The sequence below is a fragment of the Vibrio hepatarius genome, assembly GCF_018860525.1.
Taxonomy (GTDB): domain Bacteria; phylum Pseudomonadota; class Gammaproteobacteria; order Enterobacterales; family Vibrionaceae; genus Vibrio; species Vibrio hepatarius_B.
Genome location: NZ_JAHKPM010000039.1, coordinates 57,672 through 141,095 on the forward strand (window position 1 = coordinate 57,672; position 83,424 = coordinate 141,095).

Sequence of the window (83,424 nt, forward strand, 5' to 3'; positions counted from 1 at the left end):
TGCGCTCATTTGCTGGGATCACACGATCACTGCGGCACACCAAAATATCAGGCTGAATACCAATAGAGAGCAATTCTTTGACAGAATGCTGAGTAGGTTTCGTTTTAACTTCACCAGCAGCCGCAAGATAAGGAACCAGTGTCAAATGCATAAACATCGCACGTTCTCGACCTAATTCAACCGCTAACTGACGAATAGCTTCCATAAACGGCAAAGATTCTATATCGCCGACAGTGCCACCGACTTCAACGATAGCGACATCATGACCTTCTGAGCCTGCGATAACACGATCTTTTATCGCATTTGTAATATGAGGGATAACCTGAATAGTTGCGCCTAAATAATCACCACGGCGTTCTTTACGTAAAACATCAGCATAAACACGACCAGCGGTGAAGTTGTTGCGCTTAGTCATCTTGGTACGAATGAAACGCTCATAGTGACCAAGGTCTAGATCTGTTTCTGCACCATCTTCGGTAACAAATACTTCACCGTGCTGAGTTGGACTCATTGTGCCTGGGTCAACGTTAATATACGGATCAAGCTTCATCATAGTCACTTTAAGACCACGAGCTTCGAGAATAGCCGCTAGAGATGCTGCTGCAATACCTTTACCTAGAGAGGATACAACCCCGCCAGTAACAAAAATGTAATTTGTCGTCATGTTTAACCTGAAATTGGTTGAATGAGGGAAATAGATTTCTTCTGGACGGGGGATAAATATACCAGAAGACCCTTATCGCCACAACGTGAAATATATCACACTGTCATTTTTTCTTTTTTGTTTCAAATCAAATTCGAATTGTTCTATTTTCGGTAGCCTAGACTAAGGCTCTTGTCGCTTAACATGATCCCATAAGTGGTCAAGCTGCTCTAAATCAAAATCTTTCAACATCTTACCTTGCCCTGCAATAATAAACTCGATTGCCTTAAACCGTCGCACAAACTTTAAATTTGCTTTACTCAAAGCAGACTCTGGATCCTTATCTAAATGACGACTTAAATTCACCACCGCAAACAATAAGTCCCCCAGCTCTAATTCTATTTTATCTTGATTCGGTGACACCTGAAGCACTTCGTCCATGACTTCGTCAATTTCTTCACGAACTTTATCCACTACTGGTCCTAGAGAGTCCCAATCAAACCCATAACGAGCACACTTCTTTTGAATTTTATTCGCTCGAGATAAAGCAGGTAATGCGTTTGGTACAGAATCTAGAATACTTTGTTCAGCGCTGCCTTTCTTTGGCTTTTCTTTGGCTTTTTCCGCTTCCCAATTATCTGCGATCTCATCCTCACTTGAAAATTCAACGCCCGAAAAAACATGTGGATGACGTCGAGTCAGTTTTTGGTTTGCACCATCAACCACATCAGAAAACTCAAATAACCCCTGCTCTTTAGCTAATTGACTGTAGAAAATTACCTGAAACAACAAATCACCTAGCTCTTCCTGCAGATTATCCCAATCACGATTGTGGATGGCGTCAACAACTTCGTAAGTTTCTTCTATGGTATGAGGCACAATTGTATCGAAGGTTTGTTGCAAATCCCACGGACATCCCTGTTGAGGATCACGCAGCGTTGTCATGATTTTTTCTAACTGCTCTATCGGGTGACTCATTATTGTATTCCTCTAAAGAAAAAGGTGAGTGGTTATACCACTCACCTTTAATTAATCGCGGACAGGTTAACCTAATCTCTTTACAGACATGACATCTTTGATTTGTTCTACGCGCTTGGATAAGCGTGATAATACCTCAACATTGGTCACTTCAAGATCAAAGTCCATAATGGACAACTGGCTACGGTAATCAACTCGACTTTTCATACTGTTCACCTTTATTTTTTCATTAGAAAACAGTGTAGTGATATCTTTCAGTAGTCCACCACGCTCCATTGCCTCAACACGTACAGTCAATATGTATGAACCAACATGGCCACTTCCCCATACTGTATCTATAATTCTTTCTGGTGCATGATGACGAAGCTCTTCAAGTTGCTCGCAATCTGACCGATGAACCGAAATTCCCCGACCTTGAGTGATATAACCTGCAATTTCATCACCAGGAATAGGCTGACAACAGCGCGCTAAATGCGTCATAAGATTATCAACGCCTTCCACAACTACCGCATCTTTTTTAGGTCGACTCAAAGCCGGCGATTTGTTTTCCGCTTCTTTAAGTTTTTCAAGCGCCTGTTGATCTTCTTCTTCAGCTGTAGGCTTATTAACGAGGGCATTAATATGATTGATGATCTGGTTAATACGTAAATCACCGCTACCAATCCCAACAAAAAGTTCATCTGCACTATTTATATTAAATCGCTTAAGTGCGTATTTCTCAGCGTCTTTTAGCGTTGCACCTATTTTAGTTAACTCAGATTCGAGGATTTCTCTACCCGCCTCTAAGTTTTTCTCTCGCGATTGTTTACGAAACCAAGCATTAATTTTCGCCCGAGCTCTTCCAGAAGTTACAAAACCCATTGATGGGTTTAACCAATCACGAGAAGGGTTAGGCTCCTTAGAAGTAATAATCTCAACCTGGTCACCCATGGTGAGTTTATGAGTGAAAGGCACGATACGGCCAGCAACCTTAGCTCCAATACAACGATGACCTACTTCAGAGTGAATATGGTATGCAAAGTCAAGCGGAGTCGCCCCCATTGGTAAATCAACCACATCACCACGAGGTGTAAATGCATAAACGCGGTCATCAAAAACTTGGCTGCGAACTTCATCAAGCATCTCACCAGAATCTGACATTTCTTCTTGCCAATCAAGCAGCTTACGTAGCCAAGTGATTTTTTCATCATAACCACTGCGTCCACCGCCACCTTCTTTGTATTTCCAGTGAGCTGCAACACCAAGTTCTGAGTCTTCATGCATGTCTTTTGTGCGGATCTGAATCTCAATCGTCTTGCCTTCAGGGCCTAGAATGACAGTATGTATCGATTGATACCCATTAGGCTTGGGGTTAGCGACATAATCGTCAAATTCACCAGGTAAATGTCTGTGTTTAGTATGAACAACACCTAATGCCGCATAACAATCTTGAAGTTGATCAGCAATGATACGTACTGCACGAACATCAAATAGCTCGTCAAATGCCAAGCTTTTTTTCTGCATTTTGCGCCAAATACTGTAAATATGCTTGGGCCGCCCACTCACTTCAGCATTGATCCCTGAAACATTGATTTCACTGGATAAATCGTCAACAAAATCTTGGATGTATTGTTCACGCACGATACGGCGTTCAGAGAGTTGCTTTGCGATTTGCTTGTACGTATCAGGTTGCTGATAGCGAAATGCATAATCTTCAATTTCCCACTTAAGCTGGCCAATACCTAAACGATTAGCAAGAGGGGCGTATATATTGGTACATTCTTTAGCTGCCGCACATCGAACTTCATTAGGAGCCTTTTTAACCTCAATCAAGTTACAGATTCGCTCAGCCAATTTAATGATTACACAGCGGAAATCATCAACCATGGCAAGTAACATTCGACGAACATTATCAACCTGAGCTGATGCAGCAGTCCCTTCTATCGTGACATTCAGTTGCCCAAGAGCTGCCATTTCTTCCACACCATCAATCAGCTTGATGGTTTCTTTACCAAAATCTTCTTCTAATACCTCACGTTTATAAGCACCACTTGATACCAATGGGAACAGCAGCGCAGAAACTAGAGTAGCCTTGTCCATAGAAAGTGTCGTCAGGATTTCGATCATTTCCCGGCCACGCCACAGTAACAAGGCCTTTTGTTCCTTGTCAGCCAAAATAGTTTCGCAGTGTAGGTATACCTCTTTGAGGCGCTTTGCCACTTTGGTATCTTGTTTTAGGCTCGCGACCCAAGTATCTAACTCAAACTGCTCATCTTGATTCAAGTGTGCGCTTCGTACCGCAACCATTATCTTTGTCCTGTTTTACTTTCTATTTTCGTAAGGTAAGACTGCTCTATACGAGGTAAGTTCTTATCATGCTTTAATAAATAAGGCCATGGATTCTAGATGACTCGTATGAGGAAACATATCTATCATCCCAAGTCGTTTTAACTCATAACCTTGGCTAAGTAGACTGTGAGAGTCTCGCGCTAGAGTAGCAGGATTACAAGAAACATAAACCACCCTCTTCGCTCCCAAAGCAGAGACTTGTTCTACAATTCCACTGGCTCCCGCTCTGGCAGGATCAAGCAATATCTTATCAAATTTCTGACTAGCCCAGGGCTGACCTGACACATCTTGTTCCAAATTAGCCTGAAAAAATGTCGCATTCTTAATCTGGTTCACTTCAGCGTTATGAGATGCTTTATCAACCATCTCATCAACGCCTTCAATACCAATCACTGATTTGACTTGCTTTGCCATTGGCAAACTAAAATTACCTAAACCGCAATACAAATCCAGTACGCTATCTTGTGGCGACAAGTCTAGCCAATCAAGCGCTTGTGCTACCATCAGAGCATTGACATCTCGATTTACCTGAATGAAATTATTAGGTTCAAATGGAATAGTAACTCCTATCTCTTGATAGATTCCTGATTCACCGTATTCAAGCACCATATCATCACTATTTGGCATCAAATACAAAGTCACCTGCTTACTGCAGACAAAGTCGAACAAAGCTCGTTGATCTTTGGGCGATAAAGAATTGGTATGACGTAAAACCAAAATACATGCATTGTCAGCTTTCACCAATTCAACATGACCAATACATTCAGGGTGAGAAAACGTCTGCAGCAATTGGTATAAGTCTGGTAACAATGCATCCAATTCAGGAACTAATACCGGACAATGCGTCAAAGTCACAATATCCTTACTGTGCTTTTTACGAAAACCAAATTTGAGCTTATGAGTTTTTCTATCCTGCATCACGCTAACTCTCGCTCGCCTACGATAACCTTGACTTGGGCCAACAATCGGCGCATACAATCCAAGTTTTTTCCCTGCAAATTTACTTATTAGCTGGCTTAAGGTTTGTTGCTTGTACTCTTGTTGATCCTGATTGCTCAGGTGCTGCATGTTACAGCCACCACATTCATCATAATGAGGGCAAAATGGATCAATACGTTGCTTGCTCGAACTCTGCACTTTAATTAATGATGCACGAGAATACTTGCTTTTGCTCTCTGTAAACTGAGCTAATACTTTCTCACCTGGTAATGCTCCATCAACAAAAACGGGCTTACCTTTTTGGTAGGCAATACCTGCTCCATAATGATCAAGCTTATCAATGGTCAATAACTGATGTTTCGTATTCAGTTTAGTTTTCTTTTTCGGTTGGAAGAAACGCGCCATAACTCTGTTCTTTGCCTTGTACTATTGTTCTGTATTACTATCCAAGTATCACCTTTTCATACCTGAACGATTGTCGGAGCCGAACGAGTTGATTATGCTTAAGTATTCGATGGCTTCTTTTTGCTTGGAAGCTATTTTCCCACATCCATACCACGATGTTTAGACAATAATGACTAGATATGGCTTACGCGCCCGCGTTATTACTCTCACACTTGCGCCTACCTTAATAATTGGCCTGCTCCTGAGCGCATTTTTCTCTTTCAACCGCTACCATGATCTTGAAAAACAAGTTATCAACTCAGGGTTAAGTATCGTCGAGCCCCTTGCTATTGCCAGTGAAGAGGGATTGAAAAACAACAGCCGTGAAGCTGTTCGAAGAATTATTAGTTATGCCCATCGCAAGAATTCTAAATTCGTTCGTAGTATAGCCGTTTTCGATTACAACCATGATTTGTTTGTAACATCCAACTTTCATCCTAACTTTGAATCTCTGACGTTCCCTCGCAATGAATCCATTCCTTTACTCGTAACGTCTGACTTACAGGGAAACACTCTAATATTACGAGCTCCCATCGTCGCAGAATCAGGGTTACTTTCTGCAGCTAAAGGTCAAAATAATAACTCAGCATTAGGCTATATTGCCATAGAACTTGACCTATCCTCTTTAAGACTTCAGCAATATCAAGAGGTTTTCTCTGCCTTCTTAGTGCTAATTTCGGGGCTTGGGTTATCAGCAATCTTTGCTCACCGCTTAATGCATGATGTTACTCGACCTATTTCGCATATGAAAAATATGGTAGACCGAATTCGCCGCGGCCACCTCGACGTTAGAATTGAAGGCAAAATGCACGGTGAACTAGACACATTAAAAAATGGTATTAATGCTATGGCTGTGTCTTTATCAGAATATCATGTAGAGATGCAGCATAGCATAGACCAAGCCACTTCGGATCTTAGAGAAACCCTAGAGCAGCTAGAGATCCAGAATGTAGAATTGGACATTGCTAAAAAAAGAGCTCAAGAAGCCGCTCGAGTAAAATCTGAATTTTTGGCTAACATGTCACATGAGCTTCGAACACCTCTTAATGGTGTCATTGGTTTTACTCGCCAAATGCTCAAAACCAAATTGACCAACAACCAAACCGACTATTTACAAACGATTGAAAAATCAGCTAATAATTTATTAAGTATTATTAATGATATTCTTGATTTCTCTAAGCTTGAAGCGGGTAAACTTGCTCTAGAAAATATTCCGTTTGATTTTCAAGAAACACTAGAAGAGGTGGTCAGTTTACAAGCAACAAGCGCCCACGAAAAAGGGCTTGAAGTGACCCTTAAAGTTGATTCTAAAATCCCTACCGGCGTGGTAGGTGACCCACTACGGATTCAACAAGTACTCACTAATTTAGTAGGTAACTCTATCAAATTTACCGAACGCGGTAACATAGATATCAGTGCTGAAATGCGTTCACAAAAAGAAGATGTTATCGAGCTACAGTTTATGGTACGTGATACAGGAATTGGCATCTCAGAACGACAGCAAGCTCAACTATTCCAAGCATTTAGTCAAGCAGATGCGAGTATCTCTCGTCGTTATGGGGGCACTGGATTAGGTTTGGTCATCACACAAAAACTTGTTGGTCAAATGGGAGGAGAAATTAGCCTCACGAGTAGACTCCATCAAGGATCAACCTTCTGGTTTACCCTCAAACTTCATTCAACAGAAATGCCAGTCAATACCTTAATAGAAACTCAATCGCTGAAACAACGTACATTGCTGCTGATAGAGTCTAATATGCAGGCTGCCTCTGTAATTCAACAGATACTTATTCAAGAAGGTTTGATCGTCACCTATCGGTCATCACTCCCAGATGACTCAAGCCACTATGACTACATTATACTTAATTTAGCACCAAACAAACCCAATCAGCTAGAGCAAGTAGAGCAATGGGTGAAACACGCTAAACAATGTACATCTCACGTAGTGGTAGGTATTCCCAGTACAGCTCTAGCCTTATCAGACCACCTTATCCAAACCCATGATGTACACTGCATTACCAAGCCACTTTCACGTCGAAAGCTATTACAGATTTTAGCGACCAATCAAGAAACATTCCCCGGTATTGAGTTCAAGCCAACTTACAGTGAAAAGCTCCCTCTCACTGTTATGGCTGTCGATGATAACCCCGCTAACCTCAAACTTATCAGTGCATTACTGCAAGAAAGAGTCGAGACAGTCATCACCTCTACCAATGGCTTAAATGCTGTTAGCCAAGCCGAAGAACGAAGATTTGACATAATCTTCATGGATATTCAAATGCCTCATATGGATGGGGTGACGGCATGCCACAAAATCAAAAGCACACAATACAATGCAAATACTCCTGTCATTGCTGTAACAGCACATGCAATGAGCGGGGAACGAGACAGATTGCTTGGTGCCGGCATGGACGATTACTTAACCAAACCCATTGAAGAAAGGGTACTTCAGCAAGTCTTAACACACTGGAACCCAGATACCAACAGCATTAATAAAGAGCGGCCTGATGTAGACTTGCAAACATACTCCTCACTAAATTCAACGGAAAATAGCAGTCTCATTATTGACTGGCAAGCCGCGCTAAAACAATCTGCAAATAAAATCGAACTTGCGAGAGATATGTTACAAATGTTGGTTAACTATATCCCAGAGGTGAGTGAGGTAGTTGAAACGGCGATGGAACAAAAGAATTTTGACAGGGAAAAGTTACTTCATTTTATCCACAAATTGCATGGCAGCAGTGCTTATTGCGGCGTGCCTCGGCTTAAAAAAGTCTGTTCAACTATAGAAAAAGCGATTAATTCTGGCTCCAGCATTTTGGAACTTGAACCAGAATTATTTGAGCTACAAGATGAGATGGAAAAGGTTATCGAGAGTTCAGCACCTTATTTAGACTCATAAATAACCGTTGCAATGGTATAATGACGCTCATCTGAAATAGATAGGTGGATTTGTTCCACCTGTTTTATTTTAGCAATTTCAAATGCTTTACCAGATAGCGATAAAGATGGGGCCCCGTATTGGTCATTAGTAATACTAAAGTCGTGGAATGTCACCCCTTGAGCAATACCAGTCCCCAATGCTTTTGAAGCCGCTTCTTTAGCAGCAAAACGTTTAGCCAGAAATCGAGCTTGCTGTTTCAAAGAATGAAAACGCTCAAGTTCTTGCTCTGTTAGAATCCGCTGCGCGAAACTCTCTCCAGAGCGAGCAAGCGCTTTCTCAACACGCTCTATTTCTGCAATATCCGTCCCTAAACCTACAATTGCCATCGTAGCTACTTACGCGCTTCAACCATAAGAGCTTTCATGTCAGCAACCGCTTTGTGAAGGCCATCAAAAGCAGCTCGACCTATAATAGAGTGCCCAATATTAAGTTCATGGATTTCTGGTATTGCAGCAATCGGAGCAACATTATGGTAAGTTAAACCATGCCCTGCATTAACGGTAATACCTAAATCAGCAGCATAACTTGCACCAGCTGCGATTTTTTTCAGTTCATCTTGTTGGTCATCGTCATTCTCGGCATCAGCGTAATGCCCTGTATGAAGCTCTACGTATGGTGCACCGCAAGCCTTAGCAGCATCAATTTGCTCTCTATCTGCGTCAATGAACAAAGATACTTTGATCCCTGCTTCATTCAAGGCTTTTGTAGCATGTTGTATTTTCTCTATATGCCCCACGACATCTAGCCCACCTTCAGTCGTAAGTTCTTCACGTTTTTCCGGCACTAAGCAAACGTATTCAGGCTGAGTTTTGAGTGCAATCTCAACCATCTCATCCGTCACTGCCATTTCAAGATTCATACGAGTCTGGATCGTTTCACGTAAAATACGCACATCTCGATCTTTTATATGACGACGATCTTCTCTGAGGTGGATAGTTATACCGTCCGCTCCTGCACGCTCAGCAACTTCAGCAGCGTGAATAGGGTCTGGATACTTAGTACCACGAGCATTACGCAGCGTCGCAATATGGTCGATATTAACACCCAGATAAATTAAACTCATTTTCCAATACTCCGTGATTTAGGAGCTATAACTTGCATAAATAACTCCCTACTTTTTAATGGTTTTCCTCCAAGATACGGCTTTAATGCCACTCGTGTAAAGCGTTTAGCCGCTTTTAGTTGCTCTTTTGTAATAAACCTACGCTCGCTGATCGCAATCAGTTCATTACCTAAAAAGGTAAGATTATCTGTTCTAACTGAAGCTATAAAACCTTTTTGTTCTCGATAACGATATGTCATGTCAGCTGCAATAAGCTCACCAGTCCCTGCGCAATGCAAAAAATCGACTCCATATCCCATTGCAGACAGTAATGCTAATTCAAAACGTCTCAAAGCAGGTTCAGGGTTATCACATTGAGCCAGTTCAGTTAGAGTATTAAGGTAATCATGAAACAGAGCAGGCATGGGAACTTCAGCCATCAAAACTCGAGCAAGTAGCTCATTAACATACATTGCTGAATATAGTGTAAGACCAGAGAGAGGCAACCCAAGGCTGATCGGCTCAGCTTGACGAAGAGTCTTCATTGAACCTTTGCCGGACCATTTTAGCAGTAAAGGAGTGAAAGGCTGCAAAGCGCCTTTAAGATGAGATCGCTTACTTCTTGCTCCTTTTGACATCAGAGCTAATCGCCCGAATTCCTCACTAAACACATCGAGAATCAGGCTTGACTCACTATAAGGACGTCTATGAAGCACAAAACAGCGCTGTAAGCCTTCTGCAATCATATTTAGTGTCCAATAAAGATAAGGAGCCAACAGCTCCTTATTGCGTTGTGCGAGAACAATAACACTCGACTAAAGTTAAAGGTCGTCAATGTACCCCAAAGAGCGCAGAGCACGTTCATCATCAGCCCAGCCTGATTTAACCTTGACCCACGTTTCCAAATATACCTTACGACCAAACAACTCTTCCATATCTAGTCGAGCTTCTCGTCCTATGGTCTTAATTTTTTCACCACCTTTGCCGATCACCATCTTTTTCTGACCATGGCGCTCAACTAGGATAAGAGCATTAATATGAAAACCATCGGTTGCTGGATTATAATCGAAACGCTCCACCTCAACAGTGACTGAGTAAGGTAACTCTTCACCAGTGAACCTCATTAGCTTCTCTCGAACAATCTCAGATGCCATAAATCTCTGCGAACGATCCGTCACATATTCTTCTGGGAAATGATGAGTGGCTTTAGGTAAATGTTCACGAACATGATTGCGTAACACATCAATATTCTTACCTTGTTTAGCAGAAATAGGGACTACGTCAACAAAATCCATCCTTTTTGACACTTCCATCATATGGAGCATTACATCATTTCGGTCTTGGACGTTGTCGACTTTATTAATACACAATACAACCGGGAAATTCGACTTTTGTAACTTAGTCAAAACCATCTCATCATCTTTTGTCCAATGAGTCCCATCGACGAGAAAAAACACTAAATTAACATCGCTGAGTGATGAGTTAGCAGCTCGGTTCATAAGGCGGTTAATCGCACGCTTTTCCTCGATATGCAAGCCTGGTGTATCGACATAAATCGCTTGATAATCACCTTGGGTATCAACACCCATAATCCGATGGCGTGTCGTTTGTGGTTTGCGTGATGTTATCGAAATCTTTTGTCCGAGGATTTGGTTCAAAAGAGTAGACTTACCCACATTTGGGCGACCGACTATTGCAATAAAGCCACAATATTGGTTGTCTGGTGCGCTCTTTTCACCACTCGATGAAAAAAATGTATCGATATCAAAATCATTTTTGTCTGATGAATCAGTCATTGCTAAGTTGCTCTAGTGCTATTTCAGCAGCCGCTTGTTCTGCCTTGCGGCGACTGGTGCCTTTACCAACTACAGACGTCCCTATGCCTGCTACTTCACACGATACAGTAAACTGCTGATTGTGTGCTTCACCTTTAATATTAGTCACTGTATAAACAGGCAGAGGTTTTCTTCTCCCTTGTAAGAATTCCTGCAAACGAGTTTTAGGATCTTTTTGAGAGATACCGGGTTGAATAGCCTCAAGACGCTGGTGATACCAACTAAGAATAATTCTGCGAGCCACTTCAATATCACTATCAAGATAAATGGCCCCAATAACGGCTTCAACAACATCAGCGAGTATCGAATCGCGGCGGAAACCACCACTTTTTAACTCTCCAGGGCCTAATTTTAAGTAATCACCGAGTTCAAACTCTCTGCCTAGTTCCGCCAGAGTATTACCACGAACCAATGTTGCTCTCATACGACTCATATCCCCTTCATTAATGTCAGGGAAACGGTGATAAAGATCATCAGCAATAACAAAACTTAAAATTGAATCACCCAGAAACTCTAGGCGTTCGTTATGTTTTCCATGAGCACTGCGATGTGTCAGTGCTAAATGAATAAACTCAGCATCATTAAAATGATAACCAAGCTTTTTCTCTAATTTAGATATGGGAGAATTCATGCTCTCTCGATAAATTTAGTTAATACCACCGATGCGGTTAAAACGCACACCGGTCGGGATCCATGAGGGCAAAATACTATCGGCATCGCGCTCAAATTCAAAGCTTATCCATATAGCAACGGCCTTTCCTACCAAATTTGCTTCAGGGACAAAGCCCCAAAAACGGCTATCAGCACTATTGTCTCTGTTATCACCCATTGCAAAGAAATGCCCTTGTGGCACAACCCATTCTGTAGTGCCACTACGTGGGTAATACTGCTCAACAGGATTACGAGCTAGTGGATTGACCAAAATATTGTGTGCAATACTTCCCAATTGTTCCGACATTTGAATCTGCTGAACACCTCGGTCAATAAAATCACTTTCTTCGACGTTAAACAATTTAACAGGTTCACAGACTGACGTACCTGACTTTTGAATACATATCTGTTTATCGCTACTGTAACGAATAAGGTCACCAGGTAGGCCCACAACACGTTTAATATAATCAATGCTTGGTTGCGGTGGGTATTTAAATACCACCACATCACCACGTTCAGGTTTTCCAACTTCAACTAATTGATTGCGCCATACGGGGTCTTTTAAACCATAAGCGTACTTTTCAACCAAGATAAAGTCCCCGACCAACAACGTCGGCATCATAGAACCAGAAGGGATCTGAAACGGCTCATATATAAATGAGCGCAATACAAGAACTATCGCGATAACAGGAAAAATAGACACACAGTTTTCAATCCACCATGGCTGCTTAACCACTTTTTCTGTCACTGTAGCATCAAGCTCTTGAGTTTGTTCTTCTATAGTCGCAAGCTGTGCATAGCGTTTTTTAGCAAACAGCAACTTCTCAAGTACCCAAACAATACCGGTTACCAAAGTGACAATAACTAGAATTAATGAAAATGTATTCGCCATTGACTTCCCTTATCTCATAAACACGAAAGTGAAAGAGTCGTAACTCTTTCACTTAGCAATAGGTTAGCTTATCAGAAACTACTACCTAATCTTTACCAACATGCAGAATAGCAAGGAAGGCTTCTTGAGGCAGTTCCACATTTCCGATCTGCTTCATACGCTTTTTACCTTCTTTCTGCTTCTTCAATAGTTTTTTCTTACGACTCACATCACCGCCGTAACATTTTGCAATCACGTTTTTACGCAATTGTTTAACTGTAGAGCGTGCAATAATATGATTACCAATCGCTGCTTGAATAGCGATATCAAACATCTGGCGAGGAATAAATTCTTTCATTTTCTCCACCAACTGACGACCACGAGTTTGCGAATGATCTTTGTGCGTAATTAAAGCGAGAGCATCAACTTTGTCGCCATTAAGCAATACATCGACACGAACCATATCTGATGCTTCAAAACGCTGAAAGTTGTAGTCCAATGAAGCATAACCACGAGATGTCGATTTCAAGCGGTCAAAGAAATCAAGCACAACTTCAGCCATTGGAATATCATACGTTACAGCAACCTGATTTCCGTGGTAAACCATATCTACCTGAGTCCCACGTTTCTCTACACACAAAGTAATTACATTACCCAAGTAATCTGAAGGCACAAGAATATTACAACGCGCAATAGGTTCACGAATTTCTTCAATATCGTTGATCGCTGGAAGTTTTGCCGGGCTATCTACGTGCAGTAGCTCACCATCTGTTTGTTCAACTTCATAAACTACCGTTGGGGCTGTGGTAATTAGGTCTAAATCATATTCACGTTCAAGTCGCTCTTGGATGATTTCCATATGCAGCATTCCAAGGAAGCCACAGCGAAAACCAAAACCCAGAGCTGCTGAACTCTCAGGTTCATAAAATAAAGAAGCATCATTGAGGCTGAGTTTACCCAAAGCATCACGAAAGTTTTCGTAATCATCTGAGGATACAGGGAAAAGACCCGCGTAAACCTGTGGTTTAACTTTTTTAAAACCTGGTAAAGCCTCTTCACAACCATGCTTAGCAAGCGTCAGCGTATCTCCAACAGGAGCACCAAGAATATCTTTGATACCACACACTACCCAACCAACTTCACCAGTATTAAGCTGCGTTGTATCCTCTTGCTTTGGTGTAAAGATGCCTAAACGATCTACTCCCCACACCTGCCCTGTGCTCATCACCTTAATTTTATCGTTCTTCTTCAGCGAACCATTTTTAATGCGAACTAAGGAGACAACGCCTAAATAGTTATCAAACCAAGAGTCAATGATCAATGCTTGTAATGGCGCATCCTCATCACCTTCAGGCGCTGGAATTGCAGAGACAATATTTTCAAGTACATCTTCGATACCCAGTCCAGTCTTTGCAGAACATCGGGTTGCTTCCATCGCATCGATGCCGACAATTTCTTCAATCTCCTCAGCAACACGCTCAGGGTCTGCTGCTGGCAAATCAATTTTGTTCAAAATAGGAACCACTTCAAGGTCCATTTCAATCGCTGTGTAGCAGTTAGCTAAGGTCTGAGCTTCAACGCCTTGCCCTGCATCAACTACCAATAATGCACCTTCACAAGCAGCAAGTGAGCGAGAAACCTCGTAGGCAAAATCTACATGTCCCGGTGTATCGATAAAGTTGAGTTGATAAATCTCACCATCTTTAGCTGTGTAATTTAGTGTCACACTCTGGGATTTAATAGTAATACCACGTTCGCGCTCTAAATCCATTGAGTCAAGTACTTGAGATGCCATTTCACGGACACTCAATCCTCCACAGTCTTGGATCAAACGGTCGGATAGGGTCGACTTACCATGGTCGATGTGGGCGATTATCGAAAAGTTACGAATGTGCTTCATGATTTGGTGTGACTAAACTCTTAAATATAGGGAAATAAAAAGGCTGCATTACAGCAGCGCTTCAATAAAGTTGGCAGATTCTAACTAATTTCTAGACAATACGCACTAGCTAATTGGCTCACCTAGCACACGAAGCAATTTGACACTTCGTGATGAACGGAACTCAAGTTTAATAACCAACCGTTTAGCGCAATATATTCCAATAAGAGTAGAAAGTGCTGAAGTCAAAATGACCACCCCTTCACCAGGGCCGAAAATAGGGCTCAATAACCACTGGCCACCCAGTGCGCCGAGCATCATAGCAATCAAAGGGACTAGGTAAACTAGAGTAGCAGATTGCAAAATATCTTTTTCTGGCAAACCTATTTCGACAATCTGCCCCTTTTTAACGTACTGTGCTGTATCGAGTTGCCAATGTAGTGATTTACTACCAATAGCCTTAGACACTATTCCTGTCCCACAACCTTTTTGTGATGAGCAGCTAGAGCAACTCGTTTGCTGCTCACAGCTTAGTTCTACAGTGTAACCACTAGAAATTGGCTTAACTGAAGCAACCGTTGCTAACGCTATCATCACTGCGTAGTACTCACTTGTTTATTAATCGTCACCGACTGAGCAATACGCTTCGCTGTCGCTGGAGGAATATCACCAACTACAGATATTTCTTTAGTGCCTTTAACATAACTATGGAGCGTTCGTCGCCCTTGGCGTACTAATTGGCCTTTTAGAGAATAATCATCACTTTCTGACACATACACAGAAAAGCTGAACAACCCATCGCTAAACATCTGAGTTTCAACCATTCTGTCACTACTTCCCATCCTATAACGATTAAGTTCTGTTGATTCAAAGCCTTTGGGTATCCAATCCACTGTCCAAAAACTTTGTTCCAACTCACCTTTCGGTAAAGACAGCACACCAGGTAATTTAACCGTATTTAGTGTACTTAACACTTCAGCAATGTTGTCATTAACACTGAAAGAGATAGTTCGATATTGTTCAAGGACTTCACCATCCCGGTCAACTAAATCAGCTCTAATTGGCAACTTCGTTTGATCGTCAACCCATAAGATATAGGAATAGCGAAGGCCATCTTTTGAAGCAACCCTAAGTACTTGACAAGCGGTTCCTGCTTCTCGAGCACGTCCGACCTGAATAAAATCATAGTACTGACTCAGATCCTCAATATCACTATTCAAAAGAGGAATCGTAGGAGCAACAATATTACCAGATTCTATCGTAAACGGCTCAACCCCGGGTTCGATATAACTAACCTCATCACCACGCCTTATCACCTCTCGAGCAGGCCCACTGAGATAAACAAGATGAGCCAGTTGCTGACCATTATTTCGAGCATGGCGATACAAAAGAGGCTCGATACTATTTTTCTTAATCAGAATATAAGAAAGCTCATAGTTAAGGTGTTGACTGGCTTCGTTCATTTGATGCAACAACGCCTCTGCAGTTTTTTCTTCTGCAAAGGCGAGTGGCGAACTCAAACTGAACAGTGCTAGTACACTGGTCAGGATTTTATTCATTCAACTACCGTTTCTGGATTATCGTTATGATCTGAAACTTCGCTATTTAAACGCAGCTGCAATTCGTAATCTTGCAACATTGCATTAATTCGACGCCGCTGTTCCTGTACGTTGGTTGTACTGTTTGGCGTTGGTTGATCGACTGAACTACGAGTTAAACTCACTGGCTCAGCACTGCCAGTAAATGGAATAGTTTGCAACACAGGAAGCTGCTCTACATCGGCTTGTCCCGGTTCACTGCCTCCATATTGCTGCACACCAAGAATAACCACAAACGAAACACAAGCTGCTACTGCAACCTGGCCAAATTGGTTTAACCACGCGGGTAGCTCACGACGAGCCCTAACTGGATGTGGTTGACCAGAAGGTTGGTTAATTTCTGTAATATTATCAAGAGAAAGCCTAGTATGTGTGTTCTCTTTTTCCAAAGCAAGTGCGACGCTGTCAGCTATACACCAATCTCTTATTTGTGGAGCTTCATCTCGCATCGCATCACCAATTAAATGGTAATTGCTCCAAGTCTTAAGGCTAGATTGGTCTTGCTCTAATTCACTAATTAGAGCTTTATCAACCAACTCCCCATCCATGAGTGCTGAAATTTTCTCTTTGTCAGCCATTCTTTTCACCATTAACCTTACTGGCGTTAGTGTTCTATAAGAGGTTGAATTTTTTTCTCAACCGCTTCACGAGCTCGGAAGATACGTGACCGCACCGTTCCAACAGGACATTCCATTACTACAGCAATTTCTTCATAACTCAGACCATCAAGCTCCCGTAACGTCATTGCCGTTTTTAAATCATCAGGTAGAGCTTCGATCGCACTAAAAACTACTTGCTTCAATTCTTTTGACAACGTTAAGTTCTCAGGGTTCGAAATTTCTTTCAATGCACTACTTGTTTCGTAATATTCAGCTTCTTCAGTGTCTACATCCTGTGCTGGCGGCCTACGCCCCTGAGCAACAATGTGATTTTTAGCAGTATTGACAGCTATCCTATATAACCAAGTATAGAAGGCACTTTCACCTCGGAAACTCGGTATAGCACGATACGCTTTAATAAATGCTTCTTGGGCTACGTCAGGTACATCTCCAGGATTATTGACATAGCGAGAGATAAGATTACAGACTTTATTTTGGTATTTTATTACCAATAGATTAAAAGCTTGCTTATCTCCACTCTGAACTCGCTCAATAAGTACTTGATCGGTCAACTGCTCGTTCATTCGAGCGTGTACTCCTATTGTTATCGACCCCTACCTTACAGATATGAGCATTAATTATTCAAAACCTAGTATTGACACCACCGCTTACTTGAGCACTATTGTGACTCAACAATAAATATAAAGTTCAAAATTTCTGCCGAATTTATTTTAAAAACGATGAATCTATTACAATGTTACCCACAATTGTGGGGATGAAAGGGGCCAAAATCAATGTTATTTACAAAGAATTGCATTCATTCCAATGCTAATATGATTGGTCTACTCTGTGTTTTATCAGGGCTTAATTGCAATGTTTTAATCGACCTACAAACAGCAATGCTCTATGACTGATAACCTATGGTTGGCGCGGAACGGCACGATTTTATTTAAGAATTAAATTAACTCAGGAATTAAAAAGGTTTATGAACGCAAACCGTGAACATCAATGTGATGTATTAGTGGTGGGTAGTGGCGCAGCAGGTCTATCGTTAGCGCTTCGTGTTGCCGAGTACGGCAAAGTTATTGTGTTAAGCAAGGGAACGAGAAGCGAAGGTTCAACTTACTATGCTCAAGGCGGTATAGCTGCAGTCTTCGATGAATCTGATAGTATCGACTCCCATGTTCAAGATACTCTTATCGCTGGTGCGGGCTTGTGTGAACAAGAGACTGTTGAGTTTATCGCTAAAAACGCAAAAGCTTGTGTTCAGTGGCTGATTGATGGTGGCGTTCCATTTGATCGTGAAGATGGTGATAGCGATGATAATCCTCGTTACCACTTAACTCGAGAAGGCGGGCATAGTCACCGGCGTATCTTACATGCTGCCGACGCTACAGGCATGGCGATGCAAACATCTCTACAAGACAATGCTCACCACCACCCTAATATTACTGTACTGGAACGGCACAATGCACTGGATTTGATCTGTGCAGACAAAATTGGTGGTGATGGTACTAAAGTCGTCGGTGCCTATATATGGAACCGCAACCAAGAACATGTCGAAACTGTACGAGCAAAATTTGTCGTACTTGCCACTGGTGGGGCATCTAAAGTTTACCAATATACCTCCAATCCAGATGTCTCTTCAGGTGACGGGATTGCAATTGCTTGGCGCGCTGGATGCCGTGTAGCAAACATGGAATTCAATCAATTTCACCCAACTTGCCTATATCACCCAGAAGCGAGAAATTTTTTACTTACTGAAGCTCTGCGAGGAGAAGGCGCTTATCTCAGGCGACCAGATGGATCACGTTTCATGCCTGAGTTCGATCAAAGGGAAGAACTTGCTCCACGAGACGTTGTAGCAAGAGCCATTGACTTTGAAATGAAACGTCTCGGCGCTGACTGTATGTATTTGGATATTAGCCACAAGCCCGCTGATTTTATCGAGAAGCACTTTCCGACCATATACAGCCGTCTTATGGATTTGAGTATCGATATGACAAAAGAGCCAATTCCAATTGTCCCAGCGGCTCACTACACCTGTGGTGGAGTCATGGTCAATAAGCAAGGAGAAACCGATTTGTCGCAGCTTTATGCTGTTGGTGAGGTTAGCTATACCGGTCTTCATGGCGCCAATCGTATGGCTTCAAATTCCTTGCTGGAGTGTGTGGTATATGCATGGTCTGCGGCAAACGACATCATAGATAAAATGGCAGAAGCGGCTATACCTCCCACCTTACCCCCGTGGGATGAAAGCCAAGTTAGTTGCTCCGATGAAGAAGTCGTCATACAGCATAATTGGCATGAGCTACGTTTATTTATGTGGGATTACATGGGGATTGTTCGCACAGATAAACGCCTTGAACGGGCATTACGGCGCATTCAGTTACTTCAGCAAGAAACTCATGAATATTATAGTAATTTCAAAGTATCAAATAACTTACTTGAATTGCGTAACTTGCTTCAAGTAGCTGAACTGATGGTACGTTGTGCAATTGAAAGGAAAGAAAGCCGAGGACTACACTATACTCTCGATTATCCTGAATTAGAGCCAGATAGCAGCCCAACGATACTTTATCCTGAAAAACTAATATAGACATTCTAGAGGGGGAGCTTACTGCTCCCTTCTTAAAAACATTAGAAATTGTCGATAATGCCTATCAGAAACACTATCGCGCCACAAAATATATCTATCACCACTATCAAACCTCAATAGCACACCAAAACCTGATAAGCTCATAATGTGTTTCTTAATCCTAACCCTTTCGCCATTGAACTCACACAAACCAGAGCTTGATAAAATCAATTGACCTTTAATAGATTGAGTCAACCAACTGGACAGTAAATGATGTTTATACACCAAATTAATAAGGCAAAAAGTGATTGTCAGAGGCATATCAGAAACAACAAAACAGCAGCAAGCCAAAATCAAGACACTGATATTGGCCTGACAAGAAAAAAATGACGTTAAGGCAAGTAACCTAACGCACTTTGCTGAGGTTGTGGGCAACAATTTTATCGACCATTAAAGCATGAACTGAGTTATCACTTCGGCCGTGACCCATAATCCAAGTAAATAGATCTGGGTCGTCACACTCTAGAAGCGCGGCAAAATCGCGCTGTTCATCATCTTGGAGCTCTTCAAAGCACTCTTCAAAAAACGGCATAATGACGACATCCAGTTCCAGCATGCCTCGACGACATGCCCACTTAATACGCGCCTTTTCTTCCCGAGTATACATTTTAAATCCACCTTTTCGGTTGTTTGTAGCGAGTGTAACAATCAATAAATCACCCGACCACTAACTTAGTCACAATCCCGAGTAAGCTAACAGATTTATAATACTTACCATACAACTTGAAAGGTTGTTTATTGAGGTGTTTAAGCGCTAACATAGCAGCAATAAATAGCATTCAGGTAAAAATCATGGATTGGAAAAACGGTTTTGAACCACTGTCTCTATCAAGTACTGACTCTCTTCCCGAGCTTGCATTAACGCATTTAACATCATGGGGAATGATCACAGCAGAAGGAGATGAAAAAAAATCATATTTGCAGGGGCAGGTTACATGTGATGTGGTAAAACTCAATACCGACGAGAGTACTTTGGGAGCACATTGTGATGCCAAAGGCAAAACATGGAGCGTATTTCGCTTGTTTCATCATCGAGCTGGCTATGCGATGCTGCAACCTAAGTCAGCCATCACTCAAGAGCTTGCGGAGCTAAAAAAGTACGCCATTTTTTCCAAAATAGAGTTTCTGTCTAGTACAGATGTCTTACTCGGCCTAGTCGGAAAAACAGCCACTCAGGCTATAGACATTTTATCATCGCAACAGACTTCGGTCAGAGAGATAGACGGTGGCACTGCTGTTAAGATAGATGAGCAAAGATGGTTACTAGCTGTTAATGAAGCCACTGCAACAAAGCTGTGCCAAACGATTGAGGCACCAAAAATCTCTGAAGAGCTATGGACACTTCTAGATATTAAAGCAGCTACCCCCATTGTTTCCGCCTCAATACAAAGCGAACACATACCACAAGCACTTAATCTTCAAGCTCTTGGAGGAATCAGTTTCACCAAAGGATGTTATACAGGCCAAGAGACTGTCGCTAGGGCTAAATATCGTGGAATGAATAAGCGTGCCTTGCAAATAATAAAAGGTGATTGTGATGAACAATCCGGCGTATCCGGTGCAGAAATTGAACGCTCTGTGGGTGATAATTGGCGAAGTGCTGGAGCACTAATGACTAGCTATCAATTTAATGATGGTAAAGCCATCGGACTTATCGTTCTGCCTAATAACCTTGAAACAAACACTCAACTTCGTCTAGCAAACCAACCCGATTCAAGATGGACAATCCAACCACTTCCATACTCACTTGATGACGACGAATAACATCGAAACCAAGATAACCCGCTACCTAGCGCAGCGGGTTTCAATTAGGTTGTAGATACAACTACACAAAGAAGAATTCGCCAAATGCGACTCATAACGCAATAAAGACTTCAGTCTACGCTAACACCATTCCAAATTAATGCATCTTTAGCTAATTAACTACCTTTAGTAACAAGTCCAAACCTATCCTTGAAACTGCATAAAGACCTACTTATAAACTTAAAATCAAACAGTTAAAGTCATTACCTTATTATTCCATAGTCAATTTATGCAAAAAATTTACCATAAATTGGCATGAAATAAAAAAATTAAACTATTCTTAAAACTGTCATAAATCTCGGGTTTACTATTTCGTAATTGAACAACCGAGATGAGTTCCATAGACAGAACATAACTAAGGAAAACATCACATAGAAATGGGTATTTATCTATAACTTTGCTTAATGGAGCACAAATACCCAAAAGAAACTCATTTCACTGCATATAACCCCATTAAAATCACGTTAATATTGGGTTGAAATTTGTATACTTGCAGTGCTTGCTACATATAAGGATCACTCTATGAGACTGTTTAAGCGCTACACACCGGGTATGATTGCTAAACACGTAAGTCGACTATTTAAGGGAAGGATTTATATTTGCGGTGTCGGTAAGTTTGAATTCGATAATGGGAAACTAGTTTTGCCAGAAAAAGCTGAAAAGCGCCATTTTAAAACGGTAAAGGAAGTCAATCAGGAAATTATGCGATTGCGTTGTGCATACATATAAAAATTATAGAGGGGCTGGTCAATACCAGCCCTTTGTCATTTAATATCAAACCATTTCTTGTTCAAGATATTTAGCTAAGACTGGTAAGTTACCTTTAAGTCCAAGAGCCCTTTTGATGATTTCATCTTTGGCTCCAGGAAGTTGTCCGACCAAAGTCATACCTAGCCCTCGCACAAGCTTTTTAGCTGGATTACTGCCTGAAAATAAGTCTTTAAAACCTTGCATAGACGCGATCATCTTGGCAGTTTCAGATTTACGCCAACGCTCATAACTACGAAGATTACGACGACTACCAATATCTTGGCCTTTACGCCAACTAGCTTGAACTTCCTGAGCAAGACTAGCAGCATCAAGTAGCCCCAAATTGACACCTTGCCCAGCCAGAGGGTGGATTGTATGAGCGGCATCACCGACTAACGCAACGCGATCCACCGCAAAATCACGAGCATAACGCATTTTTAGTGGAAATGAGGCTCGCTTGCCGATCACCTCACATAAACCCAACCTTGCATCGAATTCTGCCGTCAACACTTTGTTGAATTCTTGATCAGACATAGCCATCAAGTTTTCTGCTCGTTTGGGCTCAGTAGACCAAACTATTGAGCTCATATTACTTTGGTTCATAGGTAAAAAAGCAAGTGGACCTTGAGGAGTAAAGACCTGACGAGCTACCTTTTCATGTTCTTCAGCAGTCCAAATATTCGCTACCACGGCACTATGACCATAGTCCCAATGAGTGAGAGGAATATCCAACTGCCTTCTCAACCAAGAGTTTGCACCATCAGCACCAACAACAAGCTTCGCAGTTATGCCCTGCCCATTGGCTAAACTTAGCCACACTTCGCGTTCACCAACAGCCATAGAATGACATTGTGCGGGCATATGAAGGCTAACATTAGGTAGTTGTTTAACCCTCTCCAGTAAAGACAACTGAATCACTCTATTCTCAACAATATGACCCAAATCAGGTTGCGCAAGCTTCATCGCATCAAATTCAATACGAGCAAAACTGTCTTGCTCCCAAACTTCCATTGCAGAGTATGGTGCGACACGTCGTTGCTCTATCCCCTCCCATGCTCCTATATTACGTAAGATGATCTCACTCGAGCGGCTAAGAGCAGAAACACGGACATCAGGTAGGTCATTGATTTCATAATCTGGTATCTGGCTTTCAATCACAGCCACTCGCAATTCCGTGTCTTTGAAGGCAGCAGCGAGAGTTAGCCCTACCATGCCTCCGCCAACAATTGCAATATCAACGCTTTGCATCATCGAATCATTCCTCACTTAGGTTACTACCTAGCAACCAATCCTAGTGTTCTAATTAATAAAGGCGCTTTAAGCATCGACACATTATCCACTGCCATTAAACCCAGGTTACGAGCAACTCTGAGAGTAGGATAATCATTGGAAAAGATATGAACCAGAGATGACGTCAATGACGCGGTCATCGACCTATCCTGATCTCGACGGTGTTTATACTGACTCAAAACAGAGTAAGCGCCGGGATCATCTATTTCAGTCAAAATGGATTCAGTTAGTGTCGCTATATCTCGAATTCCTAAATTAAAGCCCTGACCAGCGATCGGGTGAAGTGCTTGTGCTGCATTCCCCACAATGGCAAATCGGTGAGACGTATTTTGCTGGCGATAGCTTTGTTGTAAAGGATAACAGCTTCTGTTACCAACTGCCTCAAACTCCCCTAAACGCCAGCCAAAAGCACTCTGCAGTGACTCTTTGAATTTAGCATCACCTAAGGACATCGTCTTCTCTGCTTGATCCGGTTCTAAGCACCAAACTAAAGACATCCTCTGTTCTCTCATAGGTAAAAGTGCTATTGGCCCCGACGAGGTAAAACGCTCAAAAGCTCGACCTTGGTGAGCTTGAGCTACTTTAATGTTTGCAGTAACCGCTACCTGTTTAAAATCATGCAAATCTTGTTCAACCCCTAACAGCTCGCAGCACGTAGACATAGAACCATCCGCTGCAACCAAAAGCTTACCTGCGAGCAATTGACCATCATTTAGTGTGATATGGACTTCACTTTGCAACCTTTCTATATGTTTGACTTGAGCTGGGCATAATATTTGAATCTGCTTGTGCTGGCTCACTTTGTTATTATAGTAGTGCCCAACGTCATTAAGCTCGACAACATACCCAAGAGCATCGGCCCCTACTTCTTGGCGATCAATTTCAGTCGCGCCTACATGACCACGATCTGATACGTGAATATGCTTTATTGCAGTCGCAAACTCGGACATTTGCTCCCAAAGATCAAATTGTTTGAGAATACTGATCGTCCCCAAAGACAAGGCAATTGAACGAGAGTCAAACCCAGGATGCGCATTATAGTCGACTTGATAAGGCTCAACGACAGCGATGGATAATGAATGCGCTGATCGCTTACTGATCGCTAGCGCTAAAGTCATACCAGCCATCGCGCCTCCGGCGATGACAATATCAAACTGCTTCATGAAACGTCCTAATTAATGAATAGTCGGGGCCTTCTGTTCTGCAGGTTTTTGACCAAACTCTGCATGAATCGTTAATACGCAAACCTTGATATGTTCAATTACTTGTTCAAGTAATTTAGCTTGTTCTTCCAGGTCATCCTCTTCATCAATACCTAACTTAGCAATTTCTTCTAAATCTGCGAGTGCTTCCTTAGTATTTTGGGAAGATTGTTTGATCTCCGCACCAACCAATCCAAGCCCTGAGATGTAATGACTGACCCATTCCGCGACACCATCTGCAATATCAAACAAACTGGCACTCGCCTCTTCATTAGGGATCAAAATAGAGATATTCATCGCTGAACTAGTCAGCTCAGCAATCGTCGCATCCAACGTCGTTTGAGCAAGTTGCAATGACTTCGCAGGCCAGCCCATACCATCATTGGTATAGTCAAAAATCATCGGCTGCCAACTCTTATCAGTTAAGCTCAGCCCACCACTTAGCATTCCGGCTAAAAGCCCGTGTAGCTCCGAAGGATTGACAGTCAAACCCGCAGTTTGAAGCTCACTTGCCAGTGTCAAATATTCTGGCAGTTTATATTCGCTCATACAGAGACCCAAAAATAAGTAAATAATATCGATTCTAGCATTTACTCAAGGTAGCGAAAACGAACGATTGCCCTAATGTGGGTAGCTTTTATACAATTTGTCTAATTAGTGTATTTTTATCCGGTAATTTTTCTCCTTCAGAGGGAAAAGCTTGAATCTTAACAAGCCTTTTCCTATAGTTTCCTCCTTGGTGATCATCTATATATCACCCCCAACTAACGTATTTAGAGTCGCTATGAGTAATCAAGCAGTTGAAGTTGAAATTTTAGGCAAGTTAACTCGGGTGAATTGCCCTACAGGGCAGGAAGAGTCGTTATGCAACGCGGCTAAGCAACTTGACGAACGTCTAAAAGATATGGCCTCTAAAACAAAAATCACTAACGAAATGCAATTACTTACTTTTGTGGCACTGAACGTCTGTCATGAATTGGAAAGCCGTGATACATTAGAAGTAGAGCAGAAAAAATCGTTAACCAACAAATTGGAACAATTGACGGCATCACTAACTACTGCGCTCAATCAAGTAAAGTTAGAGCAGCAATAAGTTTTAAAGCCTGAGACAAGAATTTACCCTGGAGTGTTCGTGAGGGGATTAAGTCCCTGAGCCGATAAGCAATAATTAAGGGTTGGTACTTGATAGCTATTGAGCAAGCTCGGCTTGAACCGAGAAGCCTACGGTTGTCATTGCTGATCCGCCTTGAGCCAGCTGGTTCAAGGGTCAAAATCTCCAACGGCACTCTGGGGTACCCTACACATATCCCACCAGTGGTATTCTTATGACACACTCTCGGCAATATTACCGCCAGTTGATCCGTACTCAACGTAATCAGCTCAGCCAAGAAGCTCAACAGCAAGCGGCCAAATCACTGGCAAAACACTTTTTAAGCTTACCCGAGATAAATCGAGCACAGCATATTGCCCTTTACCTACCTGCTGATGGAGAAGTAGACACCTCGTTAATAATTAATAAGTTAAGTCTTATCGGAAAAAGTATTTACCTACCCGTCATTCATCCATTCTCTGCTGGTCATCTTTTATTCCTTAGCTACGACTCAAGCACCACCATGGTCTGCAATCGCTATAAGATACTTGAGCCAAAGCTTATGAAAGATGACATCATACCTGTCAATCAACTAGATATTATTTGCACACCATTAGTGGCTTTTGATAAACAAGGACATCGCCTTGGTATGGGCGGCGGTTATTACGATCGTACTTTAGCACCTTGGTTTCACTATAATTCTGGGCCAAAACCTATCGGACTAGCCCATTCGTGCCAGGAAGTTGAACAACTTCCCATCGAATCTTGGGATGTCCCCTTACCGAAAATCGTCACCCAAAAACAAATCTGGGATTGGGAATAGTCCTTAATTGATTATATAATCCCACCCTCAAAGGTATACTTTCAACCCAGTTTAGGAGACGGGCATGACGCAAGATGAAATGAAAAAGGAAGCCGGTTGGGCTGCACTTGAATACGTAGAAAAAGGCAGTATTGTAGGTGTTGGTACTGGCTCAACAGTTAATCACTTCATCGATGCGCTGGGTAGCATAAAAGATGATATCAAAGGCGCGGTATCCAGCTCTGAGGTCTCTACAGACAAGTTAAAAGCATTAGGAATTGAAATTTTCGACTGCAATGATGTTGCTTGTTTGGACATCTATGTAGACGGGGCTGATGAAATTAATCCAGCACGTGAAATGATCAAAGGTGGTGGAGCCGCCCTAACTAGAGAAAAGATTGTTGCTGCCATATCGGATAAATTTATCTGCATTGTTGATGGAACCAAAGCGGTCGATGTTCTGGGAGAGTTTCCATTGCCAGTAGAAGTTATCCCGATGGCCCGTTCCTATGTCGCTCGTGAGTTAGTAAAACTCGGCGGTGATCCTGTCTACCGCAATGGCGTGGTGACAGATAATGGCAACGTTATTTTAGACGTTCACGGCCTTAGTCTCACCAACCCAAAACAGTTTGAAGATAATGTCAACGCTATAACCGGAGTCGTCACCGTGGGCTTATTTGCACACCGAGGGGCAGATGTTGTGATCACAGGTACCCCACAAGGGGCAAAAATCGAAAGTTAGTTTTCGCATTTTTTAGACATTTCATTAAAAACAGCACCGATAGGCGCTGTTTTTTTATCTATCTTATTAAAAATTATTCCATATTCTTTTATTTTCTTACCAAAATGTGTATTTTTTTGTTAATTTAATGAACAGAACACACATGACGAAAACGTTTGCGTCAGCAAAAGAACTCACGTAATGTTAGCTTTAATACCGTTATATAGCTTGTGCACTACTTAAGCCCCAAATTTAGATTTTTAAGGACGAACAACATGGCCAAAGTTTCACTGGAAAAAGATAAGATTAAGATTCTACTTCTGGAAGGACTTCACCCTTCTTCAGTCGAAGTATTACAGGCTGCTGGCTACACTAATATCGAGTATCACAAAGGTTCCTTGTCTGAAGAAGCGCTCCTTGAAGCGGTAAAGGATGCTCATTTTATTGGTATCCGATCTCGCACTCATTTATCTCAAACCGTCATTAGTGCAGCCGAAAAACTCGTGGCCATAGGCTGTTTTTGTATCGGAACAAACCAAGTTGATCTCAGCGCCGCTGCAGCTCGAGGCATTCCCGTGTTTAATGCGCCCTTTTCCAACACTCGCAGTGTTGCTGAATTAGTGCTTGGACAAATATTACTTCTACTGCGAGGCATCCCAGAGAAAAATGCCCTAGCTCACCGCGGAGTATGGAAAAAAAGTGCTGAAAATTCATACGAAGCGCGAGGAAAAAGACTCGGGATCATTGGCTATGGCCATATTGGTACTCAACTTGGAATCATTGCCGAAAACCTTGGAATGCGAGTTTATTTTTATGACATTGAGAATAAACTATCATTGGGTAACGCCACTCAAGTACGCACAATGGCTGAATTACTTAATAAATGTGACATCATTTCTCTGCATGTTCCAGAAACTGCAGAAACTAAAAATATGATGGGAGCCGAGCAATTTAAGTGTATGAATCCTGGCGCGATTTTCATCAACGCTGCACGTGGCACAGTGGTTGATATACCAGCTCTATGTGCTGCGATGGAATCAGGCCATTTGTCTGGTGCTGCCATTGATGTATTTCCAACTGAACCTAAAACCAACGTCGATCCTTTTGAATCTCCACTGCAAAAATTTGATAATGTTATTTTAACTCCGCATGTGGGTGGATCAACACAAGAAGCACAGGAAAATATCGGCGTTGAAGTGGCAGGAAAACTTGCCAAATATTCAGATAACGGTTCAACACTATCAAGCGTTAACTTCCCTGAAGTATCCTTGCCAGAACACCGTGATTGTTCTCGTTTATTACACATCCATAAAAACCGCCCTGGAATTTTGACCCAAATAAACACGATTTTCGCCGAAGAAGGGATCAATATTGCAGGTCAATATTTGCAAACCCATGCAGAAATCGGATACGTAGTTATCGATGTCGAAAGCAACCGCTCTGAAGAGGCACTGAAAAAACTCAAAGGTATCGAAGGCACCCTTCGAGCTCGTATTCTGCATTAATCTCTATTTCGCTGCCGCTTACCTAAGCGGCAGCTTTATTATCCACCCTCATTAATTTCCCCTAGCAAGCTCAAAAATTACGCTTTACTGCATCCAGATCCAAGTTCTCCTGATTAGATCACTCTATTTCATCAATATTTAACACTTATGTAGTATTTATCACAGAAATCACTTTTATTATTCATACAATGCCGAATTCTTTCGAACGAAATCATTTTTGCTCGTTCCATTTTCATTTATAACCATCGCACAATACAAAATGAGGTCCTATGTTTGGAATCTTCAAACCTAAGCCGCATATCGACAGACTCTTTTCAGGTCAGATAGATAGCACTTATTCACGCTTACGTTGGCAACTTTTTATCGGCATTTTTGTTGGCTATGCTGGCTACTATCTGGTACGCAAGAATTTTAGTCTTGCTATGCCCTACCTAATCGAGCAGGGTTATAGTCGAGGAGATTTAGGTGTCGCCTTAGCAGCTGTTTCAATTGCCTATGGACTATCAAAGTTTTTAATGGGCAGTGTGTCAGATAGATCAAATCCACGATATTTCCTAAGTGGTGGACTTTTGATGTCTGCGCTGGTGATGTTTTGCTTTGGCTTTATGCCATGGGCAACAGGCAGTATTACCGCCATGTTTATTCTTCTGTTTCTTAACGGCTGGTTTCAAGGTATGGGCTGGCCTGCCTGCGGACGAACCATGGTTCACTGGTGGTCTCGTAAGGAACGCGGCGAGATAGTATCGGTGTGGAACGTGGCACACAACGTAGGTGGCGGTCTCATTGGGCCTATGTTCTTACTTGGACTTTGGGCATTCAATGATGATTGGAGAAGCGCGTTTTATATCCCTGCGTTTTTTGCGACATTGGTAGCTGTTTTTATTTGGCTGACAGTTCGAGATACACCTCAATCTTGTGGACTCCCTCCAATCGAAGAATATAAAGACGATTACCCTGACGACTACGACAAGTCACACGAAAAAGAAATGACCGCCAAAGAAATCTTCTTTAAGTATGTTTTCTCAAACAAACTGCTGTGGTCTATCGCGATTGCTAACGCCTTTGTCTATTTAATTCGCTACGGCGTATTGGACTGGGCACCAGTGTACTTAAAAGAAGCTAAAGAGTTTACCGTTGATAAATCATCATGGGCCTACTTCCTTTACGAATGGGCCGGTATTCCGGGAACTCTATTGTGTGGCTGGATATCCGATAAGCTCTTTAAAGGTCGCCGCGCTCCAGCAGGCATTTTATTTATGGTCTTGGTCACTGTCGCGGTACTCGTGTATTGGTTTAACCCTGCCGGAAATCCAGCAATAGATATGGCTGCCTTAGTCGCCATTGGCTTCCTAATCTATGGCCCTGTGATGCTAATCGGACTTTATGCTCTTGAACTCGCACCGAAAAAAGCTGCAGGAACAGCCGCAGGTCTTACAGGTTTATTTGGCTACTTAGGAGGTGCTGTCGCCGCAAATGCTGTGTTAGGCTACACCGTCGATCATTTTGGTTGGGATGGTGGCTTTATCATCTTGGTCGGCTCATGTATCACATCCATAGTGTGCCTCATTTACGCCTTCTTAGGTGAAAAGGCGCACCATGAACAAAAACAAAAAGCCGCGCTTGCTTAAATCACGATGAAAGGCAGCTTAGCTGCCTTTGTTTTTATCAAGGACAACAACAATGAAAACTTTTTCTCTTACAACAACCTTTTTAGCGCTAAGCTTATCCGCTGGCGCTATCGCCAAGCCTCTTGTTATTGCCCACCGTGGCGCTTCTGGTTACTTACCAGAGCACACGCTAGAAGCTAAAGCTTTGGCCTATGCGATGAAACCTGACTATATAGAACAAGACGTCGTCATGACCAAAGACGATCAACTGGTTGTGCTGCATGATCATTATCTAGACAGAGTGACAGACGTGGCAGAGCGCTTCCCAGACAGAGCCCGCAAAGATGGTCGTTACTACGCGATTGACTTTACCTTGGCAGAGATCAAAACGCTTAAAGTCACTGAAGGGTTTAAGCTCGATGACAAAGGCGACAAAGTAGCAGGCTACCCGACACGTTTCCCAATGTGGAAGTCAGACTTTAGCGTACCAACTCTTGCAGAAGAAATTGAGCTTATTCAAGGGCTAAATAAAACGCTTGGCTACGATATTGGTATCTATCCAGAAATCAAAGCGCCTTGGTTCCACCGCCATGAAGGTAAAGACATCTCCTCAGCAGTCCTTAAAGTGCTTAAGCAATATGGTTATGACACTCAAGATGACAAAATCTATCTGCAATGTTTTGACGCTAACGAGCTAAAACGTATCAATGATGAACTGATGCCAAAAATGGGCATAGATCTCAAACTGGTTCAATTGATTGCTCACACAGATTGGAATGAAACCATGGTTTATCAGGGCGATAAAGCAACGCCTTACAGCTACGACTGGATGTTTAAACCCGGCGCAATGAAAGAAGTTGCCAAATACGCGGAAGGCATTGGCCCATGGAAACCTATGTTAGTCGATGATAAATCCACTAAGAATAACATCATCATCAAACCACTGATGAAAGAAGCGAAAGACGCTGGATTAGATGTTCATCCCTATACTTTCCGCGCCGATCCTGGTCGCATCCCCGCTTACACAGATAGCTTTGAAGGCATGATGGATATTTTCTACAATCAAGTAAAAGTCGATGGTTTATTCACTGACTTCCCAGATAAAGCGGTGAGCTTTTTAAACCAATAATCTTTCTTTAGCTAACCAATCAGCGCCTGCGACACTTATCTTTATTCGGTTCAAGGGTGTTTGGTTGGTTTATAAAATATACAAAGCTTATATTGAGCAATGACACATTAATAAAGGGAGCGATAAACAAAGCAATATAATCAAGCACTTCTAAGGTTTAGTGTTTCAATAAAGTGATGTCTTTCTCCAATTTTATTAAACTCATACTACCTAGAGGAAAGTTAATTTTAACTATAAAAGATAGAAAAAAATCAGAGCCAAGCAATCCATCCATTTTAAATCGTTTGTCAATAGGGTAGAGGATAGAATCAGATTTGAAATTAGCGACATTCCCAACATTGAAACTATTGACACCTCCAATATTGAAATCATAGAATATTTTTTTACAATCAATTTTTGGTCCTAAATCAAAATCACAATGCTCTATTTTTTCTTTGGGGTCTACTTTACTAGAGACAAATATAGATTCTGAAGCTCCTGTATCCAATGACATCAAGTAATTTTTATACTTAGATTTTAAGGATATAGTAATACCTTCCTCTTCATCTTCACCTTCCTCTTCATCTTCATCTTCATCTTCATCTTTGAATGGAAATAAAAATAAGTCATCAATTTCAAATTTATTTTTATAGTCTTCTACAATAAGATTTTTACCAATATAGTCAATTGTTATTAACTTATCTTTAAACAGACCTCTCCCTATAACAACTTCATGCAACTTCTCATTTTCTGCTTCCGACCCGATAGAAACATCCCAAGGTTGAAAATCAACGCCATTTATATTCTCAAAAGACATACAATCAATGGACATATTTGGTATATAAAACAACATATTATTGTTAATTTCACCGTTGATATTGATTGTTTTTTCTACATCACCTGTGTATTTCAGTTGAGGAAAATATTTTATATCTTTCTTAGGTATATGAATAGAGTAGGATGAGCCTAAATCAAACAATGCCTTATATTCTCTTTTATCTATAATTAGAGTCAAATAAGGAATATTAAACTTGTCCAGCTTTAATGGGATTTCAATCTTGTTGCAAATTTCAGAAGAAAGTGCAGTACTAATAATACTAAAGAAAAGCACTATAAGAAAAAAAACATTACCGAAAATTAACATCTTAGATTTGTTATTACTTGAAAAATAGATTTGATCTTATAACGAAACAATAAGTAAAAATGTATTATTTTTAAGAATATCATACAATATTATATATTCACATACATTTATATATCAATCCAAAAAATAACGACAGATTTTATTAATGACATAGTTGAAAATAATTTATAATTCTCAAGAAAAATTAATATCATCCGAATTACTAGGTGGTTTTATCTATCAAATACTCCATCCTAAAGAGATAAAGTTACTAATTATAATTTCCTAGTAAAAAGCACCTTAGCCACTATGGGAAGCTAAGGCGTTTTATCCAAGGCTTATATTTAAGTTATGCTTTAAGTGCTCTTTCACCGCGTGCAATACCCACCACACCACTTCTTGCAACTTCAATCACTTCCGTTACTTCTGAGATAGCTTGGATAAAAGCATCGAGCTTTTCACTGGTGCCCGCTAACTGAACCGTATATTGTGAAGCGGTGACATCAACAATCTGGCCACGGAAAATATCGGCGGTGCGTTTTACTTCTTCGCGTGCCAAGCCGCTGGCTTTTACTTTAACCATCATGAGCTCACGCTCAACATGCTCAAACTCAGTCACTTCTTGCACTTTTAGTACATCAATCAGCTTGTTAAGCTGCTTCTGAATTTGCTCTAACTGCATATCATTAGATATAGTGGTGATGTTTAAACGTGATAAGGTTTCGTCATCAGTTGGCGAAACCGTCAAAGACTCAATGTTGTAGCCACGCTGTGAGAACAGACCCACTACCCGAGATAATGCGCCCGGTTGGTTTTCCATTAGCAATGAAATAATGTGTCTCATCTTAAGTTCTCTCCGTCTTGCTTAACCACATCTTGTCCATACCCTCGCTTTTGATCTGCATTGGATATACATGCTCAGTCTCATCAACATTGATATCAACAAATACCAGTTTGTCTTTCATATCTAATGCTTGTTTGAGTCCTGACTCGAGTTGATCTGGCGTCTCGATCCGGATCCCCTCATGTCCATAGGCTTTAGCAATGGCGACAAAATCAGGCACAGAGCTCATATACGAGTTCGAGTGTCTCCCTTGGTAAACAATATCCTGCCACTGCTTCACCATACCAAGAAATCGGTTATTGAGATTTATGATTTTGACGGGGATGTCATATTGCATTGCCGTCGATAGCTCCTGAATATTCATCTGAATACTGCCATCGCCAGTAACAACTACGACTTCTTCTTCTGGTTTAGCAAACTTAACGCCTAAGCCTGCTGGAAAACCAAAGCCCATAGTGCCAAGTCCACCGGAGTTAATCCAACGACGTGATTTATTAAACGGATAATAGAGCGCAGCGAACATTTGATGCTGTCCAACATCAGAAGCAACGTAAGCGTCTCCATTGGTCAGCTTGTAGAGCGTCTCAATCACTTGTTGCGGCTTGATACGCTCAGAGGACTTTTCATAAGACAGGCACTGACGATCACGCCACGTTTGGATATCGTCCCACCAGTTTTGTAAAGCCTGACTATCATTGGTCGCGCCCTGATCTTCCAATAAAGATAACATGCTTGATAATACTTTTTCTGCCGATCCCACTATCGGCAGATCGGCCTTAACATTCTTAGAAACTGAAGACGGATCAATATCAATGTGCATGACTTTAGCATTAGGACAATACTTTTCTAGATTGTTAGTTGTTCTATCGTCAAATCGCACTCCAACGCCAAAAATAAGATCGGCATTGTGCATCGCCATATTGGCTTCGTATAATCCGTGCATACCCAGCATACCAAGAGCATTTTTATGAGTACCCGGAAAAGCGCCAAGCCCCATAAGAGTACTAACCACTGGGAGGCTTAACTGCTCAGATAACTTTAGAAGGTATTCGTCTGCTTGGGAAATAACCGCGCCGCCACCTACATATAAGACAGGTTTTTTAGCAGCAAGTAGCGCTTTAAGACCTTTTTTGATTTGTCCTTTATGCCCTGCAGTGGTCGGTTTATATGAACGCATAGACAAGCTGGCTGGGTATTCATAAGGCAGTTTATTTTGTGGGCTTAAGACATCCTTTGGCAAGTCAATAACCACAGGGCCGGGACGACCGGTTGTGGCGATATAAAAAGCCTTTTTCATGATTTCGGGAATATCTTGCGTTTGTTTTACTAAGAAGCTGTGTTTAACAATAGGTCTAGAAACACCAACAATATCACACTCTTGAAACGCATCATTACCAATAAGGTTATTGGGTACATTACCTGAAATAACAATCATAGGAATGGAGTCCATGTAGGCCGTTGCAATCCCTGTTACCGTATTAGTTGCGCCCGGACCTGAGCACACCAGCACCACGCCAGCTTTGCCTGTAGCGCGCGTATAACCATCAGCCATGTGAGTCGCCGCTTGCTCATGGCGAACAAGGACATGTTTGATTTGCTCAGTCTTAGCATGCAAAGCATCATAAATATCTAAAACAGATCCACCAGGGTAACCAAAGATTTGTTCAACACCTTCCTCGATCAGAGACTGAACAACCATCTCCGCACCGGACAACATTACTGCCATACTTATCTCCTCGCCAACTCTCCAATTGATAAGGTCAATCAATGGGGCTGGGTTTACATAGTCTAGGGCTTATTCGTAGCCTAATCGAAATACTTCCACTTTTTCGGCTATGCCTTGCTGTGATGTAACACAAAACAAGTTCGAGCAACAAATGTAACGTTTTCTTAAACAATGATCTAATCAAATTTAGATCTCACTTTAAACAAGATGCTACAGATTGAGGTGTGGGCAGTGAATCAAGCTAATCAGTTATCAGTATTTAGATGGTCATGTCAGACTATAAGTATATTTAGACAAAAATTTTATATTTTGTGTTTGAGTGAAACGTGTCCTTTAGTCTTGGATAAGCAGATTTTTGTGAAATAAATGGATTATTTACTCCACTGGAAAAGCGTTCACTTTATTCAACTAGGTCTCATGTTAGAGTATCTACAAGCGATAACTCACCACTAAGAATCAAGCATGGCCTCAGAAACAGCACTCAATGAAACCATCGAGAGACTTATCGAGCAATATAATCAAGGTCAAGTAAACCTGGTATTAAAACAAGCTCAAGCACTGTCTCTACAGCACCCGAATAACAGCATGATTTGGAATATTCTAGGTGTGGCAAGTAAAAGTGTGGGAGAGATGGATCAGGCTCTTGAGGCATTTGAGCAGGTTATCGACTTATGCCCTGAAAATGTTGGCGGCTATAATAATTTAGCTGTCGTACTTAGGGATAAAGGTAAACTTCAAGAAGCGCTTGAGTATTATCAAAAGGCGTTAGCACTCAAGCCTGATTATGCTGAGGCACACAACAACAAGGGCGTGGTGCTTAGAGACCTTGGCAATCAAAAAGACGCTGTAAAAGCTTATCAGCAGGCGCTTACAATAAACCCAGATTATGCAGAAGCGCATAATAACTTGGGCATTATCTTTCAAGAACAAGACAAGCTAAAGCAAGCGTACGAATGTTATATGAAGGCTTTATCACTCAAACCAAACCACGTTGAAGCCTATGATAACTTAGGAGCGGTACTTGAAAAACAAGATAAGCCAGAGCTGGCGGTCATGGCATATCAAAAAGCCCTCACCTTAGACCCACACATGAAATCTGTAAGGCTAAAAAAGCTATATCAACAAGCAAGGCTTTGCGATTGGCCCGCCATGGAGGAAGACATACCTAAGGTTGAAACTCTCGGCATCCAAGGTAAAGCCGTCTCTCCTTTCGCAGCACTAACCTTTGAAGACTCACCACTAAGACATCGACTTCGTTCTGAACAATTCGTTAAATCCAAACACCTAGTGTGCGATTTACCACAGATAGCCAAGCCGAGGCAAAAATCCAGTCGACTTCGCATTGGCTATTTCAGCGCTGATTTTCATGACCACGCCACCATGCATCTCATGTCTAAAGTCTTTGCCCTGCACGACAGAGAAAAGTTCGATGTCTACGCTTATTCTATTGGCCCTAATACGGGTGATGAGATCAGGAAGAAAGCGCCTGACTTATTTGATGTTTTTCATGATGTAGCTAAGTTAAGCGACCTAGAGATCGCAAAACTTGCAAGAAAAGATAGGATTGATATTGCGGTTGATCTTAAAGGCCATACCCGAGATGGGCGTTTAGGTATTTTTGCCAAGCGGCCAGCAGCGTTGCAAATCAGCCATGTTGGCTACCCAGGAACCACTGGTGCTGATTTTATCGACTATCTCATCGCCGATTCATACCTTATCCCGCAAGAGCAAAGACCTCATTATACCGAGAATATTATTTATCTACCCAACAGCTACCAACCCAATAATAACACTCGCCTAATCCCTAAATGTTCATCGACTAGACAAGAGTTGGGTTTGCCCGATAAAGGGCTCGTCTTTTGCTGCTTCAACAGCCCATATAAACTCTCCCCCAAAGAATTTGATATCTGGATGAATGTATTAAAAAAGGTAAAAGGAAGTGTTCTTTGGCTGTTTAGCAACAATCCCCATGTGCAAAGAAATCTAAAGCAGCATGCCGAGCAAAGAGGTGTAAATAGTGAACGCTTGATCTTCGCCAAACCTTTGCAACAAGAGCAACATTTAGCCAGATATCAACATGCTGATATTTTCTTAGATACCTTTAATGTCAACGCCCATACAACGGCAAGCGATGCGCTTTGGGCTGGTGTCCCTGTCGTCACCAAATCAGGACAAGGCTTTGCTGCCAGAGTCTCGACAAGCTTGCTTCATGCTGTAGGATTACCTGAACTTGTCACACATACAAACGAAGAGTATCTGCAGGTAATTTTGCAACTCGCTAACCAGCCTGAAAAACTCGCAGAAATCAAACAAACTCTTACTAGTCAACCAATGTCTAAACCATTATTTGATACTGAGCGATATACTCAAAATTTAGAAAAAGCGTATATCATGGCTTATCAAGATTATTTTGACCAAAAATCTTACACAGATATTTGGGTAACGGAGTAATACTTTACTAAATCGAGTAAACCGAGTTGTCAACATAAAAATCCCTCAAACCATTTTAGTTGGAACATTTGAGGGATTTTAAGATTTGAAAGGGCGTTGTTGCCTAAATCAGTTGAACCTTTTCTAAGTCCTGCGATCTGATCATTTGTAATGGTTAGAGCGGTGGCAATATGGGTAAGGCGAAAAAGAAAATAACTAATTGGGAGCAATACAATAATAAGGCTTTTTGCAGCCGCGGTTCTGTTACGTTTTGGATAGATGATTCAGCCATGAAACTAACGAGGCAATTAGTGCAGAAGTCAGTCTCGTGAGTATTGGCGATAGCACTGCCAACATTACTCAACCCTTTGCGCAGAAAGTTCCATAGTGTATCTGCCGATAGAGCCTATGACACAAAGAGTTGCCATGAAACTCTGAAAAGCGGGACAATGACGGAGTGGAAATCCGAGTCTGGTTATCACTATTACTCAATATCTGAGACCGCCATATCTCGATATAAAGGACTAACTAGATGTAAATTGAGCTGGAGATGTTATAACCGTGATTCCGCACCTAATTCAGGTATTTTAAAATGTGATACGAAACACGATTTTTGACCTAGTTTGATTGGAGTCGTGATTTCAGAGCTAAATAGTGCTAATAATGTAAGGTTGAGTAAAAATACATCTAACCACCTTATATTCAAGTGGATATTGTTTGATATTTTTTAGTGAGTTTACTGAGCAGGGTGTAACATTGCAAAGTCTATATCTTCTTCGAAAAAGCTGCTAAATGCTTCGAAAATAATTGCAAAAACACCTGCGGAATCTTGGTTATAACGCTCAAGTGGGTGAAATCATGTCGAATGTCAGAGCGATAAACAAAGACATAGGACTAGGCATGCTTGTTCGAAGCTAACAATGAGCCACATATGGCGTTGTTGACCTTCAAGCTGATTTGATCGACAACGCCGTATCGACTCAATAGATTTAGATGTAACGCAAAATTAAATGGATAATTATGACTTTTTTAGCACTAAAATACGCTTTATTTTATAGTGACTACAATATCTATTTCAAAAACGATACTCACGATTCACTTCATCAATTAAACGATATCTAGAGCTTTTTACTCTTTCATGAGGAGCAAACAGTGCGCTTGACTCATCAAGTAAGTCTACTGCGCGCTTCAATTGGGCCAGCTCCAACTTTGTTGGTGATTCAAGTTCTGAAAGTTCGTTAATTTGAATAATAGCAAGCTCTTTTGCTGCAATATGTTCAGGCAACCCTGACTTTGTGCAAAGACCATAAATACCGTCAAGGAAATATCCCCACTCTTGCTCAATATGCTCTTGAATATAAGCATTTAGCTTCACATTCATTGATGTGAACCCTTGATTTTTTAAATTTCCAAGTGCTTCTTTATATCGCTTAGAAAATACGGAGAATATTTTTTCTTTTTCTTCAAGCGATTGTACAATACCCAACCAGGCGAGGTAGCCTTTTGCGTAGTACTCAATTTCTTGAGTGTCTTCATGTAATCCAAAAAATGAATCACACTCAAGCGTAAGTTTTAGCTTATATGAGCATTTTGGCATGACACCAGCTTCTTGATAGCGTGCCAGTGCTTGCTCACTCACTTGTGCCTGAGTTAGTAGCTCAGATTTTGTTATCAAATATTCGTTTAAGTATTTTATTAGTTCCATTGACTTTTATCTCATTGAAGATGCGCAAGCATATTATTTTTTACGCTATTGTGAATTAATTTAATCTGCTGAAAGTCAGCACAACATAACTATTAAAGGCTTGCAGGCATAAAGGTAATTTACGACAATGACTATCTATGTGCTTGTAAGCTATCCGCTGGCGCGTCATTACGCTCATTTAGCCCGTAATCTCTAGTGACGTGAGCAACTCTTAATCGATAATTTTTAAATACACTTTCTCGGCCTTTCGACTGAGCGCTTCGGTGTACTTCTAAATTACGCCATTGTTCTACCGCAGCTTCACTTTGCCAAAAAGACAGTGACAATATTTTTCTTTCATCAGTTAGACTTTGAAACCGTTCTACAGAAATAAATCCATCAATCTGTGACAGGCATGCTTTGAGTTCACTGGCGATGTCTAAATACTCAGCCGTTTGGCCATCAGCGATTTTTACTTCAAAAATTACAGCTATCATTGTCATCCTTCCTTCTATTCTTTTTGTTCACAGATAAGTAACTTTGCTGATCACACTTTCCTGCGCATCATTGGCATGCATGAGCAAACTAAAAGCAATAGTACAGGGGTAATAAATGTTTCATTGTGTAGTCGCATTCAAAGTTGTTAAAAATCTAGATAATAAGTCGGTTGAATGGAAGCGCCCGTTATTGCACAAGAAAGTCGCTTTGAGCGCATTACCGATTTCATTGAGCCGATTGGTATTTATAGCTTGTGTGATAGCTTGTGAAAGAGTATTGGCAACCGACTCCGACCATAGATATGTGTAATATTTACCTTCATAGCCATGTGAAAAGAGGTGAGCAATATTGTTGTAAAAACGAAAATTTGATGAACACACTCTTACATCCATCAGGTCATAAACTTGTGTGCGAACGTTTTCCAGCACATGTGTGTCATATTGCGATTCATGACTGTGGATGATCAAATCAAATAACGCGAATTCAACATCTTTTATCTTTTTGATAAGCCGATGTACTTTGTGATTATGGATTAATTTAGTTAACTCCTCACTCTGACTGCGTGATAGATTCTGTGGTGCTATTTCCTGCAAAAACCGCAGACTATACGTTAATAGCTCAAATGCAGTACTCGGTATTTCAATTTCGTCAACGCATACATCTTTGTAGTCGAGTGGCAGAGGGCCTTCGCTAAGAGAGAAAATGGCATGCATTGCATGGCCAAACTCATGCATTAATGTGGCTAAGTCATTAAATGTAAAGTACCCATTACTGTGCTCTACATTGCAAGCAATCATTACGCTATAATCGTTGGTTGAGGTAAAATCATAGAAGACATCCACAAAGCTGCCATCAAGGTCATGACAAAGTTGTATTGAAAGGCATATTTTTTGATGTTTCAGGCCATCTAGAGTTATGTGCCAAATATTATTTGCCGTTCTCTTGATGTGTTCTTTAAAGCCAAATGTAGCACTCAAAAATTCAATAATATTGCTCAATGTTTTAGATATTGGGAAATACGTTTGTTCAATACCAGTACTACCTAACGGATAGAGTTGGTAAAGAAAGTGAACAATATCCTGACCACCAAAGTTTCCTTGTGTATCCAGTGCCTCTTTTTCTACTTGGTCAATTATGGCTGAAATTTCGCCTGCGTGTTCATGCCAATGCTCGGTGACAAAATTTAATGGCAGGCTGTTCACTGGGGATTGGCTAGACAGCATGTCTAAAAAGCTACGATATCCTAGTCGCTTCGCATCAGCTCTTCTTTGCTCTAAAATTTCGAGGGCTATATAGGTGTTATCAAATGCGCCTTCATTTCCTAATTGGCAGTAAAGTTCATAGACAAGCTTTCGCTTCTCAGTGCTAGTACAGTTTTTGAAACAGTGCTTAATCAGTGCATTGCTAAATGTTGCACTGTCTTCAAAGTCGCTCCCAAATATATTTTTCAGTTGTTTATAATGATTTTGTGCAATAGCTTTTCTGTTGTTGAAGAGATTAAGAACATATTGCTGTTCTAGATCTTGCTGCTCAGCCGGTTTTACATAGTTAGTACCGAAGAGTTCTATTTTTCGCTTCTCCCATGCATCGATGAGTATGGGATCCACAAAGTTATGCTCTTTTTTGAACTGAACCAAAAGATCGGCATGATTATTGGCTATTTCTTGATAGTCAAGTAGCATTGCGATAATTGCTTCAAAATCAGATTCTGGTAATGCACAGTATTCTTGATAGAAACACAACTCACGAAAAGTACTCTTTATAGCCAACTCACTGGTGATCAAAGCAGCAAATTCTTGTTTTGCTTGACCAAATGCTTGTTGCTTTAACATATGACTTAGCGCATTTATTTGACGCTTTGCTTCATCAATGAGCGGTGGTAATCCTTCTTGCAATGCTTTAAATTGATGTACAGGAGCTATCATGCTGACTCCTCAATGTTACTCTTTGCCTGTTTCTTTTGGTTAAGCAGCATAAATACCGCTAAGAGCGAAGCAATGCCCATAAAGCCTGTTGCACCTAGCTTTAATGCATCTGCCCCATTATCAAAATGATTAATCAGCAATCCGCCTTGCATAGCACCTAACGGAACGCACAATAAAACCATAGAGCGTGTAACAGCGACAACTATGCCTATTTTCTCTTTTGGAACAACTTTTTGTCGTAACGTAAAGTAAGCAATCACAATAATTGAGTTAAAGAAGTTAACCCCACCCCAAATAGTACCTAATACCTGCGCACTATTAGCAAAATGGATAAAGGCAAAGCAACACATGCTGCCAATCGCAGCCAAAGACACCGAGTTATATTCACCATACTTTTTAACAATATAACGAGCGGAGAAACTGCCAGCTAACGCGCCTATACCTGCCAAAGAGTAAGCGAACCCAACTTCATTCTCAGAAGCGAGAAGATCTTCTTTCAAAAGATACATGAAGTTCGAATAGAACATACTAATCGCGATATTTACGAATACAAACATAATGCACAAATTTCGAACTTCTTTAATACTTACGGCTAGATTAAAGCCCTCAACTATCTGGGCCCAAACTTTTTTAAGGCCTGTGTGTTCTGTTTCATCAGTATGTGTAGTGGCATAACTCACTTTGATAGTTGAAATTAACAGCGCTGAAAACGCAAAAGAAAATACATTAATAGCGATGGCATGATTAAGTGAAAATGTAGAGATAATTAACACACTTAATGTTGGCACAACAACCATCAAACTATTGTCTATACCCCGCATCAGGGAGTTGGCTTTAATATAATCGTCCTCGTCAATGATTTGAGTTACTATAGATTGATGTGCAGGGATGTAAAACGCACTAATCATGGACATAGAGAAAGCGAAAATAATCGCAAATAATGTGTCTAAGTTCAGGTATGTAATGGAAATTAAGAAGGCGAGGGATAGCAGAGCACACACGGCATCCCCAAAGACTAGGATTTTCTTCCTATCATATTTATCAGCGGCGACACCGCCAATCAGAGTAAATATTATGGTTGGAATATAAGTAATGGCATACGACATTGCCATATATAAAGCCGAGCCAGTGTCTTTATATATAGCAAGAGGAATGATAAGTTTATAAAACCAATCACTCATCACAGTGGCAAAATATGCACAGGTTAACCTTGTAAGATTAGACATCAGCTAACTCACCTTCTTTAAGAGCCGCAAACAGGGCAATCAGGTTGTTTTTCCCATTGCTCGACGACCTTTGTTTCAACATTTTTGAAACAGATTTGCGTAAGCTTGTTAGTGTAAGAAGGAGAACCTATGTTTGTTAAAATCTTGACAACTTCAGTCACCATTGCGCCTGAAACAAATGAAACTAGCGGGATAATTGCTGGCCACGAGTAAGGTGTTTCAAACTGAGTATGAGTTGTGTGCTTGTCTTCGTGCACAGCTTTGCTCAAACTACTTTCTTCATTTGCCTGAGAGCGCCAACAGCGTACACATCCAGAATCACCTGGAACGACACTATAAAATACACCACGGTTAACGCTTAATCCTCCAGAAATAAAAGGAATTTTATTCTTAACACACGCTTCATTCATCCAAATTGGCATTTTCATTCTCGGTTTATCCGCAACGCCAATCACAAGATCGCAACCTTGAATGAACTCGGACAGCTGTTCCATTGACTCAAATTTTTGTTGAGAGATATCTGTTTGCATTTGTGGGTAAAAATCTTTGATTCGCTTTTCAGCAGTTTCTGACTTTATGCTTCCGACGTCAGATTCTTTATATAGAATTTGTCGATTTAAGTTGGATTGTTCGATTCTATCAAAATCTGCAGCTACAACATTCTTGATACCGATGGCTGCGAGACTAAGAATAATATTTGATCCTAAACCGCCCAAACCCAGTAAGCAGACTTTTGCCTCTTGCAGTCTAGCTTGAATAGCGTATTTGTTTTCAGTCAATGATAACAGTGAGCCGAAGAAATCAAAATTTCTGCACCATCTATCGATAACATCCTGAGAGATATAGTTTAACTTATTTAAATTAAAGTAGTTGTCTTCTAACAACCGCATTTGGTCCAGTTGTTCAATAGCCTCTAAAACGTCTTCATGTTTTTTTTGGGGGAGTTCCGTGCATACAAGATCGGAAATTTGCATGATTGTGTTTTGACCATTCATGGCAGCGTGTAAGCTTTTCAGAAAATCTAGAGATCCTTCTAATAAATAGCTATCTTCGCCATGGGAAAGAATAATTTTGTCTGCAAGGAAGGTTTTTTCTACAGTTGGTTTAAAAATCGGTAAGCAGTGCTCTGAGTACATATCATTTTCTCAGTTTTAATTATTGTAAGTTACGGCCAATTTCGATATGTTAGTATTTTTTAATAAGAGAAATATGGCACTATTCATTTGTAGCTTATAGGCCTCACGTAAGAGTGAGGCCTAACTTAAATTAACCTACTTCTTGCTCAGAAGAACGGCTTACTTTTACTTTAGTAAAATTCATGTTCAACTCCTTATAATTTTATAATTGGTATTTATGCACTAAAGAGGTTAGTCATACGGCGAGTTAGCTATAAAACCCCTCTTATTATTACTGTGAATTTAATATCACTGAGATAGTTATTTAGGATTAACCTACTTCTTGCTCAGAAGAACGGCTTACTTTTATTTTAGTAAAGTTCATGTTCAACTCCTTATAATTGATATTATGCACTAAAAAGGTTAGTCATACGGCGAGATAGCTATAAAACCCCTCTTATTATCTCAGTTAATTTAATTTCACTGAGATAGTGACTTGGGATTAACCTACTTCTTGTTCAGAAGAACGGCTTACTTTGACTTTGGTAAAATTCATGTTCAACTCCTTTTATTATATAATTTAACTTCGTCAAGAAAATATTTAAAACTTTATTGAAATTAATAAATTAAATATTCTTGAGCTATTAATTTATATAAAAATAAAGATACAAGTCAATTATTTATTTTAAAAAATTTATTTTTTTTATTTAAATAAATAACATACTGATATAGTTGACATATATTATAAGTTTGTTTACCTTACTTTCCTTTAATTAAGAAACAAGGAGAGGGTCTATGCAGGTCATTTCAAATTCAGAGTTGAAAGTAATTACGCATGTAGATAATTCTGGAGAAAGCATTTATGTAGGCGAGGTACAACCATTTAACTCTAACGAGCTGTTAAAATCATTCTTGCAACACAAAAAAAAAACTAACTTTACATTTGTAAAACTTAAAAAGGGAGAGACTCACAAACCTCATGTTCACGACTGTGACAGCATGTTAATTGTTACTAACGGGAAGGCTACGTTAACTGGGGATTTGACTCAGGCAGTTTCAAATGGGTCTGTGATATGTATCCCTGCTGGTAAATTGCATGGATTTACTTGTCATTCTGATACAGACTTCATGGGTATTTCAATTCAATTTTCTCAAGCCGGATTATTTGATGATGGAGATAATCCAAATATTAATTTTTCATATACAGAAAGATTGATTGAGCATAATGAAAAAAAATGTGAGGATTTTAAGCAATCTCCTTTTTTCAAGCTCATTAGTCAAGGTATTTTAAAAGAAGAGAACAGTAAATCTACTTTCTATTCTAATCTCAGAATGTGGTCTGATAAATTTCAAGAAATCCTCTTCGCAAGACAAATGTCGGCACAAAATGAAAGCTTTAAAAATATATTCGCTGAGCATTTGGTCGAAGAGTTTGGACATAATAAATTAATTACAGAAAAAAATAAGTGGGACCCCATTATAGAAGCATGCAGCGACTGGTTCATTCTGAAAATGTTGCAGCTTGATAATGATGAAAAGCTAGTTGTGACTCACATGGTACTGGAGCTGTGTGGCGATGTTTTTCATACTGAAGCTGCTGCTGGTTATACAAATGAACAAAAACTTAGTGACGAGTATATGACCTTACATGCCCATCTAGATGAAGGACATTCACAAATGGGGGTAGAGCTCCTAAAAATTAATAGTAAAGAAGACTATGAGCGCTTTATTAAGTTAGCAAATCAATCATGGAAAATGCTTGAATTAATATTAAATCGAGTTGCGGAACTAACAATCAATGAACTATAAAATATAGTGTCAATTTTCAATTAGCTCTGTGCTGTAAATTTTGATTGACTAATCCCTTAAATTTATCATCACTATAGCCGAGTATAGTTAATATAGAGTCATTTTCTAGTGAGCAGAAGGCAACTCAATTACTTTGGCGTTTGGATTATCTTACAGTCTAAAACTTGTAAGGATAGGTTTATTCATATAGATATTGCTTTTTTAGCATTTATAATATTAGAAAATTTTTAATTAGCGTCACTTTTTGACTAAATCAGTTGAACCTTTTCTAAATCCTGCGATCTGATCATTTGTAATGGTTAGAGCGGTGGCAATATGGGTAAAGCGAAAAAGAAAATAACTAATTTGGATCAATACAATAATAAGGCTTTTTGCAGCCGCGATTCTGTTACGTTTTGGATAGATGATTCAGCCATGAAACTAACGAGGCAATTAGTGCAGAAGTCAGTCTCGTGAGTGTTGGCGATAGCACTGCCAACATTACTCTACCCTTTGCGTAGAAAGCCCCATAGTGTATCTGCTGATAGAGGCTATGACACAAAGAGTTGCCATGGAACTCTGAAAAGCGGGACAATGACGGAGTGGAAATCCGAGTCTGGTTATGACTATTACTCAATATCTGAGACCGCCATATCTCGATATAAAGGACTAACTAGATGTAAATTGAGCTGGAGATGTTATAACGCTTAAGTGGGTGAAATCATGTCGAATGTCAGAGCGATAGACAAAGTCATAGGACTGGGCATGCCTGTTCGAAGCTAACGATGAGCCACATATGGCGTTGTTGACCTTCAAGCTGATTTGATCAACAACGCCGCATGAAAGTACAGTGTTTCGAGTGAATGATTATTTCACTGCATCATCACGGTACATCTCTTCAATTTCATCTTGGTATTTCTCGTTGATGACTTTGCGGCGAAGCTTCTGAGTCGGAGTCAGCTCACCGGCATCCATTGAAAATGCTTTGGGTAACAGCTTAAACTTCTTCACTTGCTCGAACTTCGCCAATTCTTTTTGCAAGCCATTCACTCGGCGCTCTAGCATTTCCACTATTTGATGATGCTTAATCAATTCAATACGGTCATGGTATTTAATATTAAGTTCTTTCGCGTATGTTTCAAGACTGTCAAAGCAAGGTACAATGAGAGCAGAAACAAATTTACGAGTATCAGCAATTATTGCAACTTGTTCAAAAAAATGATCTTTTCCGATAGTGCCTTCAACCAACTGAGGCGCTATATACTTACCTCCAGATGTTTTCATTAGCTCCTTAATGCGATCGGTAATGAAAACGTTGCCTTTCTCGTCAATATGACCTGCATCTCCCGTTTTTAGAAAGCCATGCTGATCAAACGCTTCTGCCGTTTCTTTGGGCATCTTGTAATAACCGCGCATCACCATTGGGCCTCGAACCAATATCTCACTGTTGTTACCAATTTTAACCTCAGCACCAGGCATTGAAGTGCCTATTGACTCAGGTTGAAAACGGTCATCACTCCAACACGATACAGTTGCCGTGGTCTCTGTCATCCCATAACCAAGCTTTATATTGATGCCAATAGCATGAAAAAAACGACCAATCGACTCATCCAATTTTGCTCCACCACATGGCATAAAGTTAATACGCCCTCCAAGTAAAGAGCGGAGCTTAGACAATACAAGGTGATCGGCCAACTGGTGAGACTTTCTCAGCAACAAGGCTGGTTTTCTACCTTCTTGCTGACATACCGCCACTTTAGCCCCCATATTAATAGCCCATGTAAACAACAGTTTTTTGGTAATCGATGCTTTCGAAACCCTATCGTGAATAGCAGAAAATATCTTTTCATAAAATCTCGGAACCGCGCACATTACTGTCGGCTGGATTTCATTGAGAGCCTCACGAACTTGCATCGTATCCTGTAAATAGCAATTAGTACCGCCACGATAAAGAGTATAAAAAGTCCAAGCTCGTTCAAAAACATGGGACAAAGGTAAGAAACATAATGACACATCATTATGAGTTAGACTTAATCTCTTATCATGTCCTTCAAGCTGCGCCGCTACATTATGGTAATCCAGCATCACTCCTTTAGGCTGCCCTGTTGTCCCAGACGTGTATATTAGAGTGAGTAAGTCATCAATATTTGCATCCGCTAAGCGTTGTTCGAGTTCAGGCTGTTTATTGTTTTGAAGACGAGTAATAAACCCCTGCCAACTGCAAGCAAAATCAAATTGCCCAATATCAACTTCACCTGACATAGCAACGACCAGCTCTAACTTTGGACATTGCTCAAAGACACTCACTGCTGCATCAAATTGAGATTGTTCACCGACAAAAAGGATACGCACATCCGCATTATCCAGAATATATCCTGCCTGATTTGCAGTATTGGTTGGGTAAATGGGAACGGTAACTGCACGAACTTGAAGGGCTGCTAGATCCGCAATAGTCCAATTGGGCATGTTATTGGCAAAAATACCAATTTTATCTTGAACTTTAATACCGTGCGTCAACAATGCCAAGGATAACGCATCAAGTTGAATGCCAAACTGCCTCCAAGTGATGCCATTCCACCCGTCACTCTGTTTATATTTCAGAGCGACTCGATCACCATGGGTGCAAACCTGCTGACGAATTTTTTTAACAATATGAAAATCTAAGTTAGCCATGTCCCTACCTTTCGCTCACGCCTGTAAGCTTTTAGAGCGCACAAGTGTACATTTAGGTAAAGAAAAGGCAACTGAAGGGGGTAAAAGTTGGCAATTGAAATGTAAAAAACCTTGAATAACGACAAATCATCCAAGGTTTATCAATAGATTTAGTTACACTTGTGCAATAACTTCGCCACAAATCATCATTAGTTGATCACGAAGCCATATATGACCTTTGTCTTTTTCGCTTGATTCATGCCAGCTTAAGAAACCACTAATTTTAGCGTTTTCAAATGGGAAATCTAGAATTTGTAGCTGCTCTTCATTGGCGGCATTTTCAACCATCCAACGAGGCGCTATCGTAACAAGTTCAGATTGGCCAACCACATACAAAACATTACTCAAGCTAGTACCTTCATAATAAGCTTGTACGTCAAGATCACGATATGCTTGCTCAGAGAAACTACGTTGCCCATGAACACGAGATAATTTAGCGTGACGTTCTTCTCTTAGTTGCTCAGCCATAACTTGCTGTTGAATACGTGGATGCGATTTAGACGCCACGACTACCAATTCATCTTGAAAGATTTCTGTACTTGAAAAGCCTTGTTCATCAAAACGAGCATAATCAATCACAAAATCAATTTCCTGATAGCGCATTCTTTCTGCCAATTGGCGATCAAACTCTGCATCTAAATGAAGCTGCACGTTTGGCGCTTGTTCATGAATAGTCGACATGATTTTAGGCGCAAAGCGCATATCACATGGGCTACATATAGCGAGTTTGAACAAACGCGTCGATGTTTCTGGTGAGAAAATAGAGCTTGGTAATTCATTGCGAATCAGCTGAAGTGCCTGGCGAACAGGACCAAATAATAAGCGAGCACGTTGAGTGGGCTGAATGCCTCGGCCCTGACGCATAAATAGCTCATCATTAAACATCACTTTCAAGCGCGCAACTGCATTACTTACAGCAGGCTGGGACATACCTAAGTTGTGTGCAGCACGAGTAATATTTTGCTCCTGCATAACCGCATCAAAAACAGTTAGAAGGTTTAGATCTACTCCTCGGAGAGTACTTTCCATTCGGTAGCTGGCAATAGCACTCATAGATTCTTTTTTCTCAATCATCACGAAGCCTCTTTTCTTGTATTCGTCAATGTAAATAATTTTTAAATGAATTTGGTTGGGAATAGATAACCAATTTTTCGTTATATTTGCCCGTCAGATATGTCACAACGGATCATTACTATCAACGAATCATTCATTGATTGGCAACCCGATTGATAATTAATCAGTATTTTTCATCTGAATGATAAATTTAATTAATAAATTCAAGTACTTAAATAAAACATAAAAAAACATAAATTAATAATGACATAAAATTTTGAGTAATTAATTAAGTTGGGGAATAGGTACTAAGTGACAAAAAGAATCATTTACATGAAAAATAATTCCTATGTTAAATGCAAAGCCTACATAAATACCTCTACTGAATGCTCAACCGATTTACTAAACTCGAAAGAAGTTGTTTGTTTGCCTAAATTAACTTTTTAGCCGTCAATAGACTCTTATAACAATGGCATTCTAAGCGCACCAACCTTCCCTTAGCACTTTCAATTGACTCACTTCACTATCATATTCACTGTATATTTTTGCATTCAGGTGAAGAATATCATCCGTATCATCTATCTATTGATCTTTATCTAACAGCTGCTCATCGACTTCTAGCTCATCGCATAACGCTTATTTTCGTATTAGTTAATAAAAAGTACTTTTAGACTTGACGTCTACACCAGAGTGCGGTACTAATTTGTTAACTTAATTTTGTGGTTAATTTAACGCTTTAAAGGATCCGTTAACAATGTCCAAGCATTTTTTACTTCTGCTGAGCCTCCTCCTTATCGTGAACAAATCACGCGGGTAGGCTGTGGAAAAATAACCACAACAAGATTTTAAAAGCCCGCATCTCGATGCGGGCTTTTTTGTACCTAAATACCGGAAGAAAACGATTCACTGTGTGAACATAGAAAATCAGGAAGGAAGCGAATATGAACGATCAGGTCATTATTTTCGACACCACGCTACGTGATGGCGAGCAAGCGTTGTCAGCAAGTTTAACAGTTAAGGAGAAACTGCAAATTGCCTATGCGCTTGAAAGGCTTGGAGTTGATGTGATTGAAGCAGGCTTTCCTGTCTCTTCTCCTGGCGACTTTGAATCTGTGCAAACTATCGCCAAACACATAAAAAACAGCCGTGTTTGTGCACTCTCTAGAGCCGTAGTAAAAGATATTGATGCGGCAGCTGAGGCTTTAAAAGTCGCTGAGCAATTTCGAATTCATACCTTCATTTCTACTTCTACCATCCATGTTGAGGATAAACTACGCCGCAGCTACGATGATGTGGTTGAAATGGCAGTTAAGGCTGTTAAACATGCTCGTCAATATACCGATGATGTAGAGTTTTCTTGTGAAGACGCAGGCAGAACACCGATTGATAATTTATGTCGTATGGTTGAAGCGGCGATCAATGCTGGTGCAAGCACCATCAATATCCCCGATACCGTTGGCTACACTGTACCTAATGAGTTTGGTGCCATTATCCAAACATTGTTCAACCGTGTACCCAATATTGATAAAGCCATTATCTCAGTGCATTGCCATGATGATTTAGGTATGTCTGTTGCAAACTCTATTGCCGCAGTTCAAGCTGGAGCTCGTCAAATAGAAGGTACTATTAATGGCATTGGAGAGCGTGCCGGTAATTGTTCTCTAGAAGAAATAGCCATGATAATCAAAACTCGTCAGGAATTTCTGGGCGTCCATACCGGCCTTAAATATGATGAAATTCATCGCACCAGCAAGTTAGTCAGCCAGCTTTGTAATATGCCAATACAGAGTAACAAAGCGATAGTAGGCTCTAATGCATTCAGCCACTCTTCGGGCATCCACCAAGATGGTATGCTAAAAAATAAAAATACCTATGAAATCATGACGCCAGAATCAATAGGGCTTAAAAATCAAGCATTAAATCTTACCAGCCGAAGCGGAAGAGCCGCGGTAAAAAGTCATATGGACGGCATGGGTTACAAAGAAGAAGAATATAGCTTAGATGCCTTGTATGAAGATTTCTTGAAATTAGCAGACCGAAAAGGACAAGTGTTTGACTACGATTTAGAAGCTTTGATGTACTTCTCTAATCTGCGTGAAGAAAACGACTTCTACAAATTAAATTATCTAAGCGTTCAGTCTGGCAGCGTCATGGCAACGACGAGCATAAAGTTGCTATGTGGTAACGAGGAGAAATGCGAAGCAGCAGTTGGAAATGGCCCTGTAGATGCACTTTATCAATGTATCTATCGCCTGACTGGATATGATATCGTGCTAGACAAGTTCGATCTGACTGCCAAGGGTGAAGGTGAAGATGGATTAGGACAAGCTGACATTATTGCCAACTACAAAGGCCGTAAATATCACGGTACTGGCGTTTCAACTGACATAGTAGAAGCATCGGGACAAGCTCTACTTCATGTTATCAACAGTATTCAACGCGCAGATAAAGTTGCAGAGATAAAACAAAAAAAGATCGCAACAGTATAAATAAAGCCTAGAAGCCGAAGTCGCTCCTAGACATAAAGTATCAAATTTAAGGAAGCTCATGACAGACAAATCATACAAGATTGCCGTTCTACCAGGAGACGGCATTGGACCAGAAGTAATGGTGCAGGCGAACAAGGTCTTGGATGCAATCGAAGAAAAACATTCCATTCAGTTTCATCGCACCGAACATGATGTCGGCGGTATTGCGATTGATAACCATGGATGCCCACTACCAGAGAGTACAGTGGCAGCTTGTGAAGGATCCGATGCTGTCCTTTTCGGTTCAGTAGGAGGTCCAAAATGGGAACACTTGCCGCCAAATGACCAACCTGAGCGTGGGGCTTTACTGCCTTTACGTAAGCACTTCCAACTTTTTTGTAACTTACGTCCAGCTCAAATACATCAAGGTCTCGAAGACTTCTCTCCTCTGCGCTCCGATATTTCACAGCGTGGCTTTGATATTGTCGTCGTTCGCGAATTGACCGGTGGCATCTATTTTGGTCAGCCGAAGGGCCGCGAAGGTGAAGGAGCGAATGAAAAAGCTTTTGATACTGAGGTTTATCATCGCTTTGAAATAGAGCGTATTGCTAAAATTGCCTTTGAATCTGCGCGCTTACGCGATCAAAAAGTGTGTTCAATCGACAAAGCAAATGTACTACAAAGCTCTATCTTATGGCGTGAAGTTGTTGAGGAAGTTGCGCAAAGTTATCCAGACATTGAGCTTTCTCATATGTATATTGATAACGCCACCATGCAATTAATCAAAGACCCCGCTCAATTTGACGTGATGCTTTGCTCTAATATCTTTGGCGATATCATTTCTGACGAATGCGCGATGATCACAGGCTCTATGGGTATGCTGCCCTCAGCCAGCTTAAATGAAAGCAAGTTTGGCTTATACGAACCAGCAGGTGGAAGTGCACCAGATATCGCAGGTAAAAATATTGCTAACCCGGTCGCTCAAATCCTTTCTGCCGCTCTTATGCTGCGGTACAGCCTAGGTGAAGAAACCGCTGCTCAAGATATTGAAACAGCCGTATCAAAAGCATTATCTGCAGGCGAACTCACCTCTGACTTGGCAGGTAGTAAGCCAGCGCTATCAACCGCAGAGATGGGCGATAAGATCGCCGAGTACATTTTAAATTCATAATAATTATTCGCTCTTGGCAAGCCGTTGTCAGGAGCTATACACAGGATCGCGATAATGGGCAAAACACTGTATGAAAAAGTCTTCGATGCACACGTCGTCGTAGCAGCAGAAGGTGAGAATCCAATTTTATATATCGACCGTCACTTAATTCATGAAGTGACGTCACCCCAAGCTTTTGATGGTTTACGTGAAAAAGGACGTCAAGTTCGCCAAGTGAATAAAACATTCGCCACTATGGACCACAACGTCTCCACCACAACCAAAGACATTAATGCCTCTGGTGAGATGGCACGTATTCAGATGGAAACGCTCTCCAAAAACTGCCAAGAATTTGGAGTTACCCTTTACGACTTGAACCACAAGTACCAAGGTATCGTTCATGTAATGGGACCAGAGCTAGGTATTACCCTTCCTGGAATGACGATTGTTTGTGGCGACTCACACACCGCAACGCATGGCGCGTTTGGCTCACTAGCTTTCGGTATAGGAACATCTGAAGTAGAGCACGTATTAGCGACTCAAACCCTAAAACAAGCTCGTGCAAAGACCATGAAGATCGAGGTGAAAGGTAAAGTGGCCCCAGGGATCACTGCTAAAGATATTGTATTAGCCATCATTGGTAAAACCACTGCTGCTGGTGGCACTGGTTATGTCGTTGAATTCTGTGGAGAAGCCATTACGGATCTTTCAATGGAAGGCCGAATGACCGTCTGTAATATGGCGATTGAACTAGGCGCAAAAGCAGGCTTAATTGCACCCGATGAGACAACATTTGAATACATTAAAGATCGTAAGTTCTCCCCTCAGAGTAATGACTTCGATACGGCTGTAGAATATTGGAAAACGTTAAAAACAGATGATAATGCAAAATTTGATGCTGTGGTCACTTTACAGGCTACTGACATCAAACCTCAAGTCACTTGGGGAACCAACCCCGGACAAGTCATTGCGGTTGACCAGCCAATCCCTACACCAGAAAGCTTTTCAGATCCTGTAGAAAAAGCCTCCGCCGAAAAAGCGCTGGCTTACATGGGACTAACTGCTGGTAAAGCACTATCTGACTACTCAGTTGATAAAGTTTTCGTCGGTTCTTGTACTAACTCGCGCATCGAAGACATGCGCGCCGCAGCAGCCGTCGCTAAAGGCCACAGAGTTGCTTCTCATGTTCAAGCACTTATTGTTCCGGGTTCAGAACAAGTTAAGGCCCAAGCTGAAGCAGAAGGACTAGACGTGATCTTTAAAGATGCGGGATTTGAATGGCGCCTTCCTGGATGCTCTATGTGCCTTGCCATGAACAATGATCGTCTGGGCCCCAAAGAGCGCTGCGCTTCAACATCAAATCGCAACTTTGAAGGCCGTCAAGGACGTGATGGTCGCACCCATTTGGTTAGCCCAGCAATGGCAGCGGCCGCTGCTATTGCTGGCCATTTTGTCGATATTCGTGAATTAGATTGAGGAGAATCGTAGATGTCAGGTTTTAAACAACATACAGGCTTAGTGGTTCCTCTCGATGCAGCCAACGTCGATACCGATGCGATTATCCCTAAGCAATTTCTACAAAAAGTGTCGCGCTTAGGCTTTGGTAAACACCTATTCCACGATTGGCGCTTTTTGGATGATGCTGGAGAGCAACCAAACTCAGAGTTTGTAATGAATAAAGCACGCTACCAAGGTGCTTCTGTTCTAGTCGCTCGTGAAAATTTTGGCTGTGGTTCATCGCGAGAGCATGCACCTTGGGCGCTAGCCGATTATGGTATCAGAGCCATGATAGCTCCAAGTTTTGCCGATATATTCTATGGTAATTCAATCAACAACCAAATGGTCCCTGTTAGGCTTAACGAGCAGCAAGTCGACGAAATCTTCCAATTCGTTGAAGAAAATGAAGGGGCACAGGTTGAAGTAGATCTAGAAGCCAACCTAGTTCGTGCAAACGGCAAAGAATATTCGTTTGAAATTGATGAGTTTCGTAGGCACTGTCTGCTTAATGGGTTAGATAACATAGGTCTAACTCTCCAGCATAAAGATAAAATTGCGGATTACGAGAGTAAGATTCCAACATTTCTCAAATAAATCCCACTACTTAACAAGCTGAGGTTGGCTTAGCCAGCCTCAGCTTGTTAAATTTTGAAAGTTCTCAGTCAGATGCTCGGTCTTAAGTCATATTGCTGCTATCAATAGGACCATCTATGAAATTCATTCTTCCTTTACTCTTGGCTATAGTATCTTTCAGCGCCTTTACTGCGCCTAAATCCGAACTTTGGCCTTATTGGAACACGAGCAATGAATCCAGTACTGATAGCGTAGATCACCAAGCTTGGCAACAGCTTCTCGATCAGTATTTAGTCAGCAAAGGTGACTATACCCTATTTAAATACTCATCTGTCAGCGAAAAAGATAAGCTAGCGCTTGCCAAGTATCTTGAGATATTGGCCAAAACAGATCCTCTTTCACTCAATAAAGCGCAGCAATATGCTTATTGGGTCAACCTGTATAATGCGATTACCGTTAAGCTGATACTGGACGACTATCCGGTCAAATCGATTACCAAACTTGGCGGCTTGTTTAGTTTTGGGCCATGGGGCGATGATGTAATCACCATCAATGGGAAAACACTGACACTAAACGATATCGAGCACCGAATTTTGCGCCCTATTTGGCAAGATCCTAGGACTCACTATGCGGTGAACTGTGCAAGTTTAGGATGCCCCAACTTGCAGCACAACGTTTTCACTGCCGAGAATACAGAAATGCTGCTAGAACAAGCAGCGACAAGTTTTATTAATAGCGATAAGGGCGTGTTCGTGACAAAAGACAATAGCCCCCAACTTTCATCGATTTATGATTGGTTTAGTGTCGATTTCGGTGATAAAGCATCACTGATCAAGCATTTAAGTCACTATCGACCTGACTTAGCAACTTTGGATGGTAAGTTTAGCTACGACTATGATTGGTCACTTAACGAAAGTAAATAACACTCGTTTAGTTGTTGGTTGGTAGTCAATCTACCAACCATTAACACTGAGAGGGGACGTCACCTTCCAGCAAGTGATTGAATTATTTTTCTAAAATCACAAAACGCATATTGTGTGCATTTTTTTCATCCGCGAGATACGTTTCAGAGTAAATCTCTTGATAGTCATCACTCCATTTAGGGAAAAAGGTATCACCTGAAAGCTCTGCCTTAATAAAGGTAATATAAAGCCGATTAGCTAAGGGCAAACACTCTTTATAGATACTCCCTCCCCCAATTATCATTACTTCATTACAATCACCGACTTCTGCTAAAGCGCCACCAAGTGATGAAACTATGGTTACACCATCTGCCGAAAACTCAGGGTTTCTGGTGATAACGATATTACGGCGGTCAGGTAAAGGCCGGCCAATAGATTCAAAGGTTTTTCGGCCCATAACCACAGGCTTACCTATAGTATGCTTTTTAAACCACGCAAAATCAGCAGGCAGGTGCCATGGCATTGCGTTCTCATTGCCAATAACATGCGGATTATCTTTTCCATTGCTGAGGTCGCCCGTCAAAGCAACAATCATACTAATAACCACAATCAAATACCTTAAAATCTAGAGTGAAAACGGATTATACCTTAATAGAATAATAGGACAATCTCCGATATAAAGTAGTCACACAATAGGTTTGCGGCGATAAAATAACAACCCGGGCATCGCTAAGCCAACGGCTAATCCCATAATAATAAACATGGCTTTCAGAAAATTTTCTAACAAAGCGGCAAACAATTGGTCACTGTAACCTTTATGGTTAAGCTCAACCAGTGCAATCATCGCTTTATATGCGAACACTCCAGGAACCATGGGGATCAGAGCGGCTACTGTAAATACTTTAGGGTGCGCCATAAAACGATGCGACCAATGTATACCAATCAAGCTCACTAATGTTGCCGCAAAGAAAGTCGCCCATTCAATCGGCAGACTAAAATGCATCATCAGATAACGCGAACCATGTCCAAGGGCTCCACCAATGGCACAATAGGACAGCGCTCTCTGAGGGACATTGAACACTAGGGCAAAGCCTACAGCAGGAATAGAGGAAAATATCATATCGTTCAGAAGCCCAGTCAATAACGAGTAAAACGTCATAGGAGCCATCCCCACACTCCCACTATACTCATCGCTGCGATTATGCCTAAACAAGTCGCTAAAGTAAGTAAACTGGCCATAACAAATCTTGCAATCCCCATATTGATATAGCCTTTGAGCATATCTGCCACAGCATTTATAAGAGGGAAGCCAGGTACTAACATCAGCACTGAAGAAGCCATTGCGACGGAAGGTAAATTACCGAGTTGGTATATGACTGCCTGAGCGGAAATAACTGTGGTCACAAAAGCAGTAACTGCAAAGTTCATTAGCGGATTGAAATGACGATGACCAATCTCTTGTCGAACAAACATTCCGATAGAAGAAGCTATAAAAGTCATAAAAAATACTACCCAATCACCTCCAGCTAAACGGCTAAAGGCAGCACATGACAAGCCTATCATACCCATCACTAACCAGCGATTATAACGTTTAGGGTTGACCTTCTCCAGCTTATACTGAGCTAAGTTGAGATCGATAACCCCTCTTTCCAGCATGATGCAGATTCTTTGAATCTGAGTAACTACCTGCATGTTGATACCACGATCAGGGCTACGACGCGCCGTAGTAATGCAATGTTGCTGATAAATTGTCGTAACGACTAATGAGCTTGCCGAAAGTGATACTTCAACCTCATCCATTCTCACAGCTAAGCCAATACGCCGAGTAATATCAACAACCAGTGTACTTTCTGCACCATGTGCAAGTAGCATCTGCCCTGTTTGGGCGATAAAACGTGAAGCACTGTGTTGTTTACATAACATAATAGGGATCCAACACCTTTGTATGCTCACGACTATGGCTTATTGTTAATCACAGTAATTTGATCACAAACAAAAAAGCCGCAATATAGATCACATTGCGACTTAAGTTCAAAGGTGTAAGCTACTCACGGACATAGACAACATGGCCATCATCGCCGTCGTCGTCATCTTCATCGTCCCAATCATCATCTTCTTCCGTGATCACGTCTTTACCTGCAATCGCGTCTTTGTGATAATCATCCCACATGAAGTTAACTTTTTCTTCTTCAGTTACTTCTTCTTCTTCGCGAGGTAGGCTTTCCATGAAATCAGCGAGCTTGTAACAAAGCTCTTTCGTGCCTTGTTTATTCACCGCAGATATTTTGTAATAGTCTTCTTCCCATCCAAGCGCGTCGATAATATTTTGAATAATGTCATTGGCTTCGTCTTCGAACATAAGATCGACTTTATTGAAGATCAGCCAACGGGGCTTATCTGCCAACTTCTCACTGTATTGTTCAAGCTCATCAATAATAGTAAGCGCATTTTCCACCGGATCAGATTGATCAATTGGCATGATGTCGATCATATGCAAAAGAACACGACAGCGTTCTAAATGCTTTAAGAAACGGATTCCAAGACCCGCTCCATCTGCTGCCCCTTCAATAAGACCTGGAATATCAGCGACGACAAAACTCTTTTCGGGAACAACACTAACCACACCAAGACTTGGGATCAAAGTAGTAAACGGGTAATCGGCAACTTTCGGTTTAGCAGCAGAAATCGCACGTATGAAGGTCGACTTACCAGCATTTGGCAAACCTAACATACCGACATCTGCTAATAGCAATAACTCCAACCTCAGTTCACGGATTTCACCTTTGGTACCTAACGTTTTTTGTCGTGGTGCGCGGTTAACTGAAGATTTAAAGCGTGTGTTGCCTAATCCATGCCAGCCACCTTTAGCAACCATTAACTTTTTACCGTGCTCAGTGACCTCTGCAACAATTTCGTTGGTATGAATGTCGACCGCTCTCGTACCTACTGGGACACGTAATACTTTGTCTTTCCCACGCTTACCAGTACAGTTACCACCTCGGCCATTATCTCCACGTTCAGCTTCATAAAAACGCTGGAAGCGATAATCAATCAAAGTATTGAGGTTCTCGTCGGCTTGGATGTAAATATCACCGCCATCACCGCCATCACCGCCATCTGGACCACCTTTTGCAACGAATTTCTCTCTCCAGAAACTCACTACACCATTACCACCGTCTCCGGCCTGAACCTTCACTACCGCTTCATCAACGAATTTCATCTCTTACTCCGCCCACTTACTACATCGCGTAGTTGCGTTGCAAACTTCATTCATAGAGCTAATTGGCATAGTATGAATGATATAAATTCTAGCAGACTCCTACTTCGGCTCAATCACCATGGCACTCAGATCGATCTGCTATTTAGGAAATATACTGAGGGGCTTTTTCTAAAACCGCTTAGTATCACTTCCTACTACTCTAAATAAAAAACCCCGCCAAAAATGGCAGGGCTTTGGAATTCAGCTAGAAGCCTAAATTCTTACTCTAAGCGAGGATTACTCAGCTTCAATACTTACGAATTTACGGTTCTTAGGACCTTTAACTTCAAACTTCACTTTGCCTTCGGAAAGAGCGAATAAAGTATGGTCTTTACCAATACCTACGTTTGTACCAGCATGAAACTTAGTGCCACGTTGACGAACAATGATGTTACCTGCAAGAACAGATTCACCACCGAAACGTTTAACACCAAGACGTTTGCTTTCTGAATCGCGGCCGTTACGAGTAGAACCACCAGCTTTTTTGTGTGCCATTGTTAAGCTCTCCTAATCAATTAAGCGTTGATACCAGTGATCTTCACTTCAGTGAACCACTGACGATGACCCTGTTGCTTACGAGAGTGCTTACGACGACGGAACTTAACGACTTTAACTTTGTCGCCACGACCGTGTTGTACTACTTCAGCAACTACTTTGCCACCCTCTAAAAGAGGAGCGCCAACTTTAACGTCTTCACCATTAGCAACTAAAAGAACTTTTTCAAACTCTACAGTTGCACCAGTTTCTACGTCTAATTTCTCTAAACGAAGTGTTTGACCTTCGCTTACACGGTGTTGTTTACCACCAGATTGGAAAACAGCGTACATATCTTACTCCGCTTTTTCCGCACAGCCGTATGTGTATTCTATACATCATGGGTGTGCGCTAAACTAATCATCAATAGGGCGCAGATTCTACAGAAGAGGCGCTCCTATGACAAGCCATATTTAAAAAAAATTGGCGAAAAGCTAGTCGCCAAATAAAAGTGCGCCGATCATGCCCTTTAGACATGTATTTATCAACGTTTTTTAGTGTATTATCCACCAATAAAAATGATAAGCAGACCTTAAAAGTTCTAACTTCACTCGGATTTACAATGGATTTTAAAGCTATCCAAACGCTCACTGCCGACGATATGGTAAAAGTGAACGAAACAATTTATGCTCAGCTCAACTCTGACGTTTCTCTAATCAATCAGTTGGGATTTTACATTGTGAGTGGCGGTGGCAAACGTATTCGCCCTCTTTTAGCTGTGCTATCTGCTCGTGCACTCGGCTATCAAGGTCAAGCTCATACTACTGCAGCAGCCTTTATTGAATTTATTCATACTGCCACGTTACTGCACGATGATGTGGTTGATGAGTCTAACATGCGTCGTGGTAAAGCGACGGCAAATGCTGCATTTGGTAACGCTGCCAGTGTTTTAGTTGGTGATTTTATTTATACCCGCTCTTTCCAGATGATGACGGAATTAGGTTCCATGCGTATCCTCAAATTAATGAGTGATGCTGTAAACATCATTGCTGAAGGTGAAGTTCTGCAACTAATGAACTGTAATGACCCTGATACGACTGAAGACAGTTATATGCAGGTAATTTATTCCAAAACAGCTCGTTTGTTCGAAACGGCAACCCAGATTGGTGCAATACTCAACAATGCACCAAGTAATGTCGAAACTGCATTACAAAACTATGGTAAATATCTGGGTACTGCATTCCAATTGATTGATGATGTCATGGACTACACCTCTGATGGTAAGGAAATGGGCAAAAACGTCGGAGATGATCTCGCTGAGGGTAAGCCCACCCTGCCACTTTTATACGCGATGGATAAAGGTAATCCTACTCAGAAAAATATGATAAGGGAGGCTATTGAAAAAGCCAATGGTATGCAAAAACTCGATGCTATCATGGAAACGCTTAATCAAACTGGCGCATTGGATTATACCAGAGAGAAGGCTTATCAAGAAGCTGATAAAGCCATAACAGAATTGGATATTTTACCCGAATCCCCCTATAAGCAGGCTTTGGTAACACTCGCTCATATGTCTGTGCATCGTAGTAAATAAATCTAAGATATAGATATTGGGAACCTAAGTTCCCATTATCTTCACCGCAGCAATGCGAAGGTTTATCGACTACGTAATCACCAACTTGACCAAAGTCTATGCTTTGCTTTAGTTAGCAATACATCTTCCCCGCTTTTTTAAACTAGCAGCAAAACAGCGACCAATAAAATGCTGCGCAGTATTTTGCGAGCAAACTATTTGTTATGTATCGCAACGATTAGTTGTTTCATTATTAACCTCTAACAAGGCACAATAATTTGCCTTTTAAAGAGCAAACATTAATTATTCCTAGAGGTTATCATTGCCAATTTTTAAGCAGAGGCTCACAGCACCTTGATGACATCAACGTCAATCTTAGTCCCTGACACTCCTTTATCAATTTCACCTGTGAGCTGTACTTTAGTTTGAGGAGTAACGGTTTGGTTAAACCACTTATCATGATCAATCTCCACCGTCACCTCCCCTGTACCATCACTGAAGGTATACATTTCTCCTCCTAAGGAAGCGATAATCTTTCCAGTTAAAGTGACTGGTGTATCGTCACTAAACATTCCAGCATCCATCACTTGCTGGACAGTCGAGATACCTTGATTAGGGCCGTTAAAGCCGGCATTACCTTGAGGACCGTCAAAGCCTTGTGCATATACAGTAGCTGAAGCCGAAAGTGCGAGTAGAGAGATGAGCAATTTGCTTTTCATTGTTGTTTCCTGCTGGTCAGTAAGTGTGTTCAATCTAACTTTCAATGACTGAATGGAAGATGAATGATTTTGTTATATTTGACCATTTTGTCATTTAATAATCGAATGAATTGAGATTTGAGTTCAGAAATCAAGTTACTTGCATGCTATAAACCAGATTTAGTTCACCTTTAACTACCCAATAACCCACTAATCAAGACTCAATTGATAACCAATTTCCCCAAAAATCATCACCTAGACAAGCCCGACGCGACAGCAAAAAAATAATTACTATGAATATAACTCAATAAAACAACAGCCTAGGCGAATGCGAATATATTATTTCATATAAAATAACAATGAAAACTGATAATTTTGTTTTACATTATTGATAATTGCGTTAGCTTAAATGGAAGGAATTTATCAACTATTGGCATTTTCAATAGATAAAATCAATGAATTTATAGTGAGCTTAACTGTATACCTTCAACCAAAAGCAGTCATAAGGTGTTGTATGCGCGACTATTATTACCTAAATCAAATAAAAGCAGCTTTGATTCTTTTAGAACACTGTTTGGTGGTTGCAGCAAAGAGCCAAGCGGCTAATCAACCGATTACTAGTCAAGTCGATCAAAATAGCCGTCGCGTGCTACAGGCGAATCAACGTCAGTTAAACAAACAATTACAGCCTAAACCGACAAAAGGCACTTCTGAAGAAGGCCTTAAAGAAGTCACTGCTGAAGGGAACCCTATACTACAAGAATCGGCTAAATGTTTACCCATTATTGATATCACTGATACAACGCTTCTATTGGCGAAAATAAAGCGCACAAAGCACCATTGTGGGATAGAGCTGCTCAAAGCGTTGGTAATAAAGTAGATAAAGGTATCCAGGCCTTTACAAAACGGACAACAAACCAACTAGCTGTACAAGTCCTTCAGGGAATATCTCCGTACAAGTGACTGATAAACAGGCTGTTGAGCAAGAGCCTGGCATATCGGCTAAGCAGGATATTTCAGTTCAATCTACTCAAGCTACACAACTTAAAGGCGCTAAACTTGAGTCACAAACTGGCACTGTTGATACTGGCCCCCAGCCTGTAATCACAGAAGCAATTTCTGATAAAAATGTATCGGTAAGAACAAATCTAAACACCGATATTAAAGAACTTGGTAAGCAAGCGTTCAGTGATATTAAAGAGGGACAAACACCCTTAATCGGAGTCAAGGTTGAATCTGGCACCTCAGAAGGTAAAGTCGTTCAGCCTCAAACTAATGAAGCATCAAAGTAAACCTCAAAGCGCGCTGGAAACAGCGCGCTTTTTTATATCATTTATCGCTAAATTTACGATTTAGTTTACCTTAGATGATTGGCTCGTAATCTGATTAGCAACACGAATACCACTTCTCACCGCACCTTCAAGGTACCCGACATACTTAATAGCAGTGTGCTCACCGGCAAAATAGACTTTCCCATCAGGAGTTAAAAAAGTATTCCAATGACGAGTCATCTGCTCTGGCCCATAAGCGGCAAAGCCCCCCATAATATAAGGGTCTCGGTGCCAAGCATGAACGGAGCCATACTCAAAATACTTGTTTGAACCTGGGTACATAGCCTCCATCTGCTTAAGGCGATTATCAATAATCGCTTTATCAGACCAACCCTTTTGTTGATGAGCAAAATCACCCGAGGTAAATGCTACTAGTACTCCCCCTTCACCTTTTTGACGCTCAGAACCTTCCCAAAGCCAGCCAATCGGTAATTCAGAAATCACATCTCCTCCCAGCCCTTGCTCTAGCCAAAAACGTTTACTGTATTTCATTAGCACTTTGACATGAGAACCATAGTTTATCTCTTGTGCAGCAGCTCGTTTATCACTGGCTAATTCAGGTTCAAATTCAATTTTATTCAATACAGGCAGTGGAACCGTAACGACCACAACATCGGCAATAAACTCTTTATCGGTAGCACTAACGGTAACACCAGCTTCGTTTTGACTCACTTTTGTTACCGGATGGTTCAGTAACACTGGCCCGTTAATATGCTCAACAAAGGCGTTTGCGAATTCACGGGTACCGGCCAAAAATCGCTTGATTTCTACTTTATCATCATCGACATCTTCATAGACTTTCGCCTGATGGGATAGCCACAACAAAGACACATTTCTCGGCTCATCATACTCACCGCGTATTGCATGTTCTGCAAGAGTTTTGGCAAAAGGTAACAGCTCTAGGCTATCAATCCACTCTTGAGCCGTAATCTTATCAAGGCGCATAGCATTAGGAGCAAGGGTAGGATTGGAAGAATCGGGAACGTTTTCGGCCAAATTATCAAAAGCCGCTTTAAAGCGCTCTAGATCCTTTTTAACCTCCGGAGAATACTCTTTCTTAAAATCACTATAGCGAGTCAACTTACTGTCTAGGAAGTAGGCTCCCTTTTCAAGCTCGTCACTGTAGCCAACATCAACGATCTTTACGTCAAACATCTTTGCATAACGAAACAATTCAGTGTGTACACTTTTATCATCAAGCAATTCACCACCAGACTCAGCATGTTGAGCGCCCATATCAATAGTGCTCATCCGGCCGCCAACACGATCTTTGGCTTCCAAAATCGTAACTTGATAACCCTTATTTTCAAGCTCATAAGCTGCGGTCAATCCTGATAAGCCAGCGCCTACAACAATGGCTTTTTTCTCTTCAGCACTGATGCTTTGGGAAAAAAATAAACAACAAGTACTCACAAAAACAAGTTTCTTACATACAGATAAAATCATAAACAATAACCAATTAAGTGCATATGGATTTGCAACATAATATGTAGTTACAGCCAATTATCAAACCCAAAAAACCTCACTTGTGATCGCATCAACCTAAAGCAGTCAAAACAAGTTCGCCTTTTAATTCTCATGGGTTTAGATCGAGAAAAATTAAATTAGTTCTTTACCTAAACCTAACTTGAGGTTCTAACCTCTATCGTGTTGACAGAAAAAGGAAAGGAGCAAACAATGATCCAGCTAGAACATATTAATTTAGTGGTGAGGGATATTCCTGAAATGTTAAAATTTTACCAAGCTGCATTTCCCCATTGGTCTATTCGTGATGAAGGGCAAGCAACATGGAGCGGCAAACCAAGAAATTGGCTACATTTTGGCGATAATTACCAATATCTTGCCTTCAGCGATAATGGTGAAGATGACAACCGTCACTTAGCAGGTCACCAAGTCGGTTTAGCACATTTTGCCTACGTCACCAATAATATCGATGCCGTAATTAACCGCCTACTTCGTGCTGGTTACTCAATAGAAAAACAGGGGGCAGAAGAGCCTTATCGCAAAAACGTTTACTTTCTTGATCCGGCTGGCTTTGAGGTCGAATTTGTTGAATATTTAAGTGATGAGCCTAAGCTGCGTAATTTATCGAGCTAAGCCATACCCTGATAGCAAGTGGCGCAGGGAGATACTCTCTGCGCTGTAAACAAGATAACTTGTGTTTAAAAAGCCTAAGTCAGCGATACGAGTTGCGGCTGAGGGTGTGGACCTTCCACTTCAAAATAGCGCACCTTACCCTCACGGCGTAAAATATCTAAACGCCAGCATAAAAAGCTATCAGGAATCAGCCCTTGATGCTCACCCATTACTTCACCAATTACCTGAGCAACGGATTCTTTACCAAGCTGACCCACTTTAGCTAGCAAATGATGATCCCAGTAGGTTTCCGGATACTGAACAAGCTCTCCCTCGCTATCAAAATCTCGGTATCCCCTATCTAGCAAACGCCAATCAGCCCATAAACTAGCAAGCTCTGTGCACTCAGTCTGGCTAAGCTCTTTAGGCTTAAGCGCAATAAGCTCTTGTGGTTCACACATAGCCACCGCGTACTGGCCTAAATATTCACTGTTCACTTTATTCGTAATATCAAGCACAAATAAAGGTGTGTTTGGGTCAGCATTATAGGCCAACATGGATAACATCAACCTGTCTTGAGCGGTATTTCCTACCCAAACCACAATAGGTGTTTGCTGTTTTAAAATCTCAAGGATAGCGCTCTGGTAAGTTAAGCCTGACTCTGCAATCGCATCATCATCCCCTTGCTCATACCACCACTGAGCTTTCCAAACTGCCTTCCACCAGCTAAGGCGCTTTTGTTTACCATCTTCGAGTCCTTCCATAGGACCAAAACGTAAGTCATCAAAAAATGGATAAATTTCATGTTGCTGTGAAGTCAGCTTATTACACTGCTTAAGATTGCCTGCAGCACTATCTCCCCAGCAGATATAGCGATATACCATTATTTACCTCACACACCAATCAGGCAACTAAAGAATAACAAGAGCAACCAATGATAAGTTATAAAAATGACAAAACTCGCCTAAGTTTTCCCTTGCTCATAATTAGCAAGGCTTTCTTTTTGGTACTTTTCAAGCCGCTCTGCAATATCATGCTGCTGCAAAGAGATAGAATCGAGAGCACTCGCGGTCGTTTTAATCGCCCCTGCCATTGACGCCATATTCTGGCTCGCTTTAACCAAAGAAGATTGCATTGGCCGTAAAATACACCAGCCAATAGCGGCAATGATGAGTATTACTAACAGCCCAATAACGCTGATAGTCAGTAACACTTTAAACTGTAAATCATCTAAAAACAGACGACTTTGCCCAGCAATCGCTTGTTTTGATTGTTGAAATGCACTAGGAAGTGATTCCACTGATTGCTTAGACGCATCAACAAGCTGGTTAAGACTCTCCACCGTTTGTTTAAGAACGCCTTGCTGCTCTGGCGTCAAATTCTCACTGTGAGCTATCTTATCAAGCGCATCACCAATATTTTCAAGAGATTGATTGGTGTTATCCAGCGCTTTCTCAATCCCGTCCAGCTCTAACGTCATATTGACATTGATAAACGCATCGGCTTTATCATCGTCAACCGGCTGCGCGGCCGCAAAGCAACTTACAAGAGCAAAGATTAAAACCAGTGTCCATTTCATAGAGATTCCTTCAAGCGATAATACCGATTTAACATCAGGTTCAGACAACACAGCATATCAGCGACCTAACTGATACACCCCTATACGATAATACCTTAATGTATTCCTGTTGGTTGACTATAAAGTTTAATTGAATACAAGTTTGTGTAGGGAGGAACAACTATTTTCGACGTACTTATAGTTTGATTTTGGACACTGCCATACCAGAGGGATGAGGAGGAGCACAATCACCAATTTTACCAGTCAGTCCCTACAATTGGTATCGCCAGCCTGCTCAGTTATGTCCAGAGAAAAACCAGTTTACTTGATGGCTTTACCCATGTGCTGGATCGCTATGTTAAAGGCACCAAAGATGAGAAAACGGTTTTCGCCTGTATTGTTGCGCTGGGTACCAACATGAGTCTGGGCCGGATGGGGGATATCTCTGATGTGGATACCCAGGAGCTACAAACCGCTTACCGGAATTTCTTTCGCCTGGAAACGCTGAAAGAAGCCAATGATCTCATTGCCAATGCCACCGCGAAACTTCCCATATTCCGGCACTATGACATTGAAGCTGATGTATTGCACTCGAGCAGCGATGGTCAGCGATTTGAAACTCAACGAAATACTTTCAATGCCCGACATGCCTCAAAATCCTTTGGCTTGAAGAAAGGTATCTCAGCGCTAACCCTGATTGGAAACCATGTACCAATCAATGCGAAGGTGATTGGCACTCATGAACATGAAAGCTACTTTGTATTTGATCTGCTCTATAACAACACCGCCGATATTGACCCTGATCGTCACTCGGTCGATACCCACGGCACAAATCAGATTAACTTTTGGATCCTTCATGCCTTTGGTTACCAGTTTGCCCCCCGATACCGCAATTTTTCTTCTAAGACCGATAGTATCGTGGGCTTTCAATCTCCAGCGAACTATGACGATGAGTTTTTGGTCAAACCTGGTCGAAAAGTCAATGAAGAGCTTATTATCAAGGAGTGGTCCAATATCCAGCACACCATGGCGTCACTGGGTCAGAAAGAAACTACCCAGTCAGCCATCGTGAGAAAGCTCAGTTCATACGCAAGGCAGAACCGAACCAAGAAAGCTCTATGGGAACTCGATAATATCTATCGCAGTATATACTTACTGGATTATCTGGATGACCGCCTGCTTCGTAAACATGTAACTAAAGCGCTAAACCGTGGTGAGGCTTACCACCGACTGAAGAAAGTTATTGCCCATGTAAACGGTGGTAAATTGCGAGTGAAAAGCGAAATTGAACAACACATCCTGCATGAATGTACGCGTCTGATCGCCAACGCAATTATTTATTTTAATGCGAAATTGCTCTCTGGGCTGATAACCGGTGAGTCACCTGATTCAATACTTACGCCAGAGAAAATCAAGAAAATATCACCAGTCGCCTGGCAACATATTAATTTTTATGGTCGATTTGAATTCAGCGATCTTGGGACATCATTCGTTGATTTCAATAAATTAGGCGAGGCACTCAAATCAGCAAACATCAGTACAAATGATGAAAATTTGGCCTAGGAGAGAGAAGAGTTTATAACAATAGCAGGTTAGTAGAATACAAAGCTGGTTGTTGCGTTGGACACTGCATATGTGATGGACATCAGATTAGACCATTTCGGGGGATGGGCAAAAATGGCCCACTTTGAAATAGACACCATCTTTGGTGCAGGTCAGAAATCATTTTTACTGACATTGGTCGATAAGATGTCGAAGTCTGTTGTCATTCGGAAACTCGCCAATAAACAAGCGAATACTGTGGTAGAAGCATTTAAAGACGTCCACGGTTCGACATTTTATGATTTCAAAACCCTCACGTCTGATAACGGCTCTGAGTTTGCAGCCCATGAAGATATTGCAGATATCACAGGGTCCGATTTCTTTTTTGCACGGCCTTATCATTCTTGGGAGCGTGGATTAAACGAACATACGAACGGTTTAATCCGGCGTTTCTATCCAAAGGGCACTGATTTTAATAAGGTGAGTGAAGAGGAAATTGCGGATCTGGAACATATATTAAATACTAGAGGCCGAGCTTCGTTAGGGTACCGGTCACCGAATGATGTTTTTTTAGAGCATTTGATGGCTGCTTAGTTTATAACAGGTGTTGCGTTTCAGGCGACGGAGGGGCATTACATTCTTAGAACTTGTGAGCATTGATTATTTAGGAAGGTAGCTTAGGCTATCTATATTTGAGTGAAAATACTTCATATTAACCAAGTTCTTTAATTTTCTTTAGTATCTATGTAGTAGGCTCTGTGACAAAATGGGTCTATCAAGCATACTACATAACTTATTGCTCTCTTGATCTTTTATTAAAAACTATACTTTAAACCAACGGAGACTAGTGAATTTTTATTATCAAGGCCTGCAGAGTTATCAAAACTATCGACCTCACCAGTTGCATTATCAATCATAGTTGTTTTTGCTTTAGCCTCGTCATAAATTGTGTATACGTATTCTGCATATAATTTAACGTTAGGCGTAAAATTATACCCATAATTAAGGGTTAATGAAACAAAGTCTGAGTTACCATTACTTTGCTCATAAAACGTTAGATCTCTTTCATTATGGTTGTCCCTATCTTTGGCATCAACCCAAGGACTCCACTTAACTTGAGCACCAAAATCAGACTTATTGATACTATATTCGCCTGCCAAGCCAAGGTAAAATACTTTGAATTCTTGCTTGTAGTCTATACCCACTGAATTATCGGGGAATGATCCAACATCAGCACCATTGTTATACGAATAGGTACCTCCAATTCCATCCCATTTGAACTGATTGTACTGGTATCCAGCTAATGCACCAATCTTGTAATTACTTTCGCTTAACAGCCAATAAGTGGCGTTAAGATCAATTTCATAAGCATTTCTCAATTTAGTATCAGGACTGATAGATATATCCGTTGGTGAAGATTGATTTGGGTCTTCCCAGTCGCGATCTTCCATATGAGCGTCACCATTATCACTCATAACAGACCAAAAACCGCCCTTAACGGTCCACTTTTCATTGATATCCCAAGTGGCACCGAGTTTAATGATTGGAACATTTTCAATCTTCCAATCAAGCTGGCTTAACTTCTGTCCATCGTCGTAAACTAACTCGGTTGATGAACCGTTCAATAGGCCGATTGCGCCTTCTAGCTTTATATCGTTAGTCTTATTTGCTGCCATAGCCTCAGGTGCTAATACAAGCGGAATAAGTATTAAGGGTAAATTTTTTATGGTCATATAGACGACTCCGATAACTTTTATGTAACTTGTCAATAAAATCAGATATCTAAATTGAGATATTGATATTAAACTCACGGGAGATTGTAAGAATCAGTTCACATAAAAAGTATCCGGTATTTACCTTAGTTTTATTAAATTAAGTTTCTTTTATAAATTGGCGCCTGCTAAATTAGGAACCATTCACCTTTCGGTGGAGCAGTGCCTTTGGGCAAGAAGCGACGAATTAACCCATTTGTATGCTCGTTCAAGCCGCGCTCCCATGAACTATACGGTTTCGCAAAGTAAAAGTCTGCCCCCGTTATTTTCACAATCTCTTCATGGCCAGCAAACTCTGTCCCATTGTCAGCCGTGATGGTCTTAAATTCATAGAAAGTTGAACCATGAACCTCTTTAAAGCCTTCTATGACTGCATCCGCTGACTTGCTTTTCAGTCTCCTTATCGTCACCACTTTACAGGCTTTATCGACGATGGTGAGCAGTTGAGATTTGTGATTTGTGATTTGTGATTTTTACCGACGATAGTGTCAATCTCCACATGGCCAATTTCTGTTTTTTCATCCGCGATAGCAGGACGTTCACTGATATCAACGCGGTTTTTAATTGTCGTGAAGTAATGGGGTACCAATAAAGCCTCTATGACATCAAAATTTTCATCAAAAATAACAGCTACTAAGTAATCAAAATCTTTGTCATCATAGTTTCGAATTGCGCTTAATTGACGAGACTGATTAGTAGATGTAACGCGCCTTCCTTTTATCTGAAATCTAGAAAAGTTTAGGACACATATACTGCGTGCCCTAGTGTGTTCTTAGAGTAAAAACTGTTTAATTACACTACAAACAAATTCTGGCTGATCCTTATGTGTCTCATGACCAGCGAATGGGACATTAGCAAACGATGAGTATTTAAGTCGATTAACTAGCTCTAATGCTGCTGGAAGAGGGAAAAAGAAATCTTCATCACCACGTATCACCAGTACCTTGCCATCAATTTGATCAATCGTATTTTCGGGGTAGCCTGATGAGCTTGTATCCGTCCACATTCTAACAATTTCAGCGACGAACGCATCAAAGTTCGGCTCTGGGTTTAGCTCGTTAAAAAGTCGATATGAATCTGGAAATTTCTCGCTCCAGCTCTGCCCTGTCACTCCCGAATAAATATTGTAAATAGTCGAATCCGCTTCCAATTTGTAATCAGAGCCAATCGTTATCAGCTTATTGATAACTACTGAGTTTGACGCCATCAAACGATAGCCAACGACACCACCATCACTGAAACCAAGAACTGCCGTCTCTTTAATCCCCAAATAGTTAAGCACAGCAATAATATCCTGCTCTAAGCGCTGATATGTTAGTTCGCTGCTGCCTAGCGTAGAACGACCATGACCGCGACTATCAATTCTAATTAATTGATAGTCTTGTGATAGTGAAGGAGTAAGTACATCAAAATCTTCAATACTACCGACACCGCCATGGAGCATCACTAATGGAGCTTTGCTGCTATCTTCCACAATATCAAAATAAATTGTCACATCGTCGATTTGGATGCTTTCTTGACGTTCGATAGTCCAGTTGGTCATGAAGATACCTATACTTTGTTTTAATGATTGAAAAGAGTTACCAGTCCATTGAGAGGCAAGTAACCGTGCTACTGAAAGTAAATATAAACAATATTAGTGACAGTTTTTGTCAGTAGCGAATTCCATTTTCATTAATTCCTTCTATTTGTTGCCATTTTTTCAATAACGCTTGCCGAGATGAAGGGTAATGCTCTGCTAAGGGAGACCATTTTGATATTCGATCTAGTCTAAAATTACGAAATGCTTTTCGTGTTTCACACCAAGCGACGAGAACATAATGATGCTGGAATAAACCAATAAGGATCGGCCATATCACTCGTGAACTGGTATTTTGCTTTCCATCTACGTATTCAATTGTCGTTTTGTATCGTTGTTCAATCGTCTCTCGAATACTAGATAGGTTTATTGTTAACTCAGGAACTTCAATGATAGAGGCTACTCGAATCACATCTTCATCATGTTTGATGCTATGATCCCTAGGTAATACGGCTGAGATCTTGGCAATCGCATTGTTACTGATATCGCTAAATTCACCATTTGCTTGTTTTGCAACCCAGTTAGCACCTAACAAAAGTACCTCAAGCTCTTCCTTTGTAAACATCAACGGCGGCAACGTAAAACTAGGCTTTAAAATATAGCCTAATCCTGCTTCTCCCTCAATTTCTGCACCTTGGGATTGCAAGGTTGAAATATCACGATAGATGGTGCGAACACTGACACACAACTTCTGGGATAGATGCTCGCTGATACTGGGTATTTATGGCAACGTAGAAGTTGAAGTAAATCAAGTAATCGCTGGCTTCTTGACATTCAATAACTCTGATGTAAGTAAGTTCATGAATGAGATTACAACATCCGTATACTAAACACTATTCTCTGACAAATAGGAGAATGTAATGGATGAGTAAATTTGATCATATGGTTAGAGTGCAGGTACAAGAAAAAGTAAGGCAAATTGCTTCACTATAGCTTACTTGGTCACGCGACTCTAGCAAACAATGGGGCATTTTCAATTTAGAAATGGCAGTGTGCTCGAAACAATCACTGCCAATTAATATGATGCATTATTCCTCTCACTCAAACATCGGGAGAGAATTAACGCCTACTCCACTGTCACTGATTTGGCTAAGTTACGTGGCTGGTCGACATCCGTACCTTTAATTAAGGCAACGTAGTATGACAATAGCTGTAGCGGCAAGGTATAAACGATAGGAGCAATAAACTCATCACAATGAGGCACGTTGAGAACTTTCATGGTGTCATCACTTTCAAATGACGCCTTATCATCCGCAAATACGTACATCAAGCCGCCACGCGCGCGCACTTCTTCTACGTTAGACTTTAGCTTCTCTAGTAATTCATTGTTTGGCGCGACAACAATGACCGGCATTTCAGAATCAATTAGTGCTAATGGGCCGTGTTTTAGCTCACCGGCTGCATAAGCTTCTGCGTGAATATATGAAATTTCTTTTAGCTTTAAAGCACCTTCCATTGCAATGGCAGATTGTTCACCACGCCCCAAGAATAACGAGTGATTTTTATCAGCAAAATCTTCAGCAAGTGCCTCGATAGATTCTGCCATTGCCAATGTTTGCTCAAGTTTGGCAGGCAGTGATTGAAGTGCTGAAACCAGCTGCGCTTCTTTTTCTGCTCCGAGTGCATTATGGTGTCCTATAGCGCCCGCAAGCATGAGTAAACCTGCAAGTTGCACGGTAAAGGCTTTGGTAGACGCGACGCCAATTTCTGCGCCCGCTTTCATCATATATGACATATCAGATTCACGGACTAGCGAAGAACCCGGAACGTTACAAATCGTCAAGCTCGCCATGTAGCCCATCTCTTTAGCAAGTCGCAGCGCTGCCAGTGTATCTGCTGTCTCACCTGACTGAGAAATAGTCACCAGCAGAGAGTTCTCAAATACATGGGATTTTCGATAACGAAACTCAGAGGCGATTTCAACATTGCAGGAGACGCCTGCCCATTCTTCGAGCCAGTAACGTGCGACCATTCCAGCATGGTAACTGGTTCCACATGCGATAATTTGAACATGTTTCACTTGACTTAAGAGTTGCTGTGCATTATCACCAAACGCCGAAGCATCCACCTGACCATTAGCCAAACGCCCCTCTAAAGTACGTTGAAGTGCCACGGGTTGTTCATGTATTTCTTTTAACATGTAGTGGCGGTATTCACCTTTATCACCTGCATCATGAGAAACTTCTGTCTCTTTGACTTCACGTTTAACACTCTCACCATTGGCATTAAATACAGTGACCTCACGGCGAGTAATCTCAGCCACATCCCCTTCTTCTAGGAACATGAAGCGCCGTGTCACGTTTAATAACGCCAACTGATCAGAGGCTAAGAAGTTTTCACCCACACCAAAACCAATCACAATAGGGCTACCAGAGCGTGCTACTACAATGCGAGAAGGATCTTTGCGGTCCATTGCTACTGTTCCGTATGCACCTTCAAGCTGCTTTGCTGTGTTTTGTACCGCTTCAACTAGAGTCTTTGCTGTACGCAATTCCCACTCAACCATGTGAGCAATCACTTCGGTATCCGTTTGTGATACAAATACGTAACCACGAGATTTTAGCAGCCCACGCAGCTCTTCATGATTTTCAATAATGCCATTATGCACCACGGTAATATCACCAGACATATGTGGGTGAGCATTAATTTCTGAAGGTTCACCATGCGTTGCCCAGCGCGTATGTGCGATACCCGTTCCACCAGCAACTTTAGCTTGATCAACTGCATCTGCTAGCTCTTGGACTTTACCCAATCGTCTAAGACGCACAAGATTAGACTCTGCATCTACAATTGCCACACCCGCTGAGTCATACCCTCGGTATTCTAGACGGCGAAGACCTTCGACTAAAATTTCGGCTACATCTCGTTGTGCCACTGCACCGACGATTCCACACATATCCAACTCCAATTCATTCTGATAGCTAGCAATTATAGCCAGCTGTAATTTATAAGTTTTAGGGGCTTAGCTAACATGAGTTCAGTCCATTAATTGTCTCATATATTAGGCACAAAGCACTTTGACACCATGAGACTCAATATTTGCCTTTAATTCAGGCTCTATGTCTTTGTTTGTAACTAAAACATCAATGGCAGCCCAAGACAGCTCCAAATTAGGAATTTTTCGACCAATCTTTTCAGATTCAACCATAACAATCACTTCACGCGAAACCTCTGCCATCACTTTACTCAGGCCAACCAATTCATTAAATGTCGTCGTACCACGTTCTATATCCACACCGTCTGCACCAATAAACAATTGGTCAAAGTCATATGATCGTAGTACTGACTCAGCGACTTGTCCTTGAAAAGACTCAGAATGTGCATCCCAAGTACCACCCGTCATTAATAATGTTGGCTCACTTTCTAATTCACTTAGGGCATTAGCAACGTGCAATGAGTTAGTCATAACAACCAAACCACGCATCCCATTAAGCTGTTCTATTAATGATGCCGTCGTATTACCACTGTCAATGACTATCCGATTATGCTCCCGGATCAGCTTAACTGCCGCCTGCGCCAACTCAATCTTACGAATCGAAACTTTATTACTTAACTCATCATTGACCACTTCTTTAGGTAAAGCGATGGCTCCACCATAGCGACGTAAAAGCTGGCCATTTTTTTCCAAAGAAGCAAGATCCTTTCTAATCGTGACTTCGGATGTCTCAAATTGAATAGAAAGTGATTCAACGCTGACTTCACCTTTCTCATTAACCAAATGAGAAATCGTATGCCTTCTTAGTTGAGTGTTTCGCTTTGACATTTAATTCAAGCCAGTAAGTTTCAAATCGAAATAAATTATAATCAATTCGAAATATTAAAGTCTATTTATTTCTAGCTAAAAAATAAAAAATAGAGCCAAAAGCTTGTTCTAAGACAATTGTTAAGCAGTGATATTGAAATAAATCAGTGGTAGAATTTGCCACCGAAAAGAAAAAAAATTACAGAATTGAAGGTTAGTTTTGTATGCCTAGTAGCATATATTATGGGGTAGTTACGATTTAAACGCGTATTGCCACACAAGTTTGGTCATAAAATGACTAAATGCATTGAAAGACTTTCAGTTCTGAAGTCGACGATAACATTGATGTTCTCTTAATATATAAAAGGCTCCAACGCCAAGTAGGCACCCTCGACTTCAACCAGATAAATGAAATTTCAAATTGTAACTATTATCGACCGGAGAATATCTTCCATGAAAAAGACCAAAATCGTATGTACGATTGGCCCTAAAACTGAATCAGTTGAAAAGCTCACTGAACTAGTCAATGCGGGTATGAATGTCATGCGCCTGAATTTCTCTCACGGAGATTATCAAGAGCACGGCGATCGTATTGCAAACTTCCGCAAAGTAATGGAAACATCTGGTAAGCAACTGGCTATCTTGCTGGATACTAAAGGACCAGAAATTCGCACCATAAAACTAGCAGAAGGCAAAGATGTTAATTTAGTCGCTGGTCAGGAATTTACTTTCACTACAGATACTTCAATCGTCGGTAACAAAGATAAGGTTGCCGTTACATACTCTGGTTTTGCGGCAGACCTTAATGTTGGCAATACTATTCTAGTCGACGATGGCTTAATCGAAATGAACGTTGTGGCTACGACTGAAACTGAGGTTAAATGTAAAGTCCTTAACAATGGCGCTTTAGGTGAAAACAAAGGCGTTAACTTACCTGGTGTTTCTGTCAATCTACCAGCACTGTCTGAAAAAGATAAAAATGACCTTAAATTTGGTTGCGAGCAAGGTGTTGACTTCGTTGCAGCCTCATTTATACGTAAAGCATCTGACGTTAAAGAGATTCGCGCTGTATTAGCAGAGCATGGTGGTCAAGATATTCACATTATCTCTAAGATTGAGAACCAAGAAGGTGTCGACAACTTTGATGATATCCTTGAACAATCTGACGGCATTATGGTTGCCCGTGGCGATTTAGGCGTTGAGATCCCTGCTGAAGAAGTCATTTTTGCACAGAAGATGATGATCGAAAAATGTAACCGTGCACGTAAAATGGTCATTACAGCGACTCAAATGCTTGATTCTATGATCCACAATCCACGCCCAACTCGTGCAGAAGCTGGTGACGTAGCGAATGCGGTAATGGATGGTACAGACGCAGTCATGCTATCGGGTGAAACTGCAAAAGGAAAATACCCTGTTGAAGCAGTAACCATCATGGCTCAAATCGCCAATCGCACAGATACTGCGCTAAAAGCAGAGCTTGGTTCTCGTTTAGACAGCCCTCGCTTGCGTATCACTGAAGCGGTATGTAAAGGAGCTGTAGACACAGCAGAAAAGCTCGCAGCGCCACTTATCGTTGTCGCAACAAAGGGAGGCAAGTCAGCACGCTCAGTGCGTAAATACTTCCCAACAGCTAATATCTTGGCTTTAACCAATAATCCAAAAACAGCGGCTCAATTAGTACTCACTAAAGGTGTTCGACCTGTTTTAGTCGACTCAATTAATAATACAGACGCTTTCTATATCTTAGGTAAAGAGCTAGCCCTTGAATCTGGTTTGGGTAACAAAGGCGATATTGTAGTTATGGTATCCGGTGCTCTCGTTGCATCAGGCACCACAAATACTGCCTCTGTGCACGTATTGTAACACTGGTACTAAAGTGAGTGATACAAAAGAGGGTTCTGCATCTTCTTTTGTATCGACTATTTTACGTCTAACCTTCTAATCCCTTTAAACGAGATGAAACGCTTTAATCTAGCTTATATATCACATCAACACGATCGCGAATCACAATCGTAGAGTCTTGGTAAGTGTTGGATTCTGCTCTAGTATCCATCGCCATTGAACGCGTCAAAACAGGCTGATTATTAGGGGCATTGTAATCTACACGCCAAACACCACTGATTTCTTTATCGAAACCTGAAGCGAGTGATTTTGCTTTTTCATTTGCATCTTTAATCGCAGCCTGCCTCGCTTGCTCTTGGTATTTAGCCTGCTCTTTAACCTTAAGCTGAACATTTTGTACTTGGTTAATACCTGAACTCAAAGCAACATCTAAATACTGATTAAGATTAGATAACTGGGTAACCGTTACATTAACAGTACGCGAGGCTCGATATCCAACTAATTCAGGTTGACCATTTTTCGGGTAATGATATTGAGGAGCTATATAAAGATTTGAGCTACTAATGCTGTCATCACTCATGCCCTGCTCTTTCAACTGAGCTAGGAAATCAGTAACCACTTTATCCACGGTTTGCTTAGCCTGCTCTGCTGTCATGGTTGTTTCTACCACTCGCACAGTAAACTCAGCCATATCCGGCGTTGCGATAACTTCACCATAACCCGTGGTTTGTAAATGGGGAAAATCAGGCGAACCTGCATACACACCAATACTGACAAGACTTAAAACGATGAAAAGTAGGCGAGACTTGATCTTCATTATTATTTCCCTTAATTAACTTGTTTCATACATGATAACGTCTAGATATGACTTGAGGAACCCTGTTGCAGGTTCTGACACAATTTTGACCAAACACTCACTCAACTGTCCCTGTAAGCTTTTAATTAACAGCGACAAATTAAATTCTTTGCCCTTCCTTAACTAGAGATGCTGGTATAACTCATGGATCATAGATGAAAGTGTTATAGCGAGACTAAGTCTCGCTTCTCTAGTGTAAACTTTACTACGATTCTACCTTGTTAAGGTGAATATCCATTTGTGGGAATGGAATATCTATATTCTCTTTATCCAGACCTTCTTTAATCGCTTGCATCAGATCAAAATATACATCCCAGTAATCCGTTGTTGTGACCCAAGGCCTAACTACAAAGTTGACCGAGGAATCCGCAAGTGCATGTACACCAACCTTTACCTCAGGGTCTTTTAAAATACGCTCGTCCGCTTGGCAAATATTCATCAGCAATTGCTTAGTTTTTTGCAAATCCGCACGGTAAGAGACGCCTATCACCAAGTCAATCCGTCTAGTCTGATGGCGAGAATAGTTAGTAATAGGCCCACTGATAACACTACTATTGGGCACAACAACCATTTTATTATCAGGTGTAGTAAGAACCGTTTGGAAAATCTGAATCGATTCTACACTACCACCAACACCGGCAATTTCCACAAAGTCCCCTGACTTAAATGGACGAAAAGCAACAATCAACACACCAGCTGCAAAGTTAGATAACGAACCTTGTAAAGCCAACCCAACCGCTAAACCTGCAGCACCGATTACCGCAACCACAGAAGCAGTCTGCACGCCGATTCGACTCAAGGCCGCAATCAAAACAATGGTAAAAAGCAAGTAACGAACTAACGTATGGATAAAATCAACCACCGCTTTGTCCATTCTTTTCTTATTTAATACCTTAGTAACACCATTGGCTACCATCTTGACAACAATGCTACCAATGAAAAATATCAGAATAGCTGAAATCACGTTCACTCCATATTGGATCAGCAATTCTGAGTGTTCATTTATCCACGTTCCAGCTAATTCTAAGCCATTAATAATTGGAGTTTCGATTTTCCCAACCTCTCCTGACATAGCCTATCCCCTCTCGCAATGGTGCCACACAGATACCTTAAATCCAGCATAAAGGTAACGATTAATTTTTGACCGAACCCTGATGTAGAGTATCGACACTTACCACTAATAACTCTATTTTACAGTTGCTTATAAGATCGAGCATGGGTTAGCTCGTTAAAGATATGTAATAGTGCCATTTTTCGCCATTGTTTTTAGTGCGCCTGACCTCATCAATCACTTAAATTATCCACAAACAAAAAAACCTGCTCATAAAGAGCAGGCTTTAACATCTACCAAAGTACAAAAATGTAAGGTTATAGTACGTCGACTGCGTTTAGGTCAGTAAAGGCTTTTTCCAAGCGTTTAACCATTGATTCCTGTCCTTTACGCAACCAAACACGTGGATCGTAGTGCTTTTTGTTCGGTGCATCTTCACCAGTAGGGTTACCAATTTGTCCCTGTAGATAATCATAATTATCTGCAGCATACTGACGAATACCGTCCCAAGTAGCCCACTGAGTATCAGTATCGATGTTCATTTTAATAACACCGTAGCTGATCGACTCTTGAATTTCAGCTTCTGAAGAACCTGAACCACCATGGAATACAAAGTTTAGTGCGTTAGAAGCAAGACTAAATTTCTCTGCACAGTAAGCTTGTGAGTCACGAAGGATAGTAGGTGTCAAAACCACATTACCTGGCTTATAAACACCGTGCACATTACCAAAAGAAGCCGCGATAGTGAATCGGTGACTTATCGCAGTCAATTTCTCATACGCATAAGCAACATCTTCTGGAGAAGTATATAGCTCAGACGCGTCCATGTCTGAGTTATCAACGCCATCTTCTTCACCGCCTGTACAACCTAGTTCAATCTCTAGCGTCATATTCATTTTCGCCATACGCTCTAGATAGTTAGCGCAGATCTCGATGTTTTCTTCAAGAGGCTCTTCCGATAAGTCAATCATATGAGATGAGAACAGTGGTTTACCTGTTTGAGCAAAAAATTCTTCACCAGCATCCAGCAAACCATCAATCCATGGCAGAAGCTTCTTAGCAGCGTGATCCGTGTGAAGAATAACAGGTACACCATAAGATTGAGCCACGGCATGAACATACTTTGCACCAGCGACAGCACCCAGAATTTGGCCACCTTGACCTTCTAGTTTAACACCCTTGCCTGCAAAGAAGGCTGCGCCTCCATTAGAGAACTGAACAACAACGGGTGCTTTCACGTTTGCAGCGGCTTCTAATACTGCATTCACAGAATCAGTACCAACTACGTTTACTGCTGGAAGAGCAAAATTGTTCTCTTTTGCTACTTCAAAAACTTTTTGTACGTCATCACCAGAAATCACACCTGGTTTTACGAAATCGAAGATCTTAGACATGGCGTCATCCTATTTATCTATCGTTTTAAAACAAAACTTATTAGTTTAAATTCTTGCAAACGTTTGCTACAACAAAGGCACATTTAAGTAAAAAGCATTATACGCAGCAAACACGAAAGCGGGAAAACCTCCCACCTTCAATAAATCATTTAGAGCGTGCTTCCAACATTTCTACCGCAGGAAGCGCCTTACCTTCAACAAATTCAAGGAAAGCACCACCACCGGTAGAGATATAAGACACATCAGCCTTAATACCAAACTTATCGATTGCCGCTAGAGTGTCACCACCACCAGCCACTGAGAAGCCCTCAGACTGAGCAATAGCATCAGAAATACCTTTGGTGCCCGCTTCAAAGTTCTTAAATTCAAACACACCGACAGGGCCATTCCAAAGAATAGTCTTAGCATTTCTAAGAATTTCTGCCAACTCCGCCGTTGAATCAGGGCCTAGGTCGAAAATCATATCGTCATCAGTAACATCTGCGACATTTTTAATTTCAGCTTCTGCGTTCTCGTCAAAAGCTTTTGCGCAAGCGACATCAGTTGCAACAGGAATCGCGCACTCATCCATCAGTTTTTTTGCCGTATCAACTAGGTCTGCTTCGTACAGAGATTTCCCAACATTGTGACCAGCCGCTGCGATAAAAGTATTGGCAATACCGCCACCAACAACAAGTTGGTCTGCCACTTTAGATAAAGACTCAAGCACAGTCAGTTTGGTGGATACTTTTGAGCCACCAACAATGGCGACCATTGGTCGAGCTGGTTTATCCATTGCTTTCGCTAGAGCGTCTAGCTCATTGGCTAGCAGAGGCCCGGCACATGCGATTGGTGCATGCATACCAACACCATGGGTTGAGGCTTGTGCGCGGTGAGCAGTACCAAAGGCATCCATTACGAATACATCACAAAGAGCGGCATAAGCTTTAGACAGCGCTTGTTCGTTTTTCTTTTCACCTTTATTAAAGCGGACGTTTTCAAGGACAACTAGCTCACCTGAATTTAGCTCTAATCCATTGAGGTAATCTTTCTCTAACTTAACTTCACAATCTAACGCATCGTTTAAGTAATTAACAACCGGTTGTAGAGAGAACTCTTGTGCATACTCGCCTTCGGTCGGGCGGCCAAGGTGAGATGTCACCATTACTTTTGCACCAGCTGCAAGACAATGCTTTATCGTGGGTAAAGATGCTAAAATGCGTGCATCAGAAGTCACTTTGCCTTCTTTTACTGGAACATTAAGATCAGCGCGGATAAATATACGTTTACCTGCTAGGTCCAGGTCAGTCATCTTGATTACAGACATGATGTGTCCTCTCAATATTAAAAATAAAATTTTTTCGGTTCGGTATTTAACCCAACCCAGTCGTTATTCAAACTCACTTAGATATGGAGATTACCAGCATTTATTTCAAGGCCAAAAATAAATACCTCTCCAGATGTATGTTATACCTATTTTGCCGTATGCATCGCCATTGCAGTATCTAACATACGATTGGCGAAACCCCATTCGTTGTCACACCAAACCAACATTTTCACCAAATGACCGTTGCTGACACGGGTTTGTGTCCCATCAACAATCGCGCTATGAGGGTCATGGTTAAAATCAATCGAAACGAGCGGAGCTTCAGTATAGTCAACAATTCCTCTTAATGTACACCGAGAAGCATTAAGTATGGTTTGATTTACGTCATTAACTTTCACGTTTGTATGAACGGTGACACTTAAATCCATCGCAGTCACATTTACTGTCGGCACTCTGACAGAAATTGCTTCAAACTTGTTAGAAAATTTCGGGAAGATCCTTTCAATACCCTTATGCAACTTTGTATCTACGGGAATAATTGATTGGCTAGCTGCTCGTGTTCGTCTAAGGTCTGTATGATAAGCATCGATGACTTGCTGATCATTCATCGATGAATGAATAGTAGTGATTGTGCCAGACTCAATGTCAAACGCATCATCTAACGCTTTAATAATTGGCACGATACAATTTGTAGTACATGACCCATTAGACACGACCTTGTGATCAGCTTTTAGAGTGTCATGATTAACGCCATAAATAATGGTATTATCGAGGTCATGAGAGCCTGGATGTGAGAACAACACTTTCTTCGCGCCCGCTTTAATGTGTTCTTGGCCATCAGCTTGTGTTCCAAACACACCAGTACAATCTAAAACCAAATCAACTTCAAGATCACGCCAAGGCAATAAATTTATTTCAGGCAGGTGCAGTATACGAATGGAATCAAATTCACCAGTACCTTCGTAGGGTGCATCATGGTGGATATATATGTGCTCTTGGTCGTTAGTGATTTTTCTACCAAATCGTCCATGGCTAGTATCATATTGCAGAAGGTGAGCCATCGCGTCAGGTTGGGCTAACTCATTAACAGCGACTACTTTAATTTGTTGATTTTTACCGCTCTCATACACCGCACGCAGTACGTTACGACCGATACGGCCAAATCCATTGATCGCCACTTTTAGCATGATCCATCGCCTTAAATCATTTTCGTGTCACAAATATTACCTGATAGATGTATAAATCGCATCTAGATAATAGGATCTGGCACCCATTTGCAGTCAAGTTTCGTTCAAAATAAATACCGAGCCCTTGTAAATAGAGCTCGGCTACTTATATACCAGAGCTATTAATCCAATAACTCTTTTGCTGTGTTAACGACATTTTC

73 protein-coding genes, 1 other RNA gene and 4 pseudogenes (1 of these 78 cut by a window edge) are annotated in these 83,424 nt (G+C 41.2%); 27 read left to right on the forward strand and 51 right to left on the reverse strand.

All coding sequences use genetic code 11. From position 1 onward, the window contains the following. The 4 genes from KO511_RS11085 to rlmD all read right to left on the reverse strand — a co-directional run. Positions 1 to 664, reverse strand: the beginning of a protein-coding gene (locus tag KO511_RS11085; RefSeq protein ID WP_215987492.1) for a CTP synthase. 977 nt of this gene lie to the left of the window's left edge; 664 of the gene's 1,641 nt are visible here — the first part of the coding sequence; its start codon is at positions 662 to 664; its stop codon lies beyond the left edge, outside the window. A gap of 162 nt (positions 665 to 826) precedes the next feature. Next, positions 827 to 1,621, reverse strand: a complete 795-nt coding sequence (mazG, locus tag KO511_RS11090; RefSeq protein ID WP_215987493.1) for a nucleoside triphosphate pyrophosphohydrolase — start codon at positions 1,619 to 1,621, stop codon at positions 827 to 829. A gap of 66 nt (positions 1,622 to 1,687) precedes the next feature. Beyond that, entirely contained in the window at positions 1,688 to 3,907 is a 2,220-nt protein-coding gene (gene relA, locus KO511_RS11095) for a GTP diphosphokinase (protein ID WP_215987494.1), read from the reverse strand. A gap of 66 nt (positions 3,908 to 3,973) precedes the next feature. Next, entirely contained in the window at positions 3,974 to 5,293 is a 1,320-nt protein-coding gene (gene rlmD, locus KO511_RS11100) for a 23S rRNA (uracil(1939)-C(5))-methyltransferase RlmD (RefSeq protein WP_215987495.1), read from the reverse strand. A gap of 169 nt (positions 5,294 to 5,462) precedes the next feature. On the opposite strand from rlmD, the gene barA reads away from it, so the two are divergent. Further along, positions 5,463 to 8,234, forward strand: coding sequence for a two-component sensor histidine kinase BarA (gene barA, locus KO511_RS11105; protein WP_215987496.1), 2,772 nt, complete (start codon positions 5,463 to 5,465; stop codon positions 8,232 to 8,234). On the opposite strand, the gene acpS is transcribed toward barA, so the two are convergent. The 11 genes from acpS to rpoE all read right to left on the reverse strand — a co-directional run bounded on the left by acpS (position 8,219) and on the right by rpoE (position 17,335). After that, positions 8,219 to 8,602, reverse strand: a complete 384-nt coding sequence (acpS, locus tag KO511_RS11110; protein WP_215987497.1) for a holo-ACP synthase — start codon at positions 8,600 to 8,602, stop codon at positions 8,219 to 8,221. The two genes, barA and acpS, sit on opposite strands and share 16 nt — an antisense overlap. 5 nt (positions 8,603 to 8,607) lie before the next feature. Then, complete coding sequence (pdxJ, locus tag KO511_RS11115) at positions 8,608 to 9,339, reverse strand: pyridoxine 5'-phosphate synthase (RefSeq protein WP_215987498.1); 732 nt, start codon at positions 9,337 to 9,339, stop codon at positions 8,608 to 8,610. Then, positions 9,336 to 10,061, reverse strand: a complete 726-nt coding sequence (recO, locus tag KO511_RS11120) for a DNA repair protein RecO (RefSeq protein ID WP_215987559.1) — start codon at positions 10,059 to 10,061, stop codon at positions 9,336 to 9,338. The genes pdxJ and recO overlap by 4 nt, the downstream gene beginning before the upstream one ends. 78 nt (positions 10,062 to 10,139) lie before the next feature. Further along, a complete protein-coding gene (gene era / locus KO511_RS11125; protein WP_215987499.1) occupies positions 10,140 to 11,114 on the reverse strand; it encodes a GTPase Era in 975 nt (324 codons plus the stop codon). Continuing rightward, positions 11,107 to 11,784 carry a ribonuclease III gene (gene rnc, locus KO511_RS11130; protein WP_215987500.1) on the reverse strand — a complete coding sequence of 226 codons (678 nt, stop codon included), beginning with the start codon at positions 11,782 to 11,784 and terminating at the stop codon, positions 11,107 to 11,109. The genes era and rnc overlap by 8 nt, the downstream gene beginning before the upstream one ends. 15 nt (positions 11,785 to 11,799) lie before the next feature. Beyond that, positions 11,800 to 12,696 (reverse strand): signal peptidase I, encoded by an 897-nt coding sequence (lepB, locus tag KO511_RS11135; RefSeq protein WP_215987501.1) that lies wholly within the window; start codon positions 12,694 to 12,696, stop codon positions 11,800 to 11,802. 85 nt (positions 12,697 to 12,781) lie between these two features. After that, complete coding sequence (gene lepA, locus KO511_RS11140) at positions 12,782 to 14,575, reverse strand: translation elongation factor 4 (RefSeq protein WP_215987502.1); 1,794 nt, start codon at positions 14,573 to 14,575, stop codon at positions 12,782 to 12,784. Positions 14,576 to 14,680: 105 nt separating this feature from the next. Next, positions 14,681 to 15,151, reverse strand: a complete 471-nt coding sequence (locus KO511_RS11145; RefSeq protein ID WP_215987503.1) for a SoxR reducing system RseC family protein — start codon at positions 15,149 to 15,151, stop codon at positions 14,681 to 14,683. After that, positions 15,148 to 16,113: a sigma-E factor regulatory protein RseB gene (gene rseB, locus KO511_RS11150; RefSeq protein WP_215987504.1), complete on the reverse strand. Its 966-nt coding sequence runs from the start codon at positions 16,111 to 16,113 to the stop codon at positions 15,148 to 15,150. Before rseB ends, KO511_RS11145 begins: the two co-directional genes overlap by 4 nt. Next, positions 16,110 to 16,730, reverse strand: coding sequence for an RseA family anti-sigma factor (locus KO511_RS11155; RefSeq protein ID WP_215987505.1), 621 nt, complete (start codon positions 16,728 to 16,730; stop codon positions 16,110 to 16,112). The genes rseB and KO511_RS11155 overlap by 4 nt, the downstream gene beginning before the upstream one ends. A 26-nt stretch (positions 16,731 to 16,756) precedes the next feature. Then, positions 16,757 to 17,335 carry an RNA polymerase sigma factor RpoE gene (gene rpoE, locus KO511_RS11160; RefSeq protein ID WP_215987506.1) on the reverse strand — a complete coding sequence of 193 codons (579 nt, stop codon included), beginning with the start codon at positions 17,333 to 17,335 and terminating at the stop codon, positions 16,757 to 16,759. Positions 17,336 to 17,736: 401 nt separating this feature from the next. Here rpoE and nadB point away from each other — a divergent pair, with 401 nt between their 5' ends. After that, positions 17,737 to 19,350 (forward strand): L-aspartate oxidase, encoded by a 1,614-nt coding sequence (gene nadB, locus KO511_RS11165; RefSeq protein ID WP_215987507.1) that lies wholly within the window; start codon positions 17,737 to 17,739, stop codon positions 19,348 to 19,350. Positions 19,351 to 19,368: 18 nt separating this feature from the next. On the opposite strand, the gene KO511_RS22540 is transcribed toward nadB, so the two are convergent. Together KO511_RS22540 and KO511_RS11170 are read right to left on the reverse strand one after the other, a co-directional pair. Beyond that, the gene (locus KO511_RS22540) at positions 19,369 to 19,767 is read right to left on the reverse strand and encodes a protein YgfX (protein ID WP_354668159.1); all 399 of its coding nucleotides are present in this window, start codon (positions 19,765 to 19,767) and stop codon (positions 19,369 to 19,371) included. Next, the gene (locus tag KO511_RS11170; RefSeq protein ID WP_215987508.1) at positions 19,736 to 19,996 is read right to left on the reverse strand and encodes a succinate dehydrogenase assembly factor 2; all 261 of its coding nucleotides are present in this window, start codon (positions 19,994 to 19,996) and stop codon (positions 19,736 to 19,738) included. Before KO511_RS11170 ends, KO511_RS22540 begins: the two co-directional genes overlap by 32 nt. Before the next feature lie 185 nt (positions 19,997 to 20,181). Between KO511_RS11170 and ygfZ the strand changes: the two genes are divergently transcribed. Continuing rightward, positions 20,182 to 21,153, forward strand: coding sequence for a tRNA-modifying protein YgfZ (gene ygfZ / locus KO511_RS11175; protein ID WP_215987509.1), 972 nt, complete (start codon positions 20,182 to 20,184; stop codon positions 21,151 to 21,153). A gap of 561 nt (positions 21,154 to 21,714) precedes the next feature. After that, on the forward strand, positions 21,715 to 21,921 hold the full coding sequence (locus KO511_RS11180; protein ID WP_215987510.1) for a DUF1107 domain-containing protein: 207 nt from the start codon (positions 21,715 to 21,717) through the stop codon (positions 21,919 to 21,921). A gap of 45 nt (positions 21,922 to 21,966) precedes the next feature. Here the strand turns inward: KO511_RS11180 and KO511_RS11185 are convergent, their stop codons facing one another. From KO511_RS11185 to KO511_RS11195, 3 genes are read right to left on the reverse strand one after another with little or no spacing between them, the layout of a single operon-like run. Continuing rightward, positions 21,967 to 23,193 carry an FAD-dependent 2-octaprenylphenol hydroxylase gene (locus KO511_RS11185; RefSeq protein ID WP_215987511.1) on the reverse strand — a complete coding sequence of 409 codons (1,227 nt, stop codon included), beginning with the start codon at positions 23,191 to 23,193 and terminating at the stop codon, positions 21,967 to 21,969. 23 nt (positions 23,194 to 23,216) lie between these two features. Next, the gene (ubiH, locus tag KO511_RS11190; RefSeq protein ID WP_215987512.1) at positions 23,217 to 24,395 is read right to left on the reverse strand and encodes a 2-octaprenyl-6-methoxyphenyl hydroxylase; all 1,179 of its coding nucleotides are present in this window, start codon (positions 24,393 to 24,395) and stop codon (positions 23,217 to 23,219) included. Positions 24,396 to 24,407: 12 nt separating this feature from the next. Continuing rightward, complete coding sequence (locus KO511_RS11195) at positions 24,408 to 24,983, reverse strand: YecA family protein (RefSeq protein ID WP_215987513.1); 576 nt, start codon at positions 24,981 to 24,983, stop codon at positions 24,408 to 24,410. A gap of 235 nt (positions 24,984 to 25,218) precedes the next feature. On the opposite strand from KO511_RS11195, the gene KO511_RS11200 reads away from it, so the two are divergent. The 7 genes from KO511_RS11200 to glpQ all read left to right on the forward strand — a co-directional run bounded on the left by KO511_RS11200 (position 25,219) and on the right by glpQ (position 31,288). Next, positions 25,219 to 25,527 carry a cell division protein ZapA gene (locus KO511_RS11200; RefSeq protein ID WP_215987514.1) on the forward strand — a complete coding sequence of 103 codons (309 nt, stop codon included), beginning with the start codon at positions 25,219 to 25,221 and terminating at the stop codon, positions 25,525 to 25,527. A gap of 22 nt (positions 25,528 to 25,549) precedes the next feature. Then, positions 25,550 to 25,732, forward strand: a non-coding RNA gene (ssrS, locus tag KO511_RS11205) — 6S RNA. Between the two features lie 27 nt (positions 25,733 to 25,759). After that, entirely contained in the window at positions 25,760 to 26,347 is a 588-nt protein-coding gene (locus tag KO511_RS11210; RefSeq protein WP_215987515.1) for a 5-formyltetrahydrofolate cyclo-ligase, read from the forward strand. 64 nt (positions 26,348 to 26,411) lie between these two features. Beyond that, positions 26,412 to 27,068: a ribose-5-phosphate isomerase RpiA gene (rpiA, locus tag KO511_RS11215; protein WP_215987516.1), complete on the forward strand. Its 657-nt coding sequence runs from the start codon at positions 26,412 to 26,414 to the stop codon at positions 27,066 to 27,068. 254 nt (positions 27,069 to 27,322) lie between these two features. Beyond that, positions 27,323 to 28,552 carry a phosphoglycerate dehydrogenase gene (gene serA, locus KO511_RS11220; RefSeq protein WP_215987517.1) on the forward strand — a complete coding sequence of 410 codons (1,230 nt, stop codon included), beginning with the start codon at positions 27,323 to 27,325 and terminating at the stop codon, positions 28,550 to 28,552. A 269-nt stretch (positions 28,553 to 28,821) separates the two neighbouring features. Then, positions 28,822 to 30,180: a glycerol-3-phosphate transporter gene (glpT, locus tag KO511_RS11225; protein WP_215987518.1), complete on the forward strand. Its 1,359-nt coding sequence runs from the start codon at positions 28,822 to 28,824 to the stop codon at positions 30,178 to 30,180. Positions 30,181 to 30,232: 52 nt separating this feature from the next. Continuing rightward, positions 30,233 to 31,288: a glycerophosphodiester phosphodiesterase gene (glpQ, locus tag KO511_RS11230; RefSeq protein WP_215987519.1), complete on the forward strand. Its 1,056-nt coding sequence runs from the start codon at positions 30,233 to 30,235 to the stop codon at positions 31,286 to 31,288. A gap of 157 nt (positions 31,289 to 31,445) precedes the next feature. Here glpQ and KO511_RS11235 read toward each other — a convergent pair whose 3' ends face one another. The 3 genes from KO511_RS11235 to KO511_RS11245 all read right to left on the reverse strand — a co-directional run bounded on the left by KO511_RS11235 (position 31,446) and on the right by KO511_RS11245 (position 34,960). Continuing rightward, entirely contained in the window at positions 31,446 to 32,411 is a 966-nt protein-coding gene (locus tag KO511_RS11235; protein WP_215987520.1) for a hypothetical protein, read from the reverse strand. Between the two features lie 328 nt (positions 32,412 to 32,739). Then, positions 32,740 to 33,234 (reverse strand): acetolactate synthase small subunit, encoded by a 495-nt coding sequence (ilvN, locus tag KO511_RS11240; RefSeq protein ID WP_215987521.1) that lies wholly within the window; start codon positions 33,232 to 33,234, stop codon positions 32,740 to 32,742. A 1-nt stretch (position 33,235) separates the two neighbouring features. Continuing rightward, positions 33,236 to 34,960 (reverse strand): acetolactate synthase 3 large subunit, encoded by a 1,725-nt coding sequence (locus KO511_RS11245; RefSeq protein WP_215987522.1) that lies wholly within the window; start codon positions 34,958 to 34,960, stop codon positions 33,236 to 33,238. A 462-nt stretch (positions 34,961 to 35,422) separates the two neighbouring features. Here KO511_RS11245 and KO511_RS11250 point away from each other — a divergent pair, with 462 nt between their 5' ends. Both KO511_RS11250 and KO511_RS11255 read left to right on the forward strand, forming a co-directional pair. Further along, positions 35,423 to 37,411: an O-linked N-acetylglucosamine transferase family protein gene (locus KO511_RS11250; RefSeq protein WP_215987523.1), complete on the forward strand. Its 1,989-nt coding sequence runs from the start codon at positions 35,423 to 35,425 to the stop codon at positions 37,409 to 37,411. A 271-nt stretch (positions 37,412 to 37,682) separates the two neighbouring features. Then, positions 37,683 to 37,950, forward strand: a pseudogene (locus KO511_RS11255) (IS5-like element ISVa1 family transposase); the annotation flags it as partial. Positions 37,951 to 38,465: 515 nt separating this feature from the next. On the opposite strand, the gene KO511_RS11260 reads toward KO511_RS11255, so the two are convergent. From KO511_RS11260 to KO511_RS11280, 5 genes are all read right to left on the reverse strand, one after another. Beyond that, entirely contained in the window at positions 38,466 to 39,095 is a 630-nt protein-coding gene (locus tag KO511_RS11260; protein ID WP_215987524.1) for a DUF6058 family natural product biosynthesis protein, read from the reverse strand. A 131-nt stretch (positions 39,096 to 39,226) separates the two neighbouring features. Beyond that, a complete protein-coding gene (locus tag KO511_RS11265) occupies positions 39,227 to 39,571 on the reverse strand; it encodes an antibiotic biosynthesis monooxygenase family protein (RefSeq protein ID WP_215987525.1) in 345 nt (114 codons plus the stop codon). 120 nt (positions 39,572 to 39,691) lie between these two features. After that, positions 39,692 to 41,497, reverse strand: a complete 1,806-nt coding sequence (locus tag KO511_RS11270; RefSeq protein WP_215987526.1) for a M3 family metallopeptidase — start codon at positions 41,495 to 41,497, stop codon at positions 39,692 to 39,694. Continuing rightward, positions 41,494 to 42,723: an MFS transporter gene (locus KO511_RS11275; protein WP_215987527.1), complete on the reverse strand. Its 1,230-nt coding sequence runs from the start codon at positions 42,721 to 42,723 to the stop codon at positions 41,494 to 41,496. Before KO511_RS11275 ends, KO511_RS11270 begins: the two co-directional genes overlap by 4 nt. Before the next feature lie 17 nt (positions 42,724 to 42,740). Further along, positions 42,741 to 43,859: a HesA/MoeB/ThiF family protein gene (locus KO511_RS11280; RefSeq protein ID WP_215987528.1), complete on the reverse strand. Its 1,119-nt coding sequence runs from the start codon at positions 43,857 to 43,859 to the stop codon at positions 42,741 to 42,743. A gap of 774 nt (positions 43,860 to 44,633) precedes the next feature. Between KO511_RS11280 and KO511_RS11285 the strand changes: the two genes are divergently transcribed. Together KO511_RS11285 and KO511_RS11290 are read left to right on the forward strand one after the other, a co-directional pair. Beyond that, complete coding sequence (locus KO511_RS11285; protein WP_215987529.1) at positions 44,634 to 45,647, forward strand: cupin domain-containing protein; 1,014 nt, start codon at positions 44,634 to 44,636, stop codon at positions 45,645 to 45,647. A gap of 416 nt (positions 45,648 to 46,063) precedes the next feature. Beyond that, positions 46,064 to 46,409 (forward strand): annotated as a pseudogene (locus tag KO511_RS11290) (IS5-like element ISVa1 family transposase); the annotation flags it as partial. An 84-nt stretch (positions 46,410 to 46,493) separates the two neighbouring features. Here the strand turns inward: KO511_RS11290 and KO511_RS11295 are convergent. Further along, positions 46,494 to 48,299 (reverse strand): AMP-dependent synthetase/ligase, encoded by a 1,806-nt coding sequence (locus KO511_RS11295; RefSeq protein ID WP_215987530.1) that lies wholly within the window; start codon positions 48,297 to 48,299, stop codon positions 46,494 to 46,496. Between the two features lie 153 nt (positions 48,300 to 48,452). Then, positions 48,453 to 49,412 (reverse strand): transcriptional regulator LeuO, encoded by a 960-nt coding sequence (gene leuO, locus KO511_RS11300; protein ID WP_215987531.1) that lies wholly within the window; start codon positions 49,410 to 49,412, stop codon positions 48,453 to 48,455. A gap of 920 nt (positions 49,413 to 50,332) precedes the next feature. On the opposite strand from leuO, the gene leuA reads away from it, so the two are divergent. From leuA to KO511_RS11325, 5 genes are all read left to right on the forward strand, one after another. Continuing rightward, positions 50,333 to 51,880: a 2-isopropylmalate synthase gene (leuA, locus tag KO511_RS11305; RefSeq protein ID WP_215987532.1), complete on the forward strand. Its 1,548-nt coding sequence runs from the start codon at positions 50,333 to 50,335 to the stop codon at positions 51,878 to 51,880. A 58-nt stretch (positions 51,881 to 51,938) separates the two neighbouring features. Then, the gene (gene leuB / locus KO511_RS11310; protein ID WP_215987533.1) at positions 51,939 to 53,030 is read left to right on the forward strand and encodes a 3-isopropylmalate dehydrogenase; all 1,092 of its coding nucleotides are present in this window, start codon (positions 51,939 to 51,941) and stop codon (positions 53,028 to 53,030) included. Positions 53,031 to 53,084: 54 nt separating this feature from the next. Next, complete coding sequence (gene leuC, locus KO511_RS11315; RefSeq protein ID WP_215987534.1) at positions 53,085 to 54,485, forward strand: 3-isopropylmalate dehydratase large subunit; 1,401 nt, start codon at positions 53,085 to 53,087, stop codon at positions 54,483 to 54,485. A 12-nt stretch (positions 54,486 to 54,497) separates the two neighbouring features. Next, complete coding sequence (leuD, locus tag KO511_RS11320) at positions 54,498 to 55,100, forward strand: 3-isopropylmalate dehydratase small subunit (protein WP_215987535.1); 603 nt, start codon at positions 54,498 to 54,500, stop codon at positions 55,098 to 55,100. 116 nt (positions 55,101 to 55,216) lie between these two features. Further along, positions 55,217 to 56,002, forward strand: coding sequence for a DUF547 domain-containing protein (locus KO511_RS11325; protein ID WP_215987536.1), 786 nt, complete (start codon positions 55,217 to 55,219; stop codon positions 56,000 to 56,002). 82 nt (positions 56,003 to 56,084) lie between these two features. Here the strand turns inward: KO511_RS11325 and folA are convergent, their stop codons facing one another. From folA to rplU, 6 genes are all read right to left on the reverse strand, one after another. Further along, positions 56,085 to 56,588 carry a type 3 dihydrofolate reductase gene (gene folA / locus KO511_RS11330; protein WP_436840222.1) on the reverse strand — a complete coding sequence of 168 codons (504 nt, stop codon included), beginning with the start codon at positions 56,586 to 56,588 and terminating at the stop codon, positions 56,085 to 56,087. Between the two features lie 78 nt (positions 56,589 to 56,666). Beyond that, entirely contained in the window at positions 56,667 to 57,140 is a 474-nt protein-coding gene (locus KO511_RS11335; protein ID WP_215987537.1) for a threonine/serine exporter family protein, read from the reverse strand. Continuing rightward, complete coding sequence (locus KO511_RS11340; RefSeq protein WP_215987538.1) at positions 57,137 to 57,904, reverse strand: threonine/serine exporter family protein; 768 nt, start codon at positions 57,902 to 57,904, stop codon at positions 57,137 to 57,139. Before KO511_RS11340 ends, KO511_RS11335 begins: the two co-directional genes overlap by 4 nt. Before the next feature lie 121 nt (positions 57,905 to 58,025). After that, positions 58,026 to 59,201, reverse strand: a complete 1,176-nt coding sequence (gene cgtA, locus KO511_RS11345) for an Obg family GTPase CgtA (protein WP_215987539.1) — start codon at positions 59,199 to 59,201, stop codon at positions 58,026 to 58,028. Between the two features lie 276 nt (positions 59,202 to 59,477). Continuing rightward, positions 59,478 to 59,735, reverse strand: coding sequence for a 50S ribosomal protein L27 (gene rpmA, locus KO511_RS11350; protein WP_005417307.1), 258 nt, complete (start codon positions 59,733 to 59,735; stop codon positions 59,478 to 59,480). A 20-nt stretch (positions 59,736 to 59,755) separates the two neighbouring features. After that, positions 59,756 to 60,067 carry a 50S ribosomal protein L21 gene (gene rplU, locus KO511_RS11355; RefSeq protein ID WP_125322994.1) on the reverse strand — a complete coding sequence of 104 codons (312 nt, stop codon included), beginning with the start codon at positions 60,065 to 60,067 and terminating at the stop codon, positions 59,756 to 59,758. A 269-nt stretch (positions 60,068 to 60,336) separates the two neighbouring features. Between rplU and ispB the strand changes: the two genes are divergently transcribed. Beyond that, positions 60,337 to 61,308 carry an octaprenyl diphosphate synthase gene (gene ispB / locus KO511_RS11360; RefSeq protein WP_171359470.1) on the forward strand — a complete coding sequence of 324 codons (972 nt, stop codon included), beginning with the start codon at positions 60,337 to 60,339 and terminating at the stop codon, positions 61,306 to 61,308. A 323-nt stretch (positions 61,309 to 61,631) separates the two neighbouring features. Here the strand turns inward: ispB and KO511_RS11365 are convergent, their stop codons facing one another. Continuing rightward, positions 61,632 to 62,006, reverse strand: a complete 375-nt coding sequence (locus KO511_RS11365) for a NirD/YgiW/YdeI family stress tolerance protein (protein WP_215987540.1) — start codon at positions 62,004 to 62,006, stop codon at positions 61,632 to 61,634. A 493-nt stretch (positions 62,007 to 62,499) separates the two neighbouring features. Here KO511_RS11365 and KO511_RS11370 point away from each other — a divergent pair, with 493 nt between their 5' ends. Both KO511_RS11370 and KO511_RS11375 read left to right on the forward strand, forming a co-directional pair. Continuing rightward, positions 62,500 to 62,865, forward strand: coding sequence for a hypothetical protein (locus KO511_RS11370; protein ID WP_215987541.1), 366 nt, complete (start codon positions 62,500 to 62,502; stop codon positions 62,863 to 62,865). Positions 62,866 to 62,944: 79 nt separating this feature from the next. Continuing rightward, positions 62,945 to 63,277, forward strand: coding sequence for a hypothetical protein (locus KO511_RS11375; protein ID WP_215987542.1), 333 nt, complete (start codon positions 62,945 to 62,947; stop codon positions 63,275 to 63,277). 60 nt (positions 63,278 to 63,337) lie between these two features. On the opposite strand, the gene KO511_RS11380 is transcribed toward KO511_RS11375, so the two are convergent. After that, complete coding sequence (locus KO511_RS11380) at positions 63,338 to 64,762, reverse strand: flavin monoamine oxidase family protein (protein ID WP_215987543.1); 1,425 nt, start codon at positions 64,760 to 64,762, stop codon at positions 63,338 to 63,340. Between the two features lie 231 nt (positions 64,763 to 64,993). Here KO511_RS11380 and KO511_RS11385 point away from each other — a divergent pair, with 231 nt between their 5' ends. Continuing rightward, a complete protein-coding gene (locus KO511_RS11385) occupies positions 64,994 to 65,413 on the forward strand; it encodes a VOC family protein (RefSeq protein WP_125323037.1) in 420 nt (139 codons plus the stop codon). A 74-nt stretch (positions 65,414 to 65,487) separates the two neighbouring features. Here the strand turns inward: KO511_RS11385 and KO511_RS11390 are convergent, their stop codons facing one another. After that, on the reverse strand, positions 65,488 to 66,276 hold the full coding sequence (locus tag KO511_RS11390) for a DUF1835 domain-containing protein (RefSeq protein ID WP_215987544.1): 789 nt from the start codon (positions 66,274 to 66,276) through the stop codon (positions 65,488 to 65,490). A gap of 80 nt (positions 66,277 to 66,356) precedes the next feature. Further along, entirely contained in the window at positions 66,357 to 66,971 is a 615-nt protein-coding gene (locus KO511_RS11395; protein ID WP_215987545.1) for a hypothetical protein, read from the reverse strand. 270 nt (positions 66,972 to 67,241) lie between these two features. Here KO511_RS11395 and KO511_RS11400 point away from each other — a divergent pair, with 270 nt between their 5' ends. Both KO511_RS11400 and KO511_RS11405 read left to right on the forward strand, forming a co-directional pair. Beyond that, on the forward strand, positions 67,242 to 68,513 hold the full coding sequence (locus KO511_RS11400) for a transposase (protein WP_289847784.1): 1,272 nt from the start codon (positions 67,242 to 67,244) through the stop codon (positions 68,511 to 68,513). 114 nt (positions 68,514 to 68,627) lie between these two features. Then, positions 68,628 to 69,086 (forward strand): IS30 family transposase, encoded by a 459-nt coding sequence (locus KO511_RS11405; RefSeq protein WP_215987546.1) that lies wholly within the window; start codon positions 68,628 to 68,630, stop codon positions 69,084 to 69,086. A gap of 221 nt (positions 69,087 to 69,307) precedes the next feature. On the opposite strand, the gene KO511_RS11410 is transcribed toward KO511_RS11405, so the two are convergent. The 6 genes and pseudogenes from KO511_RS11410 to KO511_RS11435 all read right to left on the reverse strand — a co-directional run bounded on the left by KO511_RS11410 (position 69,308) and on the right by KO511_RS11435 (position 75,606). After that, entirely contained in the window at positions 69,308 to 70,225 is a 918-nt protein-coding gene (locus KO511_RS11410) for an omptin family outer membrane protease (protein WP_252724330.1), read from the reverse strand. A 200-nt stretch (positions 70,226 to 70,425) separates the two neighbouring features. Next, positions 70,426 to 70,835, reverse strand: a pseudogene (locus KO511_RS11415) (IS30 family transposase); the annotation flags it as partial. 201 nt (positions 70,836 to 71,036) lie between these two features. Further along, positions 71,037 to 71,807, reverse strand: a complete 771-nt coding sequence (locus KO511_RS11420; RefSeq protein WP_215987547.1) for an alpha/beta fold hydrolase — start codon at positions 71,805 to 71,807, stop codon at positions 71,037 to 71,039. Positions 71,808 to 71,916: 109 nt separating this feature from the next. Beyond that, positions 71,917 to 72,617, reverse strand: a pseudogene (locus tag KO511_RS11425) (helix-turn-helix transcriptional regulator). 292 nt (positions 72,618 to 72,909) lie between these two features. Continuing rightward, a complete protein-coding gene (gene glmS / locus KO511_RS11430; RefSeq protein WP_215987549.1) occupies positions 72,910 to 74,739 on the reverse strand; it encodes a glutamine--fructose-6-phosphate transaminase (isomerizing) in 1,830 nt (609 codons plus the stop codon). 105 nt (positions 74,740 to 74,844) lie between these two features. Beyond that, on the reverse strand, positions 74,845 to 75,606 hold the full coding sequence (locus KO511_RS11435; RefSeq protein ID WP_215987550.1) for a DeoR/GlpR family DNA-binding transcription regulator: 762 nt from the start codon (positions 75,604 to 75,606) through the stop codon (positions 74,845 to 74,847). 432 nt (positions 75,607 to 76,038) lie between these two features. On the opposite strand from KO511_RS11435, the gene pykF reads away from it, so the two are divergent. Next, positions 76,039 to 77,451: a pyruvate kinase PykF gene (gene pykF / locus KO511_RS11440; RefSeq protein ID WP_215987551.1), complete on the forward strand. Its 1,413-nt coding sequence runs from the start codon at positions 76,039 to 76,041 to the stop codon at positions 77,449 to 77,451. 103 nt (positions 77,452 to 77,554) lie between these two features. Here the strand turns inward: pykF and KO511_RS11445 are convergent, their stop codons facing one another. The 5 genes from KO511_RS11445 to epd all read right to left on the reverse strand — a co-directional run bounded on the left by KO511_RS11445 (position 77,555) and on the right by epd (position 83,224). Further along, positions 77,555 to 78,247: an oxidative stress defense protein gene (locus KO511_RS11445; protein WP_215987552.1), complete on the reverse strand. Its 693-nt coding sequence runs from the start codon at positions 78,245 to 78,247 to the stop codon at positions 77,555 to 77,557. Between the two features lie 244 nt (positions 78,248 to 78,491). Beyond that, the gene (gene mscS / locus KO511_RS11450; protein ID WP_215987553.1) at positions 78,492 to 79,358 is read right to left on the reverse strand and encodes a small-conductance mechanosensitive channel MscS; all 867 of its coding nucleotides are present in this window, start codon (positions 79,356 to 79,358) and stop codon (positions 78,492 to 78,494) included. A gap of 296 nt (positions 79,359 to 79,654) precedes the next feature. Next, positions 79,655 to 80,731, reverse strand: coding sequence for a class II fructose-bisphosphate aldolase (gene fbaA / locus KO511_RS11455; protein WP_215987554.1), 1,077 nt, complete (start codon positions 80,729 to 80,731; stop codon positions 79,655 to 79,657). 145 nt (positions 80,732 to 80,876) lie between these two features. After that, a complete protein-coding gene (locus KO511_RS11460; RefSeq protein ID WP_215987555.1) occupies positions 80,877 to 82,037 on the reverse strand; it encodes a phosphoglycerate kinase in 1,161 nt (386 codons plus the stop codon). Positions 82,038 to 82,183: 146 nt separating this feature from the next. After that, positions 82,184 to 83,224, reverse strand: coding sequence for an erythrose-4-phosphate dehydrogenase (epd, locus tag KO511_RS11465; RefSeq protein WP_215987556.1), 1,041 nt, complete (start codon positions 83,222 to 83,224; stop codon positions 82,184 to 82,186). Positions 83,225 to 83,424: the final 200 nt, after the last annotated feature.

Coding starts and splice junctions, on each gene's coding strand:
- KO511_RS11200 (WP_215987514.1), top strand. CDS start 25,219: ATGAGTAATCAAGCAGTTGAAGTTGAAATTTTAGGCAAGTTAACTCGG.
- KO511_RS11385 (WP_125323037.1), top strand. CDS start 64,994: ATGATCCAGCTAGAACATATTAATTTAGTGGTGAGGGATATTCCTGAA.
- KO511_RS11460 (WP_215987555.1), bottom strand. CDS start 82,037: ATGTCTGTAATCAAGATGACTGACCTGGACCTAGCAGGTAAACGTATA.
- glpQ (WP_215987519.1), top strand. CDS start 30,233: ATGAAAACTTTTTCTCTTACAACAACCTTTTTAGCGCTAAGCTTATCC.
- KO511_RS11195 (WP_215987513.1), bottom strand. CDS start 24,983: ATGAGCGAATATAAACTGCCAGAATATTTGACACTGGCAAGTGAGCTT.
- KO511_RS11265 (WP_215987525.1), bottom strand. CDS start 39,571: ATGATAGCTGTAATTTTTGAAGTAAAAATCGCTGATGGCCAAACGGCT.
- KO511_RS11395 (WP_215987545.1), bottom strand. CDS start 66,971: ATGAAATGGACACTGGTTTTAATCTTTGCTCTTGTAAGTTGCTTTGCG.
- pdxJ (WP_215987498.1), bottom strand. CDS start 9,339: ATGAGTTTAATTTATCTGGGTGTTAATATCGACCATATTGCGACGCTG.
- rlmD (WP_215987495.1), bottom strand. CDS start 5,293: ATGGCGCGTTTCTTCCAACCGAAAAAGAAAACTAAACTGAATACGAAA.
- pykF (WP_215987551.1), top strand. CDS start 76,039: ATGAAAAAGACCAAAATCGTATGTACGATTGGCCCTAAAACTGAATCA.
- barA (WP_215987496.1), top strand. CDS start 5,463: ATGACTAGATATGGCTTACGCGCCCGCGTTATTACTCTCACACTTGCG.
- KO511_RS11435 (WP_215987550.1), bottom strand. CDS start 75,606: ATGTCAAAGCGAAACACTCAACTAAGAAGGCATACGATTTCTCATTTG.
- KO511_RS11280 (WP_215987528.1), bottom strand. CDS start 43,859: ATGTACTCAGAGCACTGCTTACCGATTTTTAAACCAACTGTAGAAAAA.
- KO511_RS11210 (WP_215987515.1), top strand. CDS start 25,760: ATGACACACTCTCGGCAATATTACCGCCAGTTGATCCGTACTCAACGT.
- mscS (WP_215987553.1), bottom strand. CDS start 79,358: ATGTCAGGAGAGGTTGGGAAAATCGAAACTCCAATTATTAATGGCTTA.
- lepA (WP_215987502.1), bottom strand. CDS start 14,575: ATGAAGCACATTCGTAACTTTTCGATAATCGCCCACATCGACCATGGT.
- nadB (WP_215987507.1), top strand. CDS start 17,737: ATGAACGCAAACCGTGAACATCAATGTGATGTATTAGTGGTGGGTAGT.
- glpT (WP_215987518.1), top strand. CDS start 28,822: ATGTTTGGAATCTTCAAACCTAAGCCGCATATCGACAGACTCTTTTCA.
- leuC (WP_215987534.1), top strand. CDS start 53,085: ATGGGCAAAACACTGTATGAAAAAGTCTTCGATGCACACGTCGTCGTA.
- KO511_RS11325 (WP_215987536.1), top strand. CDS start 55,217: ATGAAATTCATTCTTCCTTTACTCTTGGCTATAGTATCTTTCAGCGCC.
- KO511_RS11275 (WP_215987527.1), bottom strand. CDS start 42,723: ATGTCTAATCTTACAAGGTTAACCTGTGCATATTTTGCCACTGTGATG.
- KO511_RS11370 (WP_215987541.1), top strand. CDS start 62,500: ATGCGCGACTATTATTACCTAAATCAAATAAAAGCAGCTTTGATTCTT.
- KO511_RS11420 (WP_215987547.1), bottom strand. CDS start 71,807: ATGACCAACTGGACTATCGAACGTCAAGAAAGCATCCAAATCGACGAT.
- KO511_RS11405 (WP_215987546.1), top strand. CDS start 68,628: ATGGCCCACTTTGAAATAGACACCATCTTTGGTGCAGGTCAGAAATCA.
- fbaA (WP_215987554.1), bottom strand. CDS start 80,731: ATGTCTAAGATCTTCGATTTCGTAAAACCAGGTGTGATTTCTGGTGAT.
- rnc (WP_215987500.1), bottom strand. CDS start 11,784: ATGAATTCTCCCATATCTAAATTAGAGAAAAAGCTTGGTTATCATTTT.
- ilvN (WP_215987521.1), bottom strand. CDS start 33,234: ATGAGACACATTATTTCATTGCTAATGGAAAACCAACCGGGCGCATTA.
- leuA (WP_215987532.1), top strand. CDS start 50,333: ATGAACGATCAGGTCATTATTTTCGACACCACGCTACGTGATGGCGAG.
- rpmA (WP_005417307.1), bottom strand. CDS start 59,735: ATGGCACACAAAAAAGCTGGTGGTTCTACTCGTAACGGCCGCGATTCA.
- serA (WP_215987517.1), top strand. CDS start 27,323: ATGGCCAAAGTTTCACTGGAAAAAGATAAGATTAAGATTCTACTTCTG.
- relA (WP_215987494.1), bottom strand. CDS start 3,907: ATGGTTGCGGTACGAAGCGCACACTTGAATCAAGATGAGCAGTTTGAG.
- lepB (WP_215987501.1), bottom strand. CDS start 12,696: ATGGCGAATACATTTTCATTAATTCTAGTTATTGTCACTTTGGTAACC.
- leuB (WP_215987533.1), top strand. CDS start 51,939: ATGACAGACAAATCATACAAGATTGCCGTTCTACCAGGAGACGGCATT.
- KO511_RS11365 (WP_215987540.1), bottom strand. CDS start 62,006: ATGAAAAGCAAATTGCTCATCTCTCTACTCGCACTTTCGGCTTCAGCT.
- rseB (WP_215987504.1), bottom strand. CDS start 16,113: ATGAATAAAATCCTGACCAGTGTACTAGCACTGTTCAGTTTGAGTTCG.
- KO511_RS11170 (WP_215987508.1), bottom strand. CDS start 19,996: ATGTATACTCGGGAAGAAAAGGCGCGTATTAAGTGGGCATGTCGTCGA.
- ispB (WP_171359470.1), top strand. CDS start 60,337: ATGGATTTTAAAGCTATCCAAACGCTCACTGCCGACGATATGGTAAAA.
- KO511_RS11235 (WP_215987520.1), bottom strand. CDS start 32,411: ATGTTAATTTTCGGTAATGTTTTTTTTCTTATAGTGCTTTTCTTTAGT.
- KO511_RS11445 (WP_215987552.1), bottom strand. CDS start 78,247: ATGAAGATCAAGTCTCGCCTACTTTTCATCGTTTTAAGTCTTGTCAGT.
- KO511_RS11335 (WP_215987537.1), bottom strand. CDS start 57,140: ATGACGTTTTACTCGTTATTGACTGGGCTTCTGAACGATATGATATTT.
- cgtA (WP_215987539.1), bottom strand. CDS start 59,201: ATGAAATTCGTTGATGAAGCGGTAGTGAAGGTTCAGGCCGGAGACGGT.
- mazG (WP_215987493.1), bottom strand. CDS start 1,621: ATGAGTCACCCGATAGAGCAGTTAGAAAAAATCATGACAACGCTGCGT.
- glmS (WP_215987549.1), bottom strand. CDS start 74,739: ATGTGTGGAATCGTCGGTGCAGTGGCACAACGAGATGTAGCCGAAATT.
- KO511_RS11340 (WP_215987538.1), bottom strand. CDS start 57,904: ATGTTATGTAAACAACACAGTGCTTCACGTTTTATCGCCCAAACAGGG.
- KO511_RS11295 (WP_215987530.1), bottom strand. CDS start 48,299: ATGGCTAACTTAGATTTTCATATTGTTAAAAAAATTCGTCAGCAGGTT.
- rpiA (WP_215987516.1), top strand. CDS start 26,412: ATGACGCAAGATGAAATGAAAAAGGAAGCCGGTTGGGCTGCACTTGAA.
- KO511_RS11270 (WP_215987526.1), bottom strand. CDS start 41,497: ATGATAGCTCCTGTACATCAATTTAAAGCATTGCAAGAAGGATTACCA.
- KO511_RS11155 (WP_215987505.1), bottom strand. CDS start 16,730: ATGGCTGACAAAGAGAAAATTTCAGCACTCATGGATGGGGAGTTGGTT.
- KO511_RS11250 (WP_215987523.1), top strand. CDS start 35,423: ATGGCCTCAGAAACAGCACTCAATGAAACCATCGAGAGACTTATCGAG.
- leuO (WP_215987531.1), bottom strand. CDS start 49,412: ATGATTGAGAAAAAAGAATCTATGAGTGCTATTGCCAGCTACCGAATG.
- rplU (WP_125322994.1), bottom strand. CDS start 60,067: ATGTACGCTGTTTTCCAATCTGGTGGTAAACAACACCGTGTAAGCGAA.
- KO511_RS11180 (WP_215987510.1), top strand. CDS start 21,715: ATGAGACTGTTTAAGCGCTACACACCGGGTATGATTGCTAAACACGTA.
- leuD (WP_215987535.1), top strand. CDS start 54,498: ATGTCAGGTTTTAAACAACATACAGGCTTAGTGGTTCCTCTCGATGCA.
- epd (WP_215987556.1), bottom strand. CDS start 83,224: ATGCTAAAAGTGGCGATCAATGGATTTGGCCGTATCGGTCGTAACGTA.
- KO511_RS11260 (WP_215987524.1), bottom strand. CDS start 39,095: ATGGAACTAATAAAATACTTAAACGAATATTTGATAACAAAATCTGAG.
- KO511_RS11410 (WP_252724330.1), bottom strand. CDS start 70,225: ATGACCATAAAAAATTTACCCTTAATACTTATTCCGCTTGTATTAGCA.
- KO511_RS11245 (WP_215987522.1), bottom strand. CDS start 34,960: ATGGCAGTAATGTTGTCCGGTGCGGAGATGGTTGTTCAGTCTCTGATC.
- ubiH (WP_215987512.1), bottom strand. CDS start 24,395: ATGAAGCAGTTTGATATTGTCATCGCCGGAGGCGCGATGGCTGGTATG.
- KO511_RS11380 (WP_215987543.1), bottom strand. CDS start 64,762: ATGATTTTATCTGTATGTAAGAAACTTGTTTTTGTGAGTACTTGTTGT.
- acpS (WP_215987497.1), bottom strand. CDS start 8,602: ATGGCAATTGTAGGTTTAGGGACGGATATTGCAGAAATAGAGCGTGTT.
- rpoE (WP_215987506.1), bottom strand. CDS start 17,335: ATGAACGAGCAGTTGACCGATCAAGTACTTATTGAGCGAGTTCAGAGT.
- era (WP_215987499.1), bottom strand. CDS start 11,114: ATGACTGATTCATCAGACAAAAATGATTTTGATATCGATACATTTTTT.
- KO511_RS11185 (WP_215987511.1), bottom strand. CDS start 23,193: ATGATGCAAAGCGTTGATATTGCAATTGTTGGCGGAGGCATGGTAGGG.
- KO511_RS11390 (WP_215987544.1), bottom strand. CDS start 66,276: ATGGTATATCGCTATATCTGCTGGGGAGATAGTGCTGCAGGCAATCTT.
- KO511_RS11285 (WP_215987529.1), top strand. CDS start 44,634: ATGCAGGTCATTTCAAATTCAGAGTTGAAAGTAATTACGCATGTAGAT.
- ygfZ (WP_215987509.1), top strand. CDS start 20,182: ATGGATTGGAAAAACGGTTTTGAACCACTGTCTCTATCAAGTACTGAC.